We start from the raw sequence: 114458 nt of genomic DNA, 5'->3' as shown, positions 1-114458 counted from the left end.
TCCGCGTAATGGTCGGGCAGGAAGCCGAGATAGCGGCCGGACAGGATCAACGTCGCGATCGACTCCTGATCGGAGGCCGTGGCGCTGCGCGTGAGCTTCGCGCGATGGCTCAGCTCCATGTTCGGCGAGTGGAAGCCGAGCCCAGCGAACGCATGGTTGCGGATTGTCGTCCACGTGAGCTTGCCGTGCGGCGCATCGTAAAGCGGATGCTGGCGGCCGCAATAGAGCAGCATCCGTTCGTCGAACAGCTCCGAATACACGAGGCTGCCCGAGTTGCGGTGCGCGGGAATGATCCCGACCTGATAGCTGCCGTCGATGATCCCGCGCTCGACCTCGTTGATCGACGCGACATGCAGGTTCAGCGCGACATCAGGTGCTTCGTCCGCGAACCGGCGGATCGCGTCGCCGAGGCGTGCATGCCCGTTGGTGGCCGTCTTGTCGAACACCGCGATGTGCAGTTCGCCGCCCATCCGGTCGTGAATGCCGTCGATCCTGCTGCGAAATGCTTCCATCGACGCCAGCAGCCGCAAGGTTTCCTCGTATACCGTCTGCCCCTCGGGCGTCAGCGTGAAACCCGCGCGGCCGCGCCGGCACAGCACGAGGCCGACGCGCGTTTCCAGATCCTTCACATGCCGGCTGATCGTCGAGATGCCGATATTCAGCTCCAGTTCGGCTGCTGCCATGCCGCCGCACTGCACGACGCCCTTGAAGACCCGCAGCAGGCGGAGATCCATGTCGCTGAGCTGCCCGAGCAGCGCGCGGCTCTTCGGTTTCTTTGCTTGCATAGTTGAGCAAGTGAACATTGATATTGCGATATTGAAGAGACTAATTGGCCTCTCGACAATGTGCAACATCATCACAAGGAGGAGGGGCGCGCCGCGCCGACCGACATGACCGACATCACCACCGCCGCCCAGCAGGACGACACGAACATCCGCACCGACGCCGCATGGCTCGACGCGCACTGGATGCCGTTCACGGCCAACCGCCAGTTCAAGGCCGATCCGCGCATGATCGTGTCCGGCCAGGGCGCGTATTACACGGACGCCGAAGGCCGCAAGATCTTCGACGGCCTGTCGGGCCTCTGGTGCACGGGCCTCGGTCACGGCCGCACGGAAATTGTCGAAGCCGTGAGCCGCCAGGTCGCGCAGCTCGACTACGCGCCGGCGTTCCAGTTCGGCCATCCGAAGTCGTTCGAGCTTGCCAACAAGATCAAGGACCTGACGCCGGCCGGCCTCGACTACGTGTTCTTCACGGGTTCGGGTTCGGAAGCGGCCGATACGTCGCTGAAGCTGGCCCGCGCGTACTGGCGCGCAAAGGGCAAGGGCACGAAGACGCGCCTGATCGGCCGCGAGAAGGGCTACCACGGCGTGAACTTCGGCGGCATCTCGGTCGGCGGGATCGGTGCGAACCGCAAGCTGTTCGGTCAAGGCGTCGACGCCGATTTCCTGCCGCATACGCAACTCGCGGAAAACAAGTTCTCGCGCGGGATGCCCGAGCACGGCGCGGAGCTGGCCGACCGTCTGCTCGACCTGATCGCGCTGCACGACGCGTCGAACATCGCGGCCGTGATCGTCGAGCCGTTCTCCGGCTCGGCGGGCGTGGTCGTGCCGCCGCAGGGCTATCTGAAGCGCTTGCGCGACATCTGTACCGCGCACGACATCCTGCTGATCTTCGACGAGGTCATCACGGGCTTCGGCCGTGCCGGCGCGATGACGGGTGCCGACGCATTCGGCGTGACGCCGGACATCCTGAACTTCGCGAAGCAGGTGACGAACGGCGTGCAGCCGCTCGGCGGCGTGGTCGCGACGAAGGAAATCTACGACACGTTCATGGCGGCAGGCGGCCCCGAGTACCTGGTCGAGTTCCCGCACGGCTATACGTATTCGGCGCACCCGGTCGCGTGCGCGGCCGGCATCGCGGCGCTCGACCTGCTCGTGAAGGAAGACGCGGTGGCCCGCGTGCGCGATCTCGCGCCGCATTTCGAGGCAGCGGTGCACGGGCTGAAGGGCCAGCGCCACATCGCGGACATCCGCAACTACGGCCTCGCGGCCGGCCTGACGATCGCGGCGCTGCCGGGCGAGCCGGCACGGCGTCCGTACGAAATCGCGATGCGCTGCTGGGCGAAGGGCTTCTACGTGCGCTACGGCGGCGACACGATCCAGCTCGCACCGCCGTTCATCTCGGAAAAGCGCGAGATCGACAACCTGGTCAACGCGCTGTCCGACGCACTGAACGAAGTGGACTGAGCCACCGCTCGCTCCTTGCGATAACCGAATTCACGAAAGAGCCTGAACGATGAAACACGACAGCAAAGTCACCTCCACCGTCGGCCACCTGATCGACGGCAAGCGCGTCGACGGCGGCAGCCGCGTCCAACCGGTGTTCGATCCCGCCACCGGCGAATCCGACAAGAGCGTCGCGCTTGCCGACAAGCTGACCGTCGAAGCCGCCATCGCGTCCGCGCAGGCCGCGTTCCCGGCCTGGCGCAACACGCCGCCGCTGAAGCGCGCCCGCGTGATGAGCCGCTTCAAGACGCTGCTCGAGGAGCACGCCGACGAGCTGTGCGCGCTGATCACGGCGGAGCACGGCAAGGTGCTCTCCGATGCGATGGGCGAACTACAGCGCGGGATTGAGAACGTCGAATACGCAACCTACGTGCCCGAGCTGCTGAAGGGCGAGCACAGCAAGAACGTCGGCCCCTCGATCGATTCGTGGAGCGAGTTCCAGGCGCTCGGCGTCGCGGCCGGCATCACGCCGTTCAACTTCCCGATCATGGTGCCGCTGTGGATGTGGCCGATGGCCGTCGCATGCGGCAACACGTTCGTGCTGAAGCCGTCCGAGCGCACGCCGTCGTCGACGCTGCGCATGGCCGAGCTCGCGCTCGAGGCCGGCCTGCCGCCGGGCGTGCTGAACGTCGTGAACGGCGACAAGGAAGCGGTCGACACGATTCTGACCGATCCGCGCGTGAAGGCCGTGAGCTTCGTCGGCTCGACGCCGATCGCCGAATACATCTACTCGACCGGCTGTGCGCACGGCAAGCGCGTGCAGGCGCTCGGCGGCGCGAAGAACTTCGCGGTCGTGATGCCGGACGCCGACATCGGCAACGCGGTGAACGCGCTGATGGGCGCCGCGTATGGCTCGTGCGGCGAGCGCTGCATGGCGATTCCGCTGGTCGTCGCGATCGGCGACGAGACGGGCGACAAGGTCGTCGAGGGGCTGAAGGCCGAGATTGCGAAGATGAAGGTCGGCCCCGGCAGCGGCGCGGGCGTCGACATGGGCCCGCTCGTCACGCAGCAGCATTTCGAGAAGGTGACGGGCTTCGTCGAAGCGGGCGTGGAAGCGGGCGCGACGCTCGTCGTCGACGGCCGCAGCGTGAAGGTCGACGGTCACGACGGCGGCTACTACCTCGGCCCGTGCCTGTTCGACAACGTGAAGCCCGGCATGCCGATCTACCAGCACGAGATCTTCGGGCCCGTGCTCGGCGTGATCCGGCTGAAGTCGCTCGACGAGGCAATGGCGCTGATCGACTCGCACGAATACGGCAACGGCACGTGCCTGTTCACGCGCGACGGCGAGGCCGCGCGCTACTTCGGCGACAACATCCAGATCGGCATGGTCGGCATCAACGTGCCGCTGCCGGTGCCCGTCGCGTACCACTCGTTCGGCGGCTGGAAGCGTTCGCTGTTCGGCGACCTGCATGCGTATGGCCCGGACGCCGTGCGGTTCTACACGAAGCGCAAGACGATCACGCAGCGCTGGCCGTCGGCCGGCGTGCGCGAAGGGACGGTGTTCAGCTTCCCGTCGAACCGCTGACGCGCATTCCGGCTGCACGTATCGCCCGCCCGCCGGCGGGCGATACGACGCGGCTGGCGTGAAAGGGCGAAGACCCGCCCCGATCGACGATCGGGGCGGGCTTTTTTACGTCCGCGCCGATTGCGCGGAATGCCGCGAAAGATTGCTTACGGCGCGACCACGTGCCACATGTTCTTGAAGTTGTCGCCGTTGCGGTCGCCCTGTTTCATGTCCTTCGAGAAGAAGTACAGCGGTCTGCCCTTGTACGCCCATTGCGGGCTGCCGTCGTCGCGCTTGACGATCGTGTACGGCCCGACCGGAACGTCGGTCGCGCTGGCCTTGTATGGTGGCCAGAAGGATTCGCACTGGCCCGTGCACGCGCTGGTGCCGGCATTGGGCTTGTCGTGGTCGAACACGTAGACGGTCATCCCGTTCGCGGCGACGAGCGCGCCGTTTTCGGCTTTCGTGATCGAGCCTTGGGCCGAAGCCGAAGCGGACGCAATGGCGAGCAGGGCGGAACTGACGAGCAGCGCGGCTTTCATGTGTGCCTCCTGATAGTCCGGTGGGCGGCCGCGATCGCGCGCACGGGCGAGCGTGCGCCAGGATCGCGATGAATGGTGCCGGAACGCGGTGCCGTCGCCGCCGGTGCGAGCGACGCAGGGTCGAATGGCGGCAAACGGGCGCTTAATTCACGATAGCCGGTTTTTGCCAGGGCTGCGAGAAGATCGGGGGCGTATCGGCTGGGCGTATGCGTCACGCAACGGCGCGGCGAGCGCCGTCATGATCCCGGATTCGACATCCGTCCCCGATCCCGCCCGGCGCGCACGCCTATGCGTCAGCGCCTCGCGCGATTGGTCAGCGCGACGTCCGCGATCACGAGCGCGCCGCCAGCCAGCATCGATGGCGACCCGCGTTCTGAATGCGCGTAGTGACATGGATGAAGTGACGAGGGCGGCGGGGCCGGCATGTGGATTGCTCGCGTGACGGCGGCAGCGTTCGTGCGACAGGCCGTACCGGCACGGCGAGGTCGACGAGAGTCGGCGAAAAAAACGACCGGCGAGTTCGCGGACATCATGCCCGCGCCCTTCGAATCGGGCAACCGCGGCATTGCCGGCTTACGATGGCAGCGCGGGCTGTCGGGCGAGGCGTCTTTGCGTGGATGCGACGGGCGCGTTCCGCCGGAACACCTGCACCGGTGCGAGCGGGGCTCGCGCCGACTCTTCAAGGAGGTAACGACGATGCGTGGGGATCCGGGCGACGTTGCGCGCGCCAGCTATCGCGCGTATGCCGACAAGGACCGCGACGCGATCGAAGCGCTGATCGCGCCGGACTTCCATTTCACGAGCCCGCTCGACAACCGGCTCGACCGCGATACGTATTTCGCGCGCTGCTGGCCGAACAGCGCGATGCTCGCGGGCTTCGACTTCATCGACGTCGTCGTACACGGCGAACACGTATTCGTCGTCTACGAGGCCGAAACAACCGGCGGCAGGCGGTTCCGGAACGCGGAGCGGTTGCGCATCCGCGACGGCCGGATCGTCGAGGCCGAGGTGTATTTCGGCTGGAACGTGCCGCACGATGCGCGCGATGGCGGATTCGTCGATTCGCACGGTTGAGCGGTTGAAGGATCGGCAGCCCGGCCGGGCGAGGTCTGAATCGACGACGCATCGAACGCGGTGATGTTCACTGCGGATTCGCCTCTCGCAAACGATTGCCATACGCACCCTGCGGCGACATCGCATCGTCAGAATGTGAATTCGCGCCTGCCGCCGCTTGTTGCGCCGGTGCGGCATCGCAAAGCACCTATGCTTGAAGGGCCCATGCCGGGCGGAGCCCAAGGAGGAAGACCATGCGCATGCTTCTCAACATACGAATCCCTCACGAACCGTTCAACACGATGGTGCGCGACGGCACCGTCGGCGATGTGATCGCACGGATACTCGAAGAGGTCAAGCCGGAGGCCGCGTATTTCACGGAGCAGAACGGCACGCGCGGTGCGGTCATGATCGTCGATCTGGACGAACCGTCACGGATACCGGCGCTCGCGGAACCCTGGTTCCTGATGTTCAACGCGGACTGCGAATTTCGCGTGGTGATGTTGCCGGACGATCTCCGGAAAGCCGGGCTTGCGCAAATCGGCTCGAAGTGGAAGTAGCGAGCAGCCGCACACGAACTTGCCGCGTCGCATGCGATGACGGCGCGGCAGGTCCGACGATTTCACACCCATGACCCGTGCCACCGGCACGGCGGCAGCGTCACCCCGCGGCATCTTCCCCCAGTGCCTGGATGAATCGCGAAAACAGCTCCGGCTGCGACGCAATCCCGAGCTTCGTGTACAGGTGCCGCCGATGCACCTTCACCGTCTCCGGTGAAATCGCCAGCCGCTCGGCGATCGCCTTCGACGAATTGCCGCGCAACACCATTCGCGCGATCGACATCTCGCGATCGGTCAGCACGCCCGCGCCGAAGCGCGCGAGCGCCTGCTCGACGCGCGCGCCGAGATCGGCATCGGGCGTCGCGCGCGCGGCGTCGCCCACCAGCCGCCAGTGCTGCCGGATCGCCGCGAGCACCCACGGCATCGCTGCCGTCAGCTTGCCGAGCGGCTCGACGTCGAATCGCGCGGCCGCGCCGAGCGACAGCGACAGCAGCGTGTCGGCGTTCGGCCGCACCAGGATCTGGATCTCGTCGTCGCCGACCGCATCGCGGAAGTAGCTCAGGAAATACTCGCTTTGCCGGAACAGGTCGGGCGCGACTTCCTCGAGCCGGTAGCAGCCGTCGGCGAGCCCGTCGTGCGCGGCCTGCAGGAACGGGTCGAGCAGATATAACCCATTGAGGTAAAGCGGCACGGGCGACGCATTGTCGGTGCCGCCCGTGTCGTATTCGTCGAGCACGAGCGGCACGCCGTCGCGGCCGATCGCGGTCGCGAGCGCGTTGTCGAACGGCGCCATTTCATTGAGCAGCAGCACCAGGAACCGCCAGAAGCGCGGCTGGCCGAGATGATCGATGGCGCGGCCAAGCGCCTGGTGCATCGCGATTTCGGAAAAGAGACGATCCATACCACCACCGGAAGGGCGTAACACCAAGGGGGAATAGCGGTCCTGAAATTGGCTTCCTAGACTGCCACGCAATCGATCGCGCCCGAGTATGGGCGTTCAAAAAGCAGCAGCACAGGAGAACGAAATGGCGATGATGTCGGAATCGACGGGCACCCTGCAAGCGGCGCCTGCCACGGAAGACGCGCCGCGCGCGCTGTCGCAGACGCTCAGCGTGCGTGATGCAGTGATGATCACCGTGTCGGGCGTGACGCCCGCAAGCTCGATCTTCGTGATCGCACCCTTCGCGATCCAGCAGGCCGGCAGCGGCGCGGTGTTGTCGTTCCTGCTCGGCGGCGTGCTCGCGCTGGCGTTCGCCCTCTGCTATGCGGAACTCAGCGCTGCGCACCGCAGCGCGGGCGGCGAGTACGTGATGGCCAAGCGCGTGTTCGGCACGCTGCCCGGCTACCTGACCTTCATCACGGTGCTGTCCGTCAGCGTGTTCATCCCGGCCGTGCTCGCGAGCGGCGCCGCGCCGTACCTGAACAACGCGCTCGGCACGCACTTCAGCAACCAGTCGGTCGCGCTGACAATCGTGCTGCTCAGCTACCTGCTCGGCATGCTGAACATCAAGACGAACGCGTGGATCACAGGCGCCTTCCTCGTCGTCGAGATCGGCGTGCTGATGCTGATCGCGGGCCTCGGCTTCGGTTCGCCGCATCGCGGTGCCGATGCGCTGATCGCGCCGGTCGTTGCGAGCGGTAACGCGCTCGTGCCGGCGACGCTCGCCGCGATCGTGCCCGCGATCGGCACGGCGATCTTCTGCTACAACGGCTTCGGCTCGGCCGCCTATCTCGCGGAAGACCTGCGCGGCGGCAACCGCAACGTCGCGAAGGCGGTGATCTATTCGCTGCTCGTGATCCTCGTCGTCGAACTGATTCCGCTCACCGCGATCGTGCTCGGCGCGCCGTCGCTGACGGAGCTGACGAAGAGCGCCGACCCGATCGGCTATGTCGTGCGCTCGCTGAGCAGCCCGACCGTGTCGCGCGTGGTCAGCGGCGGGATCTTCCTGTCGGTGTTCAACGCGATCATCGCGATCGTGATCACGATGGGCCGCCTGCTGTACAGCAGCGGTCGGCACGCGCTCTGGTCGCGTACCTGCAATCGTGCGTTCTCGACGATCCATCCGCGCCTCGAATCGCCGTGGCTCGCGACGATCGCGCTCGCGGTGCCGTCGGCGGGGCTCGTGTTCGTGTCGAGCCTGGACGAACTGACCGCGTTCACGGTCGACCTGCTGCTGCTGATCTATCTGGTGGTCGGACTGGCCGCGCTCGCGAGCCGGCTTGTGCGCCGCGACATCGAACATCATTACCGGATGCCGCTGTGGCCCGTCACGCCGCTCGTCGCGGTGGCGGGCGCCGCATACACGCTCTACACGACGCTGGCGACGGCGACGAAGCCGACCGACCTGATCATCATCGCGGGGCTGCTGGTCGCCGCACTCGTGATGTATCTGGTCTGGGCGCGCCACAGCGAAGCATTCCGCTCGCTCTGAGCGCGAGATCGTCACCTTGCAACACCGAACCACCGAACCATTGAAAGACTGGAGGAATTGCATCATGCGCACGAGGGATCTCGGCATCCGCATCGGACTCGGCACGCCGGGCCGCTTCAACGCGATCACGGACGTTCCGGGCGTGCGGGTCGGGCATTGCACGCTGAACGTCGAGAACGGCGACGCATCGATCCGTACCGGCGTCACCGTCATCGAACCGCGCGCGGGCGCCGCGCACGATTCGCCATGCTTCGCGGGCGTGCACGTGCTGAACGGCAACGGCGACGCGACCGGGCTCGAGTGGATCCGCGAGGCCGGCCTGCTGACGACGCCGATCGCCTATACGAACACGCACAGCGTCGGCGCGGTGCGCGACGCGCTCGTCGCGAACGAGCGTGAAGCGGCGGCCGGCCGCGTGTACTGGTGCATGCCGGTCGTGATGGAAACCTACGACGGGCTGCTGAACGACATCTGGGGGCAGCACGTGAGCGCCGCGCACGTGCAGCGCGCGCTGTCCGCCGCGCAGTCGGGGCCGGTCGCCGAGGGCAGCGTGGGTGGCGGCACGGGCATGATCTGCCACGAGTTCAAGGGCGGCATCGGCACCGCGTCGCGCGTGCTCGCGGCTGATGCGGGCGGCTGGACCGTCGGCGCGCTGGTGCAGGCGAACTACGGCGTGCGCGAGATGCTGCGCGTCGCCGGCTACCCGGTCGGCGACGTGCTGCGGCACGTGCATTCGCCGTTCCGCGCACCGGACGCGAAAGGCGAGGCCGGCATGGGCTCGATCGTCGTCACGATCGCGACCGACGCACCGCTGCTGCCGCATCAGTGCACGCGCCTCGCGCAGCGCGCGGGCGTCGGGCTCGCGCGCGTCGGCGGCGGCACCGAGGATTCGAGCGGCGACGTCTTCCTTGCGTTTGCAACAGGCAATGACGGTCTGCCGGCGGCGAACTACGGCAGCAAGGGGGCGCCGACCACCGGCGTGAAGATGGTCAACAACGACCATATTTCCGCGCTGTTCGTCTCGGCGGCGGAAGCGGTGGAGGAAGCGATCGTGAATGCGCTGGTCGCAGGCGGCGACGTCGAGTCGCGCGGCGCGCGGGTCGAAGGGCTCGGGCAGGCGCGCTTGCTGGATGCGTTGCGCGAAGTGGGCTGGCGGCCGGGGCGCGGCGCCTGAAACGGCATGTGCCGCTTCAATCGAAGCGGCGTGGATCGGGGCGGCGATGCGGCGATCGGCCGGTACGCCGCCCGCCCGCGCATGCGATGCGGGCGCGGCGGGCCTGGCCGTGACGACGCGGCGTCATGCTTAGCTGCCGAAGTAGATGTTGCAGAAGCTGACGGGGCCGACGCATGCGTTCGGGTCTTCCTGCTTCGATTGCGCACGATCGACGCGGCCGGCGGCCTTGACGGCTTCGGCGCGGTTCGCCTGTTGCTGTGCGACGTCGGCCGGCGCCGGCTGTGCGTGGGCGACAGCGGCGGTGAGCGACAGGGCAACGAGGGCGAGGTGCAGCGGCTTCATTTTGGTTTCTCCGGGGTGAGTGCCAGTCTCGCTGGCAGTGAGAAAACTATAGGCTCGCACTGCTTAAAGATTAATCACCGCGGCTGTAGAGCATATTTCCATTCGGAACAAGGATCCCGTTGGGCACGCACCGATGTTCAATGGTGGTGCCGGTTGAACGGCGCGTCCTTGTCCAGCAGCGCGCTGCGCATGAAGTGCAGGCAGCCAACGATCCGCTGCATGCGGCGGCGCGCGTCGGGCACCGCGTACCACGCCTGCAACGCATGCTGCGCCGCGCGGATCGCGAGATTGACCGATTTCAGCGTGCGCGCGTGATGGCCGGGCGTCGGATCGTCGAAGAAACGCGGCAGTTCGTGCAGCACCGCATCGATCGAACCGGTCCAGCGCAGCGCCTGCGGTGGCTTCGATTCGCAGAACGCGTGCAGTTCGTCGCGCAGGTCGATCACCGCATGGCCGACCTCGAGCGTCGACAGCATCCAGCGCAGCGCGTCGCGGTGCTGCCGCGTGCGCCGCACGAGCAGCGTGCGCAACTGCGCCATCAGGTCGTGCGTGCTCGACTGGAAGCGCTGCGCGAGACCGTCCGGCGCGCCTTCGCACGCAAGCGTGACCTGGCGGCGCAGGTCGTGCGCGATACGGCCCGTGAGCCACGGCATGTGGGTGGGGAACACGACCGCGAACACGAGCGAGCACGCGAGCATCGCGACGACGATGGCCAGCCCGTTGTTGATCAGCACCTCGGGCGTATAGGCGATCGCGTTGTCGGGGCCCGCGAGCAGGCAGAAGAACACCGCGAAGCCGATTCCGTAGCCGGACAGGCCCGGCCGCATCGCGAGAAACGCGCCGAGGCCGAGCACCGGCGCGAGCGTCGCGCACAGCAGCGGGAAGCCGTCGATGTTCGGATACACGTAACACAGGAACAGGTAGCCGACGGCGGTCGCGAATGCCGCACCGACACTCATTTGCGCGACGAACTTCGGCGCGCGCGGCGACGTCGAGCTGAGCGCGCATGCGATCGCGGTGGCGATGACGGCGAGCGAGCCGCTTGGCCACTCCGATGCGAGCCAGAACGCACTCATCGCGCCGACGGCGACGGCAGTGCGCAGGAACGCGAAGCCGACGAAGAACGCATTGGTCTTCACCGCGTAATGCGTGACCGAGCGTTCGAGCGCGTGATCGTCCTGGTCGAGCGACGCGTAGGTGTCGGCGTAGCCGAGGTATTCGCCGATGAAGCGGTACAGCAGCTCGATCGCGGTATCGAAGTCGAGCAGGCCGCCGGCCGCATGGTCCTCGATGTTCCGCCGCGACGCACGCGCGGCCTTCGGCAACACGCTGTGGAAGTGCCGCAGTTCGAGCAGCGCGCCGGTGGCCGGCGCGATGCCGCGCCGCCGCTCGTCGCGCAGCGCGGCGAACCGTTGCGCGAGCGCGTCGACGTGCGGCGCGAGCGCATCGAGCACCGCGTCCGAGCCATTCGCGCGCAGGCGCTTGACGAGCTGGTGCAGCGCATGCAGCCGCGTGCACGCGTTCATGAACTCGCTGTTCAGCCGCGCGAGCCGGCGGCTGCGCGCGCGAATGTGCGGATCCTCGAACGACGCGAACGCGCGGTTGGCCTCGAAACCGACGATGTCGTCGACGAAATCGGCGAAGCGCCGCTCGAAATCGCCGCGCGCGACGTCGCCCGCGAGCGTGCCGGCCGTGAAGGCCGCGAACGTCGCGTGGCGCGCGCTCAGCGCGCGCATCAGCGCCTTCGCGGAGCTGAGCGGCAGGATCAGCGCGCTGACCGCGCCCGAGCACGCGATGCCCAGCGCGACTTCCGCGGCGCGCGTGAGCGCGGACTGGAACAGCGTCTGCGGCGTCATCACGGCCGGCAGGCCGATCAGCGCGGCCGTGTAGCCGGCGAGCACGAAGCCGTACCAGCGGAAGTGGCGGTTGCGCACCGCGAGCGCGATGCAGCCGCCGATCCACAGCGTGATGCCGGCCATGTACAGCTCGGGCTGCTGCGCGAACAGCCCGCCGAGCGCGAGCGCGGCGACGAGGCCGGCCGCCGTGCCCAGCACGCGATAGAAGCTCTTCGCGAACACCATTCCCGACATAGGCTGCATCAGCACGAACACGGTCGTCATCGCCGTGCGCGGCTGCGACATCTCGAGACGCATCGCGAGGCCCATCGCCAGGAGCGCCGCGAACACGGTCTTGGCGAGGTGCAGCCAGATCAGCCCGTCGCTGGCGGCCCAGTCGCGCGCCGCGTCGCCGAGCGGATCGAGCCATGCGCTCCATCGTGCCGGTTCGATGGAAGGTCGCTCGATCGCAGGTTGTGGCTTCATGAAAAGAGGGGGCCTGCCCGGTGCCGGGCAAGGTGCCGCGGTGCGTCCGAACGGGTTTGTTCGACTGGTGAGGCGCCGATTGTAGGAGTGCGGCGCTCGCGTATTAACGCAGCTGCGGGGAAACGATAGTTGCAGCCGGAGTAACAATCGGTCGCATCCGGTGGAGGAAAATAGCGGCTCCGCTACAGGTCGCTCACAGGAATGGATACCCTACAAAACATGCGGGTGTTTACGCGCGTCGTCGAGACGGGCAGTTTCACCGCCGCCGCGCAATCGCTGAATTCGACGACGGGCGCGATGTCGCGCGCGGTGTCGGAGCTCGAGGCGCGCCTGCGCACCCGTCTGATGAATCGCTCGACGCGCCGTCTCGCGCTCACGTCGGCCGGCGAAAGCTATTTGCGGCGCTGCCGGCAGATCCTCGCCGACGTCGACCGCGCGGAAGAAGAGGCGAGCTGTGCGCACGAACGGCCGGCCGGCGTGCTGCGCATGCACAGCTTCGCGAGTGTCGGTCACCACTATGTATTGCCCGCGCTGACGCGCTATCACGCGCAGTTCCCGGACGTGTCGATCGAACTGTCGCTGTCGCAGCGCATGCCCGACCTGTTCGACGGCACGAACGACATGGCCGTCGTGACCGCGTCGTCGCTGCCCGATTCGGAACTCGTGTCGCACCTGCTCGGCTCGACGTTCAGCATCCTGTGCGCGTCGCCCGACTATGTGAAACGGCACGGCGTGCCGGCCCGTCCGCAGGATCTCGCTTCGCACGCGTGCCTGACGCTGTGCACGCCGGCGTTCCCGACGCACGAATGGGTGCTCGAAGGGCCCGAGGGCGTCGAGCAGATCCACGTCGCCGGGCCGGTGCAGACCAACACGGCCGAATCGCTCGCACTCGCGATCCGCGACGGCATCGGGCTCGGCATGCTGCCGCTGTACTCGGCGATCGACGCGCTGCGCGACGGCACGCTCGTGCGCGTGTTGCCCGCGCACATCCTGCAGAAGATGAACGTGTATGCGCTGTATCCGTCGCGCCGCTTCGTCGACGCGAAGGTGCGGACCTGGGTCGAGATGCTGCGTGCGCAGGTGCCGGGGATGATCGCGCGCGATGTCGAGATGTTGAACGCGATCGGTCGCGAACCGCAGGCCGCCTGAACGGCGGGCGCGCACCGGCGCGTTGCCGGCTTCTTCACGCAAACGCGACACGCGCCTCGCCCGCAGCACATCATTCGCGCGGGCGGGGTGCTTCGTCACGTCGTCACAGCGCCGGCTTCGCTGCCGCGCCCGATTCGGTCGCCGCGACGCCGGCCGGGCCGTATGCGGCTTGCGCGGCCTTGTGCTCCGCGAGGCGTTTCGCGGCGAGCCGTTCCTGCGCGGCCATGATGTCGTCCGGATAGTTGCCGGCGTCGCCGAGCGACGGGTTGTAGCCGACCGATTCGAGGTCATACAACTCCTGCAGTACCTGCGCGCGCGTGACGGGCGACTTCGCCGACTGGGCGAACGACAGGGCCGGTGCGGCGAGCAGGACAGCGGCGGCGGCGGTAACGACGAGCAATTTCACAATGTTCTCCTGGGTACGGGGTGTGCTGTCCGGTTCGGCGATCGATGCGTGATCCGAACCGTCGAGGCCAGTCTACGCAGCGCTCGCACGCGCAAAAACCCCGATTCCAGGCAGGGAGCCTTCCAGATGGAACAACATTGCGCCGCCCGTGCCGCGCCGACCCGCCTGACGACGCGGGTTCGCCGTGCGCGGGCGGCGCCGGGTCATGCCGGTCAGAAGCGCGTGCGCATGCCGATCGTGCCGACGATCTGGTTCGCCGTGCTCGATGCGCCGCCCGAGCCGTTGATGAACGCCTGATAGCCGCGGCCCGACGCGTGCTGAACCATGGCTTCCGCGTAGACGTCCGTGCGGCGCGACAGCTTGTAGACGGCCTGCAGGTCGACCTGGTGCCACTTCGGATCGGTGCCGTGCTTGCTGTCGGGATTCGACACGCTGGCGTCCGTATATACGTAGGCCGCGCCGAGGCTGACGGCCGGCGTCACCGCATAGCGCACGTTCACGTCGTAGTTGTTGAACGCGATCTGGCCGGTCGAGCCGAACGAACCCGTGTTGTCGTACTGCGAGCGCGTATAGACGAAGCCGACGGTGGCCGGGCCGAACCCGTAGCTGACGCCGCCGCCATACGAGCGCATGCGGTCCGAGCCGATCGACCAGCCGCCCTGGCTCACGCTCTTCGCTTCGGCGACGTCGGTCGCGCCGGGGCTCGCACTCGTCGAACCCTTGGTGCCGTTCATCTGCAAGTAGGCGCCGGCCAGTTTCAGCGGGCCGTTCGTGTAGCTCGCCGCGACGCTGTATGCGCGGTTCGCGCCGAAGTTCGTCGCGTTCGAGAACGCATACATCGCGCCGACCTTGAAGCCTGCATAGGTCTCGCTCGTGTACTTGACCGCGTTGTTGATGCGCAGCGAGTGGTTCAGGTTGTCGTTGTCGAACGGATGCGCGAAGCTCGCGTCGCCGAAGTCGCCGGCCGTCGCCGACAGCGGCGCGACGAAGTCGACCATCGTGTCGTACTGGCGGCCGAGCGTCAGCGTGCCGTAGCCGGTCTGGCTCAGGCCGACGTACGCATGGCGGCCGAACAGCTTGCCGTCCTGGCCGAGCCCGCCGTTGTTCACGTTGAAGCCGTTCTCGAGCACGAACAGCGCTTTCAGGCCACCGCCGAGATCCTCGGTGCCGCGAAACCCGACGCGGCTGCCGTTGACGGTGCCGCTGTTCAGGCGCCACAGCGATGCGCCGTTGGCGTTGTTGGTGTAGACGATGCCGGCATCGATCAGGCCGTACAGCGTGACCGAGCTCTGCGCGTGAGCGAGCGGGGCGAACAGCGCGGCGACGGATGCGCCGGCAACGAGCGTTTTTTTCATCGAAAGACTCCTGCGTGTGGGATGGGGAACAAAAGTTCGGCGCAAGTATAGGAATGCGGACCGTGCGCAAGGCCCGGGTGCCGCGCGAGCGCACCTTTCCAGATCGCACAAGAGTCGTTCACAAAACCGACACGACGTGCTGCCCGCGCCCGACGCCGGCCCCTTTTCGCATCGCATCGCATCGCGTTGGGCCGCGGGCGGGCGTGCGGCTCGCGTTCGTTGTCGCATCGCTGCAACAGGCGCGCACGAACGCACGGTGGTTGATCGGCGTGGCGGACACGCGGAGAATGGGGGCGTCCCTACGACCGGAGACAGACGATGCCCACGCCAGCGCCCCTTCCGCCGATCAGTCCCGCCGTGTATTACCGCGATCCGCGCGCCGCGCTCGAATGGCTGGAGCGCGCGTTCGGCTTCGGGCGCGGCATCGTCGTCTATACGGCCGACGGGCAGGTCACGCATGCCGAACTCACGTACGCGGGCGGCGTGGTGATGATCGGCGGCTACTGGGCCGACTTCGTCGCGAGCCCGCCGGACGTCGGCGGCCGGAACACGCAGAGCGTGCATGTGCAGCTCGCGAGCGACATCGACGCGCATTGCGAGCACGCACGGCAGGCCGGTGCGGACATCCTGCAGGAGCCGGCCGACCAGTTCTACGGCGACCGCACGTACCGTGCGCGCGATCCCGAGCTGCACGTGTGGACGTTCGGCCAGCACGTGCGCGATGTGACGCCCGAGGAAGCGGCTGCCGAAACCGGCCTGACGTTCGAAGGCTGGTCGTGACCCGCGGCGCGTTGCGCGCCGGCTTTCCCCGCCGTTCCTTTTACCGAATTCAACGAATCGCACGGCCGTCGCACGCATCGCGCGGCCGTTTCAACGCATGCCACGAAGGGGCTCAAACATGAATCTGTTCAACGTACGCCTGCGCGGCCGCGACGGCCTGTTTACGATCGACATCGACGGCGGCACGATCGCGCGGGTCGACGCGCAGTCCGCACCGGTCTTGCCCGCGGGCGCCGGCGATGTTGATGCGGGCGGCCGCCTCGCGATCCCGCCGCTCGTCGAGCCGCATATCCACCTCGACGCCGTGCTGACGGCCGGCGAGCCCGCCTGGAACATGAGCGGCACGCTGTTCGAGGGCATCGAGCGCTGGGCCGAACGCAAGGCGACGATCACGCACGAGGACACGAAGACGCGCGCGCATGCGGCGATCGGCATGCTGCGCGACCACGGGATCCAGCACGTGCGCACGCACGTCGACGTCACCGATCCGACGCTCGCCGCGCTGAAGGCGATGCTGGAAGTGAAGGACGAGGCGCGCGGGTTGATCGACCTGCAGATCGTCGCGTTTCCGCAGGAGGGCATCGAATCGTACGACGGCGGCCGCGCGCTGATGGAGCAGGCGATCGGCCTGGGGGCGGACGTCGTCGGCGGGATCCCGCATTTCGAGAACACGCGCGAGCAGGGCGTGAGCTCGATCCGCTTCCTGATGGATCTCGCGGAACGCACCGGCTGCCTCGTCGACGTGCATTGCGACGAGACCGACGATCCGCATTCGCGCTTTCTGGAAGTGCTCGCCGAAGAGGCGCGCGTGCGCGGGATGGGCGCGCGCGTGACGGCGAGCCACACGACCGCGATGGGCTCGTACGACAACGCGTACTGCTCGAAGCTGTTCCGGCTGCTGAAGCGCGCGGGCCTGAATTTCATCTCGTGCCCGACCGAGAGCATCCACCTGCAGGGGCGCTTCGACACGTTTCCGAAACGGCGCGGCGTCACGCGCGTGGCGGAACTCGACCGCGCGGGCCTCAACGTGTGCTTCGGGCAGGATTCGATCAAGGACCCGTGGTATCCGCTGGGCAACGGCAACATCCTGCGCGTGCTCGATGCGGGCCTTCATATCTGCCACATGATGGGCTACCAGGATCTGCAGCGCTGCCTCGACTTCGTGACCGAGCACAGCGCGACGACGATGCAACTCGGCGACGGCTACGGCATCGCGGTCGGGCGTCCGGCGAATCTCGTCGTGCTCGATGCGGACAGCGACTACGAAGCCGTGCGCCGGCAGGCGAAAGCCACGCTGTCGGTTCGCCACGGGAAGGTGATCATGCGGCGCGAACCGGAGCGCGTCACGTATCCGGATTGATGCGAAAGGTGGGCGGTCTCGGGATGCCTGTGCTCATGTATTCTGAGAATGCATGAGTCGATTCGAAAAATACGTTTGTCTCATGACAGGCGGCGGCCTACGATGCGGTCCTGACGACGGCGCGCGTGTTGCGCGCCGTTCTTTCGATCCCCGTTCGCCGATTCCATGCGCCTCGATCTCCCGTCCGCTCCCGCATCCTCTTCGCCGCCCGCCGGCCCGTTCGCGCGCGTGGCCGTCGTCACGATCCTGACCGGCGTCGGCGCGGGCCTCGGCGGCATGCTGCTCGCGCTGCTGCTGCATGCGATCCAGCACATCGCGTACGGCTACAGCGTTGCGCACGTGATCGGCACCGAGAGCTTCCTCACCGGCGTGACCGGCGCCGATCCGCTGCGCAGGCTCGCGGTGCTGGTCGTTTGCGGGATCGTCGCCGGCGGCGGCTGGTGGGCGCTTTACCGGTACGGCCGGCTGCTGGTCAGCATCCGCCGCGCGGTGCGTGCGGCCGATCCGCGGATGCCGTTCGTCAGCACGACGATTCACGCGCTGCTGCAGATCGTCACTGTCGCGCTCGGCTCGCCGCTCGGCCGCGAAGTCGCGCCGCGCGAGATCGGTTCGCTGCTCGCCGGGCGGCTCGCGCATCGTGCGGGGCTCACACCCGACGACTGCCGGCTGATGGTCGCGTGCGGCGCCGGCGCGGGCCTCGCGGCCGTCTACAACGTGCCGCTCGGCGGCGCGATCTTCGTGCTCGAAGTGCTGCTCGGCACGTTCGAACTGCGTGCGCTGGTCGTGGCGGTCGTCACGTCGGCGATCGCGGCGGCCGTCGCGTGGATCGGCCTCGGCAACGAACACCAGTACACGGTGCCGCCGTTCGCGCTGAGCGCGCCGCTGGTTGCGTGGTCGATCGTCTGCGGGCCGCTGTTCGGCTTCGCCGCGTACGGTTTCGTGCGGCTCACGAGCCGTGCGCGCGCGAACGCGCCGAAGGACTGGCGGCTGCCTGTGCTCGCGCTGCTCAACTTCGCGGTGATCGGCGTGCTCGCGATGCGGTTTCCGCAATTGCTCGGCAACGGCAAGGGGCCGGCGTCGCTGGGCTTCGACGGCACGCTGACGATCGGCCTTGCGGCGGCGCTGCTGGTGCTGAAGGTGCTGATCGAGGCCGGCAGCCTGCGGGCCGGTGCCGAGGGCGGCCTGCTGACGCCGGGCCTCGCGAACGGCGCGCTGCTCGGCGTCGTGCTCGGCGGACTGTGGGGCCTCGTGTGGCCGGGCGCGTCGAGCGGCGGATGCGCGCTGGTCGGCGCGACCGCGTTTCTCGCCGCGTCGATGCAGATGCCGGTCACGGCGGTCGTGCTGCTGCTCGAGTTCACGCGCGCGAATCACGACAGCCTCGTGCCGATGCTGCTTGCGGTGGCTGGATCGCTTGTCGCGTACCGGTTCGCGCAGCGGTTGGCCGAGCGGCGGGCGAAGGCGGTCGAGCCGGTGCGCGAGCGCGCATCGGCGTAGCGCTCGCGCGCACGGGCGGTTGCTCGAATCCCATACATGCGGCGCCCGGTGCGCCGCGTGTCTTTTTTCTTCCTTCCTGTTTCCCGATCGCATCGCCCGCGCGATCGCGGCCCTGAGCTCCGAAGCGAATTCGCGCGTTCTGTGCAAGAATCCGCGCGGCCCGCGCTTCAACCAACAACGACATGCGCGGGCATCCCGATCAGGAAACGAGGAGCTCAAGTTGATCCAGCGCATTTCCCGCTTCTTCACGCAGGTGGTTCACCGCGTGTTGCCCGACCCGTTGATTTTCGCGATCCTGCTGACGATCGTCACGTTCGCGCTCGCGTTCGGCCTCACGCCGAACACACCCGTTCAACTCACGACGATGTGGGGTTCGGGTTTCTGGAACCTGCTCGCGTTCTCGATGCAGATGGTGATGATCCTCGTCACCGGCCACGCGCTCGCGAGCTCGCCGCCCGTCAAGCGCCTGCTCGTCGCGCTCGCGAGCACCGCGCGCACGCCGGGGCAGGGCGTGATGCTCGTCGCGTTCGTCGGCGCGCTCGCGTGCGCGATCAACTGGGGCTTCGGTCTCGTGCTCGGCGCGATGCTCGCGCGCGAAGTGGCGCGCCGCGTGGCCGGCAGCGACTACCGGCTGCTCGTCGCGTCCGCGTACATGGGCTTCCTGAGCTGGCACGGCGGGCTGTCGGGTTCGGTGCCGCTGGTCGCGGCCACGAAGGGCAATCCGATGGAGAAGACCATCGGGCTGATTCCCGTGTCGCAGACGATCTTCACCGGCTACAACGCGTTCATCACGATCGGCCTGATCGTGATGCTGCCGTTTCTCGCGCGGATGATGATGCCGAAGCCCGGCGACGTCGTCAGCGTCGATCCGGCGCTGCTCGCCGAGCCGCCGAGCGTCGAGCGCAAGCTCGGGCCCGACGCGACGTTCGCGGAACGGCTGGAGGAGAGCCGCGCGCTGTCGGTCTTCGTCGCGGCGCTGTGCGCGGTGTTCCTCGTGCTGAAGTTCGTGCAGAAGGGTTTCTCGCTCGACATCGACACCGTGAACCTCGCGTTTCTCGCCGCCGGCATCCTGCTGCACCGCACGCCGATGGCCTATGCGCGAGCTGTCGCCGGCGCGGCACGCGGCGCGTCGGGGATCATGGTCCAGTTTCCGTTCTACGCGGGCATCCAGGCGCTGATGGATCACTCGGGGCTCGCAGGCGTGATCACGAAGTGGTTCGTCGATATCGCGAACGTGCACACGTTCCCGCTGCTCGCATTCCTGAGTTCGGCCGTGATCAATTTCGCGGTGCCGTCGGGCGGCGGCCATTGGGTCGTGCAGGGCCCGTTCGTGATGCCGGCTGCGCAAGCGCTCGGCGCGGATCTCGGCAAGGCGGCGATGGCGATCGCGTACGGCGAATCGTGGACCAACATGGCGCAGCCGTTCTGGGCGCTGCCCGCGCTGGCGATCGCGGGGCTCGGCGTGCGCGACATCATGGGGTATTGCGTGACGACGCTGCTGTTCTCCGGCGTCATCTTTATCGCGGGCATGTATCTGTTCTGACGGGGCGGGGCGGGAGCGATGCACAGGGCCACGCGACGCTGTTCAATGTCAATACGTGTTACGACCACTGCTATTTCAACGCGCCGGGCGCACGGTATCGTACGGATCGTGCGAATTTTTGGAGCCTGTCATGAAGGGAGCCTGGATCGCGGCTGCGCTGACGTGCGTCGCGATGCATCCTGCGGTGGTTTCCGCGAAGGAGGCAGCGCAAGCGTCACCGGAGGCCGGCTCACGGACTTACATCCAGAACTTCAAGGACATGGTGCTCGCGGAGTGCCTGGCGACCGCTTACAAGCAGGCGCCCGGGGTGAGCAAGGATATCGGCAGCAGCACCAGCGCGTTGCGCGACTGGACCTACTACGACATGGAGCGTGCGCCAGATGTCGTTCAATCGCTCGTTGGCAGCTATCTTGCGCGTGATTACCGGAATCCGGTCGTGGAATCCGAAGTCAAGGACTTGAAGTTCGACTTCCTGAAGTGCATGGATCTTTACCACAGCAAGGCGCTGGACACTGCGGCGCGAAAGCTCGTATTGCGGCCGAACAGCACCTATCGGGCAGAAAACGGACAGAAGCCGCGGTAACCCGATCTGGGAAGGGGCGCGACGCGCGCGCTCCTGCCTCCACGCCCGTGCGCGCCGCTGACCCGGCGCGGCGGTCAACCGGCGCTCAGTATTGCGCCGGCTCGTCGGTCAGCGTGCCGAGGAACGCTTCGATATCCTTGATATCCTGCGCCGTCATCGCGGGCGTGTCGCCCGGCTTGCGATCGAACGGCGCATCGGTCACGTCGACGTTCGCGCGATACTTCGGCGGAATGTCGTCATATTCGTCGACCTTGCCGTCCGCGCCGCGCGAATAGAACTTCTGCGGCGAGATGCTGCGCTCGTTGTAGAACGCCATCACCTGGTCGAGCGTGTGGAACACGCCGTTGTGGAAGAACACATGGCGCGTCGCCGCGTTGCGCAGCGTCGGCGTGAGGAACATCGCGCAATACTGCGTCTGGTCTTTCAGGTCGTCGCGGAACGGCCCGCACACGCCGAGATCGTGGAACGCCGGGTTGCGGTTCTGCGCAAGCGCCTGGTTGCGCGGCGCGCCGAGCGCCTCGTACTGGTAATCGGTCAACATCGGCGGCAGCCCGTCCTTGCCGGGCTTCGACAGGTGGCAGCCCGCGCAATTCGCCTTGTCCGGATCGTTGAACAGGCGCAGCCCGCGCAGCTCGGCCTGCGACAGGCGCGCACGGCCTTCGAGCCAGCGATCGTACTTGCTGTTGTACGGATGGAACGACGGATCCTCGACCTGATAGCGCGCGATCGCGAACATCGCCTCCGACACCGCGAGCTGCGGGCTGTCGAACACGCGCGCGCCGAACAGTTGCTCGAGCTGCGCGCGGTGCGACGACTGCGCGAGCTTGTGCGCGACGTCGTCAACGCTCGCGTTCGCCATCTCGACCGGATTCAGCAGCGGGCCGAACGCCTGCTGCTGCAGCGTATCGGCGCGGCCGTCCCAGAACATCCCGCCCTGCGGCACGAGCTGCGGCGCGGCCGACGTGCCGGCCACCTTCTGCGCCTTGACGACGCCGGCCGCCGACGCGGCCTGCTGCGCGACACTCGGCGCGGCGTCGTTTTCGCCCGCATCGGGGCCGATGCTGAAGTTCGGCTGGCGGTACAGGTACATCAGCGACGGCGGCGGGCGATACCCCTGCTGCGTCATTGCGAGGCCGCCCGGCTGCACGTCGAGCGCGTTCGGCGGGCCGTACGCATGATCGGGGCTGTGGCACGACGCGCACGACTGCTTGCCCGACGCGGACAGCGACGGATCGACGAACAGCGCCCGCCCGAGCTGCGCGACCGCCGACAGCGGCTGCGCGGCGGGCCGCTGCAGCACGACCGGATGCGGGTTCGCGCCCGTCCAGTCGGCGACGACGGTGCCGATCGCCGCGGGCACCTGCGCGGGGAACGCGATCGCGAACCCGCCATAGCCGAGCACGGCCGCACCGAGCACGCACGCCGCGCGGCGCAGCAGGCGGGAAGAGGAACGTGGCGCGGGGGTGCCGGAGGCGTCGGGAGACGGGAACGCGGGACGAGCTGTCATGCTGTCGGTCGGAAATCGGGCGCCGCACGAAACGGCGCGTTAAATGGAAACGGCCGGCGCGTGATGCGCCGGCCTGCGGTCAACGAACGACGGTCAGATCGACGGTGCCGCGCTCAGTGCGGTGCCGAGCGTCGGGTCGAGGTACAGCGGCGTCGTGTTCGGCTTCGACGTGAAGTCGAACAGCCCGCGCAGGTCGCCCGCCGTCGCATCGAACGAACCGCCGCCGATGCGCTGGCCGCCGAGCCAGTTGTCCTCGATGAAGCGTACGACGGACGACTGGTCGACCATCGTGTGGTCGACATAGTTCTGCTTCGCGTACGGCGAGATCACGATCAGCGGAATCCGCACCCCCGGGCCGCAGCGGCCGTTCACGGTCGCGCCGTTCACGCCGGTGGTGCCGCCCGTGCCGCACTTGCCGCTGCCGCTGACCTGGTCGACCGGGTCGGACGACGCGCGGGTCGGCGCCGTGTACACGTGGTCGTACCAGCCGTCCGAGTCGTCATAGGTGACGATCACGGCCGTGTTCTGCCAGTCCGGCTGCTGTTGCAGGAAGTTGACGACCTTCGTCACGAACGCCTGCTCGTCGAGCGGATCCGAATAGCCCGCATGCGCGTCTTGCGCAGCCGGCGCCTTCAGGAAGCTGACCGACGGGAAGTTGCCGGCCTTCACGGCTGCGAAGAAGTCGTCCGAGTCGTACTGGTGGTTCGCGGGTTCGGCCGTCTTGCCGTCGGCTTCGAGGCTCGAACCGATCGCCGCGACCGCGCTCGGGCGCGTGTGCTGCGGGTTCGACGTCGACGCGTAGTACTGGAACCAGTTGTGGTGCGGAATGTAGTCCGACGTCGCGGCGTTCACGGCGGTGGCGACCGTGCTGCGGGCGCAGCCCGTCGTACCGTTGCCGTTGGTCGTCGACAGGTTGAAGCCGCCCATGAAGCCGCCCCACGTGATCTTCGCGCCGTTCAGCAGGTCGCCGATGTTCTTGCCGCTCATCATCGCCTGGTCGGTCGTGCTCGAACACACGTCGAAGCCGGGGTCGACGTCGTTGATCATCGTGAAGCCGCCCTGGCCGTCGTTGATGTAGTACGAGCTCTTCGCGAGCGTCGACGGCTGCGCCGACGTCTTGACGATCTGCATCCCGTTGGTCTGGCCCGACACGACGTTCAGCGCGCCCGGCGTCGACGGGCCGTACGACGTCGTGTACATGTTGTCGCTCATCGCGAAGCGCTGCGCGTAGTTCCACAGCGCGGTCACGGTGTTGCCGTCGAAGTAGCCCATCACCTGGCCCTTCGTGCCGAACGCGCCGGCGCCGCCGGACGAGCCCTTGCCGGTGTATTTCGGGAACAGGTCGGCCAGGCCGTTGTCCTCGGCTTGCTGCTCGGCCGTGTACGCGTGGTTCTGGTCGGCGGTCGCGGCCTGCGTGCGGTCGAGGCGGAACGGGTTCGCCGCGTCGGTGCCGTTGGCGGTGTTCGTGAAGTTCGGGTTCGCGGTAAGCAGCGTGCCCGTCAGGCCGTTGGGCGTCGGCGTGCCGGATTTCGCGGTGAACGCCGGTTCGCCCGACGGGTTCGTCGCGTTCGGGTAGGTGCCGAAGTAGTGGTCGAACGAGATGTTTTCGCCATAGATCACGACGACGTGCTTGATCGGCGTGGCGGTCTGCAGCGCATCCTGCGACGACACGGCGGGCGTCGACGTGGGATCGTCGCTGCCGCCGCAGGCGAACAGCGCCAGCGCTGCGGCTGCGCACGCGGTGACGAGCAAGGCTTGACGGAACATCGGGAAACTCCAGGTAAGGTCTTCGATGGTGGAGAGCGGCCCCGTCGCCGTGTCGGTTCGGCGCGAAGCTCGTGAGGGAGCACGCGCATTGGAACAGTCGCGTATGAAGTTATGGGGACGGAGTGATTTCGCGACGATTGCGCTGCGGTATCGATTTCATTACGGTGCAACGCGATGCGAAAGAGAACGGAAAGGGGCAGACCGCATGCAACCTCCGCGTCACATTCCGCCGCACGCCGGTCCGCCGCTGCGGACGCCGCGCGGGGCGGGCGACAGGGCGCGGTCGGCCGGTTCGGGACAGACGCGGTGCGCGTCGCTTTTTTGACAATCCGGTTACGCATTCATACGATGGATGCCGGTCGCGCGCATGGCGCGACTTCCGACTGTCATGGAGTATTCAGCGTGCCGATCCCCGTTCTGTTTGCCGTTCTGTGCGCGGCGTTCCTGCATGCGTCATGGAACGCGCTCGTTCGCAGCAGCGGCGACCGATTGCGATCGGCCACGGTGCTGCAGATCGCAATCGGGCTGTTCGCGCTGCTGTTCCTGCCGGGCGCCGCGCCGATCACGCCCGCGAGCTGGCTCTGCGTCGTCGCATCGGCCGTGATCCACGTCGTCTATACGCTGCTGCTCGTGCGCGCGTACGAGCACGGCGACCTGACCGTCGCATACCCGGTCGCGCGCGGCACCGCGCCGCTGCTCGTCACGCTCGGTGCGGCGGCGTTCGCGGGCGAGCACCTGAACGTCGGCGCGCAGGGCGGGCTGATGCTGATCTGCGCGGGCATCATGGCGATCGGTCTGGAACGCGGGCGCGGCGCGAAGCACCGGATGATGCAGGTGCTGCCGACCGCGTTCGCGACCGGCGTGTCGATCGCGGCTTACAGCGTGGTCGACGGGATCGGCGTGCGGGAGAGCGGCAACACGGTCGGCTATACCGCGTGGATGTTCGTGTTGACGGGCGTGATGATGGCCGCGTACTACCGGCTGCGTGCGGGGCCGTTGCGCCTGACGCAGGATGTCGGCGAAACGGCGAAGGCTGCGTGCGGCGGGGTGTTCGCCGCGCTCGCGTACGGCATCGTGATCTGGGCGATGGATCGCGCGCCGATGGGCCCCGTGTCGGCGCTGCGCGAAACGAGCGTGGTGTTCGCGGCGCTGATTGCGCGCGTGTATCTCGGCGAGCGGCTGACGCCGCGCCGTGCGGCCGGCTGCGCGGTGATCGCGGCCGGTGCGCTGCTGATCAGCGCGTTCGAAGCGGTGCGCTGACCGCGCGCGTCGAACGCGCGGCCCGCCGCGTCAGCTTTCAACCGGCATCGCGCTCGTGCACTTGATTTCGTCCAGGCAAACGCTGGAGTGAACGCCGCTCACGCCGGGGATCCGCATCAGCGTTTCGAGCAGGAACCGGGACAACCCCTTCAGGTCGTGCGCGACGACCTTCAGTACGTAGTCGATGTCGCCCGTCACGGAAAAACACTCTTGGATCTGCGCGAGATCGGAGACCAGTTTCTGGAACTTCGACAGGTCGCGGATATGCCCGCGCTCCATCGTCACGTGCACGAACGCGGTCACGCCGAAGCCGAGCGTGTCGGGACAGAGCCGGGTTTCGTAGCGGCGGATCGCGCCGATTTCTTCCAGCCGCCGGTGGCGCCGCAGCGTCTGCGCGGGTGACAGGCCGACGGCCTTCGCCAGATCGAGGTTCGACGCGCGGCCGTTCTCCTGCAGGATCGAAAGCAAGTGGCGGTCGATGCGGTCGAGAGCCGGTTCAGGCATTTTTATTTCCTCATTTGTCTCCTGGATGCAATCTTATCTCATAATGTAGGGTTTGCATGAACGAGTTACGAAACCCGATTTCGTCGTCGCGGCGCTAAACTGACGCCGGATTTTCGTGGGCGGCCGCAGCAATGCGGCATGGGCGACAAGTCGGCGGCCGGTCTGGCGGGCACGCCGACAGGAATCGGGCGCCGCCACGCGAAGATTGCAGTCCCCAACCCGGTGGCTCCACGAACGGCCGCCGGCACAGCAAAACAGCGCCCGGCACACCGAGGCGCGCCGCGCCGCTTCCGGCGGAGGCGGACAGAGTGGAGAAGACATGGTTTCTGGAAACGAGAGCGACGGCCTGAAGCGCGGGCTGAAGAACCGGCACATCCAGCTGATTGCGCTCGGCGGCGCGCTCGGCACGGGGCTGTTCCTCGGTATCGCGCAGACGATCAAGATGGCGGGCCCGTCGGTGCTGCTCGGCTATGCGGTGGCCGGCATCGTCGCGTTCTTCATCATGCGCCAGCTCGGCGAGATGGTCGTCGACGAGCCCGTCGCGGGTTCGTTCAGCTACTTCGCCGACAAGTACTTCGGCCACTTCACGGGCTTCCTGTCCGGCTGGAACTACTGGGTGCTGTATATCCTCGTCAGCATGGCCGAGCTGTCGGCCGTCGGGATCTACGTGCAGTACTGGTGGCCGGGCGTGCCGACCTGGGTGTCCGCGCTCGTGTTCTTCGTCGTCATCAACCTGATCAACCTGACCAGCGTGAAGTCGTACGGCGAGACGGAATTCTGGTTCTCGATCATCAAGGTCGCCGCGATCGTCGGGATGATCGGCTTCGGCGGCTGGCTGCTCGCGAGCGGCCATGCAGGGCCGGAGGCCAGCGTCCGGAACCTGTGGCAGCACGGCGGCTTCTTCCCGAACGGCGTGTCGGGCCTCGTGATGTCGATGGCCGCGATCATGTTCTCGTTCGGCGGGCTCGAGCTCGTCGGCATCACGGCGGCCGAGGCCGACGATCCGAAGCACAGCATCCCGCGCGCGACCAACCAGGTGATCTACCGCATCCTGATTTTCTACATCGGCGCGCTCGCCGTGCTGCTGTCGCTGTATCCGTGGGAGAAGGTCGTCAGCGGCGGCAGCCCGTTCGTGCTGATCTTCCATGCGCTGAGCAGCAACCTGGTCGCGAACGTGCTGAACGTCGTTGTGCTGACGGCCGCGCTGTCGGTCTACAACAGCGGCGTGTACTGCAACAGCCGGATGCTGTTCGGCCTCGCGCGGCAGGGCAATGCGCCGAAGGTGCTGTGCTCGGTGAACAAGCGCGGCATTCCGCTCGCTGCGCTCGGCGCGTCGGCACTCGCGACCGGCGCGTGCGTGCTGGTCAACTACTTCATGCCGGGCAAGGCGTTCGAGGTGCTGATGGGCCTCGTCGTGTCGGCGCTGATCATCAACTGGGCGATGATCAGCCTGATCCACCTGAAGTTCCGCCAGGCCAAGCGCGCGGCCGGGGAGGAGACTTCCTTCCGCAGTCTGGGCTATCCTTTCACGAATTACCTGTGCCTGGCATTCATGGCCGGCATTCTCGTCGTGATGTACCTGACGCCGGATCTCCGCCTGTCGGTGTACCTGATCCCGGTATGGCTCGCGGTGCTCGCGATCGGGTATCGCTTCCGTCAGAAGAATGCAGGCTATGCGATGCGCGACGGCGCGTCCGCACGCTGACGCAGGCCACCACCGACCATTCTTCCAAACGAGACCGACTCAAGCCATGTTCGAACACATCGACGCGTACCCGGGCGACCCGATCCTGACGCTCAACGAGAACTTCCAGAAAGATCCGCGCGACCAGAAGGTCAACCTGAGCATCGGGATCTACTTCGACGCCGAAGGCCGGATTCCGGTGATGGACGCCGTACGCGAAGCCGAAACCGCGCTGCAGCGCGATATCGGCGCGAAGCCTTACCTGCCGATGGTCGGCCTGCCCGCGTATCGCGACGCCGTGCAGGCGCTCGTGTTCGGCGCCGATCACCCGGCCCGCGCGGCCGGCCGCATCGCGACCGTGCAGACGCTGGGCGGCTCGGGCGCGCTGAAGGTGGGCGCCGATTTCCTGAAGCGCTATTTCCCGGACGCGCAGGTGTGGCTCAGCGATCCGAGCTGGGAAAATCACCGCTTCATCTTCGAGCGTGCCGGCTTCACGGTGAACACGTATCCGTACTACGACGAGGCGACGGGCGGCCTGAAGTTCGATGCGATGCTCGCGGCGATCGACGCGCTGCCGGCGCGCAGCATCGTGCTGCTGCACGCGTGCTGCCATAACCCGACCGGCGTCGATCTCGATGAAGGCCAGTGGGAGAAGCTGATCGACGTGATCGAGGCGCGCGGGCTGCTGCCGTTCGTCGACATGGCGTACCAGGGCTTCGGCGCGGGCCTCGACGCGGACGCGTTCGCGGTGCGCGAACTGGGCCGCCGCGGCGTGCCGGCGCTCGTCGCAAACTCGTTCTCGAAAAACTTCTCGCTGTACGGCGAGCGCGTGGGCGGCCTGAGCGTCATCTGCGAAGATGCGGCCGCCGCCGACCGCGTGCTCGGCCAGCTGGCCGGCGCCGTGCGTTCGAACTACAGCAACCCGCAAACCTACGGTGCGAAGGTCGTGGCGGCCGTGCTCGGCACGCCCGCGCTGCGCAAGCAGTGGGAAGAGGAACTGTCGGCGATGTGCCGCCGCATCGCGCGGATGCGCCAGTCGATCCATGACGGCCTGCGCGACCACGTCAGCGGCGAAGCGCTCACGCGCTACGTGAAGCAGCGCGGGATGTTCACGTACACGGGCCTGACCGAATCGCAGGTCGACGCGCTGCGCGAAGTGCACGGCGTGTATATCCTTCGTTCGGGCCGGATGTGCGTGGCGGGCCTGAACGACTCGAACGTCGGCATCGTCGCGGACGCGATCGGCAAGGTGCTGAAGAGCGGCGTCTGATTGCCGCGCGCCCGGCGCGCCACGCTGCTGGCCGAACCGGCTGTTTCCCGTCGCGGAGGCAGCCGGTTTTTTGTTGCGCGGCCGCAGTGCGCGCTACCGGCTGACGCGGGCGCAGGCGCGGGGGTACGATCACGGAATCGGACGCAAGACAGAGGAGCGACATGGGCATTCGGATCATCCAGCTCGGCACGCCGCGCGCGGCCGGCGAGGGCCTGCGGATCGGGACGGTGCGGCGGCCGCCGCGCGGCGTGCCGAAGGCGGAATTCGCGTCGCGCAACTACTATGATGTATGGTTGCCGACGCTGTCGCCGAGCCCCGAACTCGTCGCGCAGGCGCAGGCCGCCGAAACCGACGCCGAATGGCACGCGTTCAAGCGCCACTTCCGCGCGGAAATGGCGCATGGCGACCCGGCGAAGGTGCTGGACCTGCTGGCGGCGCTGTCGGCGACCACCGCGTTCTCGATCGGCTGCTACTGCGACGACGAGCGCCATTGCCACCGCAGCGTGCTGCGCGAGCTGCTCGCGGAGCGCGGCGCGGCAATCGAGCCCGGCGCGGGCTGAAGCGGCGTTGCGCTACCGCGCCGGCACGAGGCTGTGCCGTCATCATGCGGTGCAGCGAACCGGTTGACGTGGGTCAAGCGCGCGGCCGCGCGCGCCACTATGCTCTCGTCATGGAGCCATCACGATGATGACAGGCGAACAGATGCAGATCGTCTTCCCGCCGGAGCCGCCCGAATATTGCGCGCGCGACCTGGTCGTCGCGTTTTCGGCGCTGGTCGACGGACGTTGCGTGCAGTGCGCGATCACGGCCGAGGCGCTGGAAGACCATTTCGGCGCACCGTCGCTGCTGGAGCGCGACCTGCTGGTCGCGTTCGACGCGCACCGGCCGGCGATCGAGGCGATGGCACGACGGATGCTCGAGGAAATCGGCGGCCGGCCGGTGCTGTTGCACAGCGGCCACTTCCGGCTCGAAGACTGATACCGCAGGAGGGCGCATGACACTGCAAGGCAACATTCACGAACGCGACTGGTCGGTCGAAGTCGAGACGCGCCCATGCGAATCGGGCGAGTTCCGCTGCCGCGTGTCGGTCGAGCACGGCAGCGGCGCCGCGCGCTTTCATCACACGTTCGAGCACAGCCATGCGTATCCGACCGAGCGCGAGGCGATGATCGAAGGGCTGCGGGCCGGAATGACGTGGATCGAGATGAAGACGTCGCAGATATTCAATGTATGAACGATCCCGTGCCGACGAAGGCGCGGGCGGACTATCGGCCGGGCAGCGATCTGAGAATCCGCGCCGCGCCACGGGAAACGCGTGCCGCCGCATTTAGGTGCGGGCGGCGCGAGCAAGGCGGTCGACGAGCGGGCGGCCCCGTCAGGAGAGACGACATGGGCGTGGGCATGCAGATCGCCTGCCTCGGATTCACGGGTTCCGCCGCGGTGGAAGCCGAAGCCGGCGTGCAGCTGGTACGGCTCGAACGGTTCCGCGGGTTGATCAGCGGCTGCCACCTCGAAATCGAATCGCGCGCTGCGGCCGATGGCGTACGCCTGTATGGCGTGCGGCTCGAGCTGGTGATGCACGACGCGGCGCTCAGGCCGCTGCCGCCGTGTGTCGGCGACAACATGGACGACGCGCTGCGCCGCGCATTCGCGCAGGCAGAACAGGCGCTGATCGCGTGGCAGGCGGGCGGTGAAAGGGTGGCGCTGCGCGACGCAGCGGCCAGTGGCACGGCGCAGTGACGCATGGCGCGCCACGCCGCGCGCGCCATGCGGCGTTGTGCGTCAGACTCGCGCGAGCGCTTGCGCGTCGATGATGCGCACGCGCTTGCCGCGCGTGTCGACCAACGCGTCGCGATGGAACCGCGAGAACATCCGGCTGACGGTTTCGAGCTTCATCCCGAGATAGCAGCCGATTTCCTCGCGCGTCATCCGCAAGTTGAATTCCGTCGCCGAATAGCCGCGCGCCTCGAAGCGCGACGACAGGTTCAGCAGGAAATGCGCGACGCGCTGTTCGGCCGACATCGTGCCGAGCAGCAGCATCTGGCTCGATTCGCGGACGATCTCGCTACTCAGCATCTGGTAGAGGAAATGCTGCATCGGCTTCATTTCGCGGCACGCCGCTTCGAGCGCGCCGAACGGGATGATGCACACGACGCTGTCTTCCAGCGCGATCGCGTCGCAGCAGTGCTGGCCGCCGCCGATACCGTCCATCCCGAGCGTTTCGCCGGGAATCTGGAAGCCCGTCACGTGCTCGCGGCCGTCGCGATGCATCATCACCGTCTTGAACGAACCCGCGCGCACCGCATAGATGCTCTGGAACGGATCGTCGGTGCGGAACAGCGCGTCGCCCTGGCGAACCTGCCGGGTCGTGCAGATGATCGCGTCGAGGCGGCCGTACTCGGCCGCCGTCAGGTGCGGCGGCAGGCACATCGAGCGCATCGCGCAGACCGAGCAGCGCGCGGCGGGATGCTTGGCGGCGTCGGCGCGCGCGACCGCTCGAAGCGGGATCATCGGCCGGGGCGCAACGGGTACGTCGGCGGCGCAGGCGGTGGCGGTGGACATGAGTCGCTCCGGCTCGTCAGGGGCGGTGCGCGCGAGCGTGCACCAGGGATTCGATGACATGGCATGCGGCGTCGAATTCGGCGGTCTTGTCGAAGAAGTAGTCGGCTCCGGCCGTCGCGCATGCCTCTCTGAATGCCGGTGCCGAGTGATTCGTCAGCACGATCGTGACGATGCGCGGCGCGGCCTTCGACAGCATCCCGATCAGGTCGAGGCCGCTGCCGTCCGCGAGCCGCAGGTCGACGATCACCACGTCCGCCTGGCTGCTGCGAATATGCGTCCACGCGTCCTGGCCGTCTTCCGCTTCGCCCACGACGGCGACGCCGCGGATCGCGCCGACGAGCAGCGCGATCCGCTGCCGGACGGCGACGGCGTGATCGACGAGGAACACCCGGAGCGCGGCGGGTGAAAGGCTGGCATTCATGCCGGCAGTATCGTGTTGCGCCGCCGAAAATGAAATCGGCCGAATTGGAAGTTTGTGTAGGCCGCTACGACGCGGTGTAGGGCGTTTCCTACAGCGCGTACGGGAAAGCGCCGGAGCGGTCCCGATATTGCGATGCCGCAACGCGGCCGGCGGGCTTCGCCGCCGGATCAGCCGGCCTGGCGCGCTTCCAGTGCATCGCGTGCGGTGCGGCACGCGGCCAGATCCCACGCGGCACAGCCGACGCTCTTGAACAGCAGCGGCCCGCTGCGGGCGAATGTGCCATTCAGCACGTCGGCGAGCGATGCGACGTCCCGCCAGTCGACCTGCGCGACGATCAGGTCGCCGGCCTCGTGGCGCGCGCCGGCCGGATCGTCGACCACGAGCCGGCTGCCATGCACCGTGTTCGCATCGATCTCGGCCGCGTCCGCGGTGAACGCGCCGACGCCGACCACGAGCCGGCCTTCGCGCGCGGCTTCGCGGTAGACGGGCGTACGGCTCGTCGTCAGCGTGACGACGACATCGATCGCATAGGGAATCGCGTCGCCGTCGAGCGGCGCGAGCCGCGGCGCATGCGCGCGCTGCGCGGCGCAGAATGCGGCCGTGCCGTCGGCGCGGGTGCCGCGCACGTGAAGACGTGCGTCCGGAAAGATCGCCGCGAGCGCTTCCGCGTGATTGGCCGCCTGCTTGCCGGTGCCGATCAGCAGGATGTCGTGCGGCGCGGCGCCATGCAACGCCTGGATGCCGAGCGCCGTGATGGCCGCCGTGCGGCGGCCGGTGACCGTCGGGCCGTCGAGCACGAAGCGCATCTCGCCCGTGGTCGCGTCGTACGCGGTTACCTGGCCGAGTATCGTCGGCAGCCCGCGGGCGCCGTTGCCGGGGCACACGTTCACGAGCTTGTGGGTCGCGAGGTCGCGCGCGCTCGACGGCATCGACAGCATCACGCCGCCGGCCTGCAGCGGCACGACCAGGCGCTCGGGGCTGACGATCTCGCCCGCCGCATAGTCGGCGACGGCTTGCCTGAGCGTGGCGAGCAGCGCCGGGTAGTCGAGCAGCGCGGCCGTGTCGGCCGCATCGAAAACAGGAATCCGGGAAAGGGCGGTCATCGTGTACGTCGTATGCGTCGGTGAGCGTGGACGACGGGCGCATGACGCGCCCGCCACGGGCTGCCGGATACCGCGATACAGGGCAGTGTGGATCAAATCTATACCACTTGTTGGCGTACCAGCAACCCAAAAAATAAAGCGCCTCGCCGATTTTGGTTCTAATATCTGTCCAGAAGGAGCGCCGTGGCTCGATGTCCGAGCCGCTCCGGTATAGTGCGAACCCATTCCAGATTCACGCCCGTGATCGGGCAGGAGCCAAACGATGATGTCCGCGCGTCCCGAATCACTCGAAGGCGGTTTCAGGCCGCTGCAGATCTACGAGCAGGTTGCCGAGAAGATCCGCGACGAGATCCGCGCGGGGCGCTATGCGGCCGAGTCGCGGCTGCCGTCCGAGCGCGAGCTCGCGGGCCTGTTCCAGGTCGGCCGGCCGGCCGTGCGCGAAGCGCTCGGTGCGCTGCAGAACGAAGGGCTCGTGTTCACGAAGCGCAATTCGGGCACCTATGTCGTCGCGTCGCCGCTCGACGTGCTTACGCAGCGCGGCGACCTGCGCGCGGCGTCCGAGGCCGACTTCAGCCCGACGTCGACGCTCGACGTGCGGCTGATCCTGGAGCCCGCGATCGCGCGCCTCGCGGCCGCGCACGGCCGCGCCGACCCCGGCGCCGAGCGCTATCTCGCGCAGATGGAAACCATCACCGACGTCGACGATCCGCACCAGCGCGCGCTGTGGAACGAGAGCGACCGGCTGTTCCACCGGCAGCTCGCGCTGATGACCGGCGACGCGCTGATGGTGAAGATCGCGGACGAAGTCGCGAAGACGATGGACCAGCCGCTGTGGAAGCGGCTGAAGGACGACGGCATCTACGATGCGGGCCGGGTCCGGCTCTACGTGTCCGAGCACCGGCTGATCTACGAGGCGATCGTGTCGGGCGACGCCGACGCGGCGGCGTTCTATGTCGAGCAGCACATCCGCCGCGTGCGGCGCGACATCGCGCCGAAGTGACGGGCGCGGCGTCGTTCTGGTATGAAAGTTGACCAGAACCCTGAAAATTATTTTGAAATTGCTTGCGATGTGACCACGCGTATCCTACATTGGTTTCACACAAAACCAATCAGGAGACATCATGCGACACCTCGTTACCGCGCTCTCGGTGGCTGTTGCCGCCGGCGCGCTGACTTCCGCGCACGCGCAGGAAGTCGTGATGATCGGCCATTCGGCGCCGCTGACCGGCCCGCAGGCCGCGAACGGCAAGGACAATGAAAACGGCGCGCGGCTCGCCATCGACGAGCTCAACAAGGCCGGCGTGAAGGTCGCCGGCAAGACGGTCACGTTCAAACTGGTTTCCGACGACGACCAGGCCGACCCGAAGGCCGGCGTGCAGGTTGCGCAGAACCTCGTCGACAAGGGTGTCGTCGCGGTGCTCGGGCCGTACAACTCGGGCGTCGCGATCCCGGCGTCGCGTGTGTATGCGAACGCCGGCGTGCCGATGCTGCCGGTCGCGTCGAATCCGGCGCTCACGCGGCAGGGCTTCAAGAACATCTTCCGGATCGGCGCGAGCGACGAACAGCTCGGCGGCACGATGGCCACGTTCGCCGCGAAGACGCTGAACGCGAAGACCGCCGCCGTGATCGACGATCGCACTGCGTACGGGCAGGGCGTCGCCGAGCAGTTCTCGAACGTCGCGAAGGCGAACGGGATCAAGATCGTCGACCAGGAATACACGAGTTCGTCGGCCACCGATTTCCTCGGCATTCTCACCAAGATCAAGGCCAGCAACCCCGACGTGATCTTCCTCGGCGGCTATGCGGCGCAAGGCGCGCCGATGGCCAAGCAGATGAAGCAGCGCGGGCTGCGCGCGAAGCTGCTCGGCGGCGACGGCATCTGCTCGGCCGACATGGGCAAGGTCGCGGGCGAAGCGGCGTCGATCGTCTACTGCGCGCAGGGCGGCGTCGCGCTCGAAAAGACGCCGGCCGGGCGCGAATTCCTGAAAAAGTACCACGACGCCTATCACACGGATACGCAGGTCTACGGCGTCAACTACTACGACGGCGTGAAGCTGCTCGCCGACGCGATGGTCAAGGCCGGCACGACCACCGACAAGGCGAAGCTGATCGCGCAGCTCGCGAAATCGAACTATGCGGGCGTCGCGGGCACCTATTCGTTCGACGCGAAGGGCGACCTGAAGGGCGCGCCGACGAGCGTCTACGTGATCCGCAACGGCCTGCCGGAGCCGTACGCGAAATAACCGGCCGGCCTGCCACCGGACGGCGGCCCGACCGCCGTCCTTCGTTTCCACGCATTCGTTCGCCCATGAAAATTTCCCGATCCCTTTCCACCGTCGAAGTCCATACGGGCGGAGAAGCGTTCCGCATCGTCACGAGCGGGCTGCCGCGCCTGCCCGGCGACACGATCGTCCAGCGCCGCGCGTGGCTCAAGGAGAACGCCGACGAAATCCGCCGCGCGCTGATGTTCGAACCGCGCGGCCACGCCGACATGTACGGCGGCTACCTGACCGAGCCCGTGTCGCCGAACGCCGATTTCGGCGTGATCTTCGTGCACAACGAAGGCTACAGCGACCATTGCGGGCATGGCGTGATCGCGCTGTCGACCGCGGCGGTCGAGCTCGGCTGGGTGCAGCGCACGGCTCCGGAAACGCGGGTCGGCATCGACGCGCCATGCGGCTTCATCGAGGCCTTCGTCAAGTGGGACGGCGAGCATGCAGGGCCCGTGCGCTTCGTCAACGTGCCGTCGTTCATCTGGCGGCGCGACGTGTCGGTCGAGACGCCGTCGTTCGGTACCGTGACCGGCGACATCGCGTATGGCGGCGCGTTCTACTTCTACGTCGACGGCGCACCGTTCGACCTGCCGGTGCGTGAGTCGGCGGTCGAGAAGCTGATTCGCTTCGGCGCAGAAGTGAAGGCCGCGGCGAACGCGAAGTATCCGGTCGTGCATCCCGATATTCCGGAAATCAACCATATCTACGGCACGATCATCGCCAACGCGCCGCGCCATCCGGGCTCGACGCAGGCGAACTGCTGCGTGTTCGCGGATCGCGAGGTCGACCGCTCGCCGACCGGCTCCGGCACCGGCGGGCGCGTTGCGCAGTTGTACCAGCGCGGGCTGCTCGCGGCCGGCGACACGCTCGTCAACGAATCGATCGTCGGCACGATCTTCAAGGGGCGCGTGCTGCGCGAGACGACGGTCGGCGACATCCCGGCCGTGATCCCGGAAGTGGAGGGCAGCGCGCATATCTGCGGGTTCGCGAACTGGATCGTCGACGAGCGCGATCCGCTGACCTACGGTTTTCTCGTGCGCTGAGTCGTGGCGCCGATCGGCCGCCGTCGCGCGGCTACCCGGTTGTGGTACCAGGCTTGGCGCGTCGTTCCCGTTGCGGGGCGCGCGCCTTTTTTGCGTGTGAACGGCCGCGAAGCCGTGCGGTGGGCGCAGGCGCAATGCCGCCGCGGGCCGGCGGGCCGCGCGAGTTTTGGTACGATGCACCCTTTTCAGCCGAACCCCCACCCGCGTGAATCGCCGAAACGTGTCGTCAGTGCGTGATTTTTGTGCCAGATGGGTCGCGCGCGCCCAACCCGTCGCGGCTGCCGCCGTCGCGAGGGTCAAGCCTTTCGCCGCCGTCGCGTGGCACCATCTCCGTCATCCGACGCGTCGCGGCGTGCTGCTCACGGCTGCCGCCGTGCCGTCGCTGTTCGTGCTCTACGTGGTCGTGCTCATCCCGTTCACGCCGGGCATCGGCGATATCCGCAAGGCGCGGGTCGACCAGCCCGCGCAGGTGCTGTCCGCCGACGGCAAGCTGCTGGCCGAATTCAAGCCGTCGAACCGCGAGTGGGTGCCGCTCAAGCAGATCTCGCCGCATATGGTCGACGCGCTGATCGCGACCGAGGATCATCGCTTCTACGAGCATCACGGCCTCGACTGGAAGCGCACGGCGTCGGCCGCGCTTCATACGTTCTCGGGCAACCGCCAGGGCGGCTCGACGATCACGCAGCAGCTCGCGCGCAACCTGTATCCGGACGAGATCGGCCGCGCGCCGACGCTCACGCGCAAGGTGAAGGAGGCGATCACCGCGCTGAAGATCGAGGCCGTCTACAGCAAGGACCAGATCCTCGAGACCTACCTGAACACGGTGCCGTTCCTGTACAACGCGTACGGCGTCGAGATGGCCGCGCGCACCTATTTCGACAAGTCGGCCGACGAGCTCGACGTGCTCGACAGCGCGACGCTCGTCGGGATGCTGAAGGGCAACAGCTACTACAACCCGGTGCTGAATCCCGAGCGCGCGCTGCAGCGGCGCAACACGGTGCTCGGCCAGATGGTGAAGTACGGCAAGCTGTCGCCGGCGCAGTTCGCACAATGGCAGCGCCGGCCGCTGCGCATCGATTTCGAGCGGCAGAAAGAGCCGCCGGGGCCGGCGCCGCATTTCGCGCAGCAGTTGCGCAAATGGCTGATCGCGTGGGCCGACCGCAACGACTACAACATCTACTCGGATGGGCTGATCGTGCGCACGACGATCGATTCGCGGCTGCAGCAGATGGCGACGCAGGCGCTCGCGCTGCAGGGCAATCAGCTGCAGGGCATCGCGAACAACGCGTGGAGCGGTCGTGACGGCTGCGGCACCGACAACGAGGTGTTCCGCACCTTCATGCGCGAGTCGCCCGAGTACAAGGCCGCGCAGGACGCAGGCAAGGACGATGCCGCCGCGATGAAGCTGCTCGCGGCCGATCGTGGTTTCATGCGCGCGCTGTGCAAGACGAAGACCGACGTGCAGGCCGGCTTCCTCGCGATCGATCCGCGCGACGGGCAGATCCGCGCATGGGTCGGCAGCCGCGACTTTACCAACGAGCCGTTCGATCATGTCGCGCAGGCGCGGCGCCAGCCGGGCTCGACGTTCAAGCCGTTCGTCTATGGCGTCGCGTTCGCGAACGGGATGAAGCCGGACGACACGTTCATCGACCAGCCGATCGAGATTCCGTTGAAGGGCGGCGAGATCTGGCGGCCGAACGATGACGTGCCGCCTACGGACAAGCCGATGACGCTGCGCGATGCGGTTGCGCTGTCGCGCAACCGCATCACCGCGCAGGTGATGGAGAAGGTCGGGCCCACGACCGTCGCGCGGCTCGCGCGCGACATGGGCGTGCGCGAAAGCCCGCTCGAACGCGTGCCGTCGCTCGCGCTCGGCACGAGCCCGGTCACGCTGAAGGAAATGGTCGCGTCGTACGCGACCATCGCGAACGGTGGGCTGTATGTCGAACCGCAGATGGTGACGCGCATCGAGAACCGCCAGGGCGACGTGCTCGCCGAATACGCGCCGGCGCCGCCCGAGCGCGCGCTCGACGCCGAAACCGACAAGACGCTGCTCGACGTGATGCGCGATGTCGTGACGCGCGGCACGGGCGGCAGCATCCGCACGCGCTTCGGGATTCGCGGCGACGTGGCCGGCAAGACGGGCACGACGCAGGACAACGCGGACGGCTGGTTCATCCTGATGCAGCCCGGCCTCGTCGCCGGTGCGTGGGTCGGTTTCGACGACGGCCGCGTGACGCTGCGCAGCGATTACTGGGGGCAGGGCGCGCACAGCGCGCTGCCGATCGTCGGCGATTTCTTCCAGCGCGCGCAGCGTGCCCGGATCGTCGACACGAAGGCGAAATTCGATACCGAGCCGTCGCCCGGCTGGGTCGCGTCGATGCGCGAGCGCGTGACGGACCTGTTCGATACGTGGTTCAGGCCCGAGCCGAAGAAGGCGCCCGCGCCCGTCAGGACGCAGCGGGTGGAGCGTCAGCCCGAGGCCGACGAAGGCGCGGCATCGGTCGCGTCGGCGGCATCGGCGCCCGAAGCGGCGTCCGGCGGCATCGTCGAGGAATGGATCCCAGCGTCCGAAGTCGCCGCGTCAGCCGCCGCGCTGTCGCCGGGCGCATCGCAACCCCTGCCGGCGCAGCCGGCGGCGCCGGGCGCCAGTACGACGAGCGGAGGCAGCGCGGGCATCGGCGCCGCGCCGTCCGCAGCATCGTCGGCCACACCGGCCCAGCCGCCCGCGCCGGTCGCTCCCGACACGACCGACGGCTCGCAGTAACGAAGCCGTTCAGATTTCACGCGATGCTGCCGTAATTACGTTGTCACGACAGCTCGCGCGGTCGCTCCGCGCTTCTCCGATGCTGCTTCCTACCGACTACGTCGCGCTCGCGCGCGACGATCTCTCCGCGGGCGTTCCGCTCGGCTTCGATCTCTACGATGCCGATGGCGCCGCGCTGCTGCCGGCCGGCACGACGCTGCGCGATGCCGCGCAGCATGCTTTCCTGTTCGACCATTTCCGGCCCGTGCGCCGACGCGATGACGCCGAAGCCGATCCGCGCGTGCACGGCGCGGCGCCGCCCGCCACGCGCATGGGGTTGTCGGCCGGCGCTTCGATCGGCATCCGCCGCCGGGTCGGCACGACCCGCGCGCTGCAGCGCTGCCGGCTGATCGGCGTCGCCGCGTCGGGTGCGCTGTTCGTCGAGCCGCTGCCGGCGGCCGTGCTCGACTTCGCGCGCGGTGACGACGTCGAAGCGGTGGCGATCGGCCGTGCCGCGGTGTCCCGTTTCGGGGCGACGGTCGAATCGGTGCAGGTGTCGGGCGCCGCGCCGTTCATGATCCTGTCGCCGCCCGGCTTCGTCGACCGGCTGCGCACGCGCGCGGAGCCGCGCGTGCCGGTGCGGATCGCGGCCTGCTGCGCGGGCGGAGCGGAGGGTGCGGAAGGCATCGGGATGGTGCACGACATCAGCCTGAGCGGGCTGTCGATTGCCGTCGACCGGACGATCGCCGCAATCGGCGAGCCGTTGCGCGTGCAGCTTCCGTACGCGGCGGGCGGCCGCGTCGAGCTGCTGGCGCTCGACGCCACGGTGCGGGCCGTGCATGCCGATCCGGCGGGGCCGGCGCTGACGCTCCATCACGCGGCGTTCGGCGAAACCGGCGTCGACGAGCTGGTCCGCCTCAAGGCGCTGCTGTTCGACAGGCTGATGGCGTTGGCGGACGCCGACCACCCGCGCTGACGCGCGTCGGCTGCCGTTTCGCAGTATTCGGTGCATGAATGCCGATAATCATCTGATGAATTGGCTTATTCCCGTGCGATTGTACGGTTTCCGTCAACAGTGAATTTGCGATTTAAGTATTTACCCTGATGGCCGAGCCCCCTAGACTTCTACTCATGCGCAACGACCCCGAGTCCGAAGCGCCTGACAAAAAATTCTGGAGGTAACGCATCATGAAATCGCTGATCAAGGCAGTTGCACTGGCCGCCCTGGTGGCCGCACCGATCGTCTCGTTCGCCCAATCGAACCAGCAGCCGCTGACGCGCGCGCAAGTGCGCGCCGAACTGGTCCAGCTCGAAAAGGCCGGCTACAACCCGAACGACTGGATGAACTACCCGGAAAACATCCAGGCCGCACAGGCAAAGATCGCCGCCGCGCAGCACACCGGCGCGCAGGCTGACGCAACGGGCTACGGCGCGAACGCCGCCGCGACGTCGCAGTCGGGCCAGCGCGTGGTCGTGCCGGCCGCCGCAACCGATCGTTCGTCGGTGTTCTTCGGTCACTAAGCCAGCCGGCGCCTGCAAGGGCGCCCGGTTTGCCGGCTTCCGCAAAACCCGTGCACGGTGTCCGTGTACGGGTTTTTCATTTGCGCCCGTACGAATGAGCCGGCGCGAGCGTGTTGCTCCCGATCCGCGTCAAGGCGCTTTGCCTGCGTGGCGGGCGCGGGTCGCGAGCACGGCCGCGACACCACCGAGGATGGCGGTCGATGCGAACGCGAGCCGCCAGGTGGGCTGTTCCGACAGGAGCAGCACGGCGCCGAACGCCGCGATCGGCGGCACGGACAATTGGACCGCCGCGGCGCGCATCGCCGTGAGGTGCCGCAGCGCGGCATACCAGATCACGTAGCCGATGCCCGACGTCACCGCACCGGAAAGCACGGCGAGCACGACGCCGGCCGGCGTCAGGTGAATGCGGGCGGCGAGCGCGACGCTCAACGCAAGTGCCAGCGGCGCGGCACGCAGGAAGTTGCCGGCGGTCGCCGCGACCGGATCGGCTGGCCGACGGCCGCGTATCGAATAGATTCCCCATGCAACGCCGGCGGCCGTCATCAGCGCGGCGCCGCTCGGTGTCGGCGCCGCGAGCCCCGGCGACACGAGATACAGCAGCCCGCCGAGCGCGGCGCCGAACCCGGCCCAGCCCGCGGGGGCGATCCGTTCGCCGGCACGCCATCCTGCCGCGAACATCGTCAGTTGCACGGCGCCGAACAGGATCAGCGCGCCGGTCGCGGCACTGACGGTCAGATACGCGAACGAGAAACACACGACATACGCGAACAGCATCGCCGCCGCGGGCCAGTCCGCAGGCGGGGCCGGCCGGCGCGCACCCGCGCGCGCGACGATCGCGAGCATCAGCGCGCCCGACACGAGGCGCAGGCTGCCGAAGCTGGCCGCGTCGATCCGTCCGGCCTGCAGCGCGAGTCGGCACAGCAGTGAATTCGACGCGAACGCGAGCATCGCGACCGACGTCAGCGCGGCGACCCGCACGCCGGGCCGCATGTGCAGCGTGAATGCGGAGGCGGGCGGGCGCATCGCGGGCCTCACGCGTGGCCGGCGACGATCAGCACGGCCGCGCCGAACAGCGCGGCGCCGAGCGGCGCGGTAAGTTGCCGCCCCCACACGGCATTCTTTTCGATGGCCATCAGCGCCGCGAGCGACAGCATCCAGCCGAGGCTGCCGGCGCCGACGACGAACATCAGCAGCATCAGCGCCCAGCAGCACCCGACGCAGAAGAGCCCGTGACTTGCGCCCAGCGCAAATGCGTTGCGCAACGGCGTGCGACCGCGCCAGCGGCTGATCACGAAGCCGAAGGGCGTGCGGCAACGGTCAAGGCAGTGCGCCTTCAGCCCGCTGAACTGGAATGCGCCGGCGAGCGCGAACACGGCCGCGCCGATCAGCCAGCCGCGCCACGCGAGCGAAGGCACGTGCGCGATGCCCGCCAGCAACAGCGTATGCAGGCCGTGCGCAACGAGGCCGAAGCCGCTCCACGCGGCGACGTAGCCGACGCCGACGAGCACGAGCAGGCGCGTCTGGTCGGGGCGGCTCGCCACGACGCGCGCGAACGCGTCGAACAGCGACAGCGTCGTCGGCAGCATCATCGCGAGGATCATCAGCACCCAGGCGGCCGCATCGAACGCGGCCGGCAGCCACAGCGCGCCGCCCGGCAGCGCGCGGCAAAGCGTGCTGAACGGTGCGGACGAGGCGTCGTTGCCGTGCTCGAGATAACGCCCGTACGGACTGCGCGTCCACGCCCACAGCGTGATCCACGCGAACGCGACGAGGCTCGCGAGCACGAGCGGAAACAGGCGCCGATGCAGCGATGCGGCCATGGTCGTTTCCGTGCGATCGCGCTTCACGCGTCGAACAGGAACGTGCTCTGCAACGCGTTGTGATTCTTCAGATCGACGTCGATCCCGATCGCAGCATTCTTCGACCGATAGACCGGCGCCTTGCCGACGAACACCGGCGCGCCGGGCACCGTCGAGAACACGGTGTCGGCCAGCGTCGTCTGCGCGCCGCTCGGGCCGAGATACGGCTCGAGTTCCGCGTGATAGTCGGTGCCGATCGACAGCGTGCCGCGTGCGCCGACGACATCGAAGGTGATCGGCGCACGCTCGATCGATACGACCGTGCCGATCAGTTTCGCGAGCTCGGCGATCGGGCCGCCGGCCTTGCCCGTGTAGACTTCGAGCAGCGCCTGCTCCTGCGCTTCGGATGCCGTGTCGCTGATGTAGATCGCAGCCGTCCAGTTGCCTTCCAGGATGTTGCCAGGCACTCGGCACACCGCGGCGATCGTATTGCCGCCGACGTCGACGCCGTCGACGGTGCCCTTGTCGACATGCCATGCGACGATGGTGTCGCAGACGCCGAAATCCGGATCCTCGCCGATCCAGCACGGGCACAGTACGCGACAGTTGCAGACCTCGAGCAGACGGCCTTCCAGGTGATAACTCATGATGTCCTCCAGGGAGCGACGGCGATTGCGCGTTGCACTGGGCGGAGGAAACCGGCTGACAAGACGTCACGCCCGCTCGGCGGCGCGAACGCGAAATGCGCTGGGGATTGCGCGGAAACGAGACGGGATGGATGCGATAGGGGCCTGAAGCGGCGTATCGATTTTCCAGTGTAGGTGCGCGGGGCCGATATGCAAGCCGTCGCGTGCGCAGCATGCCGGCTGACAATCGAACCCGCGTGCGCTAGCATCGCGGACGGTGTCGCCGCGGCACGGCGACCGGTGCGCGGCAGCGGGGCAAGCCCGGCACCGGGTTCCACGACCTCAACGAACAACAAGGAGCATCCATGCGTGTCTTGACCGGTCTGCTGTGCTCGCTGGCGCTGGCAGCGAACCTCGCCCATGCGCAGGCGAATTGTGCGGATGCGAAGGATCAGGCAGCGATGACGGCATGTGCCGATCGCGCGTACAAGAAATCCGATGGGGAGCTGAACCGGACCTACCAGGCCGTCACCGCGCGCCTGCGCGATGCGCGGCCGCTTGCCGACAGACTCGTGAATGCGCAGCGCGCGTGGATCGCGTATCGCGATGCCGAATGCAGTTTCTCCAGCGCGAACGCCGAGGGCGGCAGCGTGTATCCGATGGTCGTGTCGACCTGCCTCGACGATCTGACGAAAGCGCGCACCGAAACGCTGAAGGGCTATCTGTCCTGCGAGGAAGGTGACCTCGCGTGCCCGGTGCCCGCCAAGTAAACGTCATGCGCCGGCTCGGCCGGCCGAGCCCGCCGTCCGCGGCTAGACGTCGTCCGTTTCGTCGAGCAGCTTGTGCCGCATCGCGTAACGCACCAGCGCCGCCTCGTGCGGCATCTGCATCTTTTCCAGGATCCGCGTCTTGTAGGTGCTGACCGTCTTCGCGCTCACGCACAGCGCCTGCGCGATCTCGGTCAGCGTCTGTCCGGCGGCGATTCGTCGGAACACGTCGAATTCGCGGTCGGACAGCCGCTGGTGAGGCAGCGTCTCGGCCGGCTCGTTCAGGCTCTGCGCGAACTGCTCGGCCATCGCGAGGCTGACGTAGACGCCGCCCGACGCCACCTTCGTGACCGCGCCGACCAGCTCGGCGCTCGCGCTTTCCTTCGTCAGATAGCCGGATGCGCCCGCGCGGAACGCGCGCACCGCGTATTGCTGCTCCGCGTGCATCGTCAGCACGAGCACCCGCAGCGCGGGCTTCTCGTCCTTGATCTGCTTGATCAGTTCGACGCCGTTGCGGCCCGGCATCGACAGGTCGAGCACGAGCACCTGCGCGGGCGTCGAGCGCACGAGCGCGATCGTCGACGGGCCGTCGCAGGCTTCGCCGGCCACCTCGAATCCGGTGGCGTTCTGGAGGATATGTCGCAGACCGTCGCGTACGAGCGTATGGTCGTCGGCGATGAGCACCTTGATCATGTGATTAGCGTTTCCTGTTGGACGGTACTGAGCGGAAACGCGACGGTAATCGAGAAACCGCGCGCGAGCGCGGTGTCGATCGTCACGGAGCCGCCCAGCATGTGTGCGCGTTCGCGAATGCCGATCAGGCCGAACGATTTGTCCTCGTGGGCAGGACCGCCAGGCGCCGCGCCGCGGCCGTTGTCCGCGACGCGCAGCACGCAAAAGCCTTCAGCGACGTCGAGCCGTAGTGCGACGCGCGTCGCATCCGCATGGCGCGCGACGTTCGTCAGCGCTTCCTGGACGATGCGGAACAGCGTAGTCGCGCCCGCGCTGGTGAATGTGAGGCCGCCCGTTTCGATGCGACGCTCGACATCGATCCCGTAGCGGTTCGTGAAATCGTTCGCGAGCCATTCGATCGCGGGCACGAGGCCGAGATCGTCGAGCATCACGGGCCGCAGGTCGGCTGCGATGCGCCGCACCGATGCGACCGTCGCGTCGATCAGCCGCCGCATGCCCTGCAGGTGCGACTGCATGTCCCCGTCGGGTTGGGCGCGGCCGGGCACGCGCAACTGCTGCTCGACGACCGACAGGTCCATCTTCAGCGCGGTGAGCTGCTGGCCGAGGTCGTCGTGCAGTTCGCGCGCGATGCGCGTTTTTTCTTCTTCGCGCACGTTCTGCAGGTTCGCCGACAGCTCGCGCAACTCCTCGCGCGACTGCTTCAGCGCGTTCTCGGCACGCTGCCGCTCGGTGATGTCGCGCAGCATCACCGTATAGAGCTTGCCCGACGCGTCGCGGATCTGCGAGATCGATGCCTCGATCGGGAATTCTTCGCCGTTGGCGCGCAGCCCGAACAGCACGCGCTGGCGGCCCATCTGCCGCTCGGAAACGCCCGTCACGCCGAACTGGTCGACGTGCTTCGCGTGCGCGGCGCGAAACCGCTCGGGGATGAAGCGCGACAGCGGCGCGCCGATCGCCTCCATCGCGGACACGCCGAACACCTGCTCGGCCATCGGATTGAAGATCACGACCGTCTGCTTCTCGTCGATCGTGATGATCGCTTCCATCGACGAACGGATGATGCCCATCATCCGCGCCTCGTTGAGGATGCCGCGGCTGCTCGCGCCGGCATCGGCATCGGCGCCGGCGCCGGACCGGCCGCGCAGCAGCGCATGGACGAGCGCCGCGAACGCGAACGACGCGATCAGCCCCGCGGCGAGCACGGTGCCGGCCGCGCGCTGCGCGCCGGTCGCGCTCGGGCGGCCGTCCGCGGAATAGGCGAGCGTCAGCACGGTGCCGCCGAAATTGAGCTCGTCGGTGCGCCGCATCAGGTCGGGCGACGCCGATGCCTCGTCGGTCGTCGTCTCGACGCTGACGATCGCGCGCGGATCGCCGCCGGCGGTCAGCCACAGGTCGATCCCGCGTTCCGCGTCGAGCGCACGCTCGACCAGGCGCCGCGGGTTCAGCGCCGCGAACAGCATCCCGTCGGCGCCGGCTTCGCGCGTGCCGGACGGCGTGGCGGCCGCATGCGGCGAGGTGGTCACCGGCAGGAACAGCGTGAGGGTGCGCGCGTCGCGAGAGGTATCGTTGTCGGCCGGGTGGACACCGAGCGCGATGTCGCCGCTCTGCAGTGCGCGCGCCAGCGGCGCCGCGTCGGACGCGCCGAAGCGCACGACCGGCGAGCTCGATAGGGGCGCGCTGAGCGCCGCGGCCGCGAGCGGGTCGAGCGGCATCGGTTGCGCAGCGGCGAGGGCGCTGCGCGTGGCGGGCGGCAGCGGCGTATAGCCGATCTGCCGGACCGGCGAGCGGCCGCTGTCGAGATCGAGCGTCTCCGCATATCGGCGCCATTGCTCGGGCGTCATGTCCGGGACGAGGCTGAACGCGCCGCGCGCGCCTTCGAGCACGGCGACGCCGGACTGCAACTCGTGGCGCAGCATCGCGGTCACGTGCGTCGTGCGGCGTTCGAAGCGCGTATGGACAGCGCTTTGCCACTGCTCGCGCACCAGCAGCGCGACGCCGAGCGACAGCATCGCGCCGATGAGCAGCGCAACGCCGCCGGCCGCGAGCGGCTGGCGTAACATGGTCTGAAGGCGCGTGGGCCCTCGGGCGTCACGTGTCGGGGTTCCACTGACGGTCATTCGATGGCCATTCTATTGTCGGGGCCGCCCGCGGCACTTGGCACTTGGGCAGCGCGGCAAAACCGGGCAAAACTCGCACCGGCTGCGTGCAACGTCTATTTTCAAGATGAAATTGTGCGCGTTTTACATGTTTTTTGTAATAGGGTCAGCTGAAAATGCGGCAAACGGCGTGAAGCAGCGGGCGCGCCGGCCGCGCTTGACGCGCATCAACCGGCGCGTCGGCACGTGGGGCAGACTGTTCGGCAGGCAAGCCGGCATCGGGCCGGCTTGCGGTAACGGGCCGCCGTTGCGCACTGCGCGACGCGTGCCCGGTCGGAGGGACGGACCATGTACAAGCGGATTTTCGTCGGGCTGGACGGCAGCCCGAGCGCGCGTCTCGCGCTGAACGAGGCGATCCGGATCGCGGCGGCGTCCGGCGGCGTAGTCACCTGCGCGTATGTTGTCGAGCATCGGCCGCAGCTCGTCGACGTCGATGCGGGCTTCGCGGCCGCGCACGACGGCGATGTGGCCGCGACCGATGCCGCGACGCCGGTGCTCGACGATGCGAAAGCGGTGCTCGCGCAGCAGCACGTGCAGGGCACCGTGCGCGCGCTCGACGCGTACGGCGAGGATGTCGCCACGGTGCTGATGCGCACGGCGGCCGAAGCCGACGCCGACCTGATCGTGATGGGCACGAGCGGCCGGCACGGTCTGCGCCGACTGCTGCTCGGCAGCGTGGCGGAATCGCTGCTGCGTGCGGCCGACCGGCCCGTGCTGCTGGTGCGGCACGACGAGCCGGTCGCGCCCGCGGCCGCGTGATGCACGCGGCGCGGCACTGACGCATGCGCGATTGCGGTTGCGGGCAGGAGACTGCCGCGCGCATTCGCCCGATGTCTGCTTGATGAAACGCGCGACGCGCTGATCGGCGCACCGCGCGGGTCCGTCTGTCGGTTCCGTCGCCTCGTCCGGCGAGGGCGCCCCGGATGCGCCTGCCTGTGCGCTATCGCACGTGCGCGGTTGCATCCCGACACGCAGTTCTGGCAGCATCGACCGGTGTTCGTTTCTTCGCCGCGCGCATGGCCGCGGCGATCGACGCAGCGTCATCCGGCTGCACACGGTCGCATCCGCGACGAACGGGGCCGTACGCCGGATGTCCGGTTCCTTACCTCATCGACGTCATCCGCCATGCCGATTTCCGCTACCGACCTGATTCGCCAGTTCGATCTGCAGCCGCATCCCGAAGGCGGCTATTTCCGCGAAACCTACCGCGCGACCGATTCGGTCGTGCGTCCGGCCGACGGCGCACCGCGCGCCGCGTCGACCGCGATCTACTACCTGCTGTGCGACGGCGCCTATTCGTCGTGGCACCGGATCCGCTCCGACGAGGTCTGGCATTTCTACGCGGGCGATCCGATCGAAGTTTGGGTGCTCGACGAGCGCGACGGGCTGACGATCCATCGGCTCGGCAACCCGCTCACGCATCCGGGCACCGTGTTCCAGGCGGTCGTGCCGGCCGGGTGCTGGTTCGGCGCGCGCTGCGCGTTGCCGGAACACGTTGCGCTCGCCGGCTGCACGGTTGCGCCGGGCTTCGAGTTCGCGGAATTCGAGCTGGCGGACGCGGCCGCGCTGGCCGCCGCGTTTCCCGACTACGCGGAACACGTCGCACAGCTCGCACAACGCCCGGACGCGTGAGCGCGACGGCGGAGCAGGCCGCCACCCGAAGGCCGTACCGATGGCGGGTGTTCAGCGCGATCGCGGCCAAACCCGTTTAGAATGCCCGTCATGCACAAGGTCGGCTGCGGACGTGCCGCGGCGGCCGTTGCACAGCCGTACCGACGGCCCCCGTCGCACGGCCCGCATGCCTTCCAGGAGCGCCGCCGTGTGGCACTTTCCCATTGCTATTCCATCGTCGCTCGGCCCATGGGCCGTGTTCGCGAGCGTGTTGATCACGCAGCTCGGCGTGCCGGTGCCGGCCGTGCCGATGCTGATTCTCGGCGGCACGATGGCGGCAATGGGGCAGGCGTCGTGGGCCAGCATGTTCGCGGCAGCGATCGGCGCGACGATGCTCGCCGATTCGCTGTGGTTCTTCATGGGCCGCACGCGCGGCCGGCGCCTGCTGAACGGGCTCGTGCGCTTCTCGCTGTCGCTCGACACGACGCTGCGCTTCGCGCGTAATGTATTCGAAAGATACGGCGCGCCGCTGCTCGTGCTGTCCAAGTTCCTGCCGGGCCTCGGCCTCGTGTCGGCGCCGCTGCTCGGCACGACCGCGATCGGCGTCGGCGTGTTCCTGTTCTGGGATCTGGCCGGCGCGTCGCTGTGGGCCGCGTTCTGGCTGATCGGCGGCGCGGCCATTCACGACCAGATCGTCCAGTTCGTGCTCTGGGTGCGCGCGAGCGGCGGCACGATCCTCGACGCGTTCCTCGCGATCTTCATCACGTTCCTGCTGTACCGCTGGGTGCGCCGCGTGCAGTTCCGCCGCTATCTCGCCCAGGTGCGCATCTCGCCGCCGCAGCTCGTCGAGATGATGACGTCGGACGAGCCGCCGCTGATCTTCGACGCGCGGCCGCGCGCGATCCGCGAGCGCGAACCGTATCGCATCGCCGGCGCGGTGCCGGTCGATCTCGATTCGCCCGACCTGCTCGACCCGGAAGTGCTGAAACGGCCGATCGTCGTCTATTGCGTGTGCCCGAACGAGGCGACCGCGAAGCGGATCATTGCGAAGATGCAGCGCAAGAAGATGATCCACAACATCCGGGCGCTGAAGGGCGGCCTCGATGCGTGGGAGAAGCATGGCTTCCCGGTCGAGCCGCTGCCGGCGGACCTCGATGCGTCGCGCTATTTCGTGCGTTCCGAACATGGTGCGCTCGAGGGCGAATATACGGTGCGCGCGACGTTGTCGAAGTGACCACTCGGGCGCTGTTTTTGACGGAAAGTGTCCGAAAAGCGTACACCACGAAGTCACTACGCCCGAAGCTGGTGAGAGCGCACTCGCCTCGAGTGACAGTTTCCTCATCCGTTACAACCCGGCATTGTTTCCCGAGCGCGCATTGTCCACGCCGGGTTGCCCACGATGGACGTATGTTGAGCAATCCGTCCTTCCGCCACCTGGTTCGAGCCGAACGCGGCACGCGAATTGCGCGACCGCAAGTTGCTTCCCCTGGCTGGGCTGGCATGCAGCAGTCCGCAGTGGAGGCGACCAAGGAGAGATGCGACGCGAAGGCGATATCTCGGGCGGCAAATGGACCGCGGCGGCCCGGTTGGTCCGGATGGAGTACTTCGGTCATATCAGCTCAATGGAGGTGTCCGCCGAACAGCCCGAGCAGCCCGATGATGATCAGGTAGATAGCAACGATGTAATTCAGCAGGCGCGGTACCGCGAGGATGAGAATGCCGGCGATCAGCGAAACCAGCGGGCCGGCGCTAGTGAGAATGTGCATGCTCCCTCCGCAAGATTGACAATGAGTGGACACAGCCTGCCGTGCCTCGGGCACCCGTTACAGCGACCTGAGCCTGGCGAGCTTCAAGCCTTCGGCCGTCACGCTGGCCGTCGGTCCGCTGTCCGCGAGCGCGAACGCTTCAACCAGCGCAAGCGCCGTGCCTGCGCCGACATTCCATCGCGATTCGGCGCAGCGTGCCGGACACGCATCCACAGTTCGGGCGTCCGTCAATTTTCAAGGAGGAATGTCTTGACTGCTCCTCTCCCTAAAGAAAGAAGATTCCCACTTCGCAGAACGCAACCCGACATCATCTCAACGAGACATGGGACTTACGCTTTCTCCATGGGCTGACACCGCCAGCCCGGCGGCCAACACATTGCGCGCAGCGTTGATATCGCGGTCGTGGATCGCCCCGCATTCAGGGCAGTCCCATGCACGGGCATTCAACGGCATCCTGGCGACGGTATGCCCACAGCCACTGCATCGTTTGCTGGATGGGTACCAGCGGTCGATGCCGATCAGCGTGCGCCCATATCACTGCGCTTTGTACTCAAGTTGTCGAGTGAACTCCGACCAGCTTGCATCGCTGATCGATTTCGCGAGGCTGCGGCTTTTCTGCATGTTGCTGACAGACAGACTTTCGATGGCGATCACTTGGTTTTCGTTGGTCAACCGGGTCGAAAGCTTGTGCAGGAAGTCCCTGCGGGCATCTGCCATCCTGGCGTGCATGCGTGCGACCTTGAGCCTGGCCTTCCGACGATTGGCCGAGCCCTTTTGCTTCTTCGCCAGCCGCCGTTGCAGTTTGGCGAGCTTGGCCTCGTACTTGCGGAACGTATTCGGCGCGGCAATCTTCTCGCCGGTCGAAAGAATGGCGAAATGTGTCAACCCGAGGTCTATGCCGATCGTTCCTTTGGCGGCCGGGCGCGCGCTCACGACGTCGTCGCACAGCATCGATACGTGGTATCGGCCGGCCGGGTCTTTCGACACCGTGACCGTCGTCACCTTCGCAAATTTCGGGATCGTGCGCGCCCAGCGGATCGCCAGCGGCTCAGCCATCTTTGCCAGCTTGAGGGTCACGCCGTCCCACTTGAAAGCGCTCGCGGTGTATTCGGCCGACTGCGGGCCATCCTTGCGCCTGAAGTTCGGGTACTTCGCCCGCTTCGCAAAGAAGTTGGCGAACGCACTTTGCACATGGCGTAGCGCCTGCTGCACCGGCACCGAACTGACTTCGTTCAGCCACGCGTACCCGTCAGTCTTCTTGAGCGCCGTCAACGCCGCGGAGGTTTCGTGATAACCCATGCGTTCCTGCCGCTGATACCACGCCTCCGTGCGTCGGCGAAGCATATGGTTATAAGCGAAGCGCGCGCATCCAAACGTCCGGGCAAGCGTCACTGCCTGCTCGGGCGTCGGGTAGAAGCGGAATCGGTAGGCACGTTTGACATCCATGCCTCGCACCGTACCATCGGCACATACGTGACCGTCAACAGGAGTACGGCAGCAACGTCAAAACCGTCTCCTTTCCTCCTCGGCCTGAAGGCCGGGGTTTCTCGGAGACTATGATGAACAAAGATCAGGTAAAAGGCCGCGTCAAGGAAGCAAAGGGCAAGCTGAAGGAGGTGGTCGGCAAGATCGTGGGAAACCGAACGAGCAGATTGAAGGGCAAGGCCGAACAGGTCGTCGGCAAGACTCAAGCGTCATTCGGCGATGTGAAGGAGCGACTCAAGAAGCGGCCGTAGAGCCTGACGCGGAAGACATCGAACCGGCCACCGACTCACGTGGCTCACGTCGGTGTCGACCTTCGGCGCGATCTGGACCTGGTGCGTGATCCTGATCGCGCAGATGCGTTTTCGCCGGACGCTGTCGGCCGACAAGATCGCGCGCCTGCCGATCCGCGTGCCGTTCGATCCGCTCGGTTCGTTCGTCGCGCTCGGGTTTCTCGTGCTGGTCGTCGTACTGATGGCGAGCACGCCCGACACGCGCATCGCGCTCGTGATCGGGCCGGTGTGGATCGTGCTGCTCGGCATCGCGTATGCGCTGTTCTATGCGAACCGCCCAGCGGCATCCGTGCCGACAAAATCGTAATCGGCACGGGCAGGGGCCTGCACGACCGTTGATCGCGATCATGCGCGCGCGGGCCGGACGTCCTATGCTGAACAAATCGCTTGTCCGCGCTTCGCGTGGCAACGCGCCGATCCCTGCGACCGCGGCGGCCGTCCGGCCGCTGCGCGCCGCTTCCGCGCGAAGCTCCCGTCGTCGTTGCGCGACGACGCGCACGCACGGAGGCCTTCGCCATGCAACCTGCCCAGTCCATCCCGACGCTCGCGCGGATCGCGCTGGCCGTCGATTCGACGCCCGAATCGCTGTCCGCCGCGCGCTACGCGCGCACGCTGCTGCGTCCCGGCATGCGATTGCGCATCGTCTGCGCAATCGACAACCCGCGCCTCGTACTGCCCGACATCCCGCGCATCGACGCGCTGCTGACGTCGGCGCGCGAGGACATGATGCGCGAAGCGCAAACCACCAGCGAGCGGATCGCGGCGCTGTTCGCCGACAGCGGCATCGAGGTCGAGCAGGCCATCGTCGATACGTCGGTCACGGGCGGCACGGTCGCCGACGCGCTGGTGAACGATACGTCGGCGTGGCGCGCGGACGTGCTGGTGGTCGGTGCAAATCCGCATCACGGGCTGTTGCGGCTTGTCGAAGGCGCGATGTCTGACACGCTGACGACGCGCGCGCGCTGCGCGCTGCTGATCGTGCCGGCGGCCTATGCGCGGCCGTCGGACCGCACGTTGCAGCGGTTGATGTTCGCGGTCGATGGCAGCGAGCCATCGCTGCACGCGGTGCGCGTCGGACTCGGCTTCGCGGCGCCGACGACGTTGCTGTACGCGGCGTACGTGATCGATCGAGCGGTTCGTCTGACCGATATCGTGCCGGTGCGCGCGCTCGAGGATGCGTACCGCGCGGAAGGCGAGGATGCGCTGGCGAAGATCGGCTCGCTGTTCCACGCGACCGGGAACCCGACCAAGCGCGGCGTCGTCGAAACCCGCGCGACCAGCGACGACGTGGCCCATGCGCTGATGCGCGACGCCGTGCACTGGCGTGCCGAACTGCTGGTGGTCGGCACGCATGGCCGACGCGGCATCGCCGCCTGGCTGATCGGCAGCGTCGCGCGCCGCGTTGCGCACCTCGCGGAAGTGCCGGTGCTGCTCGTGCGCGGTGCCGAGTGAAGGGCGCGGTGTCGCGATCGAAGCGGGTTTGGGTTGACCTGCATCAGAAACGGCGCACGCATCGCGTGAGACATTGACAGAACATCCGGCGACGCGGCCGGCCTGTCGTGCTTGCGCGATGAGAGCCACGTAGGAACGCGAGCATCGAAACGGCCCGTCCGGCGGCGGCGATCGACGGCGCGTTCGCCGCCGTCACATCATTTTCCGGAGCCGCGCCCTGCATTGGACGGCGTGTCATCCGACCGAGAACTCTCTGGCACGAGGGTAGGCAGCCGACGGCTGCCTTGGAGGACGGGCGGGGTGCGAGTCACCCCGTCCGCTTTCCCCACTCGCGTTTCTGGCCCCGTCCGTCTTTCTGTCCTCGCTGGAATCGTCGTGCATGCTGCCGTGTGGAACGGCGCGTGATGGCGCGCGGTCGCGCCGATGCCATCGGTGTGGGTCGCAGCATGCGCGCCGCCACCGTCCATGCACGACACGCGACAGGCGCTGCGGCGGTTTCGCGGTGCGCAGCCATTGCACGGCCCCGTGCCGTGCCGGCTGCCTGCGCATTCAGGTGAAACGAAGAATCGACCGCAAGTCGTGCCCGCGGCCGGCGCCGCGGCGTACCCGCGGGCGTTGGCGCACGACATGCAGCGGTGCACACGCGCTGCACGTGCGGCTGCGCAGGCGGTTCGCGTGCGGCCAGCCGGGGCGCGCCTTGCGGCGAGGCTCCGAAACGGCCGGCGCGTCGGCCGTGGCCCGCGCGCAGAGTGCCGCGGCGAACCGTTGCAGCGCGAGTACCGACCCCGAGACGCTCTGGTACTTTTCGCGGCCGATCTGCCCGTCGAGCATGACGAGCAACCCGGTTTCGCGTGCGAGCGCGAGCAAGGCGTCGAGATCGTCGGACGGGCGGTTGCCGGCCGACACAGCCCGGGCGGGCAAGGCGCGCGCGTTGCACGACGCGCGCCGCTGGCCGTCCCGGCCCGGGAAGTTGCGATGTTCCATGGTTGGTCTCCTGCGCCAGACCCCGCATGCCGGCTCGATGGCCGGCTGGGCGATGACCCGGCATGAACGTCTCGTCCATGCCATCAGTATCGTGTGGCGCTAGCGCGCTGCCAAGCGGCGTGCGCTGAAGTCGTTGTCAGGCATTGCGCGCCCGTATCGGAATTCGCTGACACGCGTGGCGGCCGATCGGCGGGTTCGGCGGCGATCCGGTGCGTTCGTTCCGACGAATGGACAGCGCGCGGAAGGCGTCGCTTGACGCATGATTTCGGCCGGTCTAAGTTCACCACTGCATCGGCGTCGCGCGGCGTTCCATCGTTCGCCCGTCGCCGGTGCCGCGCGCCGGGGTGGCGTGGCAGGGTTTCCAGTCTCGTTCGCGGGCAGTTTGCGCCGCGAACCAAGCGCGGTCGATCCGGGAACGGATCGGCACGGCGGCACGCAACGTGCCGTTGATCGCGCGCAAACACGCGCCGGCGCATCGCACGCCGCGCGGCCATCCAGTCTTTAAGCTTCCAGTACCGTCATCTTTTCGTTCCTCGACCGTCAGGAGTCCGTCGATGTCCAAGGACAATTTGCTCGATTCACTCAAGGAAGCCGCCGAACAGCGCGCGATCGACGCGGATCAGTTGCGTGCGATGCTCGACGACGAAGTGCGCGTGCTGTCGTCCGGCGCGCGCGTGCACGACTACATCCATGTGTTCGCGATCCGGCACCTGCGCGAACGGATGCGCCAGCAGGACGATCTCGACAGCGACACGCAGGCCGGTGCGTCGGCCACTGAACCCGATCCGCGTCAGAGCCATCGTCTATGACGGGCAATCGCCGCGGCTGACGCTGCGGGCGTAGCCCGATCCGTCGCCGGGCCGCGGCGCTTCCTGACGAAGCGCTGACGGCCGGCGGCGTATTTCGTCATATATTTCATCGATTTGTCACGGCAGCCTCAAGTAAGCGGCGCGATTGCCGTTTACCCGGTGAATCGTCCACCGGGCGTTCGCGCTCCCTTACCGAGTCGTTGCCATGTTCTCGTCCATCCGCGCCCGCATCCTTGCCGCGTGCGTCGCCATTGTCGTATTCGCGCTCGTCGCCACCACGCTGATCAATTACCTCATCGCGCACGCGTACAACGACGACGCGATCGACCGCAACCTGACCTCCGTCGCGAGCGGCCACGTGGTCGGGATCGCCGACTGGGTCGCCACCCGGAGCCGGATGATCGCGTCGCTGCAGGATGCCGCGCTGTCACCCGATCCGCTGCCGGTGTTCAAGCAGATGGCCACGGCCGGCGGCTTCACGAACGTCTACGCGGGCTACGCCGACAAGGCGTTCCGCTTCTCCGACCCGACCGGCATCCCGCCCGACTACGATCCGACCGGTCGCCCGTGGTACAAGCAGGCCGCGCAGGCCGGCAAGCCGGTCGTCACGCCGCCTTACGTCGATGCCGGCACGGGCAACCTGGTCGTCACGTTCGCGGTGCCGATCCTGCGCGACGGCGCGCTGAAGGGCGTCGTCGCCGCGGATGTCGCGATGGACAGCGTGATCGCCAACGTGAAGTCGATCCGCCCGACGCCGGCGAGCTTCGGGATGTTGATCGACAGCAGCGGCCACGTCGTCGCGCATCCGGACCCGAAGCTCACGCTGAAGCCGGTTGCCGACGTGTCGCCCGAGCTCGGCGCGATGAGCGCCGCGTCGGTCGCGGCCGCGAACGCGCCCGTCGAAGTGAGCGTCGGCGGCGACGCGAAGCTGGTGCGCGCGCGGCCCGTGCCGGGCACCGACTGGTACGCGATGGTGCTGCTCGACAAGACCGAGGCGACGGCCGGGATGCGCTCGCTGCTGACCGCGTCGCTGATCACGCTGGTCGTGATCGTCGGCGTCGCGTCGCTGATCATTGGCGCGATCACCGCGACCGCGTTCCGCCGCCTGTCGCAGGTGCGCCAGGCGATGGCCGCGATCGGCTCGGGTGCCGGCGACCTGACGCAGCGCCTGCCGGCCGACGGCCGCGACGAAGTCGCCGACATCGCGCGCTCGTTCAACAGCTTCGTCGACAAGCTGAACGACGTGATGCGCCAGATTCGCGACGCGAGCGAATCGGTGCGCACGGCCGCCAACGAGATCGCGGCGGGCAACCAGGACCTGTCGTCGCGCACCGAATCAGCGGCGGCGAGCCTCGAGGAAACGGCCGCATCGATGGAAGAGATCACGGCGACCGTCGGCCAGTCGGCGGCGGCGGCCGGCCAGGCCGACGAACGCGCGGCGGCCGCGTCGCGGATCGCGTCGCACGGCGGCGTGGTGGTGTCGGACGTCGTCGCGACAATGGAAAAGATCGAGGAAGCGTCGGGCCGGATCGGCGACATCATCGGCGTGATCGACGGGATCGCGTTCCAGACCAACATCCTCGCGCTGAACGCTGCCGTCGAAGCGGCGCGCGCGGGCGAGCAGGGCCGCGGCTTCGCGGTCGTCGCGCAGGAAGTGCGCAGCCTCGCGCAACGCAGCGCGCAGGCCGCGCGCGAAGTGAAGGTGCTGGTCGAATCGACGGTCGCGAGCGTGTCGGCCGGGTCCGGGCAGGTGCGCCAGGCCGGCGACACGATGCGCGAGATCGTCTCCAACGTGTCGAACGTGACGACGATCATCTCCGAGATCACGCACGCCGCGAACGAGCAGACGCGCGGCATCCAGGAAGTGAATCGCGCGGTCACGCAGCTCGACGAAATGGTGCAGCAGAACGCGGCGCTCGTCGAACAGTCGACCGCCGCCGCGACCGCGCTGCAGTCGCAGGCGAACGCGCTGGCGACGACGGTCGGGCGGTTCAAGGTCGCGTGACGGCGGACGGCGGGATGCGCGGCCGCGCCGCTTACGAGCGGCCGCTGTCGCGCATCAGCGCGAGCCGGTTGTAGAGCGTCTTCAGGCTGATCCCGAGCGCCTTCGCGGCGAGCGGCTTGTTGCCGTCGAAGTAGCGCAGCGTCGCCGCGATGAAGCGCTGCTGGGCATGGTGCAGCGTCGCGCCGAGCGGCAGCGCCATCGCGTTCTCCGACGTGCGGTCGGGCGGCATCGCCTGCTTCGGCAGCGCGACGTCGATGCCTTCGTCCGACAGGATGTACGCACGCTCGATCGTGTTGTGCAGCTCGCGCACGTTGCCGGGCCACGAATACGCGCGCAGCGCCGCGATTGCCGCGTCGGTCAGCCGCTTGTGCGAGCGGTGCCGCGCATTGAGCGTGTCGACGAATTCCTGCGCGATCGTCTCGACATCGCCGTCGCGCTGGCGCAGCGGCGGCACGTACAGCGCGAACGCGGCGAGGCGGTAGAACAGGTCCTCGCGCAGCCGGCCGTCGCGCACGGCTTCGGCCGGGTTGTGGCGCGTGGCCGACACGATGCGCACGTCGAGCGGAATCGGCTCGGCGCCGCCCACCCGCACGATCGCATTCGACTCGATCGCCCGCAGCAGCTTCACCTGCAGCGACGCGGGCATTTCCGCGATCTCGTCGAGCAGCAGCGTGCCGCCGCGCGCGGCTTCGAAGAAGCCTTCCCGTTGCGCGATCGCGCCGGTGAAACTACCTTTCTCGTGCCCGAACAGTTGCGATTCGGCGATGTCGGGCGGAATCGCGCCGCAGTTCACGGGCACGAACGGGCCGTCCCGCCGTGCACTGAGATCGTGCAGCCGGCGCGCGACGATATCCTTGCCGACCCCGCTTTCGCCGGCAATCATCACGCAGGCGCGGGTCGGAGCGATTTTCTCGATGCGACCGAGCAGTGTGCGCATTGCGGAGGACCGGCCGGACAGCCGGCGACCGTCTGCGCGCTGCTTCTGCCGGTTTGCGGGTTCACTCATCGGCGTTAGCGGACCGTTTTGAAAATCGGCATCACACGTTCCGTTCATTGCAATATTTATCATGGACAGCGAAACGGCCAGGAAGGTGCCGCTGAATAGAAATTTCCAATGTGCGCGGCATGGGCGGAAGAATCCGTCCATCGGTCTTTTCGCGCGCTGGCGGAACGGTTGCGCCATCCAGGGTCGTACCGGTGCTTTTTTACAGAAACCCGATGAAAAAGCCGGTTGCGACCGCATTCCGCCGAAGCGGCCGGCGACATCGACCGGCACCGGATCGGCTGCAGCCCCGCAGCCCCGCATCCCCGATAGACAGCCGGCACGACGCGCCGCCAGGCCATCCTCCGCCCGCATCGGGCATGCCGTTTGCGTACACCACCACGCTCGCCCGGCGCGCTCGACGGCATGCCGGATGGCCGAAAAGCGGCACGACGCCGCGTGACGGGAGCCGGCGCGATGCAAGGATGCAATGAAGACCCTGACCCGTGAACTGTTACGGCAGGGTGCATGGGTCGTGCTGGCCGTCGGGCTGGCGTCCGCGCTGCAGGCGTGGGCGATTCGCGTCGTCGGCGAGCACGCGCCATTTGCACCGCTGCCTTTCTATGCAGGCGTTGCGGCTGCCGCATGGCTGACGTCGTTCGGCGGCGGCCTGGCCGCGACCGCCGCGAGCGTGGCCGTGATCGGCACGCTGTGGTGGCGCGATGCGCCGCTGGCCACGCTGCTCGCGCAGGCCGGCGCGTTCGTCGCGATCAGCTTCGTCGAGTGCGTGCTCGTGATGGCCGTGAAACCGCTGCTCGCGAACGACCGTCTGCGCGAAATCGATGACGACGCTGACGCTCGCTCGCCGCCTCGCGAGCCTGCGCCCGCCGCGCGCGCGCCTGACGACGGCCTGCTGCGCCGTGTGGTCGACGCTTCGCCCGATGCGATCGTCGGGGTCGATGCCGCCCGGCGGATCACGAGCTGGAACCCGGCCGCGCGACGGATCTTCGGGATCGACGCGGCGCAGGCGACCGGCCGTGACGTCGCCGCGATGATTGCGCCGCGCTGGTTGCGGCGGCATCCGGTGCCCGCATCGTTCGCGCACCTGCGCGCGCCGGCCGGGCCGCTCGACGTGCTGTGCGTGCGCCGCGACGGCGGCCGTTTTCCTGCGACCTTTGCCGCATCGCCGATCGTCGATGCCCAGGGCAACTGCACGGGCCTGTCGATCACGCTGCGCGAAGCGCGCGAACGCCGCCTCGGCGAGCGGCGCAACCTGCGCTCGCTGCGCGGCGCGCGCGACGCACGCGTGCAGGCCGACACGTCGAATCGGTTGAAGGACGAGTTGCTGGCCACGGTGTCGCACGAACTGCGCACGCCGCTGAACGTGATCTACGGCTGGGTCGAGGTGCTGCGCAACGTCGACGGGCAGGGCTTCGCGCAACAGGCGATCGACGCGATCGATCGCAGCGCGCGGTCGCTGTCGCGCATGGTCGGCGACCTGCTCGACGCGTCGTCGCTCGCGACGGGCCGGCTGCGCCTCGAACGCATGCCGGTCGATCTCGTGCGGGTCGTGCGCGACGCCACGCGTGAACTCGACGCGACGGCGCAGGCGAACGGGCTCGTGCTGTCGACTGCATACGCGATGCCGACCTGCGTGATTCCAGCGGACGGCGAACGCCTGCGCCAGGTCCTGTCGAACCTGCTGTCGAACGCGATCAAGTTCACGCCGCCGGGCGGCCGCATCGACGTGTCGCTGACCCGTGCGGGCGAACGCGTGCGGCTGTCGGTGGCCGATACGGGGCAAGGCATTGCGCCGGAATACCTGCCGCACCTGTTCGAGACGTTCAGCCGGCCCGAGGTTGCGTTCGCGTCGCCGAAGCGCGGCCTCGGGCTCGGCCTGTCGATCGTGCGCGACATCGCGCGACTGCACGGCGGCGAAGTCGTCGCGACGAGCGCGGGCGCCGGACGCGGGACGACCGTGACAGTCATGCTGCCGGCCGGCTGGGACGCCGACGATCCGGCCGAGGACCTGACGCGCTCGACGGGCCCGGCTGCCGCGGTCGCGCTCGGCGGCCAGCGCGTGCTGGTCGTCGACGATGACGCAACGTCGCGCGCGAGCCTCGCCGCGGCGCTCGAAACGATGGGCGCGCAGGTGTCGACCGCGCAGTCGGGGCACGACGCGCTCGACGCGGTGGAACGACATCCGCCGAGCGTCGTGCTGTCGGATCTCGCGATGCCCGACGGCGACGGTTTCTGGCTGCTCGACCGCATCCGGCATTTGCCGAGCGGCGGCGGGCACCTGCCCGTCGTCGCGGTCACGGCGCACGCCGGCAAGGCCGACCGGCACCGCGTGCTGGCCGCCGGCTTCGACGCGTATCTGTGCAAGCCGGTCGACATGCCGACGCTGGCGAGCGTGATCGTCGACGTCGCGCCGGATGATGCGCATGGCGGGAAAGGACGCGACCGGTAGCCGCGGGCGCCCGGCGACATCGACGTGCAGGTTCACCACCGCGTGGCCGAACTGACGGGCAGCGTTGCCCGACGAACGGCAACGCGCGCGACGGCGATCCGCGTCGCGCACGACATCGACGGCGTGAGTGCGCGACGGGCTGCAGATCCGCTGGAAGTAACGTGATGCACGGGCAAGCGCGGGCCCGCTCCGTCGCCAGACCCGGAGGTCCGGATGAAAACGAATCATATGAACCGGGACGGTCACCGGCCAGCGGCATTCACGCTGGCCGCCACTGCCGGCGCATTGGCGCTCGCGTTCTCGCATGCCCAGACGCCGCCCGCTTCGTCGGTGCAGGTCGAGCCGGGCGTCGTCCGCCCCGGCCCGACCGCCGACGAAGCCGGCATGACGCAGCGTCCGACCGGCATCGACGCCGAGTTCGTCGACAAGGCCGGGATGATCGGCAAGGTGGAACGGCAGGCAAGCCAGCTCGCGCTCGACCGCTCGTCGAACCCGGACGTGAAGGCGTTCGCGCGCCGGATGGTCGACGATCACGGCCGCATCACCGGCGAATTGCAGCGGCTTGGCGTGCAAAAGGGTGTACCGGTCCAGGCGCGGATGCTCGTCGATCCGGAGGTGACAACGTTGCGAACCAGGGAGGGCCATGCGTTCGACACGGCCTATGTCGCGCTGGCGGGCCCGCGCGCGCTGGAGGCGGCGATCCGGATCTACGAAGCCGAGGCGCGTGCCGGCCGCGACCCGCAGCTTCGCGCATTCGCGGCCAGTACGCTGAAGACGCTGAACGCGCATCTGGCCGCCGCACGGAAACTCGCGCAGACGGTGGCGGCCGCGCACTGAACGGCGTTGAAGCGAGGCCGGTTTCAACGCTGCCGCTTGCCGTCTTCGGGGCCGCCCGGCGACGCCTCGTACGGCGGCGAGTCGAGCGCCGTTTCGCCTTCCTCGATCAGCCAGTACGGCGAACTGCCGTAGTACGCATGCAGTGCCTCGGCCCACGCCGGATCGGCCATCGCCGGCCAGCGGTTTCTGTCGAAGCCGGGCGCTTCGCGCACATGTTCGGTGGCAACGGGCAGCACGAAACATTTGCGCTCGACGTCGAGCGCGAGCACGTTCCACGGCACCGCGAGCAGCTTGTCGCCGATCCCGGGCACACCGTCCGACGCGACCACCGCATACGCGATCCGTCCGGAACGCACGTCGAGCATGATGTCCGCGATCTTGCCGATATCGTCGCCGTCCATCGTCAGCACGCGATCGCCTTCGAGCGTGCGGGCGGCCATCACGTCGGGCCCCGGCCCGCGGCCGGCCGCGCGGCGATTGCCGCCGACAATGCGCGCCTCGTCGCGCGACGGTCTGTCCGTTCTCATCGAAAACCTCCTGGTCGAAGCGGCACCCGGGCGGGCCACGCGGAATGAGCGGGCGCCGGTCAGCGCCGGCGCGGCAGCGACACGTCCTCGAGCGTATTGGCCAGCTCGTCGCGCTCGGGGCCGCCCGCGCGCGTCGCGATGTCGCCGAGCGACACGATGCCGACCAGCCGCAGGTTGCGGTCGAGCACCGGCAATCGATGCAACTGCACGTCGGCCATTCGCTGCTGGACGTCGCCGACGCCGTCGTCTTCGACGCACCACTGCACTGGCGTGGACGCAACCGCCTGTACGGGCGTATCGAACGAATGGCCGTGCGACAGCGCCCGCACCGCAAGGTCTCGATCGGTCACGATCGCGACGAGTTCGGTGCCGTCGCAAACGGGCAGCACACCGATATCGAAGCGCTGCATCAGTTCGGCCGCATGGCGAATCGTGTCGGTCGGCGCGACGCACACCACGTCGCGCGACATGATTTCGTTGACGCGATACATGAACGCCTCCTTCGTGAGCCAGACGATTCGGGAGCAGATGGCGTGCCGCGCGCGAGCCGCGCACGCCGGGCCTCGATGGCCGGGCGACGGAGAAATTTGCCAGCCCGCTTGTATATCTTCCACGGCGGCTGCCGCGGACGGGCCGTGCGGGATGTCAGTGGCCGATGCCCGTCATCGCGACGATCGCCAGCACGACTGCGCTCTCGATTGCCGCCAGCGCAGCGACGCCGGCGGCGCCGCTGATTTCATGCCATCTGCGTTCAATGAGTTTCATCAGATCACTCCTGATTACCCCGGCGCGCGATGCGCCGCCGCGCGCCGGGTGCCGCCGTCAGCCGTGATCGCGGGGCGGGGAAGGGACGTGCGGCGCGCGACGTTCGTGCTTGCCGGACGGCTTGGCAGGGTCGATGCGGGTCGCGCCGCCGACGGCGGGCGGGTCGCTGGCCGGAAACGTCTCCTCGAGCCCTTCGTCGATGCGCTCCTCCGTCTTGTCTTTGGACGGCGGGCGCGACGTGGAGAGCCAGAGCAGTCCGGCAGCCGGTGACACGGCATCGTGGCGGCCGGTAATGTGAGCGGTCATGGTCGAACCTCCTTGGTCGTTGATGCAGGCGCAAGCGCCATGCCTATGCGGTGCCGACGGCACGACGCTTGCGCGCCGGGGAAACCGGACGGGTGCGCGGCGCATGAGCGGCGCGCCGTCGGCGTGGACGAGAGGGCACCGTGATGACTGCATCCAAGGAAAGGATACGTTACGACGCGAACGTATGCGGTGGCGATTTCGGCCACGTGCGCGAGCGTTTCGACACATGGAAGCATGAATCGCTGGTCTATCGGCCCGAGCGGCGCATGTTCGACGGCAAGGACGAGGTGCGCGAACTGAACGACACCGTCTACGACGGCCCCGAGCGTGCGCAGCAGGCGCTCGTCGCGCAATGCGCGCCGTCCGATCCGTTCGCGCTCGCGGTGCGGCTGACTACGGACGGACGGACGATGTGGCTGGTGATGGCGGCCTACGACGACTGACCGCACAGCGTCCGCGCGGATCGGGCAACGTGCATTGTCCGGTTGCGGGTATGCCGCTTGCGCGCGGTCGCAGCGCCATCGAGATGCGCGCGCCGCGCGCAGGAGTGACATGAAAACGCCATCCACGCTGCACCGCCCCGAACCGACGCCCGACGTCGACCCGGACCCGACGCCGCCCGAACACGACGATCCCGTCGATCCGCCGGTGCCCGACGGGCTGCCGCAGGGTGACCCGCCGTCGCACCCGCCGCCGATTCGGATGCCGGGCGGAAGCGGTGCGCCGCAACTGGCCACGCGAACACTGAAAGGAGGACCCTCGTGGACATTCACGTGCAATCGCCAGACAAGCGCGCGATCGCTCAGGTGCTGGGCCGCTATTTCGAATCGCGCTCGCTGCGCTATCACATCGAGGAATTGCCGGGCGGCGTGCTGCAGATCGGCTTTCGCGCCAGCGGCCGCCCGGTCGCCGTCACCGTGTCGTTCGACGATGCTGCATACGACACCTATACGCACTGGGACGCCAGCCAGAAACAGCTTGCGCTCGGACGGCTCGCCGACGGCTTCTCGCGGATGATGTCGACGCGCAGCCCGGCCGCGCTGGCCGGCGACTATCACGTCGAGCGTTTCTGATTCCGCAACGCTTCGCCCATCCGTTCCGTAGTGCGGCAAAGTGCCCGCGTGCAGCGGGCGCTTTGCGTCTGCGCGCGCGTCGCGTAGGATGTCCGTTAATTCAGCGCACGCTACGTTCGCGCCGCAGGCTGCCAGCCGCTGCAGCCAAAGAGGCGCGACGCGCTTTCCCTCAGGTTTGTTTTGCGCAACCGACGGAGACCGCCTCGATGACTGTTGCTCGCCCGTTGCTGTCACCCGGCGCACGCCGGCTCGTATCCGGCCTGTCGGCATGCGCGGCGCTCACCGCGGCCGGCGCCCGCGACGCGTCGGCCCAGACGCCTTCGCCGCTCGGCGAATGGCAATACTCGGCGGGCGTGCCGCTCGAGAAACTGTACGATCCGAACATCTCCACCTGGCAGGTCAGCGTCGGCGCCGCGATGACGCTGCAGCCGCGCTATGCGGGCTCCGACCGCTATCGCGTGCTGGGCGGCCCGAATCTCGACATCCGCTATCGCGACCTGTTCTTCCTGTCGACGGGCGAGGGCCTGGGCGCGAACGTGCTGCGCGGGCCGAACTGGCGCGTGAGCCTGTCGGTCGGTTACGACCTCGGGCGCCGCTCGGCCGACGATCGCGAGCACCTGAACGGCCTCGACAACATCAACGGGGCGCCCGTCATGAAGCTGGCTGCCGATTACGTGATCTCGAAGGACTTCCCGCTCGTGCTGCGCGCGGATATCCGGCGCAGCATCGGCGGCTCGAACGGCTGGACCGGCGATTTCTCCGCGTACATGCCGATGCCGGGCAGCAACGAAAACTTCTTCTGGTTCGCCGGGCCGACCGTGTCGTTCGCCGACTCGCGCTACATGAACAGCTGGTTCGGCGTGAGCCAGGGCGCCGCCGCGCGCTCGGGGCTGCCGGCCTATTCGTCGGGCGCGGGGATCAAGTCGGCTGGCGTGGGCGTGACGATGGTCTGGTTCGTGAACAAGCACTGGTTCGTCACGATGGACGGCGCGATCGAGCAGCTCGTCGGCCGCGCGGCGCGCAGCCCGATCACGCAGCAGTCGACCAACGGCGTGTTCGACATGTCGGTGAATTACCAGTTCTGACCGGGGCCGGGCAGCAGAAAGCAGATGCGGCGTACGGCATTTCCCGTCACATTTGATATGATTCCGACCTGTACAAACGTACAGTGATCAATCCCCGTGACGCCTGCTTCGCCGACGCCCCCGGCGTTTTACTACCTGACCAATTTCGAACGCGCGCTGGCCTGGCTCGGCGAGCGTTATGACGACTTGTTCGACGCGCACGAGCACGCGTTCGTCCGGCATTTCGCGACGCTGCCGCAGGCGTCGCGCGCGCTCCTCGTGCGGATGCTGATGCGCAGCGGGTCCGACTTCCGCGCGAGCAAGCTCGTGTACGACGAAATCGGCTGCGCGCTCGACGCGACCGCGCCGCTCGTCGAGCTCGGCTGGGTCGATCCGGCGCCCGCACTGACGCTCGACGAGCTGTTCGCGCTGTCGACCAAGGCCGATCTGCTGCGCATCTTCCCGTCGCTCTCCGCGCATGCGGGCGAGCGCAAGCCCGAATGGCTCGACCGGCTGCGGCCCGGGCACGACGTCGCGCAACCGCTCGACGCATGGTGCGCGCAGGCCGGCGACCGTGTACTGCGCGTGACGGTCGGCGCGCTGTGCGACCGGTTGCGCCTGATGTTCTTCGGCAATCTGTATCAGGACTGGAGCGAGTTCGTGCTCGCCGATCTCGGTGTGTTCCAGTACGAAAGCGTGCCGATCGCGCCGTTGTCGCGCGCGTTCCAGCAGCGCGGCGACGTCGACGCGTATCTCGCGCTGCACATGTGCCGCGATGCGCTCGACGCGTGGCCCGACGATCTGCCGTTCGACGACCTGATGCGCGCGATCGACGCGGTGGGCTGCGCGCAGCCGTGGCTCGCGACGCGTCGTGCGAAGCTGCTGTTCGCGCTCGGGCAGACGTGCGAGCGTCGGGCCGACTGGGCCGCCGCGCTCGATGCGTACGCGCGCAGCGCATGGCCCGGCAGCCGCCATCGGCGCATCCGCGTGCTCGAGCGCTGCGGGCGCGACGACGACGCGCTCGCGCTGGCGCTCGATGCGCGCGGCGGCTTTGAGAGCGACGAGGAGCGCCAGCGCGTCGAACGCATGCTGCCGCGCCTGCAGCGCCGCCTCGGCCAGCGCGTCGAACGCGCGTCCGCCGCGGCGGACGTGCCGCGCGAGACGCTCGTGATCACGCGTCCCGACGCGTTCGTCAGCGTCGAATTCGCGGTGCGCGACCATCTCGCGCAGCCGGCTTCGCCGGTCCATTACGTCGAAAACACACTGATCAATTCGCTGTTCGGGCTGCTGTGCTGGGAGCCCGTGTTCGCGGCCGTGCCCGGCGCGTTCTTCCACCCGTTCCAGCGCGGCCCGGCCGACCTGCACGCGCCCGATTTCGCCGCGCGCCGCGCGGACGCGTTCGCCGCGTGCTTCGCGCAGCTCGATTCGGGCGCGTACCGCGACACGATCCGCCGGCATTTCGCGACGAAGGCGGGGTTGCAGTCGCCGTTCGTGTTCTGGGGGGTGCTGAGCGACGATCTGCTCGACGAGGCGCTCGCGTGCCTGCCGCCCGAGCACTTGCGGCTGTGGTTCGCGCGCCTGCTCGCGGATATCCGCAGCAACCGCTCGGGGCTGCCCGATCTCGTCCGTTTCTGGCCCGGCGAGCGCCGCTACGAGCTGATCGAGGTGAAAGGCCCCGGCGACCGGCTGCAGGACAACCAGACGCGCTGGCTCGCGTACTGCGTCGCGCACGGCATTCCGGTGCGCGTCGTCGATGTCGAGTGGGCCGGTGCGGGCGTCGCGCACGCCGAAGCGGCAGGGCTGTCCGCATGAGCTACGTCGTCGCGGTGCGGGCGATGTGCGAGTTCACCGCTCGGCGCGGCGATCTCGACTTGCGCTTCACGCCCGCGCCGACCGCGCTCGAAGGCATCGCCGGCCACGGCGCGGTCACGTCGAACCGCGGCGCGCGCTACGAAACCGAGATCGCGCTGACGGGCACGTGGGGCACGCTCACCGTGCGCGGCCGCGCGGACGGCTACGACCCCGTGGCGAACCGCCTCGAGGAAATCAAGACCTACCGCGGCAGCCTCGACGCGATGCCGGCCAACCACCGCGCATTGCACTGGGCGCAGGCGAAGGTCTATGCGCACCTGATGTGCGACGCGCGCGGCCTCGCGGAAATCGACGTCGCGCTCGTGTATTTCGACATCGTGTCCGAGCGCGAAACCATGCTGACGGAAACGCTGGACGCGAGCACGCTCGCGGCGTTCTTCGCCGAGCAATGCGCATGCTTCGTCGGCTGGGCCGAGCGCGAGACGGCCCATCGTGCGGCGCGCGATGCGGCGCTGCGCGCGCTCGCGTTTCCGCATGGGCAATTCCGCAGCGGCCAGCGCGAGCTGGCGGTCGCCGTCTATCGCGCGGCGCGCGACGAGCACTGCCTGATGGCGCAGGCGCCGACCGGCATCGGCAAGACGCTCGGCACCGTGTTCCCGCTGCTGAAGGCATGCGGCGAGGGCGAGCTCGATCATGTGTTCTTCCTGACCGCAAAAACGCCCGGCCGCGCGCTCGCGCTCGAAGCAGCGACGACGCTCGGCGCTGGCACGGCCGCGCTGCCGCTGCGCGTGCTGGAACTCGTTGCGCGCGACAAGGCGTGCGAGCATCCGGACAGCGCGTGCCACGGCGATTCGTGCCCGCTCGCGCAAGGTTTCTACGACCGGCTGCCGGCCGCGCGCGACGCGGCAATCGGCGCCGGGCTGCTCGATCGCGACACGGTGCGCGCGGCGGCGCTCGCGCACGACGTCTGCCCGTACTACCTCGCGCAGGAGCTCGCGCGCTGGTCGGACATGATGATCGGCGACTACAACTACTACTACGACGGCAGCGCAATGCTGCACACGCTCGCGCAGCAGAACCAGTGGCGCGTCGGCGTGCTCGTCGACGAAGCGCACAACCTGCTCGACCGCGCGCGCAAGATGTACAGCGCATCGCTCGATCCGTTCGCGTTCGCGGCCGCGCGCGAAGCCGCGCCCGCAGCGCTGCGCAAGGCGTTCGACCGGCTCGCCCGCGCGTGGGGCACGGTCAATCGCGCGCAGGCCGAGCGCTATGCGGCGTACCCGGCGATTCCGGGCCCGATCGTGTCGGCCGTGCAGAACCTCGTCGCGGCGATCGGCGAACACCTGACCGACGCGCCGCGCGCGAACGGCGATGCGCTGCTGCGTTTTCATTTCGAGGCGATCCAGTTCGGCGTGCTCGCCGACGCGTTCGACAGCGCGTCGATCTTCGATGCGACGCTGCACGGCGAACCGATGCCGCGCCAGCCGGCGCTCGACGGCGTTGCGCCGGCCGGCCGCCGGCGCCACGTCCAGTCGACGTTGTGCGTACGCAACGTGATCCCGGCCGGCTTTCTTGCGCCACGCTACGAAGCCGCGCGCACGACCGTGCTGTTCTCGGGCACGCTGAGCCCGTTCAATTTCTACCGCGACACGCTCGGGTTGCCGGGCGATACGGGCTGGCTCGACGTCGACGGGCCGTTCCGCGCCGAGCAACTGACGGTGCGCGTCGCGAGCCACGTGTCGACGCGCTGGCGCGACCGCGACCGATCGCTCGAACCGATCGCGGACCTGATCGCCGCGCAATACGCGACGCGGCCCGGCAACTACCTCGGGTTCCTGAGCAGCTTCGACTACCTGGGGCGCGTGGTCGCGCTGATACAGACGCGCCATCCGGACGTGCCCGTGTGGGCGCAGGCGCCCGGCATGGCCGAAAGCGAGCGCGACGCGTTTCTCGCGCGCTTCGATGCGGGCGGGCGCGGCGTCGGCTTCGCGGTGCTGGGCGGCGCGTTCTCGGAGGGCGTGGACCTGGTCGGCGAGCGGCTGATCGGCGCATTCATCGCGACGCTCGGCTTGCCGCAGGTCAACGACGTCAACGAGCAGATGCGGCGCGCGATGGACGCGCGCTTCGGCAACGGCTACGACTACATGTACCTGTATCCGGGGTTGCAGAAGGTCGTGCAGGCGGCCGGGCGGGTGATCCGCACCGAGCACGACGAAGGTGTCGTGCATCTGATCGATGATCGTTATCGGCGGCGGGAAGTGCGGGACTTGTTGCCGCGCTGGTGGCGGATCGGGTGACGGGAAACCGCCCGGCGGGAGGACCGCCGGTTTCGGCGCAGGGTGTTATCCGTCGCGTAGCAATGTAGCGGTGCAGCAAGCGTAGTCGAGCCCGTTCCGGGCCGGCGGGACACTACAGCACGTTGAGCATCGCGAGCGCGGTTTCCTGCAGGTGCGGCAGCACGCGCCGCACGGCGGCGTCGGTCGTCTCCGTGCCGATCGGCATGTTCGTGCTCAGCGCGGCGACCACTTCACCGTGACGGTTCTTCAGCGGCACCGCGAGCCCGCGCACGCCGACCTGCAATTGCTGTTCGATCGCCGCGAAACCCGCGTCGCGCGCGTGGTCGACCTGTTCGAGCAGCCGCGCCTTGTTGGTGATCGTGTGCGGCGTGAACGGCGGCAGTTCGGTGTCGTCGAGCCACGCGCGCACGGCCTCGCGATCGGGATGATGGGCGAGCAGCACGACGCCCGGCGACGTGAGCGGCGCCGGCACGCGCGCGCCGAGCACGAAGCCGGTCGTCATCACGCGCGACACGCCGTTGCGCGCGATGAACACGAGCTCCCATCCGTCGAGCACGCTCACATACGCCGATTCGTTCAGCGACGCGCTCAGTTGCTGCAGATAGGGCTGGACCGTGCGCGGCAGGCGCGCCGAATCGAAGTACGACCAGCCGACCCGCAGCACGCGCGGCGTGAGGCCGTACAGCTTGCCGTCGGTATAGACGTAGCCGAGCGATTCGAGCGTCAGCAGGTAGCGCCGCGCGGCCGTGCGCGTGAGGCCGGTGCGCGCGGCGGCTTGCGTGGGCGTCATGCGTGCATGCTGGCTGTCGAATGCTTCCAGGATCATCAGGCCTTTTTCGAGGCCGGCAATCCAGTCGCGTCGGTCGAGTTCGGGCTTTTTCATCGTCGTGGCGCGGCGGCGTCATGCGCGGTGATCGCGCGGGAGTGGGCGATTATCGCGCAAATCGACGCGAAGGCTGGCGGAGTGGCATGGCTTGTCCTTCTATGACGCGTGCATCGTTGCCGCCGCGTCGTACGAGGGCTGCGACTACCTGTACACCGAGGACATGCACGATGGCCTTCGCGTGGATGGCGGCCCGGTGCTGCGAAATCCGTTTGCCTGAACGTCGAGAATTCCGGGCGCGCTACCGGCGGCCCCCTGGCGGCGCGCCGGGATCAGTGCGGGCGACGTCGAGTGCGGGGAGGGGAGTAACGCCTGGAAGCGAAGCGGCGATCCTTCACCTTCAAGATGCGCCGGTTGCCGGGCTGTCTGCCGACGCGCCGGCCCAGGAAGGGGGGAGACGGACGCGGCGCCGACGTCACGCGAGCCGCGCCCGCCGGAGCGGCCTTACTCGCTGCTCGTCCACTCGACGTTCGCGCCGACCGAGCGCAGGTTCTCGACGAAATGCGGATGCGCGCGGCGGATCGGCAGCGCGTTCATGATTTCCGAGCGGCCTTCGATGCTCGCGGCCACCATCAGCAGCGCGATCGCGACGCGGATGATGTACGGGCTCTCGACGCGTGCCGGCGTCAGTTGCAGCCCGCCGAACGTGATCAGCCGGTGCGGATCGGACAGCAGCACGTGCGCGCCGAACTTCGACAGTTCGCCGGACCAGCCGAGCGCGCCGTCGTAGACCTTGTTCCAGAACATCGCGCTGCCTTCCGCACGCACGCCGAGCGCGATGAAGATCGGCAGCAGGTCGACCGGCAGGTACGGCCACGGCGCGGCTTCGACCTTGGTCAGGATGTTCTGCGTGAACGGCCGGCGCACGCGCAGCGGGCCGTCGCGTTCCGCGCGCGACCAGCCATCGCGATGCGTGACGGTCACGCCGAACTTCGCGAACGTGCGGTCGATCAGCGGGAAGTGCTCGGGCGACGAGTTGCGCACCGTGATGTCGCCGCCGGTGATCGCGCCGAGCGCGAGGAACGTCGCGATTTCGTGAAAATCCTCGGCGAAGCGGAACTCGCCGCCGCCGAGCTTGCCGCCGCCCGTCACGCAGAGCCGCGACGTGCCGATGCCCTCGATCGCGACGCCGATCATCGCGAGGAACTGGCAGAACTCCTGCACGTGCGGCTCGGACGCCGCGTTCATCAGCGTCGACGTGCCGCTCGCGGTCGTTGCGCACAGCGCGAAGTTCTCGGTGGTCGTCACCGACGCGTAGTCGAGCCAGTGATCGTTGGCCGTCAGCGGGCCGTCGGCGCGGACGATCAGCGAATCGGGCGTGCGCTCGATGTGCGCGCCGAAGCGCTCGAACACCTCGACGTGCGGATCGATCTCGCGCACGCCGAGCGTGCAGCCTTTCACGTCGTTCTCGAGGCGCGCGACGCCGAAGCGCGCGAGCAGCGGCGGAATCAGCATGATCGACGAGCGCATCGCCTCGGGCAGCCGGTGGACGGCCGGATCGAACTTCGTGTTGCGATGGTGGAGTTCGAGCAAGCCCGTCGTGAAATCGACCGACACGTCGCTACCGAGCGTGCGGAAGATGTCGAGGATCTTGCGTACGTCGGTGATGTCCGGCACGCCGACGAGGCGCAACGGCTGATCGGTCAACAGGGTGGCACACAGAATCGGCAGGACGGCGTTCTTGTTCGCGGACGGCTTGATGTCCCCGCGCAGCGGAGTGCCGCCGTGGACGATGAGATTCGACATGATATGGGGGCGTATCGGTGACTGACGTAGGCCCATATGATGCCATTGGTCGGCGGGCGGCGTGGAATGTTCAAAGGGGAAAAGGGGGATCGGCGTGCGTAACTGACAGTGTTTGACGTCGCGCCTGCGAGGCAGCGGGCCAGCTGCCGGCCGGCGTGGAGAAATGGCCGGCCGCGGGTCGGGCCGGCCATCCGGTCAGGCTGTCACTGCGCCGCCCGCATCCGCGCGGCGACCACCAGCGAGATCAGGCAGCCCACCGCGAGATAGCTGGCGACGAGGTGCCACGAGCCGCCGGCCACGCTGACGAGGCCGACCGCGATGAACGGCGTGAACCCGCCGCCGACGACACTCGCGAACTGGTAGCCGACGCCCGCGCCGCTATAGCGGTACTCGGCGCCGAACAACTCGGTGAAGAGCGGCTGCTGGACGCTCACGACCATGTCGTGCGCGGCGTTCGCGAGCAGGATCGAGAAGATCACGATCCACGCGATCGACCGCGCCTCCAGCGCGATGAAGAACGGCACCGCGGACGCGACGCCGATCAGCGCGCCGATCAGGTAGATGCGGCGCAGGCCGTAGCGGTCGGCCAACCATGCGAAGCACGGGATCGTCACGCAGCTCACCGCGCCGACCAGCAGGCCGATGTTCAGGAACAGGTCGCGCGACATGCCGAGGTTCGTGGTCGAATAGCTGAGCGCGAACGCGGTGACGATATACATCGTGAACAGTTCGGCGAGCCGCAGCGCGATGATCAGCAGGAACGCCTTCGGATGGCGCGTCAGCGCTTCCAGCACCGGCAGGCGGAGCTTGTGGTTGCCATGCTCGACCTTCTCGACGAACTCTTGCGACTCGTCCATGTTCTTGCGTACCCACAGCCCGATCAGCACCAGCACGATGCTGAACACGAACGGCAGGCGCCAGCCCCACGACTTGAACGCGGCCTCGCCGAGCGTGTGGCTCAGGATCGACACGATGCCCGTGGCCAGCACGAGGCCGACGCCGTAGCCGACCTGCACGCCGCTGCTGTAGAACGCCTTCTTTTGCTTCGGCGCGCTCTCGACGGCCATCAGCGCCGCGCCGCCCCATTCGCCGCCGACCGCGAAACCCTGGACCGCGCGCATCAGCACCAGCAGCACGGGCGCCCACCAGCCGATCGTCGAGAACGCCGGCAGCAGGCCGATCGCGACCGTCGACAGCCCCATCAGCATCACGGTCAGCACGAGCATCCGCTTGCGGCCGAGCCGGTCGCCGTAGTGGCCGAACACGACGCCGCCGAGCGGCCGGAACAGGAAGCCGACCCCGAACGTCGCGAACGCCGCGAGCGTGCCCATCGTCGGGCTGACTTTCGGGAAGAACTCGGAATTGAATACCAGTGCGGCGACGATCCCGTACAGCAGGAAGTCGTACCAGTCGACGACAGCGCCGACGAAGCTGCCGATCGCGGCCTTGCGGGCCTGGCTGCGCACGCGGGCGCCGGCGGCGGCGTCGAGGGTGTCGAAGGATGGGGTCATGGCGGTGTCTCCTGGCACGGCGCATCATGGAATCGTGGCGGCGCCGCGTCCGATGCTGCATTGAAGTCGATGAGTGAACGGAGAATAGGGCGCACGCCGCACGACGGCAATTGGCCAATCGGATAAAGCGCGCGATTATCGTTCAAGATCGTGCGATTATCGAACGCTTTCCGGGTTTGCACTAGGCGGTGCGCCGATATCCCGTTCGGCCAGGGTGTGCCGCCGTGAACGATCTGGTTAAAATCTGCAGCATCGAAATCTCGCCCGTTCGGGGCGGTTGCCCGGTCGCCACACCGGCCGGGCTTGCCGCACGCAACGGGCGCCATCCCCATCGACCGTATGTCCCCGGAGACTGGAATGCCCGGCAATTCCCACCCCCTGCCCAGCGATACGCCGCCCGTCGCCGATCCGGCCGCCAATCCGCTCGGGATGGCCGGCCTCGAATTCGTCGAATTCGCGGCGCCCGTGCCGGAAGCGCTCGCGCAGCGCTTCGAGCAGCTCGGGTTCAAGGCGATCGCGCGGCATGTCAGCAAGAACGTCACGCTGTACCGGCAAGGGCAGATGCATTTCCTGATCAACGCCGAGCCCGATTCGTTCGCCGCGCGCTATGCGGAGGAATACGGGATGGGCGTCTGCGCGATCGGGCTGCGCGTGGCCAGCGCACGCCGCGCGTTCGAGCGGGCGATCGAGCTCGGCGCGTGGGCGTTCGAGGGCGAGCGGGTCGGCGTCGGCGAGCTGAAGATTCCGGCGATCCAGGGCATCGGCGATTCGCACCTCTATTTCGTCGACCGCTGGCGCGGGCGGGACGGCCAGCGCGGCGGCGTCGGCGATATTTCGATCTTCGACATCGATTTCCGGCCGATCGACATTGCGACCGCGCACACCGATCTCGATTGCGTGGGCACCGGCCTGCTGCAGGTCGACCATTTCACGCAAACCATCGGCGCGGGGCGCATGCAGGAGTGGCTGGATTTCTACCACGACCTGCTGCATTTTCGCGAGATCCACGAAATCGACGCGCACTGGCATGTGTCGGAGGAATCGCGCGTGATGGTGTCGCCGTGCGGCGCGGTGCGGATTCCGGTCTACGAGGAAGGCACGCGGCGCACCGAGCTGATGCATGCGTATCTGCCCGACCATCCGGGCGAGGGCGTGCAGCACGTCGCACTGTCCACCGACGACATCCTGTCATGCGTCGATGCGCTGCGCGCGAACGGCGTCGAATTCATCGAGCCGCCCGCACGCTATTACGACGACGTCGATGCGCGGCTGCCGGGGCACGGCGTCGATCTCGACGCGCTGCGCCGCCGCGCGGTGCTGGTCGACGGCGAGATCGGCGGCGACGGCGTGCCCCGCCTGTTCTTCCAGACCTTCGTCAAACGCCGGCCCGGCGAGATCTTCTTCGAGATCGTGCAGCGCAAGGGGCACCACGGGTTCGGGGAAGGGAATCTCGCGGCGCTCGCCCGCGCGCGCGACGCCGGCTGAGCGCCCGCGTCACTCGCCCCACGTCAAACCTCACGCGCCGGCGGCCGGCACGCGGTTCGGCGCGGGGTCGTTCGGTTCGCGCAATACGCACGCCGTGCCGCCCGGCGTATACATCGACACGACGCAGCGGTTGCACGACGTGCAGCCCGACTGCACGAGCCGGCCGTCGCGCAGCCCGTTCACGAAACCGGGCTCGAACACGAGCGCCCGTGCGAGCGCGACCGCGTCGAAACCTTCGTGCATCGCCAGCTCGACGTTCCCGCGCGAACGCACGCCGCCGAGGTAGGCGAGCGGCATCCTGACGGCCGCGCGCACCTTCTTCGAGTGCTCGAGGAAATACATCTCGCGAAACGCGCCCATCTTCGGCTCGGTGAGCTTCTGCAGCGCCATCGCGGTGCGCACGATCGCGTTGTCGGCGTTTGCGCGCGCGTCGCCGGGCAGCGGGCTGCCGAACAACTGCCACACCGATTCGACGTTCATCCCGCCGCTCAGCACGAGCAGGTGCGCACCTTCGGCTTCGAGCCGCCGCGCGATCTCGCACGCGTCGTCGGCCGTTCCGCCGCCGCGCACACCCTCGGTCACGCCGATCTTGCAGACCACGGCGAGATCGCGGCCCACCGCATCGAGCACGCGGTGCAGCACCTCGACCGGAAACGCCGCGCGGCGGGCCGCGTCGCCGCCGTACGCATCACGGCGGCGGTTGTACAGCGGCGACAGGAACTGGCTCAGCAGATAGCCGTGCCCCATGTGGATCTCGACCGCATCGAAGCCGGCGTCGCGCGCATGACGCGCCGCCTGCGCAAATTCGTCGGCGATCGCCGACATCTGGTCGCGTGTCATCGCCTGCTTCAGGAAGCGACCGCTCATCACGCCAACCTTGTTGAAGCCGCCCGACGCACTCAACGGCCGTTTCGTCGACAGCGACGGCAGGAACGTGAAGCAGCCGCCGTGCGTGATCTGTGCGGATGCGGCCGCGCCGTGGCGATGGACGGCGTCGGTCAGCGCACGGAATTGCCGGACCGTCGGCACGTCGAGCCGCGCCTGGTCGACGAACGTGCGGCCGTCGTCGCTGATTGCGCAGTACGCGACGGTCGTCAGCGCGGCGCCGCCTTCGGCGATGCGCTCGTGAAAGCGGACGAGCGCGCGCGACGGCACGCCGTTCGGCGTCATGCCTTCGTTGGTTGCGGACTTGATCAGGCGGTTGCGCAGCGTCAGCGGGCCGATCTGCAGCGGGCTGAACGCGGTCGTGAGGTCGGCAGATTCCATGGGGGTCGGGCGTCGGGAATGGGCACGGCGACCATTGTGCGGCGATGGCGCGGGCGCGCATCGTCCGGGTGGACGAGTCGCCGCTCCGGTCCGAATGAACCGTCGATTCAACGCATTGAAGCGCCACACCTGATTCTCAAGCCCGATCCGGCCCAAGCCCCGCCACAACCCGCCGAGCCATCACGCAGGATCACCCGCCCCGAGCTTGCGGCTCTGGCGCCGCATGCCGTCGAAGATCGCGTCCGCAACGTCCGCCGGAAAATCCGCCGGGATCTGCGCTGCGACTTCGGCAATCGCGGGTTCCGTGTGCGCGGCGACAGCCGCCATCGCGGCGCGCACGTCGTCTTCGGTCAGGCCGACGCGCCGGCCCTGCGCGATCCAGTGGCGCGGCTGGATCTCGCCGATCACGTAGTGCCGGTTCTTCCCGCACACGGCCATCGCGAGCCGCGCACGGCGCGGCGGAAGCTGGTTGCGGCGCGTGCCGATGATCGGATGCGCGGACAGTACGTCGTACAGCGGCGTGCTGCGGTACGTGTTGCCGGGCAGGTGCGCGATGCTGAAGTTCTTCGCATGGCCGTCGATCGCCGCCAGCACCCAGAACACGAGCTGCGCGACGAAGAAATTCATCCGGTCGTGCGCGGCATCGGCCGAATTCGCGAGGATGCCCATGATCGTCTCGATGCCGGGGCCGCCGTCGGATTCGTATTTCGCGCCCGACGGCGTGCCGGTCGCCTGGCACATGTCCTCCTGCGGCAGCCGCAGGATCCACGAGCCGTCGCGGGAAAGACGCCGGTCGAAGCGCTCGACGATCAGCGCCTTCTGGTCGTCGAACCGGCCGATCTCGCACGGCGCGACCGGCAAGCCGTACGCAGCGACGAGCTTCGAGCACAGCCATTCGTTTTCGACGGACGTCCGCATGTCGGCCTGCATGTTCCCGACGCGCCCGAGCGGCAGCTTGAAGATGTGCGTCGTCGGCGTGCTGCCCGACGGCCGCAACCAGCGGTTCCGTTGACGCAGCAATGCGGTCTTTTCCTGCGCGCCGGCGATCGACAGGCGCAGGTCGCCGTCCGGCTCCGCGCGGCCGGGCAGCGGCGTGGCAGTGGCGTGGCGCAGCACGTCGGCGACGGCTGCGTCGTCGAGCGTCACGCCGTCGATCGCCTCGAGGTCGACGGGCATCTCGCCGGGCGGCAGCATCTGGATCGCGCCGACGCAATCGCGGCCGATCGACGCGAGCAGTTCGAACGGCGCCGTCGACCCGAGCCGGTAACGCTGCGCGATGCGGCGGCGGATCGGCTCGCTGTCCGGCAGCAGGTTGTCGAAGTAGTCGGCGACGATCGCGCCCTGGTGCGGCTGGTTGCCGGGCGTGAAGGGCAGCGACAGCGACAGCGGCCGCCCCTGGGGATCGTCGAGCCAGCCCGGCAGGTAGACGAGGCGCTCGACGCCGCGCCGGACTTCCCAGTAGCCGACCGGAATGCCGTTCATCCACAGGTCGAGCCGGTCGTGGCGGGCACGCGCGGCCATCGTCACCAGTCCTCCCGTTTCGAGACCCGCGGCTTGCCCGGTGTCGCCGCCGCCGGCCGCTTCCGCGCGGCGCCGGTCGTGGTGCCGGTTCGGGCTTTTGCGGCTTTTGCGGCGGTTACGCCGCGCGCCGATTCCGGCTTGCGTTTGCTCGCGGCCGGCTTGCGAGCCGCCGTCCCGGCATCGGCATCGGCATCGGCATCGGCATCGGCATCGGGCTCGGCGAATTCCGCCGGTTCATCGTGCGCACCCGGGTCGAGCGTCATACGCACGCCGAGCGTGTTCAGCACCTTGAAGAGCCGTTCGATGCTGACCGCCGACGGGTTGGCTTCGAGCTGCGCGTAGGATTGCTGCGTGACGCCCAGGCGGGCGGCCAATTGCGCCTGCGTGAGCCCCGCGGATTTCCGGAAGCCGACGAGTATCGGGCGCAACTGGGTCAAGGTCTGGACAGGAAAGGCCATCGGGCGCTCCGCGGGATGACAGGCGATCGTTTGTAATCGGGAAATACAGTCTATGGCATGTATCGTCAAAATACAAATCCTGGACTGTATTTAACAAAAACAAACGATAGCCTGTTACGCGACAAACCGACCAATCATCCCGCCTGCCGGCGTCGCGTACGGCGTCCGCGCATCAACCCCGCATCACGCCACCCGAAGCGGGTTCGCGTGCGCGCCCCGCGCGCTTTCCGGATCGTCGTCCCCGAGCGGAATGAACGCCATGATCTCCAGGTCGTGCCCCGACAGCGCCGGCAGCCGGAACGGACTCGACAGCACGTTCAGCCGCCGCACGCCGATATCGCGCAGGATCTGCGACCCGATTCCCGTCACGCGTCCGTCGCGACGCGCATTGCCGGCCGGCATCCGCATCGCGTCGCCGCGCATGTCGCAGTCGAGCAGCACCGCGACCCCGCAGCCGGCCGCATCGATCCGCTGCAGCGCGGCGTGCAGCGGCCACGAATGCGCGGACGGCTCCGCGTCGAGCAGGTCGAGCAGCGAATGGCATTCGTGCACGCGCGTCAGCACGGGCGCCGCCGCATCGGGTTCGCCGCGCACGAGCGCGAGATGCGGCGCGCCATGCACGGTGTCGCGATACTCGATCGCACGGAACCGTCCCCACGGCGTATGCAGCGGCCGCTCGCCGACGCGTTCGACGAGCGATTCGTGCTCGCGGCGGTAGTGGATCAGGTCGGCTATCGTGCCGATCTTCAGCCCGTGATGCGCGGCGAACGCCTTCAACTCCGGCAACCGCGCCATCGTGCCGTCGTCGTTCATCACCTCGCAGATCACCGACGCGGGCGTGAGCCCGGCGAGCGCCGCGAAATCGCAGCCGGCCTCGGTGTGCCCCGCGCGCACGAGCACGCCGCCCGGGCGCGCGGCGATCGGGAACACGTGGCCGGGCTGCACGAGATCGTCGGGGCGGGCGCCCGCGCGAACCGCCGCACGGATCGTATGCGCGCGATCGGCCGCCGAAATGCCGGTCGTCACGCCTTCGGCCGCCTCGATGCTGACGGTGAACGCGGTGCCGAACGGCGTACCGTTGTGATCGGCCATCGGCGGCAGCCGCAGTTGCTCGCAGCGCTCGGCGGTCAGCGTCAGGCAGATCAGCCCGCGCCCGAAGCGCGCCATGAAATTGATCGCATCGGGCGTCACATGATCGGCCGCGATCACGAGATCGCCTTCGTTCTCGCGATCCTCTTCGTCGACGAGCAGGACCATCCGGCCCGCACGAAGCTCGTCGACGATCTCCAGCGTGCCGGCGAGCGTCATTGCGCCTCCGTCGCGTCGAATGCGCGGCGCAGCGCGTCGGCGCCGAACGTCAGCACGCGGTCGGCCGCATCGACGGCGCCGAGCATGCTCGCGAAACCGTGCAACTGGCCGGGCCAGCGCACGAGCGTCACCGGCGTGCCGGCCTGCGCGAGACGCAGCGCATACGCTTCGGCCTCGTCGCGCAGCGGATCGAATTCGGCGCTGACGATCGTCGCCGGCGCTGCGCCCGCGACGTCCGGTGCGGCGAGCGGGCTCGCGAGCGGCGACGCGCGATCGGCGCCGTCGTCGAAATAATGGCCCTTGAACCAGCGCATCGCGTCCGCCGTCAGGAAATAACCGTCGCCGAGCGATTCATACGACGGATGCTCGGTCGCGCAATCGACGACCGGATACAGCAGCAACTGATGCGCGATGCCGATGCCCGCGCCGCGCAACTGCAGTGCGGCGACCGCCGCGAGATTGCCGCCGGCGCTGTCGCCGGCCACGGCCACCGCGCCGGCGCGCGCGCCGAGATCGCGTGCGCTGGCGGCGGCCCAGCGCACGGCGTCGCACGCGTCGTGCGCGGCCGCCGGAAAGCGCGCCTCGGGCGCGAGCCGGTAGTCGACCGACAGCACGAGCGTGCGCGCACGTTTCGCGAGGCTGCGGCACAGGTTCGCGTGCGAATCGATGCCGCACGACACGAAGCCGCCGCCGTGGAAGAACACGGTCAGCGGCAACGGCCCGTCGGCATCGGGCCGATACAGCCGGGCGGACAACTGACGGCCCGATGCGGGGATCTGCCAGTCCTCTTCGGCGGCGACGGCATCGCCGGGCGCGAAGGCGCCACCCCAGGCGAGACTCGCGCGGTAGGCGGGAACGGTGAGCTGAGCGAAATCGATCGCGGGTGCCTGGGCGAACGCGGCAAGCAGCGCCTGCGCCTGAGGGTCGAGCGGCATGGAAACTCCTGTCTGAATCGGATGCGGTCTGAATCAGGTAAACCCGTGTCGCGGTTTTCCCTGAGTCCGCGCCGGACGCTTGCCGGCACGGCCTGACGGGCATTCCAGCGCAGCGGGCTGGGCGCCACATCATCCGATTGGACGATGGTTCGCACGCACGGATGGCCAATTCTCACTATTCAGTGAATCTCCCGATGACGCCGGAATTTAGACGCGTCTTAATCATGGCGGCGCGACTGCGTCGCGCCGGAAACATGTCGTATGGAGGATGGAGCGTGCTGATGGAGACGAGATGGGCTCCGCAAGAGAGCCAGGCAACAAGTGACGAGGCCGACATCGGCGTCGCGGATTTCAGCGAGCTGATGGCGCGCATCTACCAGGGGCCGCTGGAAACGCCGCCGTGGGCGGGTGCGCTCGAACTGGTCCGTCGCTGGCTGCAGGCGAACTACGTGACGCTGATCCTGCGCGCGGCCGCGAGCGACCGCCGCGCGCCGCTGTCCGTGCACGCATCGGAATTCGGCCCGGTCGTCCCGGGCGAGGGCGAGGCTTCGTACAACAACTACTACTATTCGCTCGACCCGTTCGTCGGCCTGCCGGCCGATCGCGTGGTCACGGTCGACGAGGTGTTCGGCGATACGGGCTGGCTGTCGAGCGAGCTGTACAAGCAGTTCCTGAAGCCGCAGGACGTGCGCTATATCCTCGGCGCCGACCTGCGCACGTCGTCGGGCGTCGAGTGCCGGTTCCGCGTGTGCCGCAACCATGCGTCCAAGCAGTTCTCTGCGCGCGACAAGGCGATCTGCGCGCTGCTGCTGCCGCACCTGAAGCGCGCGGTCGAACTGCATTCGCGGCTCGACACGGCCGAGGTCGAACGCTCGATCTACGCGAACGCGATCAACCGGATGCAGATCGGCACGATCACGCTCGACGAGAACGGCACGATCATCGACCTGAACAGCGTCGCCGACGAGATCCTCAAGCAGAACAACGGTCTGACGATTGCGCGCGGCACGATCGAGGCGACCGACGCACAGGAGAACCGCACGCTGAAGCGGCTGATCCGCCACGCGGTGATGGGACACCACGGCACGGCTGCGGCGACCGTCGAGGCGATGCCGATCACGCGCAGCTTCGACAAGCCGCGGCTCGGGCTGCTGGTGCGCACGGTGCTGCTGTCCGACTGGTCGGAGGACAACAAGCGGCGGCCGGCCGTCACGCTGTTCCTGCGCGACCCCGACCGCAAACCGCAGGGCGCACAGGAAATCATCCGCAAGCTGTTCGACCTGACGCCTGCCGAGACGTCGCTCGCGCTGCTGCTGACGAACGGGCTGACGCTCGAGGAAGCGGCGGAGGAATCGGGGATCAGCAAGAACACGGCGCGCACGCACCTGCGTGCGATCTTCTCGAAGACGGGCGTCACGCGCCAGGCGACGCTCGTGCGGATCCTGCTCGGGAGTGTGGTGCCGCTCGGGTAAGCTGCCGCATTCGTCTGGCGATACATCGACAGCGCAGCCGCTCGCCTCGAGCAGCCCGTCTCATCCAGTGCGACAGCGCAGCCGTCTGGTTGCACCATTTTGTAACCGCCTGGACGACGAGCCGCTGATTGCTGTTGGTGGGGCGTTACAAATTTGTGCAACCAGACGCTAATCGGCATGCGTAATCAGGCTCGCCGGCCTGAATGCCCGCAGATAGTGGCGCATAATCATTGGGAGTTGACCCTTGGCAGGAAGAGGGTTTTATGCGCTGCACAAAATGCGGGTCCGAGAATCCTACTGGTGCGAGCTTCTGCCAGGAATGTCAGGCCGCGCTGTCCCACACTTGTCCGCATTGTGGGCATGAGGTAGAGCCGGCGGCCCGCTTCTGCAGCAATTGCGGGACGTCGCTGGTTACACCTGCGTCTGCGCCGCCACTGTTTCGACCATCGGGCCAGGAGCCGCCGCCAACCCCCATTCATTACACGCCGGATCATCTTGCCGAACGGATCCGTGCCGAACACGCGGCCATGGAAGCGCGCGGCGAGCCCGCTGGCGAGCGCAAGACCGTTACCGCGCTGTTTGCCGACATGGCCGGGTCGACCGCTTTGATCCACGATCTCGATCCCGAAGTGGCGCATCGCTTGATCGGGCCCGTGGTCGAGCTAATGATGGAAGCTGTCCACTACTATGAAGGTTACGTAGCAAAATCGCTCGGCGATGGCATCCTCGCGCTGTTCGGCGCACCGATCGCCCACGAAGACCATGCACAGCGAGCGCTCTTCGCTGCATTGCGAATGCAGCAAGCGATGCGGCAGCATGGCGACCGCATCCGCCTGCAGGAAGGCATTCCCCTGCAAATTCGCGTTGGGGTTCATACCGGCGAGGTCGTCGTCCGTTCTATCCGAACCGACGACTTGCACACCGATTATGATCCGCTCGGGCATACGATCCATATCGCGTCGCGAATCGAGGGAATCGCCACGCCCACGTCAATTCTCGTCAGTGAGTCCACCCACAAGCTGGCCGAAGGCTATTTCGAATTCAATGCGCTGGGGGCCACGCAACTCAAGGGTATTCCCGCGCCGCTGTGCGTATACGAGGTGCTTGGCTTGGGCGCGTTACGCACGCGCCTGCAACTGGCGGCGCAGCGTGGTCTCGCGCGGTTCGTTGGCCGTGAAACGGAAATGGAACACCTGAACCGGGCACTGGAGACCATGAGGGCCGGGCGTGGGCGCGTGGTCGGCGTTGTGGGGGAGGCCGGCGTCGGAAAATCTCGCCTTTTCCACGAGTTCAAAGAGCGTTCCCGACGTGGCGCGCTGGTGCTGGAGACGTTTTCGGTATCGCACGGCAAGGCGTTTCCTAATTTGCCGCTCATCGAACTCCTGAAGAACTATTTCCAGATCACAACGCAGGACGACGAGCGGCGCTGCCGGGAAAAGGTCATCGGCAAGGCGCTCACGCTCGAGCGCAGTTTCGAGGACCTCGTGCCATACGTCCTTTATCTGCTTGGAATTGGTGAAGGCGGGTCGGTACTCGTCGAGATGGATCCGCAGATCCGGCGCGACCGTACCTTCGACGCGATCAGGCAGCTTCTCGCGCGAGAGAGCCAAAATCAGCCGATCCATTTGCTGTTCGAGGATCTGCAATGGCTGGACCGTGAAACAGAAGCCTTCCTCACCTACTTGATCGACCACGTGCCGGACTCACGAATACTGTTGTTGGTGAACTATCGGCCCGAGTATCAGCCCGCGTGGGCCGGTGCGGTTCATTGCAGCAAAATCCGACTCGAACCGCTTGGCCCATCCGATGCTCAAGGACTGCTCGCGGCGCTGCTCGGCGAGGATCGCACGCTCGTGCCGCTAAAGCAGCTCATTCTCGACAAGACGGAGGGCAACCCGTTTTTCATGGAGGAAGTGGTCCAGACGCTTGTGGAAGAGAAGTCGCTGCTCGGCGATGCCGGGCGTTATCGCATCGTGGAGACCCCGGCGACGCTGCACATTCCTACCACCGTGCAGGGCGTGCTGGCCGCTCGAATCGACCGGCTTCCCATCGAGGAAAAGGAACTGCTACAGGCGCTCGCGGTGATAGGCCACGAGTTTCCGTTCAGCCTGATCCGGCGAATTTGCGGTGAGGAATCGGCGCGGGACGATGAACTGCGTCGCCTGCTCGCCCATCTGGAAGCTGCGGAGTTCATTTACGAGCGGCCCGCTTTTCCCGAGGTCAATTATTCATTCAAACACGCGCTGACTCAGGAAGTGGCTGGGCGCTCGTTGCTCACGGAGCGGCGCACCACGCTGCACGAGCGCGCCGCGCAGGCGATCGAGGTGCTGTTTCCAACGCGTATAGCCGATTACTGCAGCGAACTTGCGCACCACTATAGTCAGAGCGGAAACATTCCCAAGGCTGTCGAATACCTGCATCGTACCGCTCAGCAGGCGTTACGCCATGCGGCCCATCACGATGCCATGGACCACCTCGGCACGGCGCTTGCGCTACTGAAGCGCTTGCCGGACACACCTATGCATGCGCATTGGGAGCTGACACTGCTGCTTTCCCTTGGGCCGGTCTTGATGGACGTGCGTGGGTATGGCGCGACGGAGGTGGGCGCGATCTATACGCGCGCGCTCGAGCTGTGCGAGCGGACGGGTGAGGTATCGCAACGCTTTGCGACGCAGTTGGGATTGCGGATACACCACCTGGTGCGCGGCGAGTATGCCATCGCGACCGATCTGGGCAACCAGATGCTCGGTACCGCCCGGGATGCGAATGATCCGGGCTTGCTCATTGAGGCACATAGTGCACTGGGCGCGTGCTTTTTTCTGCAAGGCGATTTCGGCGCTGCTCGCGCACACCTGGAACAAGCCATTGCGATCTACGATCCGGAGCAACATCAGGCACACGTATTCGCACACGGCGTGGATCCTGGCATTCGGGCGCTCAATTTCCTTGTGTTGACTTTGTGGTATCAGGGATATCCGGACCAAGCGCTCAAACGCAGCGTTGAGGCACTCGCGCTCGCACAGGCTCTTTCTTATGGGCCATCTCTGGCGTTCAGTCTTACCTACTCAGCCAACTTGCACCAACTGCGGAGGGAGCCGATGCTCGCCGGTGAGCGCGCAGAAGCGGTCATTACCGTATCGACCGAGCACGGATTGCCGTACTGGCTCGCGTGGGGGACGCTTCTGCGAGGCTGGGCGATGAGCGCGCAAGGAAACATCCAGGACGGCATCGCGCAGATGCGGCTGGGCCTCGACGCGCAGCGGGCAGCTGGCGGCGAAGACCAGCGGCCTTATTCTCTCGCGTTGCTCGCCGACAGTTACTGGCGTGCGGGTGACAAGCGGGCAGCACTAGACATGCTGGAAGAGGCTATGGCGATCGTCGAGAAATCCGGTGAGCATTGCTACGAGGCCGAGCTGTACCGGCTCACGGGAATCTACCTGGCTAGCGGGGCGAGCAAGGAAGGCACTGCATCTGAATGCGATGACGAAGCGGTAGGCTGTTTTCACCGAGCGATCGCGCGAGCGCGTCGGCAGGGTGCCAGAGCGCTGGAATTGCGAGCAGCGTCAGACCTCGCTCGGCTATTGCAACGGCAGGGGAAGACCGTGGAGGCAAAGCAAGCGCTGTCCGAGGTGTACACCTGCTTCACGGAAGGCTTCGCTACGAGCGACCTGCGAGAGGCGAAAGCGCTGCTGGATGCATTGGACGCGCGCACAGGATGAATGGGCCTGCGGCGCACGACGACGTAGCGTGTGACGACGTGTCGTCCACTACCTGCCGCTGCTCCGCATAACGGAGAGCTTGGGAGACGAGCATGACAATCACGCACACAAGACGCCGCGACGATGTACCGCGCAAACAGATCGCGCTGGCTTTGCAGGGGGGCGGGATGCACGGCGCCTTCACTTGGGGCGTGCTTGACCGACTGCTCGAAGACGGCAGGCTCTCAATCGAGGGTGTCAGTGCAACCAGCGCCGGCGCGATGAACGCCGCTGTACTCGCATACGGGCTGCTAAAGGGAGGCGAAGACGGTGCGCGTCAGGCACTGCATGACTTCTGGCAGGCGGTCTCGCAATCGGCGGAGCGCTACAACCCACTGCGCTGGGTGCCGTGGCTGAAAGGCACGCACAGCTTCGGGCTCGATCATTCGCCGCTTTATGCATTCGCCGATATGATGCTGCGCGTTTTTTCGCCCTATCAGTTCAATCCGAACAACCTGAATCCGCTGCGCGAAGTGCTCCAAAGCCGGGTTGACTTCGACGTGCTGCGCAAGCACTGTCCGATCCGATTGTACCTATGCGCAACCAATGTCGAGACAGGGAAAATACGCCTCTTCACGGGAGAGGATGTCTGTGCAGACGCGGTACTTGCATCAGCATGCGTGCCGACACTGTTCCAGGCGGTCACGATCGATGGCCAGTACTACTGGGATGGCGGCTACATGGGTAATCCGGCCATCTATCCTCTTATCTACAATTGCGTGACGCGCGACGTCGTGATCGTGCACATCAATCCGCTTATGCGCCGCGGTGTACCCATCACGGCTGCGGAAATTCTCAATCGTATCAACGAGATCAGTTTCAACTCGTCGCTGATGCGCGAGATGCGAGCAATCGCGTTCGTCACTGACCTGATCAAGCAAGGCACGATCAACCGCGACGAGATGAAGGAAATGCTGATCCATTCCATTCGTGCCGACGACGCTCTGTGCGCGTTGAGTGTATCGAGCAAATACAACGCGGATTGGGGATTTCTGAGCGAGCTGCGTGACTATGGGCGACGCGAAGCGGATGCGTGGCTCGCGCATCACTACGGAAACATCGGACAGCGGTCGAGTATCGACATTCGCAGGGAATTTCTCTGAGCGCATCGCGGTAATGCCGGCATCGGGCGATCATGTGTAGACGCCCCGGGCCAAGGAGCGAACGTGAACCTGACGCAGGCGCGGTTTGTCGCGTTGTGGTCGTGCAGCGGCGGGACACATGCTGAGGATGTCTATGGCATGCTGGAGCGATGCTATACAGAACCGGCGCGCCATTACCATACGCTCGCGCATGTACGCCGATGTTTGCGTCATCTCGACCTGGCGCGTGGCTCAATTCCCGAACCGGACGCCGTCGAACTCGCGCTCTGGTTCCATGACGTGATTTTCGTTCCTGGCGCGAAGAATAACGAGCAGAGTAGCGCGGACTGGTTCCGACGCCGGGCAGGGGGGCGAATCCGCGCGTGCGACCATATCTGCGCGATGATTCTCGCGACAACCCACTTGGGCATTGCTGCAGAACTGGATACCCGCTTCGTGTGCGACATCGACCTGGCCGTGCTTGGCGCGTCCCTCCGCCGATTTCGCGAAGACGGCCGCCTCCTCCGGGCAGAGCGCCCCGATCTTGACGACCGGGCTTACGACCTCCATGAACGGACCATTCTTCGCGGGCTACTCGTACGTCCGCGCATCTATCTGACAGATTTCTTCTACACGCGCTGCGAGACGCGAGCGCGCAGAAATTTGAGCTGGCGGCTGGGCTTGCCGATTCCGGAATAACGACGACAAGCTGCTGCGCTGACGAGACAATTTCTCTGCTGGCTCCGGGCCACCGGTGGCGCCAGTACGCAGGCTGTACGGAAATGCTGCGCCCGCAGCGATCCCGCGACCATCGCCCCCCGCCGTTCCGGCGGCGCGGCTACAAATTTGCGAAAGCCGCTGCAGCCAATTCAATTCTCCAGTAGCCGAGGGCAGCCATTTTCAGGCCGTAAGTCCCCGACCCAGTCCACGTCACGTCTACGAGCATCGCGCGAAATGGCCGAGCCCTAGCGGGCAGGGCCTGGATCATGTCGTCCAGTCCAGCCGGAGGGGAGGTGGTTGCAAAATTACGCAAACGGGCGGATACGATTTGCCACGCATCCCGACAATCGATCAACTCGACATTATAGAAATAATGTCAAATCTATCAGTCCCAATGATTGGATATTTAACGGTTTACGTTATATTATTTACGAAATCACCGACGAAACCCGCCATGTCCGATCTCGCTGCCGACGAACCTCGCCTGACCGCCGAAATCGAGCGTCTCAAGGCCGACTTCCCGAAAACCCGCGAGCTGTACCGCGAAGCCTGCGCGCTGCTGTTCTTCCGCTTCGGCATCACGCCCACCGCGAACCGCCTGTACCAGCTCGTTCGCAAGGGCAGCATGAGCACGCCGACGGCCGTCCTCGGCGAGTTCTGGGCCGAGCTGCGGGAAAAGAGTCGCGTACGCATCGAGCATCCCGACCTGCCGGCCGATCTGCAGGCGGCAGCCGGCGAGCTGGTCGCGGCGTTGTGGAATCGGTCGAGCGCCGATGCGGCCGCCGCGCTCGACGCACTGCGCGCGGAAGTCGAAGCCGAGCGGGTGGCTGCAAAAGCGGAAGTCGCGACGCTGCAGGCCGAACTGGCCCGCACCGAAACCGCGCTGGAGCAACGCACGGCCGCGCTGCTGGTCGCTCAGGTACGCATTCAGGAACTGGAGCAGGCGAGGGCGGCGGACGACGCAGCGCGGCAAGCGCTGCAATCGGAGATCGAACGCCTGAAGGCCGACAACGCGGAAGGCGACCGCGCACTCGCCCAGGCGCGCGCGGATTTCACCACCCAGCTCGACCGGCTGCGCAACGACGCGGGCCGGGCCAAGGAACGCTTGCGCGCATCGGAGAAGCGCGCGCTTCAGGAGATCGATCGCGAGCGGCTCGCGGCCGCGCGGCTGCAAAAGGAGCTCGACGCGACGGCATCGCGCACGGAACAACGCGATGCGCAGCACCGGAAGGACGTGGCCGCGCTGCAGGCGCAACTCGGCGACGCACTGCATCGATGCGGGGTGCTTCAGGGGCAACTCGACGGCGCACAGGCGACCGATGCGGCGCGCGGCAAGGAGCTCGACGCGCTGAGGCGCGAGATGACGGTGCTCGCGCGCCGGGCGCCATTGCGCGGCACCAAGACGACTCCGGCCGCGCAGCGGGGCGAGCGGCGGGCGCGCACGAGAAAGCGCGCCGACGAAGCGTCACGCTGACGATGAAACCGCAAGCACGCGTCAGTCGATGGCGACGCAGGCAAGCAGCAAAGCAGGCGAGATGCCACGCACCCGAGCGCCAGCCTTTCCACCCGCCCGTTCAACTCAGCACATACCGCGACGGCAGCGGCGGCGCGTCCGCCGGAATCGCATCCTGACGATCGCCGGCGCATGCACCGCGCGTATTTATGCGGGAGATCGATGAAACGCCCGCGACGAAACCGGGTCGCTCGTGTGACGCCGCGCACGCGGCAACCCAGGAGCGCACGCGACAGAACGCCGGCCAAGCATTTGGGGGCCCCGCCGGGATCGGGTAAAGTGCCGCTCAACATGCCGGCTCGACGTTACTAGACGACCGGTCTAATCGTTGCTACCATACGCCATCATGAATGCATCGTCCGGCGCCGAAGTCCGCCAGCACATCCTGAATATCGCGAAGCCGATCATGCTCCACAAGGGGTTTTCGGCGGTCGGTCTGAACGAGATTCTCGCCGCGGCGGGCATCCCGAAGGGCTCGTTCTACCATTACTTCGGCTCGAAAGAGGCATTCGGCGAAGCGCTGCTCGAATCGTATTTCGAAGGCTATCTCGCGCATCTCGACAACCTGTTCAAGCATCAGGCCGGCACGGGCGCCGAGCGCCTGATGACGTACTGGGGCAACTGGCTGCACACGCAGTGTGCGGACGATCCGGAAGGCAAGTGCCTCGCGGTGAAGCTCGGCGCGGAAGTGTCGGACCTGTCGGAAGCGATGCGCGCGGTGCTGCGACGCGGCACGAGCCAGATCATCGAGCGGCTCGCGGGCGGCATCGAGGCCGGGCTGGCCGACGGCTCGCTGAGTGCGGTCGACGATCCGCCGCACACGGCCGCGATCCTTTACGAGCTGTGGCTAGGCGCGACGCTGCTGGAAAAGATTCACCGCAACCGCCAACCGCTCGAAAGGGCGATGGTCGAAACGCGGCGCATGCTGAACCTGCCGCCGGCCGCGCATGACGGAGCGCAGTCGTAAGCCGGGCGCGCATGGGCGCGCCTTGTTTTTGCCCTGACTCTAGACGACTGGTCTACTTATATACGCATGACGAACGCCTTGCTCCGCGTTACGCTGTTCCGATTGTCCCAACCGCACGCTTGCGATCGCGACGGCCTGACCGCCGGCGCCATCGCAAGCGCGCGCCTTCTGCTGGTCCACCCCTGATCCGATCGTGCCCACGAAGCACGTTTATCCCTGTTGACGGAGGCTCACATGCCGCAAAGCAAGACCGCAAACCGCCAGATCATCCTGAATTCGCGCCCGGTCGGCGCGCCGACGCCGAACGACTTCCGCTCCGAGTCCAGTGACGTGCCGACGCCCGGCGCCGGCCAGGTGTTGCTGCGCACGGTCTGGTTGTCGCTCGACCCGTACATGCGCGGCCGGATGAGCGATGCGCCGTCCTATGCCCCGCCGGTCGCACTCGGCGGCGTGATGGTCGGCGGCACGGTCAGCCGCGTCGTGTCGTCGAACCTGCCCGCGTTCCGTGAAGGCGACCTGGTCGTCGCGGGCGCCGGCTGGCAGGACTATGCGCTGTCCGATGGACGCGACCTGATTCCGCTCGGCCGCGACTTCGCGCATCCGTCATACGCGCTCGGCGTGCTCGGCATGCCGGGCTTCACCGCCTATACGGGGCTGCTGAAGATCGGCGAGCCGAAGGCCGGCGAAACCGTAGTTGTCGCGGCGGCGAGCGGTGCGGTCGGCGCGGTTGTCGGGCAGATCGCGAAGCTGAAGGGCTGCCGCGTGATCGGCGTCGCGGGCGGCGCCGACAAGTGCGCGTACGTGACCGACACGCTCGGCTTCGACGCGTGCGTCGACCACCGCGATCCGGCGTTTGCCGCGAAGCTGAAGGACGCGTGCCCGAACGGCATCGACGTCTATTTCGAGAACGTCGGCGGCGCCGTGTTCGACGCGGTGTGGCCGCTGCTCAACGATCATGCGCGCGTGCCCGTGTGCGGGATCATCGCGCATTACAACGACGCGGCGTACGACGATACCGCGGTGTCGACCGGCCGCGACCGCGTGCCGGCGCTGATGGGCACGATCCTGCGCAAGCGCATCCGGATGCAGGGTTTCATCATCATGGATCACTATGCAACCGGCTATGCGCCGTTCTTCAAGGAGATGAGCGAATGGGTCGCGCAGGGCAAGGTGAAGACGCTCGAGGATGTCGTCCCCGACCTGGCCGACGCGCCTGACGCGCTGATCGGCCTGCTCGCCGGCAAGAACTTCGGCAAGGTCGTCGTGCGCGTGGGTCCGGACGAACTGGCCTGATGCCACGACACTGCAGCACACGACGATTGCACGCTGGCGTCGCGCGACGCCGGCTTGTGGCATGCTCGGTTCCGTTTCGACAGGAGTGACAACATGGCGCTTTACGTGATGGCCTCGGTATTCCCGAAACCCGAACACGCGCAGGCCGTCGAGGCCGAATTGCGCAGCATGGTTGCGGCGGCGCGCATCGAACCCGGCAACCGCCGCTACGACCTGTTTCGCGAACAGGACGGCTCGCCCGGCCTGTACCTGTTCGAGATCTACGACGACCAGGCCGCGTTCGACGCGCATCTCGCCAGCCCGCACTTCACCGCATTCCGCATCAAGTCCGCCGACTGGTTTTCGGCGCCGCCCGTCATCAAGGTGCTGTCGGGCATCGACGCGGCCGAATAACCCCTGACGGACCACCGCCGCGGCTCGCCCCCACCCGGGCCGCGCGGCACCCGTTGCGCATCGCGCGACGGCGATGACCACACCGCGCGGCGCGCCATTCGCGCCGCTTCCCCAATACACCGGCCCTGGAGTCTGAATGGTCACCCTCAACATCAACGGCGAAACCCGCACGGTCGACGCCCCCGACGACATGCCCTTGCTCTGGGTGCTGCGCGACGTCGTCGGCCTCACCGGCACGAAGTTCGGCTGCGGGATCGCGCAATGCGGCGCATGTACCGTGCATCTCGACGGGGTCGCCGCGCGTTCGTGCGTGATGCCGGTCGCGGCCGTCGCGGGCCGCAAGATCACGACGATCGAGGCTGTCGGCGCGACGCCGGCCGGCCACAAGGTCCAGCAGGCGTGGCGCGAGCTCGACGTCGTCCAGTGCGGCTACTGCCAGTCGGGGCAGGTGATGGCGGCCACCGCGCTGATCGCGTCGAACCCGAACCCGAGCGACGCCGACATCGACGCGGCCATGGCCGGCAACATCTGCCGCTGCGGCACGTACCACCGGATTCGCGCGGCGGTCAAGCAAGCCGCGAAGGAGGCTTGACATGTCGCGAGGACTGATCGAAGCCGGCCGGGCCGGCACCGGCGTATCGCGCCGTTCGTTCCTGCGATTCGGCGTGTCGCTCGGCGCGGCGGCGGGCGGCGGCTTGCTGCTCGGCTTCAGCCTGCCGGCCGCGGGCGACGACGCACGCCGCTCGGTGATCGGCGGCGATGGCGATGAAACCGCGCGCGCCGGCGTGTTCGCGCCGAACGCGTTCGTGCAGATCGACCGCGCCGGCAAGGTCACGCTGGTGATGCCGAAGGTCGAGATGGGGCAGGGTGTCTATACGGCGCTGCCGATGCTGATCGCCGAGGAACTCGAAGTGCCGCTGTCGAGCGTGACGCTCGATCACGCGCCGCCGAACGAGAAGCTGTTCCTCGATCCGCTGCTCGGCGGCCAGCTCACGGGCGGCTCGACGTCGGTGCGCTACGCGTGGGAACCGCTGCGCCGCGCGGGCGCGACCGCGCGCACGCTGCTGGTCGCGGCGGCCGCGAAGCAATGGAACGTCGATCCGGCAACCTGCCGCGCCGTGAACGGCGAAGTGCAGCACCCGCCGAGCGGCCGGCGCGCGTCGTACGGCCAGCTCGCCGACACCGCGGCGAAGCTGCCGGTGCCGAAGGATGTCGCGCTGAAGAAGCCGGAGGATTTCAAGCTGATCGGCACGCCCGCGAAGCGGCTCGATTCGCCGGAGAAGGTCGACGGCACCGCGCAGTTCGGGCTCGACGTGCGCCTGCCCGGCATGCTGTACGCGGTGATCGTGAACAGTCCCGTGTTCGGCGGCACGGTCGCGAGCGTCGACGATACCGCCGCGAAGAAGATCCCCGGCGTGCGCCAGGTCGTGCGCGTCGACAACGCGGTCGCGGTGGTCGGCGATCACACGTGGGCCGCGAAGCGCGGCGCATCGGCGCTCGTCGTGAAGTGGAACGAAGGCGCGGACGCGAAGGTGTCGATGAAGGACATCGTCGCCGATCTCGCGCAAGCCGCGGCGAACGGCAAGGGCGCGGTCGCGCGCAAGGACGGCGACGTCGGCAAGGCGTTCGCGAACGCGAAGACGCGCGTCGACGCCGTCTACGAGCAGCCGTTCCTCGCTCACGCGACGATGGAGCCCGTGAACTGCACGGTGCACGTGCGCGGCGACGGCTGCGAGATCTGGGTCGGCACGCAGGTGCCGACGCGGGCGCGCGATACCGCGCAGCAGCTCACGGGCCTGTCGCCCGACCGGATCGTCGTGCACAACCACCTGCTCGGCGGCGGCTTCGGCCGGCGGCTCGAAACGGACATGATCGGCCAGGCGGTGAAGGTCGGCAAACAGGTCAATGCGCCCGTGAAGGTCATCTGGACGCGCGAGGAAGACATCCAGCACGACATGTACCGGCCGTACTACTACGACAAGATCTCGGCCGGCCTCGACGCGAACGGCAAGCCGGTCGCGTGGCAGCACCGGATCGTCGGCTCGTCGATCATCGCGCGCTTCGCGCCGCCCGCATTCAAGGACGGGGTCGATCCCGACGCGGTCGAGGTCGCGGCCGAGCTGCCGTACGACCTGCCGAATCAGCTCGTCGACTACGTGCGCCAGGAGCCGCGCCACGTGCCGACCGCATTCTGGCGCGGCGTCGGGCCGACCCGCGGCACATTCGTCGTCGAAAGCTTCATCGACGAACTGGCGGCGCAAACCAAGACCGACCCCGTGCAGTACCGCCGCGCGCTGCTCGACAAGACGCCGCGCGCGCGCAACGTGCTCGACGTCGCGACGAAGGCGGCCGGCTGGGGGCCGTCGCTGCCGAAGGGGCAAGGGCGCGGCGTATCGGTGATGCACGCGTTCGGCAGCTTCTTCTCGATCGTCATCGACGTCGCGGTGGACGACGGCGAGGTGCAGGTCAAGCGCGTCGTGTGTGCGGTCGACTGCGGGATGTATGTCAACCCGAACACGATCGAGGCGCAGGTGCAGGGCGGCATCATCTTCGGGATCACGGGTGCGCTGTACGGCGAGATCACGATCGAGGACGGCCGCGTCGTGCAGAGCAACTTCACCGACTACCGGATGATGCGGATCAACGAGACGCCGCCGATCGAGGTCCATCTGGTGAAGAGCGGCGAAGCGCCGGGCGGGATCGGCGAACCGGGCACGGCCGCGACCGCGGCGGCGCTGTCGAACGCGATTTTCGCGGCAACCGGCAAGCGGCTGCGCAAGCTGCCGGTCGGCAATCAACTCAAGACAGCCTGAGGGGAGGCACAATCATGCGAAACCTCACCTTGAATCACGCCGCGAACGCACTCGGTGCATCGCTCGTCGCACTGTCCGCGCTGCTGGCCGGCTCGGCCGCGCACGCCGCGCAGACGGCGCCGGCCGACAGCGCGCTGGTCGCGCGCGGCGCGTATCTCGCGAAAGCCGGCGACTGCGTCGCGTGCCACACCGCGCCGCGCGGCACGCCGTTCGCGGGCGGCCTGAAGATGGTCACGCCGATGGGCGCGATCTACACGACCAACATCACGCCCGACCCGGACACGGGCATCGGCGGCTATACGGAGGCCGAGTTCGCCGGCGCGCTGCGCGCGGGCGTCGCGAAGGACGGCCATCACCTGTATCCGGCCATGCCGTATCCGTCGTACGCGAAGCTGAAGGACGACGACGTGAAGGCGCTGTACGCGTACTTCATGCACGGCGTCGAACCGGTGAAGCAGGCGAACCGTCCGTCCGACATCCCGTGGCCGCTCAACATGCGCTGGCCGCTCGCGCTGTGGAATGCGGTGTTCCTCGACACGACGCCTTATGCGGACAAGTCGGCCCGGGACGCGATGTGGAACCGCGGCGCGTATCTCGTGCAGGGCCTCGGGCACTGCGGGTCGTGCCACACGCCGCGCGGCGTCGGCTTCCAGGAGAAGGCACTCGACGAAGGCGGCACGGCGTTCCTGTCGGGCGCCGCGATCGACGGCTGGTTCGCGTCGAACCTGACCGGCGAGCACAACACGGGGCTTGGCCGCTGGAACGAGGCCGACGTCGCGCAGTTCCTGAAGACCGGCGCGAATCAGCACGCGACCGCGTTCGGCTCGATGGTGAGCGTGATCAACCACAGCACGCAGGCGCTGAACGACGACGATCTGGCGGCGATTTCCCGTTATCTGAAATCGCTGCCGGCCGCGGGCGGCACGGGCGGGCCGCCATACAGCCAGGATCCGAAGGCGACGCTGGCGGTGCTGGGCCGGCCGGCAGCCGATCCGGGCGCGAAGGTGTATAACGCTTACTGCCTGCATTGCCACGGCGCGGACGGGCGCGGCTACGCGCCGCTGCTCGCGCCGCTCGCCGGCAATCCAAACGTGCTCGAGGCCGATGCATCGTCGCTGATCAACGTGACGCTGAACGGCAGCGACACGCTCGTGATCGATGGCGTGCCGTCCGCGTATCCGATGCCGGCGTTCTCGAACCAGTTGAACGACCGGCAGATCGCCGACGTGCTGACGTTCATGCGCGCCGGCTGGAACAATGGCGCGCCGGCCGTGCAGGCGGCGGACGTCGCGAAACTCCGCAAGGCGACGGCGGCCGCGCGCTGAGCGCGGCGCGATGCGGAACGACGGCGGGCCGGCGTGGCCGCTGTCGGCACCGCCGGGTGCGCGATGCCCCCGGCGGCCTGGCTCTTTCTGTCAACCGGCGCGTGGCCGTTCGCGGCAGCGCGCGTTTTATCGACGCAATGTAGGGGTGTCTGGATGGCTAACGTGACTTATACGGATACGCAACTGCTGATCGACGGCGAGTGGGTCGACGCCGCGAGCGGCAAGACGATCGACGTCGTGAACCCGGCGACCGGCAAGGCAATCGGCAAGGTGGCCCATGCGGGCATCGCCGATCTCGACCGCGCGCTCGCCGCCGCGCAACGCGGCTTCGAAGCATGGCGCAAGGTGCCCGCGCACGAGCGCGCGGCGACGATGCGCAAGGCGGCCGCGCTGGTGCGCGAACGCGCCGACGCGATCGCGCAGTTGATGACGCAGGAGCAGGGCAAGCCGCTCACCGAAGCGCGCGGCGAAGTGCTGTCGGCGGCCGATATCATCGAATGGTTCGCGGACGAAGGCCGGCGCGTGTATGGCCGGATCGTGCCGCCGCGCAACCTCGGCGCGCAGCAGACGGTCGTGAAGGAGCCGGTCGGCCCCGTTGCGGCGTTCACGCCGTGGAATTTCCCGGTCAACCAGGTGGTGCGCAAGCTGAGCGCCGCGCTCGCGACCGGCTGCTCGTTCCTCGTGAAGGCGCCGGAGGAAACCCCGGCATCGCCGGCCGCGCTGTTGCGCGCGTTCGTCGACGCGGGCGTGCCGGCCGGCGTGATCGGCCTCGTGTACGGCGATCCGGCCGAGATCTCGTCGTACCTGATCCCGCATCCGGTGATCCGCAAGGTCACGTTCACGGGTTCGACGCCGGTCGGCAAGCAGCTCGCCGCGCTGGCGGGCCAGCATATGAAGCGCGCGACGATGGAACTGGGCGGGCACGCGCCGGTGATCGTCGCCGAGGACGCCGACGTCGCGCTCGCGGTGAAGGCCGCCGGCGGCGCGAAGTTCCGCAACGCGGGGCAGGTCTGCATTTCGCCGACGCGCTTCCTCGTGCACAACAGCATCCGCGACGAATTCACGCGCGCGCTGGTCAAGCATGCCGAAGGGCTGAAGATCGGCAACGGTCTCGAGGAAGGCACGACGCTCGGCGCGCTCGCCAATCCGCGCCGGCTGACCGCGATGGCGTCGGTGGTCGACAACGCGCGCAAGGTGGGCGCGAGCATCGAGACGGGCGGCGAGCGGGTCGGCTCGGAAGGCAACTTCTTCGCACCGACCGTGATCGCGAACGTGCCGCTCGAAGCGGATGTGTTCAACAACGAGCCGTTCGGCCCGGTCGCGGCGATTCGCGGCTTCGACAAGCTGGAAGACGCAATCGCGGAAGCGAACCGTCTGCCGTTCGGTCTGGCCGGCTACGCGTTCACGCGTTCGTTCGCGAACGTGCACCTGCTCACGCAGCGCCTCGAAGTCGGGATGCTTTGGATCAACCAGCCGGCGACACCGTGGCCGGAAATGCCGTTCGGCGGCGTGAAGGACTCGGGCTACGGGTCGGAAGGCGGGCCGGAAGCGCTCGAGCCGTACCTCGTCACGAAGTCGGTGACGGTGATGGCCGTCTGACGATCGGCCGTGCGCGTGCGCGCCGCCTTGGCGCGGCGCGCGCGAACTGCGCGGGCCGGGTGTCGCGCCCGGCCTGCGCAGTTCTTTCTCATTCTTCACATCACCATGCCGCGACGATTCACGGCATCGGCGAAGACGATCCCGCGTTCAATCCTCCGTCGTGACCCGTCTCGCGGTCTGGCCCAGCCAGTCGGCCGGATCGCCATGATGGTAAATCTGCTCCGACGGTTCGATATTGTCGATGAATCGCTGGTAGATCACCGCTCGCCTGGCCATGGCAACCGGTGCAAGGAGGGCGGCGGCGCGCGCCGGGTCGCAGCCGGGCACCTTCGCCAGCCATTCGCGATGCCAGTGGTTCTTGATCGCCGCCGCGTATTCCCGCGGAACGGCGTCGAGAAACGCGGACTGGTCGAGCAACGGGTGGCCGATGCCGCTGTCGCCCCAATCCAGCAGCGTGAGCTCCGATCGCGTTCCGCGAAAATTGCCGGGATGGCAGTCGCCATGCACCAGCGTATTCGGCAATCCGCACGCGTCGATTTCGGCGAACCGCGCCGCCAGGCCGCTCAAGAAATGCCGTAGCGACGCACGTTCGTCGCGAGACAGTTCTTCGCCGGTTCGTTCGACGACGTCGGCGATGTCGGCAGCCAAACCCGCGCCGCTCCAGTCGGGCAAGCGCATCGTGCGCAATTCGTCGACGCGGTCGATCCACGCAGCCTGCAGGTCGACCAGCAGCGTCACCATGCCGAGCAGTTGCGGCAGCGCTGCGTCGAACTGGTCGTCGCCCGGGATCTCCGCGAGCAGGATGCGCCCGCATTCGTCATGACCCAGCAGGGTCGGCACACGCCGGCCGGCCAGCGCCGTGATGACGCGGCCCTCATGACCCAGGAACGGCGGCACCACTTTCAGCCAGGCCGATTGCGTCCCGATCGGGATGCGCCAGACGCTGGAGAGATTCCAGGTTCGAACCTGCACAGGTTTGGCGCTGGCCGACAAGCCCTGACCGGCCAGCACGCGCGCCGCCCAGCCGAGATCCGCCGCGGGGCCGCCCGGTCGCGCATAGCTTTGGCGCAGTGAATGGGGTTCGATGTTCCCGGGCCAGCATTCGGCCGGAACGGGTTCCGTAATCTCGGCCAGATAGGTGACTTCGCCGCCGGGCGCCCGGTCGCGCACCGTTTCCAGCAGGCGCAGGATCGTCACGTCGACGCGATGGCGTTCGCGCGCGGCGCGCACGACCGACTCCACTTCCTGCCACCACGGGATGGCGACAGGCATCGGCGGCAGGCAACCGACCACCGCGCCATCCGGCGTCACCAGCACCAGCCGCGCGACGCGCGGCGGCAATGCCGTTGGATCGAAGGTCCCCGTCATCGTGCTCATTTCGCTCCCGACCGGCGTCAATTGCCTGTGGGGGAGCGTATCCCAATTCGCGAATGCCCGGCTACGCGGTTAAGCGACTCAATGCCGGCTGCTGCCGCGATAGCTTTCCACTTCCGCGTCGTACGCCGCCAGAAACGCCTTGCCGAACACGGACGCGAAATCGTCCTCGATCGCGAACACCGTGTCGCGATGGGTCGCCGCATAGCGATCCCACATCCTCGCCTTGTACAACGCGGGCACGCGCTTCTCGTACCAGCGCATCGCATCGTCGCGCTCGCGCAGCCGTTGCGGCGAAAATCGCGTCAGCAGGTCCATCAGCGCGGCGCGCATCCCGGCGACCATGCCGATCTGGTGCGCGTGCAGATCCTGGAACGCATCGCTGACCGCGCTTTGCGGCGACATGAAGCCCGGCAGCGGCAGTCCGAACATCTGCCGCAGCACGGCGCCGCCGTCCGGCAGCAGCTTCAGCGGGTTGTTCTCGCGATCGAGCAGCATCGTCATATGCGCTTTCACCTCGCGCTTCAGGATGCTGCGCGACGACAGCAGCTCGACCGTGCCGTTCGCGAACAGCGCAAGCAACTGGCCCGCGATGTACAGCTGTTCGGCCGACCACTGATGCGATTCGGCGGCCGTATCGAGCCCCGCGCCTTCGAAGAACGCGTTCAGCAGTTCGTCGGGCGTCGGCGGCGCCGGCGCGCGCGCGGCATGCTGCGCCGGTTCGTCGGCCGGCCGAGCTTCGGCGCGCGCGGCCGCCGGCTGCACGCGCACGTGCTGCGTCCACTCGGGCGCGTGGTCGGCCTGCGTCGCGGATGGCGCGTCGCGATCCGCATTGCCGCGATCAGTCGACGGCGCCGCACCCGGCGTGCCGATATCGCCCGACGATTGCGCGAACAGGTCGAGCGGATCGGTCGACAACTGATTCAGGTCGCGTTGCGACGGCACGGGCGGCTCGGCCTGCGCAGTGCGGTTCGGCGGCTGCGCCGGGGCCGCGCGTGCAGGGCCGCCCGGCCGTGTGCCGGCGTCCGCCGCCTTGCCGCGCGGAGCGAGGCGATCCTGGAGCAGCCCCCACAGCCGGTTGCCGGCGCCTTTCGTGTCGACGCGCGAAGACGAGGGCGAGGGGTACGAGGGTGCGGCGGCCTCCGGCGCGCCCCGCATATCGACATGCATACCGGTATCGGGCGCCATGTCGATGACCGGCGCGTCGCCGCCATCGTCGCGTTCCGCCCGCAGCACATACGGCCCGATGCGGATGATGTCGCCGGTATTGAGCGGCCGCTCCTGCGCATAGCCGACCGGCTCGCGGTTCACCTCGATCGTCGAGACGCTGCTCAGGTTCTTCAGCAGGCACGCGTCGTCGCCGACCTGCAGCAGCGCCTGCAGCCGCGAAATCTGCCGCGTGTCGTCGCGCAGCACCAGATGGTTGTCGCTGGCCCGGCCGATGGTGCCGCCCGGCGGATGAAACACGACGGCGTCGTAAGAGTCGTTTTCGACCGGCTCGCCGGCATGTTCGATCACGATCAGTTGCATGTCATACGTCGCTCGGTGGATGAAGCGCTCGCGTGGAAACCGGTTCGTTCAGGATGACGACGCATGTCTGCGGCGCGCGGATTCGAACGCGGGCCCCCAGATCGGATGCCCCTTCTCGGCGGGGGACAAGTCGAAGCGCGGGTTGAGGTCGAGAATCTTCGAGAATTCGGCGCGGCACAGCGTGACGCGGCTGGTCACGCAATAGCTGAACGCGAGGAGCTTGTGCGCGGTGACCTGCGTGTCGGTGTCGGCGCCGTCGATCTCCTTCGCGCGGCTCAGTAGCGCGATCGTGCGCCCGTAGTCGCCGGTGTCGTATGCGGCGCGCGCGCTGTCGACCGTCGCGCGCGCGGCCGACTGCGTCGGGGACGTGCTGCACCCGCCGGCCCCCAGCAACAACGCGCCGAGGAAAAGAACGATCGATGAACGACCTTTCATTATTGAAATAAATAATTTACGTAATTGGAAGGTGGCACACACGCGCTGTTGGATTCTAGTGCCAATCATCGGCACCGATGTCGCTGTTACGTTTTGTTTCATTTATTCGATTCGATTCCACTTGAATACTAAATCGACTACGAATTTAAGCCCTTGTGAATCCCAAAAAACGAACCTATAGTTCGCTGTGTTTTTCGGATTCGTCTGTTGTTTTGTCAGCGCTCGTCAATGCACGAAAAAACGGGCCGTCCGTTCGGGTGGCACGAATAGCCTGGCACACCATCAGCGCCGCGTGCGTCCCTTGCCCGGCGGCCGGCCGGCTTGCGCCCCAAGCCCATCCGACAGGTGTCTACGCAATAGAACCGGGCCGCCATGGCGAACCGGTCAGGTTAACTTTTTCCGTCAAATGATCAATCTCAATTCAATTGCCTGTCATCTCGCCAAATCACTTTCACAAACCATGGATGATTTGACCCGGATTTTTACAAGAACAATTTGCCGGCATCAATTTCAATGCAAGGATATGCAAATTACACAATTACCGGTCGATTAATTGTCCCTTTTTTAATCCGATCACCCGGTTCAGTTCTAGAAAACCGGCGAATGGCTATTGGGTGGCGAGGGTGGAATATGCAATGGCGGTCGAGCAGTTTCATCGTATGGGGATGCGTGTTGCTGTTTCCGGGGTGTGGCGCGACGGAGCACGCCGCCGCGGTGCCGTATGCGATCACGGTCGACGTTGCGCCCGACGTCAACCCTGACATGAACCGCAAGCCTTCGCCGATCGTGCTGAAGGTGTTCCAGCTCCGTGCGGCGTCGGCGTTCGACAGCGCGGATTTCTTCTCGCTGCAGGACAAGCCCGAGAACGTGCTCGGCGCGGACCTGCTCGGCACCGACCGCGTGATCCTGCGGCCGGGCGACTCGCGCACGCTGCACTATCGCGGCAATGTCGAGGCCGGCGCGATCGGCGTGATCGCCGAATACCGCGTGCTCGAAAAGAACCGCTGGCGGCTGACGGTGCCGCTGCCGCGCGCGAAGCAGCTCAATCTCTACAAGTTCTGGCAGACGTCGCCGGGCGAGCTGAAGCTGTCGATCGCGGTCAGGAACGGCGGCATCGCGCTGAACGACGCGCGGGGGCGCCCATGACCGAACCGACGATGTCCGCGACGCCGGTCGCGGCACTGCGCCAGCGCGTGGTGTGGACCGAAGGCATGTTCCTGCGGCCCCAGCATTTCCAGCAGCTCGAACGACACTGGGAACGCTACGTCGCGCTGCGCTGCCTGCCGCTGCAAGGCTTCTACTGGGGCTTCGACACACTGGAAATCGATCGCGAGCAACTGGCGCTCGGCAAGGTCGCGCTGCGCACCGCGTCGGGCGTGATGCGCGACGGCACGCCGTTCGACCTGTCGCATCCCGACGATCTCCCCGCACCGCTCGACCTGCCGGCCGACGCGAAGGACCAGCTCGTCGTGCTCGCATTGCCGCTGTGGCGCGGCGGCGGCGAGGAGGTGTCGTTCGGCACGGGCGCCGCAACCGGTGGAAACGGTGGAAACGGCAACGCGGACGTCGCGCGCTACGTCGTGCGCGAATACGAAGTGGCCGACGCGAACGCGGTCGCGCTCGGCCCCGCGCTGCTGCAGACGGGGCGCCTGAACGTGCGGCTGATGCTCGAAGCCGAGTTGACCGGCGACTGGCACGCGCTCGGCGTCGCGCGGATCGTCGAGCGGCGCACCGATGCGCGGCTGCTGGTCGATGACGGCTACATTCCGCCGCGGCTCGTCGCGCAGCGCGATGCCGTGTTGCTGGCGTATGCGCGCGAGCTGCACGGGCTGCTCACGCAGCGCAGCGAAGCGCTCGCGGAACGGCTGTCGGAACCGGGGCGCGGCGGCGTGTCGGAAGTCGCGGATTTCCTGCTGCTGCAGCTGGTGAACCGCTATCTCGCGCTGACCTGGCATGCGCAGCAGCATGTTTCGACGCATCCGGAAGCGCTGTTCTGCGACTGGCTGAAGCTCGCGTGCGACCTGAGCACGTTCACGGCGGCCGGCCGGCGTCCGCAGTCGCTGGCGGTTTACGTCCACGACGACCTGCGCACGAGCTTCGCGGAACTGATGACGGAACTGCGCCGGTCGCTGTCGACCGTGCTCGAACAGAATGCGATCCAGATCGAGCTGCGCGATGCGGGCAACGGCATCCGCGTCGCGACGCTCGCCGATCCCGAGCTGCGCGACACGGCCGGCTTCGTGCTCGCGGTGCGCGCGGACGTGCCGGCCGACAGCCTGCGCACCCGCTTTCCCGCGCAGGCGAAGCTCGGGCCGGTCGAGCGGATCCGCGATCTCGTGCAGTTGCAACTGCCGGGCATCACGATGCGCCAGTTGCCGGTCGCGCCGCGGCAGATCCCGTATCACGCGGGTCATACCTACTTCGAGATCGACAAGGGCAGCGACCTGTGGAAGCAGCTGGCGCGCTCCGGCGGTCTCGCATTTCATTTCGCCGGCGAATTCCCGGGGCTCTCGATGGAGTTCTGGGCGATACGTGGGTGAGGGCGGGGCATCGCGATGAATTCTTCCTCCGATTCGATCTCCGCTGGCGCCGGCGGATTCGTGCCGCCGAATCCGGGCGGCATGCATCCGGCCGCCGCGACGGGCGCGGCCGGGCCGACGGCCACGCAACCGCAGCCGGGCCGCTGGGCCGCGAGCGGCACGAACCCGCTCGTCGCGGCCGCGAACCCGCTGCTCAATCTGGTGCCGCAGATCCGCTCGACCGTCCATCATCCGAATCCGGCATGGCTGCGCGAGCATCTGGTCGTCGAGATCCGGCAGTTCGAGGCGCGCGCGCAGGAGGCCGGCGTGCCGTCCGAAGCGATCATCGGCGCGCGCTACTGCCTGTGCACGGCGCTCGACGAGGCGGCCGCGCTGACGCCGTGGGGCGGCAGCGTGTGGTCGTCGCACAGCCTGCTCGTGTCGTTCCACAACGAAACGTGGGGCGGCGAGAAGTTCTTCCACCTGCTCGAACGCCTGTCGCAGCAGCCGCGCCAGCATCTCGACCTGCTCGAGCTGCTGTATTTCTGTCTCGCGCTCGGCTTCGAGGGCCGCTATCGCGTGCTCGACAACGGCCACGCGCAACTCGATGCGCTGCGCCGCCAGCTCGCGCAGACGATCCGCTCGGTGCGCGGCGAATTCGAACCCGCGCTGTCGCCGCACTGGCGCGACGTCGTCACGCGCGACGTAGCGCGCCGTTTCGTCGTGCCGCTGTGGGTGTGCGTGGCGCTCGCGCTGCTGATCGGCTTCGGCGTATTCGTCGGGCTGCGCATCGCGCTCGCCGGGCATTCGGATCAGCTGTTCGCGTCGATCGACGCGCTGCACGTGCCGAAGCTGCAGCCCGCGCAGGCGCCGCCGCGCCCGGCGCCGGCGCCGCGCATCGCGAAGTTCCTGGCACCGGAGATCGCTGCCGGCCTCGTGTCGGTGCGCGACGACGCCGATCGCAGCGTGATCGTGCTGCGCGGCGACGGGCTGTTCAAGTCCGGCTCGACGTCGGTGATCGACCGCTACGCGCCGGTGCTCGCGCGCGTCGCCGATGCGCTGAACAAGGTGCCCGGCAACGTGCGCGTGACCGGCTATACCGACGACACGCCCGTGCATACGGCGCGCTTCGCGTCGAACTGGGATCTGTCGCGCGAACGCGCGGAAGCCGTGCGCAGCATGATCGCCGCGCGGCTCGACCATCCGGAGCGGCTCGCGGCGGAAGGGCGCGGCACGCTCGATCCGGTTGCGCCGAACGATTCGCCCGCGAACCGCGCGCTGAACCGGCGCGTCGAGATCACGCTGCTGCCGGCGCCCGGCAGCGCCGCCGTCGGCGCGACGCAGGGGGCCAACTGACATGAACCAGGCTGTCGCGCGTTTCGTCCGGCCGTTGCCGTCGCGGGAGATCTGGACCTTCGCCGGTCTCGTCGTGCTCGCGTGCTTCGTGTGGCTCGCGGGCCCGCTGTTCGCGTTCGCCGAGGTCCGGCCGCTCGAAAGCGGCTGGGCGCGCGGGCTGACGATCGCGGTGCTGTTCGTCGCGTGGGGCGCGCGCGTCGCGTGGCGCAGCTGGCGCGCCGGCCGCCTCAACGCGCAACTGCTGAACCAGCTTCGCGAGGCCGCGCCGGGGCCGGCCACCGCCGACGATCCGGCGAAGGCGCAGCTCGACGAGCTGCGCAGCCGCTTCGACGAGGCCGCGACGTTGCTGAAGAAAGTCCGCTTCGGGCAGGCCGACACCGTGCGCAAAGGCCTGCCGCGCTGGTTCGACCGGATATCGCGCCAGTATCTGTATCAGTTGCCGTGGTACGTGTTCATCGGCGCGCCGGGCTCGGGCAAGACGACCGCGCTCGTGAATTCCGGGCTCAGCTTTCCGCTCGCCGAGCAGTTCGGCCGCGCGGCGATTCGCGGCGTGGGCGGCACGCGCCATTGCGACTGGTGGTTCACCAACGACGCGGTGCTGATCGACACGGCCGGCCGCTACACGACGCACGAGGGCAACCGCGCGCTCGACGAGGCCGAGTGGAAAGGTTTTGTCGACCTGCTGAAGAAATACCGCACGCGCCAGCCGCTGAACGGCGCGATGCTGACGATCAGCGTCGCCGACCTGCTCGGCGCGTCGGAAGCCGAACGCACGCAGCACGCGATGGTGCTGCGCAAGCGGCTGCTCGAACTGCGCGCGCAGCTCGGCATACGTTTCCCCGTGTACCTGCTCGTGACGAAGGCCGACCTGCTCGCGGGCTTCGCCGAGTATTTCGGCGCCTACGGCCGCGCGGAATGCGCGCAGGTGTGGGGCTTCACGTTCCCGCTCGCGCAGAGCGAAGCGCCGGGCTTCGACCTGCGCGCGGCATTCGACCGTGAATACCGGCTGCTGCACCAGCGGCTGAACGACGGGCTGCCCGAACTGCTCGCCGCGCAGACCGACGCGCGCCAGCGCGAGATGACGTACCTGCTGCCGCAGCAGATCGCCGACCTGCAGGACATGCTCGGCCAGTTCGTCGCCGAAGTGTTTTCCGTGTCGAGCTTCGAGCCGATGCCGATGCTGCGCGGCATCTACCTGACGAGCGGCACGCAGGAAGGCACTGCGTTCGATCGCGTGATGAGCGGCATCAAGCGCTTCCTGAAGATCGAAGGCGTGCCGCCGGTCGCGCAGGTCGGCTCGACCGGGCGCAGCTTCTTCCTGAAGTCGCTGTTGCAGGAGCACATCTTCCGCGAATCGGCGCTCGCCGGCAGCGACCTGCGCTGGCATCAGAAGCGGCGCGTGCTGCAGATCGCCGGCTATGTGCTGCTCGCGCTGGTGTGCGTGGCCGTGCTGGTCGCGTGGCTGCGCAGCTATTCGAACAACCGCGCGTATCTCGACCAGATCGCCTCGCGCGTGCCGGCCGTCGATGCACAGATCGCCGGCGCGAAGTTCTCCGACGCGTCCGACATCGCCCGGCTGCTGCCCGTGCTCGACGCGCTCGGCGGCCTCGCGAATGCGGGCGGCGTCGACCTGTCGCATCCGCCGCTCGCGTATCGGTGGGGGCTGTTCCAGGGCGAGAAGATCGACGAGGCCGTCGACGCGGTGTACCGGCGCGCGCTCGACGACGTGCTGCTGCCGATCGCCGCGAGCCGGATGGAGGCCGCGTTGCGCGACGCGCGGCCCGACGAAACCGACTACGCGTATGCAGCGCTGAAGGCGTACCTGATGCTGTACGACAGCGCGCACTACGATCCGGCGTTCGTGCAGGCCGTCGTCGATCTGGAAATGGAGCGCTCGCTGCCGCCCGATTTCTCGCCGGCGGAACGATCCGCGCTGCGCGCGCATCTCGCCGCGCTGTTCGGCAACCGCGTCGCGGTGTCGCCGTATCCGATGAACGAGCGGCTCGTGGCCGACGTGCGCGATCGGCTGCGGCAGGTGCCGTTCTCGCAGCGGCTGTACCGGCAGCTCACGCGCACGCTGCGCCCGGCGACGTCGGCGTTCGACTTCAGCGTTGCGCGCGCGGTCGGCCCCGACGCGTCGCTGGTGTTCCGCCGCCAGAGCGGCAAGCCGCTGGCGGAAGGCGTGCCGGGCCTCTATACGCGCAACGGCTATCGCAACGTGTTCGCGCCGCGCCTGGCCGGCGAGGTCGAGGCGTACGGGCGCGAGGAAGTGTGGGTGCTGAATCTCGGGCTGTCCGAGATCCCCGGGCCGAACGACGCGGCCGCGTGGGCGCGCGACATCCGCCAGCTCTACCTGAACGACTACCTGAAGATCTGGGACGACTATCTCGCGGACATCAAGCTGCAGCACACGGCGACGCTCGCGCAGAGCATCCAGGTCGCGCGCGCGCTGTCGTCGGCCGATTCACCGCTCACCCGGCTGATGGTCGCGCTCGCGCGCGACACGGCGCTCGGCGATGCGCCGGGCGGGGCGCGCAATCTCGCGTCGCGCGCGCAGGACAAGGTCGACGAGGCGCGCAGTTCGCTGTCGCAGATCTTCGCGGGCCAGGCCAGCGATGCGAATCCGTCCGCGGCGGCACCCGCGAGCCCCGAGCAGGTGGTCGACAGCCACTTCGCCGGGTTGCGCGCGTTCGCGCCGGGCAGCGGCGACCAGGCCCAGGCGTTCGACGCGGTGCTGAAGTCGATCGATGCGCTGTATACCTACCTGACGGCCACCGACGACGCGCTGCGCAGCGGCGCGCAACCGCCGCCGTCCGACGCGCCCGCGCGGCTGCGCGCGCAGGCCGGCCGGCTGCCGACGCCGTTCCGCGAAGTGCTCGACGACCTGTCGAACGTCGCGAACGGCAGCGTCGCGACCGTCGAGCAGCGCAGCGTCGCGCAGCGGGCCGGTGCGAACGTCGGCGACTTCTGCCGGCAAGCGATCGCGGGCCGCTATCCGTTCGCGCGCGGATCGTCGCGGGACGTCGCGCCGGCGGATTTCGCGCAGATGTTCGCGCCGGGCGGGCTGATGGACGATTTCTTCCAGAAGAACCTGCAGTCGATCGTCGATACGACGTCGCACCCGTGGCGTTTCGCGAACCGCAATGCGGACGCCGATCCGTCGGCGGCCGCGATGCTCGCGTCGTTCGAGAAGGCCGCGGTGATCCGCGACGCCTATTTCAGCGGCGGGGCGCGCACCGCGCAGCTGAAGGTGCAGATCCAGCCGCTCGAAATGGACCCGTCGATCACGGAGATGGTGCTCGACGTCGACGGGCAGATCGTCCGCTACGCGCACGGCCCGCTCGTGCAGAGCGCGGTGGACTGGCCGGGCCCGCGCGGCAGCAACCAGGTGCGGCTGCAGGTGTCGGCGCAGGCCGGCGCGGCCGACGGCTTCTCGACCGACGGGCCGTGGGCGCTGCACCGGCTGTTCGACCGCGCGGCCGTGTCGGCCGGGCGCGGCTCCGACCAGATGATTGCGCGCTTCACGGTCGACGGCAAACCGATCGTGCTGCAGGTGAATGCGGGCAGTGTCCGCAACCCGTTTCGGCTGCCCCAGATGGAGTCCTTTACATGCCCTCCGAAGCCATGAGCCAGACACCGCCGCTCACGCGCGCCGACGGCGACGCGCCGGCCTGGTACGGGAAAATTCCCGGCGCCGGCGACTTCGTGAACAGCCGGCTGCCGCATGCGCTCGCGCTCTGGTGGGAACGCTGGCTCCAGCAAGGAATGGCCGCGATGCGCCAGCGCGGCGCGGACGAGATCGAGCGCCACTACACGGTCGCGCCGGTCTGGAATTTCCTGATCCCGGCGGGCGCCGGCGCGTCTTGCGTGCAGCCGGGCTGCCTCGCGCCGAGCTGCGACCGCGTGGGGCGCTACTACCCGGTGATCGTCACGCTGCCGATGCGCGCGGCCGATTACTGGAACGGGCTGCCGGACGCCGCCGACGCGTTCTACTGGCAGGTCGGCCATGCGCTGCTCGACGCGATCCGCCATGCGCGCGCGCCGGGCGATCTCGAGCGGACGCTCGAACGCGTGCGGCTCGCGCCCGGCGGCGGCAGGCGCGCGGAAATCATCGACGGAATGCCGGCGGCGCTGCCGGAGCGGCCGGCGCTCGCCGCGTGGCCGGGGCTGTCCGGCTATTTCGATCCGCACGGCGGCACCAGCTTCTGGTGGACCAACCGCGCCGACGGATCGCCGCTGCGCACGCATGCGCATACGGGCACGCCCGACAACGCGCTGTTCCTGACGCTGTTCGGCGGCGGCTAGCGGCCGGCTGACGGTCGGCGGGCGCAGCGGGCAGACGGGATGCGGTTTCGAGAGGTGGACATGAAGGACCCTGTATCGAGAGACAACGAGTACGACACGGCGACCCGCGGCGACGCATCCGAATTCACGGTGCGGCCGCTGCCGCTCGGCCATCGCCTGGGCGAGCTGCAGCTCGACGAGGTGCTGGGGATCGGCGGTTTCGGGATCGTCTATCGCGCGTTCGACCGCACGTTGCGGCGCGCGGTCGCGATCAAGGAGTACATGCCGTCGATGCTCGCGACGCGCGGCGGCGACTACACGGTGTCGCTGCGGTCCGAGCGGTTCGCGCAGGCGTTCGACGCGGGGCGCGGCGCGTTCCTCAACGAGGCGCGCCTGCTCGCGCAATTCGACCATCCGGGGCTGGTCAAGGTCCTGCATTTCTGGGAAAGCCACGGCACCGCGTACATGGTGATGCCGTTCTACGAAGGGCGCACGCTCAAGCAACTGCTCGACGGCGGCATGCGGATCAGCGAGACGCAGTTGCGCAACATCGTCGCCGCGCTGCTGGGCGCGCTCGACACGCTGCATCGCGCGCAATGCTTCCATCGCGACGTCGCGCTCGACAACGTGCTGATCCGCCCGAACGGCAGCGCGATCCTGCTCGACTTCGGCGCGGCGCGCAAACGGATCGGCGATCTCGTCGACGACGGCGCGATGATGATCAAGCCCGGCTACGCGCCGATCGAGCAGTACACCGACGATCCCGCGTTCAGCCAGGGGCCGTGGACGGATCTCTATGCGCTCGGCGCGGTGATGCACGCGATGATCACCGGCGAATTGCCGCCCGCTGCCGTGGTGCGCAGCATCAAGGACACGTATCGGCCGCTCGCATCGCGCGAATTGCCGGCCGGCGAGGTGTACAGCCCGGCATTCCTCGCGGCGGTCGATCATGCGCTGCAGTTGCGGATTCCCGATCGGCCGGAATCGGTCGCGGCGTTCGCGGCGGAGCTCGGGTTGCGGGACTTCGACCGGGCTGGCGCAGGGTATGGCGCGGCGGTCGTGCCGCCGGCCGTCGATGCGGGCAGGGGCGGGGAAGGGGCGGCTTCTGCTGCGCCCGGTACCGCATCGGCCGTTGCGGCGGCGTCGATCGGCGCGGGCGCGACGGCTTCGGGTCACGCTGCGCATGACGTGCGGTCGCCGCCGCCCGCGCATGCCGGCGATGCGTCGACGCCGTCGGATTCGCCGGCTGCGTCGTCGCAGGCGCCCGACAGCAAGCCGGAGGCCGGCGCATCTTCCACATCGAAAACGGCTGCGCAAGGCGCAGCGATCGCGGCCGCGGGAGCACTGGCAGCGTCGGCATCGCATGCGGCGCAACCGGCCGCGAAACCGGTCGAATCCGGCGTGCGTGACGGCGACGCCGAACACGCGCAGACAGCACCCCGGCAGGAGCCGTCCTCCGCAAAGACGGAAACGCACGACGATGCAGGGTCGCGACTGGACCATCCCGGCGCGGCTACCGGGAACGCGGACGGCAACGCGCGTTCGCTTGCCGGGGCGGCGGGTATCGCCGGCGGCGCCGGCACGACTACGCCGCATCCTGCCGCTTCGGCTTCGGCGTCGTCGTCAGGCGGCGCATCCGCGCCGACGGGCACCCAACGCGGCCCGGCACCGGCCGCATCACGCAACCGCCGCATCCCCGTCTACGCCGGTGCCGCGCTCGTCGCATTGATCGCTGTCGGCCTTGCCGCGACCTATCTGTCGCGTCCCGCCCGCGTCGCCGACGAGGCCGCGCCCGCCGCGAGCCAGCCGCAGGCCGGCACGTCATCGCCCGCCAGCACGCCGGACGCCATGCTGGCCCAGCACGGACCGACGCCGACCGTCGTGCCGCCGTCGAGCCTGCCGGCCGGATCGTCGGCGCAGGTTCCGCCACCGCCCGTCGCCGCCGCGCCGGCCAGCGCACCTGCCGTCGAGGCCGCCACCGCACCGCAGGTCGCGACCACCGTCACGAACCCGGCCCCGTCGCAAGCCGGCTCCAGCTCCACCATCGCGCCCGCCGGCAGCCTCGACGCGTCGGAACGCGTCGTCAACGTGCCGCCGTCGGAAGCCGCTGCGCCACCGATAACGCCAGCCCAGGCGCCGAAGCCGCCAACGGAGGCCGAGACGGCCGTCGCCGCCGTGAACGTGCTGCCTGCCGAGCAACGTCCGCCGAAGTCGCAGGAAACCGTCCAGGTACGTTTCAACGTGCGGCCGTGGGGCGATATCTACGTGAACGGCGCGCGGCGCGGCGCGAGCCCGCCGCTGCGCTCGGTGTCGCTGACGCCGGGCGTCTACCAGATCGAGATCCGCAACGGCTCGCTGCCGCCGTTGCACCGCACCGTGGCGGTCGACTTCGGCAGCAAACCGATCAATATCGACTATGCATTCGAATGACCTCAGCCAGGCGGCGCTGGCCGCCGCCGCGCTTTCCGCTGCGCCGCCCGGCGTGCCGGCGGCGACGCCGCGCGCCGACCTGATCGGCCTGCTGCTCGCGGACCTTGCGCCCGATGCGCCGTGCGGCGCGAACCTCGAATACGACGCCGAGTTCCTGCAGTTGCAGGAGCGCGCGACGCCGCGCGCCGAGCAGCAGTACGGCGACACCGTGATCCCGGCCGAGGCGCCCGACTGGCGCGCGGTCGAGCGGCTCGCGCTGGCGCTGTCCGCGCGCACGAAGGACCTGCGCGTCGTCGCGACTCTCGCGCGCAGCTGGACCGAGCAGCACGGCATTCCAGGCTATGCGGACGCGCTCGCGGTCGTCGCGCACCTGCTCGACCGCCGGTGGGACGACCTGCATCCCCGGCTCGACGCGGACGGCGAACCGGACCCGACGCCGCGGATGAACGCGCTCGCCGACGTGGCCGGCGCGCACGACTGCGCGCGCGCGGCGCGCCGCCAGCCGCTGTTCGACGGCGGCCCGAGCGTGCGCGATGCCGAACGGCTGCTCGATGGCCGGGACGAAGCCGGCGGCCCTGTGGCGGGCAGCCGCGAAAGCCTGATCGCCGCGCTGTCGGCCATGCGCGACGACGGCACGACGCCGCTCGACGCAGCGCGCGCCGCGTTGCACGCGCTGGACGCGATCCGCGCGTGCGTGACGGACCGGCTCGGCCGCGAATGGGCGCCCGATGCCGGCGATGCGGAGAAGGCGTTGCAGCGGATCGTGCGCGACGTGCCGCTGCCCGAGCCGCAGCCGGGCGCATCGGACGGCACGGTGTCCGCGCGACAAACCTCATCCGGCGACGCGTCGCAGGCCGGCGCCGCACCCGCCGCGCCGGCGGCCATGCCGAACGCCCATGCATGGCGCGATGCCGAGGTCACGAGCCGCGACGACGTGCGGATCGGCCTCGACAAGATGTGCCGCTATTTCGAGTTGCACGAGCCGAGCCATCCGGCGCCGCTGCTGCTGCGGCGCGCGCAGCGGCTGCTCGCACTCGACTTCTACGAAATCATCCGCGATCTCGCTCCGGAGAGCCTGCCGAAGCTGGACCTGCTGAGCGGCGAGCGGAGCGAATGAAGCGAACGAAGGGGGCCGCCACGCGGGCGGCGACGACGTACAGCGCAATCTGATCGATGTGAAGGAGTGGACGATGACGGACAGAACCAAGGCGGCTGGCAGCGGACAGAAGTTCATCGCGCGCAATCGGGCGCCGCGCGTGCAGATCGAATACGACGTCGAGACATACGGCGCCGAGCGCAAGGTGCAGTTGCCGTTCGTGATGGGCGTGATCTCGGACCTGGCGGGCAAGCGGGCCGAGCCGCTGCCGGACCTGCCGGAGCGCAAGTTTCTCGAGATCGACGTCGACAACTTCGACGAGCGGATGAAGTCGGTCGCGCCGCGCGTCGCGTTCCAGGTGCCGAACACACTGACGGGCGAAGGGATGCTCAACGTCGACATGACGTTCGAGCAGATCGACGATTTCTCGCCGGCCGCGATCGCGCGCAACGTCGACGCGCTGCGCCGGCTGCTGGAGGCGCGCACCGAGCTGTCGAACCTGCTGTCGTACATGGACGGCAAGCACGGCGCCGAACAGCTGATCGAGCGCGCGATCAACGATCCCGACCTGCTGAAGACGCTCGTGCGCGAACCGCGCGAGCCCGCACAGGGCGGCGACGCGACCCAACCGGAGGCCCGCGATGAATGACCCCGCCCAATCCCGCGCCGACGCGCGCGCCGCCGCGCAGCCCGAGGTCGCGCACGACGCGTTCGCCGCGCTGCTGCAGAAGGAATTCAAGCCGAAGACCGCCGAGGCGCGCGAGTCGGTCGAGCGGGCGGTGCGCACGCTCGCGCAGCAGGCGCTCGAGCATACGGTCGGCATGACGACCGACGCGTACGGCAGCGTCAAGCAGATCATCGCGGAGATCGACCGGAAACTCTCCGAGCAGATCAACCAGATCCTGCATCACGACGATTTCCAGACCCTCGAAGGCGCATGGCGCGGCCTGCATTACCTGGTCACGCACACCGAGACCGACGAGCTGCTGAAGATCAAGGCGCTGCCGGCGTCGCGCAACGAGGTCGCGCGGATGCTGAAGCGCTACAAGGGCGTCGCGTGGGACCAGAGCCCGCTGTTCCGCAAGATCTACGAGGAGGAATACGGGCAGTTCGGCGGCGAGCCGTTCGGCTGCCTCGTCGGCGATTTTCACTTCAACCACAGCCCGCCCGACGTCGAGATGCTCGGCGAACTGTCGAAGATCGCGGCGGCCGCGCATGCGCCGTTCATCGCCGGCGCGTCGCCGGAGCTGATGCAGATGGATTCGTGGCAGGAGCTGTCGAACCCGCGCGACCTGACGAAGATCTTCCAGAACACCGAATACGCGGCGTGGCGCAGCCTGCGGCAGTCGGAGGATTCGCGCTACGTCGGCCTCGCGATGCCGCGCTTTCTGGCCCGGCTGCCGTACGGCGCGCGCACCAATCCGGTCGACGAATTCGATTTCGAGGAAGACACCGACGCCGCGAACCACGACCGCTATACGTGGGCTAATTCGGCGTATGCGATGGCCGCGAACATCAATCGCTCGTTCAAGCAGTACGGCTGGTGTTCGTCGATCCGCGGCGTCGAATCGGGCGGGGCGGTCGAGGGGCTGCCGAGCCACACGTTCCCGACCGACGACGGCGGCGTCGACCAGAAATGCCCGACCGAGATCGCGATCAGCGACCGCCGCGAGGCCGAGCTCGCGAAGAACGGCTTCATGCCGTTCGTGCACCGGAAGAACTCGGATTTCGCGGCCTTCATCGGCGCGCAGTCGCTGTACCAGCCGGCCGAGTACCACGATCCCGACGCGACCGCGAACGCGCGGCTGTCCGGCCGCCTGCCGTACCTGTTCGCGTGCTGCCGCTTCGCGCACTACCTGAAGTGCATCGTGCGCGACAAGATCGGATCGTTCCGCGAACGCGACGACATGGAGCGCTGGCTGAACGACTGGATCATGAACTACGTCGACGGCGACCCCGTGAACTCGTCGCAGGAAACCAAGGCGCGCAAGCCGCTCGCGGCCGCGCAGGTGGTCGTCGACGAGGTCGAGGACAACCCCGGCTACTACACGTCGAAATTCTTCCTGAGACCGCACTACCAGCTCGAAGGGCTCACCGTGTCGCTGCGGCTCATCTCGCGGCTGCCGACCGCGAAAGCGGCGAACGAGTGAGCGGCAGCCGGCATTCAACCTGACATCGCACCGAAACGGAGACGGCAATGGGCGTGGCAATGTTTATGAAGGTGGACGGCGTGACCGGCGAATCGGCGGACGCGCAGCAC

102 protein-coding genes and 1 pseudogene (2 of these 103 cut by a window edge) are annotated in these 114458 nt (G+C 67.9%); 65 read left to right on the top strand and 38 right to left on the bottom strand.

Features of this window, described 5'->3' with window-relative positions; translation table 11 throughout:
• Positions 1-785, bottom strand: the 5' portion of a protein-coding gene (locus CUJ89_RS24805) for a LysR family transcriptional regulator (RefSeq protein WP_114180024.1). Its footprint begins 166 nt before the window's first position; 785 of the gene's 951 nt are visible here — the first part of the coding sequence; the start codon lies at positions 783-785; the stop codon falls past the left edge of the window.
• A gap of 105 nt (positions 786-890) precedes the next feature.
• On the opposite strand from CUJ89_RS24805, the gene CUJ89_RS24800 reads away from it, so the two are divergent.
• On the top strand, positions 891-2249 hold the full coding sequence (locus tag CUJ89_RS24800) for an aspartate aminotransferase family protein (protein WP_114181544.1): 1359 nt from the start codon (positions 891-893) through the stop codon (positions 2247-2249).
• Positions 2250-2298: 49 nt separating this feature from the next.
• Positions 2299-3816, top strand: coding sequence for a CoA-acylating methylmalonate-semialdehyde dehydrogenase (locus CUJ89_RS24795; protein ID WP_114180023.1), 1518 nt, complete (start codon positions 2299-2301; stop codon positions 3814-3816).
• 146 nt (positions 3817-3962) lie between these two features.
• On the opposite strand, the gene CUJ89_RS24790 is transcribed toward CUJ89_RS24795, so the two are convergent.
• Positions 3963-4337: a hypothetical protein gene (locus CUJ89_RS24790; protein WP_114180022.1), complete on the bottom strand. Its 375-nt coding sequence runs from the start codon at positions 4335-4337 to the stop codon at positions 3963-3965.
• A 696-nt stretch (positions 4338-5033) separates the two neighbouring features.
• On the opposite strand from CUJ89_RS24790, the gene CUJ89_RS24785 reads away from it, so the two are divergent.
• Both CUJ89_RS24785 and CUJ89_RS24780 read left to right on the top strand, forming a co-directional pair.
• Complete coding sequence (locus CUJ89_RS24785) at positions 5034-5411, top strand: nuclear transport factor 2 family protein (RefSeq protein WP_114181543.1); 378 nt, start codon at positions 5034-5036, stop codon at positions 5409-5411.
• 233 nt (positions 5412-5644) lie between these two features.
• Positions 5645-5950, top strand: coding sequence for a panthothenate synthetase (locus CUJ89_RS24780; RefSeq protein ID WP_114180021.1), 306 nt, complete (start codon positions 5645-5647; stop codon positions 5948-5950).
• Positions 5951-6050: 100 nt separating this feature from the next.
• Here CUJ89_RS24780 and CUJ89_RS24775 read toward each other — a convergent pair whose 3' ends face one another.
• Positions 6051-6851 (bottom strand): helix-turn-helix transcriptional regulator, encoded by an 801-nt coding sequence (locus CUJ89_RS24775; RefSeq protein ID WP_114180020.1) that lies wholly within the window; start codon positions 6849-6851, stop codon positions 6051-6053.
• A 124-nt stretch (positions 6852-6975) separates the two neighbouring features.
• Between CUJ89_RS24775 and CUJ89_RS24770 the strand changes: the two genes are divergently transcribed.
• Entirely contained in the window at positions 6976-8382 is a 1407-nt protein-coding gene (locus CUJ89_RS24770) for an APC family permease (protein ID WP_114180019.1), read from the top strand.
• Positions 8383-8446: 64 nt separating this feature from the next.
• Complete coding sequence (locus tag CUJ89_RS24765) at positions 8447-9556, top strand: P1 family peptidase (RefSeq protein WP_114180018.1); 1110 nt, start codon at positions 8447-8449, stop codon at positions 9554-9556.
• Between the two features lie 129 nt (positions 9557-9685).
• On the opposite strand, the gene CUJ89_RS24760 is transcribed toward CUJ89_RS24765, so the two are convergent.
• Both CUJ89_RS24760 and CUJ89_RS24755 read right to left on the bottom strand, forming a co-directional pair.
• Entirely contained in the window at positions 9686-9898 is a 213-nt protein-coding gene (locus CUJ89_RS24760) for a hypothetical protein (RefSeq protein WP_047903348.1), read from the bottom strand.
• A gap of 137 nt (positions 9899-10035) precedes the next feature.
• Positions 10036-12219, bottom strand: coding sequence for an FUSC family protein (locus CUJ89_RS24755; protein WP_114180017.1), 2184 nt, complete (start codon positions 12217-12219; stop codon positions 10036-10038).
• A 201-nt stretch (positions 12220-12420) separates the two neighbouring features.
• Here CUJ89_RS24755 and CUJ89_RS24750 point away from each other — a divergent pair, with 201 nt between their 5' ends.
• Positions 12421-13368 carry a LysR family transcriptional regulator gene (locus CUJ89_RS24750; protein ID WP_114180016.1) on the top strand — a complete coding sequence of 316 codons (948 nt, stop codon included), beginning with the start codon at positions 12421-12423 and terminating at the stop codon, positions 13366-13368.
• A gap of 103 nt (positions 13369-13471) precedes the next feature.
• On the opposite strand, the gene CUJ89_RS24745 is transcribed toward CUJ89_RS24750, so the two are convergent.
• Together CUJ89_RS24745 and CUJ89_RS24740 are read right to left on the bottom strand one after the other, a co-directional pair.
• Entirely contained in the window at positions 13472-13774 is a 303-nt protein-coding gene (locus tag CUJ89_RS24745; RefSeq protein WP_114180015.1) for a DUF4148 domain-containing protein, read from the bottom strand.
• 212 nt (positions 13775-13986) lie between these two features.
• Positions 13987-15129 carry a porin gene (locus CUJ89_RS24740; protein ID WP_114180014.1) on the bottom strand — a complete coding sequence of 381 codons (1143 nt, stop codon included), beginning with the start codon at positions 15127-15129 and terminating at the stop codon, positions 13987-13989.
• A 318-nt stretch (positions 15130-15447) separates the two neighbouring features.
• On the opposite strand from CUJ89_RS24740, the gene CUJ89_RS24735 reads away from it, so the two are divergent.
• The 5 genes from CUJ89_RS24735 (at position 15448) to CUJ89_RS24710 (ending at position 20889) form a co-directional block, all read left to right on the top strand.
• The gene (locus CUJ89_RS24735; protein ID WP_114180013.1) at positions 15448-15909 is read left to right on the top strand and encodes a VOC family protein; all 462 of its coding nucleotides are present in this window, start codon (positions 15448-15450) and stop codon (positions 15907-15909) included.
• Positions 15910-16027: 118 nt separating this feature from the next.
• Positions 16028-17269: a cytosine deaminase gene (gene codA / locus CUJ89_RS24730; RefSeq protein ID WP_114180012.1), complete on the top strand. Its 1242-nt coding sequence runs from the start codon at positions 16028-16030 to the stop codon at positions 17267-17269.
• A gap of 165 nt (positions 17270-17434) precedes the next feature.
• The gene (locus tag CUJ89_RS24725; RefSeq protein ID WP_114180011.1) at positions 17435-18763 is read left to right on the top strand and encodes a chloride channel protein; all 1329 of its coding nucleotides are present in this window, start codon (positions 17435-17437) and stop codon (positions 18761-18763) included.
• 220 nt (positions 18764-18983) lie between these two features.
• Positions 18984-20306: a TIGR00366 family protein gene (locus CUJ89_RS24720; protein WP_114180010.1), complete on the top strand. Its 1323-nt coding sequence runs from the start codon at positions 18984-18986 to the stop codon at positions 20304-20306.
• A 130-nt stretch (positions 20307-20436) separates the two neighbouring features.
• The gene (locus CUJ89_RS24710; protein WP_114180009.1) at positions 20437-20889 is read left to right on the top strand and encodes a type VI secretion system amidase immunity protein Tai4; all 453 of its coding nucleotides are present in this window, start codon (positions 20437-20439) and stop codon (positions 20887-20889) included.
• An 85-nt stretch (positions 20890-20974) separates the two neighbouring features.
• On the opposite strand, the gene CUJ89_RS24705 is transcribed toward CUJ89_RS24710, so the two are convergent.
• Together CUJ89_RS24705 and CUJ89_RS24700 are read right to left on the bottom strand one after the other, a co-directional pair.
• Entirely contained in the window at positions 20975-22396 is a 1422-nt protein-coding gene (locus CUJ89_RS24705) for a cytochrome-c peroxidase (protein ID WP_114180008.1), read from the bottom strand.
• Between the two features lie 93 nt (positions 22397-22489).
• Positions 22490-24163: a phospholipase C gene (locus CUJ89_RS24700; RefSeq protein ID WP_114180007.1), complete on the bottom strand. Its 1674-nt coding sequence runs from the start codon at positions 24161-24163 to the stop codon at positions 22490-22492.
• Between the two features lie 402 nt (positions 24164-24565).
• On the opposite strand from CUJ89_RS24700, the gene CUJ89_RS24695 reads away from it, so the two are divergent.
• Positions 24566-25423: an EamA family transporter gene (locus CUJ89_RS24695; RefSeq protein WP_114181542.1), complete on the top strand. Its 858-nt coding sequence runs from the start codon at positions 24566-24568 to the stop codon at positions 25421-25423.
• A 30-nt stretch (positions 25424-25453) separates the two neighbouring features.
• Here CUJ89_RS24695 and CUJ89_RS24690 read toward each other — a convergent pair whose 3' ends face one another.
• Positions 25454-25927, bottom strand: a complete 474-nt coding sequence (locus CUJ89_RS24690; RefSeq protein WP_114180006.1) for an Lrp/AsnC family transcriptional regulator — start codon at positions 25925-25927, stop codon at positions 25454-25456.
• Positions 25928-26246: 319 nt separating this feature from the next.
• Here CUJ89_RS24690 and CUJ89_RS24685 point away from each other — a divergent pair, with 319 nt between their 5' ends.
• The 6 genes from CUJ89_RS24685 (at position 26247) to CUJ89_RS24660 (ending at position 30621) form a co-directional block, all read left to right on the top strand.
• On the top strand, positions 26247-27632 hold the full coding sequence (locus CUJ89_RS24685) for an amino acid permease (protein WP_114180005.1): 1386 nt from the start codon (positions 26247-26249) through the stop codon (positions 27630-27632).
• A gap of 46 nt (positions 27633-27678) precedes the next feature.
• The gene (locus CUJ89_RS24680) at positions 27679-28881 is read left to right on the top strand and encodes an amino acid aminotransferase (RefSeq protein ID WP_114180004.1); all 1203 of its coding nucleotides are present in this window, start codon (positions 27679-27681) and stop codon (positions 28879-28881) included.
• 161 nt (positions 28882-29042) lie between these two features.
• Complete coding sequence (locus CUJ89_RS24675; protein ID WP_114180003.1) at positions 29043-29441, top strand: DUF488 domain-containing protein; 399 nt, start codon at positions 29043-29045, stop codon at positions 29439-29441.
• Positions 29442-29568: 127 nt separating this feature from the next.
• Positions 29569-29859 carry a DUF1488 domain-containing protein gene (locus tag CUJ89_RS24670; protein WP_114181541.1) on the top strand — a complete coding sequence of 97 codons (291 nt, stop codon included), beginning with the start codon at positions 29569-29571 and terminating at the stop codon, positions 29857-29859.
• Positions 29860-29875: 16 nt separating this feature from the next.
• Entirely contained in the window at positions 29876-30115 is a 240-nt protein-coding gene (locus tag CUJ89_RS24665; protein WP_114180002.1) for a UDP-glucose 4-epimerase, read from the top strand.
• Between the two features lie 155 nt (positions 30116-30270).
• On the top strand, positions 30271-30621 hold the full coding sequence (locus CUJ89_RS24660; RefSeq protein ID WP_114180001.1) for a metal ABC transporter ATPase: 351 nt from the start codon (positions 30271-30273) through the stop codon (positions 30619-30621).
• A gap of 42 nt (positions 30622-30663) precedes the next feature.
• Here CUJ89_RS24660 and CUJ89_RS24655 read toward each other — a convergent pair whose 3' ends face one another.
• The 3 genes from CUJ89_RS24655 to lhpI form a co-directional block, all read right to left on the bottom strand.
• Positions 30664-31443, bottom strand: a complete 780-nt coding sequence (locus CUJ89_RS24655; protein ID WP_114180000.1) for a helix-turn-helix domain-containing protein — start codon at positions 31441-31443, stop codon at positions 30664-30666.
• A gap of 16 nt (positions 31444-31459) precedes the next feature.
• Positions 31460-31864: a response regulator transcription factor gene (locus CUJ89_RS24650; RefSeq protein WP_114179999.1), complete on the bottom strand. Its 405-nt coding sequence runs from the start codon at positions 31862-31864 to the stop codon at positions 31460-31462.
• A gap of 167 nt (positions 31865-32031) precedes the next feature.
• Positions 32032-32967, bottom strand: a complete 936-nt coding sequence (lhpI, locus tag CUJ89_RS24645; protein WP_114179998.1) for a bifunctional Delta(1)-pyrroline-2-carboxylate/Delta(1)-piperideine-2-carboxylate reductase — start codon at positions 32965-32967, stop codon at positions 32032-32034.
• 262 nt (positions 32968-33229) lie between these two features.
• Here lhpI and CUJ89_RS24640 point away from each other — a divergent pair, with 262 nt between their 5' ends.
• The 6 genes from CUJ89_RS24640 (at position 33230) to CUJ89_RS24615 (ending at position 40550) form a co-directional block, all read left to right on the top strand.
• A complete protein-coding gene (locus tag CUJ89_RS24640) occupies positions 33230-33967 on the top strand; it encodes a FadR/GntR family transcriptional regulator (RefSeq protein WP_114179997.1) in 738 nt (245 codons plus the stop codon).
• 121 nt (positions 33968-34088) lie between these two features.
• The gene (locus CUJ89_RS24635; protein WP_114179996.1) at positions 34089-35210 is read left to right on the top strand and encodes a branched-chain amino acid ABC transporter substrate-binding protein; all 1122 of its coding nucleotides are present in this window, start codon (positions 34089-34091) and stop codon (positions 35208-35210) included.
• Positions 35211-35275: 65 nt separating this feature from the next.
• Complete coding sequence (gene lhpH / locus CUJ89_RS24630; RefSeq protein WP_114179995.1) at positions 35276-36283, top strand: trans-3-hydroxy-L-proline dehydratase; 1008 nt, start codon at positions 35276-35278, stop codon at positions 36281-36283.
• A gap of 220 nt (positions 36284-36503) precedes the next feature.
• The gene (locus CUJ89_RS24625) at positions 36504-39050 is read left to right on the top strand and encodes a penicillin-binding protein 1A (protein ID WP_114179994.1); all 2547 of its coding nucleotides are present in this window, start codon (positions 36504-36506) and stop codon (positions 39048-39050) included.
• Positions 39051-39129: 79 nt separating this feature from the next.
• Positions 39130-40005 (top strand): PilZ domain-containing protein, encoded by an 876-nt coding sequence (locus CUJ89_RS24620; protein ID WP_114179993.1) that lies wholly within the window; start codon positions 39130-39132, stop codon positions 40003-40005.
• A gap of 212 nt (positions 40006-40217) precedes the next feature.
• Positions 40218-40550 (top strand): DUF4148 domain-containing protein, encoded by a 333-nt coding sequence (locus CUJ89_RS24615; protein ID WP_114179992.1) that lies wholly within the window; start codon positions 40218-40220, stop codon positions 40548-40550.
• Between the two features lie 129 nt (positions 40551-40679).
• Here the strand turns inward: CUJ89_RS24615 and CUJ89_RS24610 are convergent, their stop codons facing one another.
• Genes CUJ89_RS24610 through CUJ89_RS24600 form a run of 3 tightly spaced genes read right to left on the bottom strand, consistent with a single transcriptional unit; the run spans position 40680 to position 42996 of the window.
• Complete coding sequence (locus CUJ89_RS24610) at positions 40680-41573, bottom strand: DMT family transporter (RefSeq protein ID WP_114179991.1); 894 nt, start codon at positions 41571-41573, stop codon at positions 40680-40682.
• 8 nt (positions 41574-41581) lie between these two features.
• Entirely contained in the window at positions 41582-42370 is a 789-nt protein-coding gene (locus tag CUJ89_RS24605) for a DUF2182 domain-containing protein (RefSeq protein WP_114181540.1), read from the bottom strand.
• Positions 42371-42393: 23 nt separating this feature from the next.
• Positions 42394-42996 carry a DUF1326 domain-containing protein gene (locus CUJ89_RS24600; protein WP_114179990.1) on the bottom strand — a complete coding sequence of 201 codons (603 nt, stop codon included), beginning with the start codon at positions 42994-42996 and terminating at the stop codon, positions 42394-42396.
• Positions 42997-43340: 344 nt separating this feature from the next.
• Between CUJ89_RS24600 and CUJ89_RS24595 the strand changes: the two genes are divergently transcribed.
• Positions 43341-43745, top strand: coding sequence for a lysozyme inhibitor LprI family protein (locus tag CUJ89_RS24595; RefSeq protein WP_114179989.1), 405 nt, complete (start codon positions 43341-43343; stop codon positions 43743-43745).
• A 42-nt stretch (positions 43746-43787) separates the two neighbouring features.
• Here CUJ89_RS24595 and CUJ89_RS24590 read toward each other — a convergent pair whose 3' ends face one another.
• Both CUJ89_RS24590 and CUJ89_RS24585 read right to left on the bottom strand, forming a co-directional pair.
• Positions 43788-44435, bottom strand: coding sequence for a response regulator transcription factor (locus tag CUJ89_RS24590; protein ID WP_006755659.1), 648 nt, complete (start codon positions 44433-44435; stop codon positions 43788-43790).
• A complete protein-coding gene (locus CUJ89_RS24585) occupies positions 44432-46552 on the bottom strand; it encodes a PAS domain S-box protein (RefSeq protein ID WP_114179988.1) in 2121 nt (706 codons plus the stop codon). Before CUJ89_RS24585 ends, CUJ89_RS24590 begins: the two co-directional genes overlap by 4 nt.
• A 327-nt stretch (positions 46553-46879) precedes the next feature.
• Here CUJ89_RS24585 and CUJ89_RS24580 point away from each other — a divergent pair, with 327 nt between their 5' ends.
• The 3 genes from CUJ89_RS24580 to CUJ89_RS24570 all read left to right on the top strand — a co-directional run bounded on the left by CUJ89_RS24580 (position 46880) and on the right by CUJ89_RS24570 (position 49436).
• The gene (locus CUJ89_RS24580; RefSeq protein ID WP_114179987.1) at positions 46880-47350 is read left to right on the top strand and encodes a universal stress protein; all 471 of its coding nucleotides are present in this window, start codon (positions 46880-46882) and stop codon (positions 47348-47350) included.
• Positions 47351-47716: 366 nt separating this feature from the next.
• Positions 47717-48223 carry a cupin domain-containing protein gene (locus tag CUJ89_RS24575; RefSeq protein WP_114179986.1) on the top strand — a complete coding sequence of 169 codons (507 nt, stop codon included), beginning with the start codon at positions 47717-47719 and terminating at the stop codon, positions 48221-48223.
• Between the two features lie 187 nt (positions 48224-48410).
• Positions 48411-49436, top strand: coding sequence for a DedA family protein/thiosulfate sulfurtransferase GlpE (locus tag CUJ89_RS24570; RefSeq protein ID WP_114179985.1), 1026 nt, complete (start codon positions 48411-48413; stop codon positions 49434-49436).
• Between the two features lie 385 nt (positions 49437-49821).
• Here CUJ89_RS24570 and CUJ89_RS24565 read toward each other — a convergent pair whose 3' ends face one another.
• The 3 genes from CUJ89_RS24565 to CUJ89_RS24560 all read right to left on the bottom strand — a co-directional run bounded on the left by CUJ89_RS24565 (position 49822) and on the right by CUJ89_RS24560 (position 51414).
• Entirely contained in the window at positions 49822-49968 is a 147-nt protein-coding gene (locus CUJ89_RS24565; protein WP_114179984.1) for a DUF3096 domain-containing protein, read from the bottom strand.
• Positions 49969-50280: 312 nt separating this feature from the next.
• Positions 50281-50481, bottom strand: coding sequence for a transposase (locus CUJ89_RS38615; protein WP_236655089.1), 201 nt, complete (start codon positions 50479-50481; stop codon positions 50281-50283).
• A 21-nt stretch (positions 50482-50502) separates the two neighbouring features.
• Positions 50503-51414, bottom strand: a complete 912-nt coding sequence (locus CUJ89_RS24560; protein ID WP_236655073.1) for a transposase — start codon at positions 51412-51414, stop codon at positions 50503-50505.
• A 113-nt stretch (positions 51415-51527) separates the two neighbouring features.
• Here CUJ89_RS24560 and CUJ89_RS24555 point away from each other — a divergent pair, with 113 nt between their 5' ends.
• From CUJ89_RS24555 to CUJ89_RS24545, 3 genes and pseudogenes are all read left to right on the top strand, one after another.
• Positions 51528-51704 carry a CsbD family protein gene (locus tag CUJ89_RS24555; RefSeq protein WP_114181539.1) on the top strand — a complete coding sequence of 59 codons (177 nt, stop codon included), beginning with the start codon at positions 51528-51530 and terminating at the stop codon, positions 51702-51704.
• Between the two features lie 28 nt (positions 51705-51732).
• Positions 51733-52050: pseudogene (locus CUJ89_RS24550) on the top strand (amino acid permease); the annotation flags it as partial.
• A 209-nt stretch (positions 52051-52259) separates the two neighbouring features.
• A complete protein-coding gene (locus CUJ89_RS24545; RefSeq protein ID WP_114179983.1) occupies positions 52260-53195 on the top strand; it encodes a universal stress protein in 936 nt (311 codons plus the stop codon).
• Positions 53196-53744: 549 nt separating this feature from the next.
• Here the strand turns inward: CUJ89_RS24545 and CUJ89_RS24540 are convergent.
• Together CUJ89_RS24540 and CUJ89_RS37830 are read right to left on the bottom strand one after the other, a co-directional pair.
• Entirely contained in the window at positions 53745-54179 is a 435-nt protein-coding gene (locus CUJ89_RS24540) for a hypothetical protein (RefSeq protein WP_114179982.1), read from the bottom strand.
• A gap of 280 nt (positions 54180-54459) precedes the next feature.
• Positions 54460-54741 carry a hypothetical protein gene (locus CUJ89_RS37830; RefSeq protein WP_152036663.1) on the bottom strand — a complete coding sequence of 94 codons (282 nt, stop codon included), beginning with the start codon at positions 54739-54741 and terminating at the stop codon, positions 54460-54462.
• Between CUJ89_RS37830 and CUJ89_RS24535 the strand changes: the two genes are divergently transcribed.
• Both CUJ89_RS24535 and CUJ89_RS24530 read left to right on the top strand, forming a co-directional pair.
• Positions 54734-54988 (top strand): DUF3562 domain-containing protein, encoded by a 255-nt coding sequence (locus tag CUJ89_RS24535; RefSeq protein ID WP_114179981.1) that lies wholly within the window; start codon positions 54734-54736, stop codon positions 54986-54988. The genes CUJ89_RS37830 and CUJ89_RS24535 overlap by 8 nt on opposite strands.
• Positions 54989-55193: 205 nt before the next feature.
• Positions 55194-56993 (top strand): methyl-accepting chemotaxis protein, encoded by a 1800-nt coding sequence (locus CUJ89_RS24530; protein WP_114179980.1) that lies wholly within the window; start codon positions 55194-55196, stop codon positions 56991-56993.
• A gap of 31 nt (positions 56994-57024) precedes the next feature.
• Here the strand turns inward: CUJ89_RS24530 and CUJ89_RS24525 are convergent, their stop codons facing one another.
• The gene (locus CUJ89_RS24525; protein WP_114179979.1) at positions 57025-58062 is read right to left on the bottom strand and encodes a sigma-54 interaction domain-containing protein; all 1038 of its coding nucleotides are present in this window, start codon (positions 58060-58062) and stop codon (positions 57025-57027) included.
• A gap of 403 nt (positions 58063-58465) precedes the next feature.
• Here CUJ89_RS24525 and CUJ89_RS24520 point away from each other — a divergent pair, with 403 nt between their 5' ends.
• Complete coding sequence (locus tag CUJ89_RS24520; RefSeq protein ID WP_114179978.1) at positions 58466-60445, top strand: ATP-binding protein; 1980 nt, start codon at positions 58466-58468, stop codon at positions 60443-60445.
• A gap of 213 nt (positions 60446-60658) precedes the next feature.
• Positions 60659-61282 carry a DUF4142 domain-containing protein gene (locus tag CUJ89_RS24510; RefSeq protein WP_114179977.1) on the top strand — a complete coding sequence of 208 codons (624 nt, stop codon included), beginning with the start codon at positions 60659-60661 and terminating at the stop codon, positions 61280-61282.
• Positions 61283-61305: 23 nt separating this feature from the next.
• Here CUJ89_RS24510 and CUJ89_RS24505 read toward each other — a convergent pair whose 3' ends face one another.
• The 3 genes from CUJ89_RS24505 to CUJ89_RS24495 all read right to left on the bottom strand — a co-directional run bounded on the left by CUJ89_RS24505 (position 61306) and on the right by CUJ89_RS24495 (position 62880).
• Complete coding sequence (locus CUJ89_RS24505; RefSeq protein ID WP_114179976.1) at positions 61306-61809, bottom strand: PRC-barrel domain-containing protein; 504 nt, start codon at positions 61807-61809, stop codon at positions 61306-61308.
• A gap of 59 nt (positions 61810-61868) precedes the next feature.
• On the bottom strand, positions 61869-62300 hold the full coding sequence (locus CUJ89_RS24500; RefSeq protein ID WP_114179975.1) for a CBS domain-containing protein: 432 nt from the start codon (positions 62298-62300) through the stop codon (positions 61869-61871).
• Positions 62301-62631: 331 nt separating this feature from the next.
• On the bottom strand, positions 62632-62880 hold the full coding sequence (locus tag CUJ89_RS24495) for a hypothetical protein (RefSeq protein WP_114179974.1): 249 nt from the start codon (positions 62878-62880) through the stop codon (positions 62632-62634).
• A gap of 143 nt (positions 62881-63023) precedes the next feature.
• Between CUJ89_RS24495 and CUJ89_RS24490 the strand changes: the two genes are divergently transcribed.
• From CUJ89_RS24490 to CUJ89_RS24470, 5 genes are all read left to right on the top strand, one after another.
• On the top strand, positions 63024-63323 hold the full coding sequence (locus tag CUJ89_RS24490) for a hypothetical protein (protein ID WP_114179973.1): 300 nt from the start codon (positions 63024-63026) through the stop codon (positions 63321-63323).
• A 318-nt stretch (positions 63324-63641) separates the two neighbouring features.
• Positions 63642-63953 (top strand): hypothetical protein, encoded by a 312-nt coding sequence (locus CUJ89_RS24485; RefSeq protein WP_041492268.1) that lies wholly within the window; start codon positions 63642-63644, stop codon positions 63951-63953.
• Between the two features lie 206 nt (positions 63954-64159).
• Complete coding sequence (locus CUJ89_RS24480; RefSeq protein WP_114179972.1) at positions 64160-65038, top strand: MipA/OmpV family protein; 879 nt, start codon at positions 64160-64162, stop codon at positions 65036-65038.
• 96 nt (positions 65039-65134) lie between these two features.
• Entirely contained in the window at positions 65135-66829 is a 1695-nt protein-coding gene (locus CUJ89_RS24475; RefSeq protein ID WP_114179971.1) for a VRR-NUC domain-containing protein, read from the top strand.
• Positions 66826-69126, top strand: a complete 2301-nt coding sequence (locus CUJ89_RS24470) for an ATP-dependent DNA helicase (RefSeq protein ID WP_114179970.1) — start codon at positions 66826-66828, stop codon at positions 69124-69126. The genes CUJ89_RS24475 and CUJ89_RS24470 overlap by 4 nt, the downstream gene beginning before the upstream one ends.
• A gap of 112 nt (positions 69127-69238) precedes the next feature.
• Here CUJ89_RS24470 and CUJ89_RS24465 read toward each other — a convergent pair whose 3' ends face one another.
• Positions 69239-70009: an IclR family transcriptional regulator domain-containing protein gene (locus CUJ89_RS24465; RefSeq protein WP_114179969.1), complete on the bottom strand. Its 771-nt coding sequence runs from the start codon at positions 70007-70009 to the stop codon at positions 69239-69241.
• A 91-nt stretch (positions 70010-70100) separates the two neighbouring features.
• Here CUJ89_RS24465 and CUJ89_RS24460 point away from each other — a divergent pair, with 91 nt between their 5' ends.
• Entirely contained in the window at positions 70101-70229 is a 129-nt protein-coding gene (locus CUJ89_RS24460; RefSeq protein WP_415859058.1) for a hypothetical protein, read from the top strand.
• A gap of 224 nt (positions 70230-70453) precedes the next feature.
• Here CUJ89_RS24460 and CUJ89_RS24455 read toward each other — a convergent pair whose 3' ends face one another.
• The gene (locus CUJ89_RS24455; RefSeq protein WP_114179968.1) at positions 70454-71755 is read right to left on the bottom strand and encodes a UDP-N-acetylglucosamine 1-carboxyvinyltransferase; all 1302 of its coding nucleotides are present in this window, start codon (positions 71753-71755) and stop codon (positions 70454-70456) included.
• Between the two features lie 203 nt (positions 71756-71958).
• The gene (gene shiA, locus CUJ89_RS24450) at positions 71959-73266 is read right to left on the bottom strand and encodes a shikimate transporter (protein ID WP_114179967.1); all 1308 of its coding nucleotides are present in this window, start codon (positions 73264-73266) and stop codon (positions 71959-71961) included.
• 357 nt (positions 73267-73623) lie between these two features.
• Between shiA and CUJ89_RS24440 the strand changes: the two genes are divergently transcribed.
• Positions 73624-74751 (top strand): 4-hydroxyphenylpyruvate dioxygenase family protein, encoded by a 1128-nt coding sequence (locus CUJ89_RS24440; protein WP_114179966.1) that lies wholly within the window; start codon positions 73624-73626, stop codon positions 74749-74751.
• Positions 74752-74781: 30 nt separating this feature from the next.
• Here CUJ89_RS24440 and CUJ89_RS24435 read toward each other — a convergent pair whose 3' ends face one another.
• The 5 genes from CUJ89_RS24435 to CUJ89_RS24415 form a co-directional block, all read right to left on the bottom strand.
• On the bottom strand, positions 74782-76017 hold the full coding sequence (locus CUJ89_RS24435; RefSeq protein WP_114179965.1) for an NADH:flavin oxidoreductase: 1236 nt from the start codon (positions 76015-76017) through the stop codon (positions 74782-74784).
• Between the two features lie 180 nt (positions 76018-76197).
• Positions 76198-77538 carry a type II toxin-antitoxin system HipA family toxin gene (locus CUJ89_RS24430; protein ID WP_114179964.1) on the bottom strand — a complete coding sequence of 447 codons (1341 nt, stop codon included), beginning with the start codon at positions 77536-77538 and terminating at the stop codon, positions 76198-76200.
• A 2-nt stretch (positions 77539-77540) separates the two neighbouring features.
• Positions 77541-77996 (bottom strand): helix-turn-helix domain-containing protein, encoded by a 456-nt coding sequence (locus CUJ89_RS24425; protein WP_114179963.1) that lies wholly within the window; start codon positions 77994-77996, stop codon positions 77541-77543.
• Positions 77997-78179: 183 nt separating this feature from the next.
• Positions 78180-79304: a bifunctional 3,4-dihydroxy-2-butanone-4-phosphate synthase/GTP cyclohydrolase II gene (ribBA, locus tag CUJ89_RS24420; protein ID WP_114179962.1), complete on the bottom strand. Its 1125-nt coding sequence runs from the start codon at positions 79302-79304 to the stop codon at positions 78180-78182.
• Positions 79301-80239, bottom strand: a complete 939-nt coding sequence (locus tag CUJ89_RS24415) for an alpha/beta hydrolase (RefSeq protein WP_114179961.1) — start codon at positions 80237-80239, stop codon at positions 79301-79303. The genes ribBA and CUJ89_RS24415 overlap by 4 nt, the downstream gene beginning before the upstream one ends.
• A gap of 281 nt (positions 80240-80520) precedes the next feature.
• Between CUJ89_RS24415 and CUJ89_RS24410 the strand changes: the two genes are divergently transcribed.
• The 12 genes from CUJ89_RS24410 to CUJ89_RS24355 all read left to right on the top strand — a co-directional run bounded on the left by CUJ89_RS24410 (position 80521) and on the right by CUJ89_RS24355 (position 97174).
• Positions 80521-81711, top strand: a complete 1191-nt coding sequence (locus tag CUJ89_RS24410) for a helix-turn-helix transcriptional regulator (RefSeq protein ID WP_114181538.1) — start codon at positions 80521-80523, stop codon at positions 81709-81711.
• A gap of 263 nt (positions 81712-81974) precedes the next feature.
• Entirely contained in the window at positions 81975-85430 is a 3456-nt protein-coding gene (locus CUJ89_RS24405) for an adenylate/guanylate cyclase domain-containing protein (RefSeq protein ID WP_114179960.1), read from the top strand.
• Positions 85431-85522: 92 nt separating this feature from the next.
• The gene (locus CUJ89_RS24400) at positions 85523-86572 is read left to right on the top strand and encodes a patatin-like phospholipase family protein (protein WP_114179959.1); all 1050 of its coding nucleotides are present in this window, start codon (positions 85523-85525) and stop codon (positions 86570-86572) included.
• Between the two features lie 138 nt (positions 86573-86710).
• Positions 86711-87250 carry a hypothetical protein gene (locus CUJ89_RS24395; RefSeq protein ID WP_201752408.1) on the top strand — a complete coding sequence of 180 codons (540 nt, stop codon included), beginning with the start codon at positions 86711-86713 and terminating at the stop codon, positions 87248-87250.
• Positions 87251-87725: 475 nt separating this feature from the next.
• Positions 87726-88745 (top strand): DNA-binding protein, encoded by a 1020-nt coding sequence (locus CUJ89_RS24390; protein WP_114179957.1) that lies wholly within the window; start codon positions 87726-87728, stop codon positions 88743-88745.
• Between the two features lie 385 nt (positions 88746-89130).
• Positions 89131-89751, top strand: coding sequence for a TetR/AcrR family transcriptional regulator (locus CUJ89_RS24385; protein WP_114179956.1), 621 nt, complete (start codon positions 89131-89133; stop codon positions 89749-89751).
• 234 nt (positions 89752-89985) lie between these two features.
• Positions 89986-91044 (top strand): NADP-dependent oxidoreductase, encoded by a 1059-nt coding sequence (locus CUJ89_RS24380; protein ID WP_114179955.1) that lies wholly within the window; start codon positions 89986-89988, stop codon positions 91042-91044.
• Between the two features lie 93 nt (positions 91045-91137).
• A complete protein-coding gene (locus tag CUJ89_RS24375; RefSeq protein ID WP_114179954.1) occupies positions 91138-91437 on the top strand; it encodes a putative quinol monooxygenase in 300 nt (99 codons plus the stop codon).
• Between the two features lie 136 nt (positions 91438-91573).
• Complete coding sequence (locus CUJ89_RS24370; protein WP_114179953.1) at positions 91574-92029, top strand: (2Fe-2S)-binding protein; 456 nt, start codon at positions 91574-91576, stop codon at positions 92027-92029.
• Between the two features lies 1 nt (position 92030).
• Complete coding sequence (locus CUJ89_RS24365; protein ID WP_114179952.1) at positions 92031-94250, top strand: xanthine dehydrogenase family protein molybdopterin-binding subunit; 2220 nt, start codon at positions 92031-92033, stop codon at positions 94248-94250.
• A gap of 14 nt (positions 94251-94264) precedes the next feature.
• Positions 94265-95575 carry a c-type cytochrome gene (locus CUJ89_RS24360; RefSeq protein ID WP_114179951.1) on the top strand — a complete coding sequence of 437 codons (1311 nt, stop codon included), beginning with the start codon at positions 94265-94267 and terminating at the stop codon, positions 95573-95575.
• Between the two features lie 153 nt (positions 95576-95728).
• On the top strand, positions 95729-97174 hold the full coding sequence (locus CUJ89_RS24355) for an NAD-dependent succinate-semialdehyde dehydrogenase (protein WP_114179950.1): 1446 nt from the start codon (positions 95729-95731) through the stop codon (positions 97172-97174).
• Positions 97175-97321: 147 nt separating this feature from the next.
• Here CUJ89_RS24355 and CUJ89_RS24350 read toward each other — a convergent pair whose 3' ends face one another.
• From CUJ89_RS24350 to CUJ89_RS24340, 3 genes are all read right to left on the bottom strand, one after another.
• Positions 97322-98551 carry a phosphotransferase family protein gene (locus tag CUJ89_RS24350; RefSeq protein ID WP_114179949.1) on the bottom strand — a complete coding sequence of 410 codons (1230 nt, stop codon included), beginning with the start codon at positions 98549-98551 and terminating at the stop codon, positions 97322-97324.
• 78 nt (positions 98552-98629) lie between these two features.
• Positions 98630-100078 carry a type VI secretion system-associated FHA domain protein TagH gene (tagH, locus tag CUJ89_RS24345; RefSeq protein ID WP_114179948.1) on the bottom strand — a complete coding sequence of 483 codons (1449 nt, stop codon included), beginning with the start codon at positions 100076-100078 and terminating at the stop codon, positions 98630-98632.
• Between the two features lie 48 nt (positions 100079-100126).
• A complete protein-coding gene (locus CUJ89_RS24340) occupies positions 100127-100513 on the bottom strand; it encodes a TssQ family T6SS-associated lipoprotein (RefSeq protein WP_114179947.1) in 387 nt (128 codons plus the stop codon).
• A 630-nt stretch (positions 100514-101143) separates the two neighbouring features.
• Between CUJ89_RS24340 and tssJ the strand changes: the two genes are divergently transcribed.
• From tssJ to CUJ89_RS24290, 10 genes are all read left to right on the top strand, one after another.
• A complete protein-coding gene (gene tssJ / locus CUJ89_RS24335) occupies positions 101144-101659 on the top strand; it encodes a type VI secretion system lipoprotein TssJ (RefSeq protein WP_114179946.1) in 516 nt (171 codons plus the stop codon).
• Complete coding sequence (tssK, locus tag CUJ89_RS24330; protein ID WP_114179945.1) at positions 101656-103053, top strand: type VI secretion system baseplate subunit TssK; 1398 nt, start codon at positions 101656-101658, stop codon at positions 103051-103053. Before tssJ ends, tssK begins: the two co-directional genes overlap by 4 nt.
• Before the next feature lie 15 nt (positions 103054-103068).
• Positions 103069-104388 carry a DotU family type VI secretion system protein gene (locus tag CUJ89_RS24325; protein WP_114179944.1) on the top strand — a complete coding sequence of 440 codons (1320 nt, stop codon included), beginning with the start codon at positions 103069-103071 and terminating at the stop codon, positions 104386-104388.
• A 1-nt stretch (position 104389) separates the two neighbouring features.
• The gene (gene tssM / locus CUJ89_RS24320) at positions 104390-108016 is read left to right on the top strand and encodes a type VI secretion system membrane subunit TssM (RefSeq protein ID WP_114179943.1); all 3627 of its coding nucleotides are present in this window, start codon (positions 104390-104392) and stop codon (positions 108014-108016) included.
• Positions 107998-108693, top strand: coding sequence for a type VI secretion system-associated protein TagF (gene tagF / locus CUJ89_RS24315; RefSeq protein ID WP_114179942.1), 696 nt, complete (start codon positions 107998-108000; stop codon positions 108691-108693). Before tssM ends, tagF begins: the two co-directional genes overlap by 19 nt.
• Before the next feature lie 60 nt (positions 108694-108753).
• Complete coding sequence (locus CUJ89_RS24310) at positions 108754-111102, top strand: serine/threonine protein kinase (RefSeq protein WP_114179941.1); 2349 nt, start codon at positions 108754-108756, stop codon at positions 111100-111102.
• Positions 111089-112219 (top strand): type VI secretion system protein TssA, encoded by a 1131-nt coding sequence (gene tssA / locus CUJ89_RS24305; protein ID WP_114179940.1) that lies wholly within the window; start codon positions 111089-111091, stop codon positions 112217-112219. Before CUJ89_RS24310 ends, tssA begins: the two co-directional genes overlap by 14 nt.
• A 73-nt stretch (positions 112220-112292) precedes the next feature.
• Positions 112293-112847 carry a type VI secretion system contractile sheath small subunit gene (tssB, locus tag CUJ89_RS24300; RefSeq protein ID WP_114179939.1) on the top strand — a complete coding sequence of 185 codons (555 nt, stop codon included), beginning with the start codon at positions 112293-112295 and terminating at the stop codon, positions 112845-112847.
• The gene (tssC, locus tag CUJ89_RS24295) at positions 112840-114348 is read left to right on the top strand and encodes a type VI secretion system contractile sheath large subunit (RefSeq protein ID WP_114179938.1); all 1509 of its coding nucleotides are present in this window, start codon (positions 112840-112842) and stop codon (positions 114346-114348) included. The genes tssB and tssC overlap by 8 nt, the downstream gene beginning before the upstream one ends.
• A gap of 47 nt (positions 114349-114395) precedes the next feature.
• Positions 114396-114458, top strand: the 5' end (the start) of a protein-coding gene (locus CUJ89_RS24290; RefSeq protein WP_114179937.1) for an Hcp family type VI secretion system effector. 429 nt of this gene lie beyond the right edge of the window; the window shows 63 of its 492 coding nt (coding positions 1-63); the start codon lies at positions 114396-114398; the stop codon falls past the right edge of the window.

It is taken from the genome of Burkholderia pyrrocinia (assembly GCF_003330765.1).
Classification (GTDB): domain Bacteria; phylum Pseudomonadota; class Gammaproteobacteria; order Burkholderiales; family Burkholderiaceae; genus Burkholderia; species Burkholderia pyrrocinia_B.
This window is presented reverse-complemented; position numbering and strand designations above follow the sequence as displayed.

Coding starts and splice junctions, on each gene's coding strand:
- CUJ89_RS24680 (WP_114180004.1), top strand. CDS start 27,679: ATGTTCGAACACATCGACGCGTACCCGGGCGACCCGATCCTGACGCTC.
- CUJ89_RS24635 (WP_114179996.1), top strand. CDS start 34,089: ATGCGACACCTCGTTACCGCGCTCTCGGTGGCTGTTGCCGCCGGCGCG.
- tssJ (WP_114179946.1), top strand. CDS start 101,144: ATGCAATGGCGGTCGAGCAGTTTCATCGTATGGGGATGCGTGTTGCTG.
- CUJ89_RS24505 (WP_114179976.1), bottom strand. CDS start 61,809: ATGAGAACGGACAGACCGTCGCGCGACGAGGCGCGCATTGTCGGCGGC.
- CUJ89_RS24370 (WP_114179953.1), top strand. CDS start 91,574: ATGGTCACCCTCAACATCAACGGCGAAACCCGCACGGTCGACGCCCCC.
- CUJ89_RS24435 (WP_114179965.1), bottom strand. CDS start 76,017: ATGGAATCTGCCGACCTCACGACCGCGTTCAGCCCGCTGCAGATCGGC.
- CUJ89_RS24455 (WP_114179968.1), bottom strand. CDS start 71,755: ATGTCGAATCTCATCGTCCACGGCGGCACTCCGCTGCGCGGGGACATC.
- CUJ89_RS24575 (WP_114179986.1), top strand. CDS start 47,717: ATGCCGATTTCCGCTACCGACCTGATTCGCCAGTTCGATCTGCAGCCG.
- tssC (WP_114179938.1), top strand. CDS start 112,840: ATGAATGACCCCGCCCAATCCCGCGCCGACGCGCGCGCCGCCGCGCAG.
- CUJ89_RS24800 (WP_114181544.1), top strand. CDS start 891: ATGACCGACATCACCACCGCCGCCCAGCAGGACGACACGAACATCCGC.
- CUJ89_RS24705 (WP_114180008.1), bottom strand. CDS start 22,396: ATGACAGCTCGTCCCGCGTTCCCGTCTCCCGACGCCTCCGGCACCCCC.
- CUJ89_RS24785 (WP_114181543.1), top strand. CDS start 5,034: ATGCGTGGGGATCCGGGCGACGTTGCGCGCGCCAGCTATCGCGCGTAT.
- tssK (WP_114179945.1), top strand. CDS start 101,656: ATGACCGAACCGACGATGTCCGCGACGCCGGTCGCGGCACTGCGCCAG.
- CUJ89_RS24465 (WP_114179969.1), bottom strand. CDS start 70,009: ATGAAAAAGCCCGAACTCGACCGACGCGACTGGATTGCCGGCCTCGAA.
- CUJ89_RS24500 (WP_114179975.1), bottom strand. CDS start 62,300: ATGTATCGCGTCAACGAAATCATGTCGCGCGACGTGGTGTGCGTCGCG.
- CUJ89_RS24780 (WP_114180021.1), top strand. CDS start 5,645: ATGCGCATGCTTCTCAACATACGAATCCCTCACGAACCGTTCAACACG.
- shiA (WP_114179967.1), bottom strand. CDS start 73,266: ATGACCCCATCCTTCGACACCCTCGACGCCGCCGCCGGCGCCCGCGTG.
- tssM (WP_114179943.1), top strand. CDS start 104,390: ATGAACCAGGCTGTCGCGCGTTTCGTCCGGCCGTTGCCGTCGCGGGAG.
- CUJ89_RS24565 (WP_114179984.1), bottom strand. CDS start 49,968: ATGCACATTCTCACTAGCGCCGGCCCGCTGGTTTCGCTGATCGCCGGC.
- CUJ89_RS24655 (WP_114180000.1), bottom strand. CDS start 31,443: ATGTCCACCGCCACCGCCTGCGCCGCCGACGTACCCGTTGCGCCCCGG.
- CUJ89_RS24520 (WP_114179978.1), top strand. CDS start 58,466: ATGAAGACCCTGACCCGTGAACTGTTACGGCAGGGTGCATGGGTCGTG.
- CUJ89_RS24640 (WP_114179997.1), top strand. CDS start 33,230: ATGATGTCCGCGCGTCCCGAATCACTCGAAGGCGGTTTCAGGCCGCTG.
- tagH (WP_114179948.1), bottom strand. CDS start 100,078: ATGCAACTGATCGTGATCGAACATGCCGGCGAGCCGGTCGAAAACGAC.
- CUJ89_RS24750 (WP_114180016.1), top strand. CDS start 12,421: ATGGATACCCTACAAAACATGCGGGTGTTTACGCGCGTCGTCGAGACG.
- CUJ89_RS24440 (WP_114179966.1), top strand. CDS start 73,624: ATGCCCGGCAATTCCCACCCCCTGCCCAGCGATACGCCGCCCGTCGCC.
- CUJ89_RS24725 (WP_114180011.1), top strand. CDS start 17,435: ATGCGCCTCGATCTCCCGTCCGCTCCCGCATCCTCTTCGCCGCCCGCC.
- ribBA (WP_114179962.1), bottom strand. CDS start 79,304: ATGACGCTCGCCGGCACGCTGGAGATCGTCGACGAGCTTCGTGCGGGC.
- CUJ89_RS24700 (WP_114180007.1), bottom strand. CDS start 24,163: ATGTTCCGTCAAGCCTTGCTCGTCACCGCGTGCGCAGCCGCAGCGCTG.
- CUJ89_RS24660 (WP_114180001.1), top strand. CDS start 30,271: ATGGGCGTGGGCATGCAGATCGCCTGCCTCGGATTCACGGGTTCCGCC.
- CUJ89_RS24530 (WP_114179980.1), top strand. CDS start 55,194: ATGTTCTCGTCCATCCGCGCCCGCATCCTTGCCGCGTGCGTCGCCATT.
- CUJ89_RS24560 (WP_236655073.1), bottom strand. CDS start 51,414: ATGGATGTCAAACGTGCCTACCGATTCCGCTTCTACCCGACGCCCGAG.
- CUJ89_RS24555 (WP_114181539.1), top strand. CDS start 51,528: ATGAACAAAGATCAGGTAAAAGGCCGCGTCAAGGAAGCAAAGGGCAAG.
- CUJ89_RS24340 (WP_114179947.1), bottom strand. CDS start 100,513: ATGAAAGGTCGTTCATCGATCGTTCTTTTCCTCGGCGCGTTGTTGCTG.
- CUJ89_RS24480 (WP_114179972.1), top strand. CDS start 64,160: ATGACTGTTGCTCGCCCGTTGCTGTCACCCGGCGCACGCCGGCTCGTA.
- CUJ89_RS24360 (WP_114179951.1), top strand. CDS start 94,265: ATGCGAAACCTCACCTTGAATCACGCCGCGAACGCACTCGGTGCATCG.
- CUJ89_RS24350 (WP_114179949.1), bottom strand. CDS start 98,551: ATGAGCACGATGACGGGGACCTTCGATCCAACGGCATTGCCGCCGCGC.
- codA (WP_114180012.1), top strand. CDS start 16,028: ATGAATCTGTTCAACGTACGCCTGCGCGGCCGCGACGGCCTGTTTACG.
- CUJ89_RS24670 (WP_114181541.1), top strand. CDS start 29,569: ATGACAGGCGAACAGATGCAGATCGTCTTCCCGCCGGAGCCGCCCGAA.
- CUJ89_RS24580 (WP_114179987.1), top strand. CDS start 46,880: ATGTACAAGCGGATTTTCGTCGGGCTGGACGGCAGCCCGAGCGCGCGT.
- CUJ89_RS24710 (WP_114180009.1), top strand. CDS start 20,437: ATGAAGGGAGCCTGGATCGCGGCTGCGCTGACGTGCGTCGCGATGCAT.
- tssA (WP_114179940.1), top strand. CDS start 111,089: ATGCATTCGAATGACCTCAGCCAGGCGGCGCTGGCCGCCGCCGCGCTT.
- CUJ89_RS24400 (WP_114179959.1), top strand. CDS start 85,523: ATGACAATCACGCACACAAGACGCCGCGACGATGTACCGCGCAAACAG.
- CUJ89_RS24535 (WP_114179981.1), top strand. CDS start 54,734: ATGTCCAAGGACAATTTGCTCGATTCACTCAAGGAAGCCGCCGAACAG.
- CUJ89_RS24685 (WP_114180005.1), top strand. CDS start 26,247: ATGGTTTCTGGAAACGAGAGCGACGGCCTGAAGCGCGGGCTGAAGAAC.
- CUJ89_RS24490 (WP_114179973.1), top strand. CDS start 63,024: ATGACTGCATCCAAGGAAAGGATACGTTACGACGCGAACGTATGCGGT.
- CUJ89_RS24775 (WP_114180020.1), bottom strand. CDS start 6,851: ATGGATCGTCTCTTTTCCGAAATCGCGATGCACCAGGCGCTTGGCCGC.
- CUJ89_RS24390 (WP_114179957.1), top strand. CDS start 87,726: ATGTCCGATCTCGCTGCCGACGAACCTCGCCTGACCGCCGAAATCGAG.
- CUJ89_RS24610 (WP_114179991.1), bottom strand. CDS start 41,573: ATGCGCCCGCCCGCCTCCGCATTCACGCTGCACATGCGGCCCGGCGTG.
- CUJ89_RS24385 (WP_114179956.1), top strand. CDS start 89,131: ATGAATGCATCGTCCGGCGCCGAAGTCCGCCAGCACATCCTGAATATC.
- CUJ89_RS24755 (WP_114180017.1), bottom strand. CDS start 12,219: ATGAAGCCACAACCTGCGATCGAGCGACCTTCCATCGAACCGGCACGA.
- CUJ89_RS24740 (WP_114180014.1), bottom strand. CDS start 15,129: ATGAAAAAAACGCTCGTTGCCGGCGCATCCGTCGCCGCGCTGTTCGCC.
- CUJ89_RS24620 (WP_114179993.1), top strand. CDS start 39,130: ATGCTGCTTCCTACCGACTACGTCGCGCTCGCGCGCGACGATCTCTCC.
- CUJ89_RS24790 (WP_114180022.1), bottom strand. CDS start 4,337: ATGAAAGCCGCGCTGCTCGTCAGTTCCGCCCTGCTCGCCATTGCGTCC.
- CUJ89_RS24525 (WP_114179979.1), bottom strand. CDS start 58,062: ATGATAAATATTGCAATGAACGGAACGTGTGATGCCGATTTTCAAAAC.
- CUJ89_RS24605 (WP_114181540.1), bottom strand. CDS start 42,370: ATGGCCGCATCGCTGCATCGGCGCCTGTTTCCGCTCGTGCTCGCGAGC.
- CUJ89_RS24310 (WP_114179941.1), top strand. CDS start 108,754: ATGAAGGACCCTGTATCGAGAGACAACGAGTACGACACGGCGACCCGC.
- CUJ89_RS24665 (WP_114180002.1), top strand. CDS start 29,876: ATGACACTGCAAGGCAACATTCACGAACGCGACTGGTCGGTCGAAGTC.
- CUJ89_RS24765 (WP_114180018.1), top strand. CDS start 8,447: ATGCGCACGAGGGATCTCGGCATCCGCATCGGACTCGGCACGCCGGGC.
- CUJ89_RS24545 (WP_114179983.1), top strand. CDS start 52,260: ATGCAACCTGCCCAGTCCATCCCGACGCTCGCGCGGATCGCGCTGGCC.
- CUJ89_RS24600 (WP_114179990.1), bottom strand. CDS start 42,996: ATGAGTTATCACCTGGAAGGCCGTCTGCTCGAGGTCTGCAACTGTCGC.
- tagF (WP_114179942.1), top strand. CDS start 107,998: ATGCCCTCCGAAGCCATGAGCCAGACACCGCCGCTCACGCGCGCCGAC.
- CUJ89_RS24430 (WP_114179964.1), bottom strand. CDS start 77,538: ATGGCCGCGCGTGCCCGCCACGACCGGCTCGACCTGTGGATGAACGGC.
- CUJ89_RS24770 (WP_114180019.1), top strand. CDS start 6,976: ATGGCGATGATGTCGGAATCGACGGGCACCCTGCAAGCGGCGCCTGCC.
- CUJ89_RS24365 (WP_114179952.1), top strand. CDS start 92,031: ATGTCGCGAGGACTGATCGAAGCCGGCCGGGCCGGCACCGGCGTATCG.
- CUJ89_RS24495 (WP_114179974.1), bottom strand. CDS start 62,880: ATGACCGCTCACATTACCGGCCGCCACGATGCCGTGTCACCGGCTGCC.
- CUJ89_RS24425 (WP_114179963.1), bottom strand. CDS start 77,996: ATGGCCTTTCCTGTCCAGACCTTGACCCAGTTGCGCCCGATACTCGTC.
- CUJ89_RS24540 (WP_114179982.1), bottom strand. CDS start 54,179: ATGGAACATCGCAACTTCCCGGGCCGGGACGGCCAGCGGCGCGCGTCG.
- CUJ89_RS24325 (WP_114179944.1), top strand. CDS start 103,069: ATGAATTCTTCCTCCGATTCGATCTCCGCTGGCGCCGGCGGATTCGTG.
- CUJ89_RS24675 (WP_114180003.1), top strand. CDS start 29,043: ATGGGCATTCGGATCATCCAGCTCGGCACGCCGCGCGCGGCCGGCGAG.
- CUJ89_RS24410 (WP_114181538.1), top strand. CDS start 80,521: ATGGAGACGAGATGGGCTCCGCAAGAGAGCCAGGCAACAAGTGACGAG.
- lhpH (WP_114179995.1), top strand. CDS start 35,276: ATGAAAATTTCCCGATCCCTTTCCACCGTCGAAGTCCATACGGGCGGA.
- CUJ89_RS24470 (WP_114179970.1), top strand. CDS start 66,826: ATGAGCTACGTCGTCGCGGTGCGGGCGATGTGCGAGTTCACCGCTCGG.
- CUJ89_RS24590 (WP_006755659.1), bottom strand. CDS start 44,435: ATGATCAAGGTGCTCATCGCCGACGACCATACGCTCGTACGCGACGGT.
- CUJ89_RS24795 (WP_114180023.1), top strand. CDS start 2,299: ATGAAACACGACAGCAAAGTCACCTCCACCGTCGGCCACCTGATCGAC.
- tssB (WP_114179939.1), top strand. CDS start 112,293: ATGACGGACAGAACCAAGGCGGCTGGCAGCGGACAGAAGTTCATCGCG.
- CUJ89_RS24735 (WP_114180013.1), top strand. CDS start 15,448: ATGCCCACGCCAGCGCCCCTTCCGCCGATCAGTCCCGCCGTGTATTAC.
- CUJ89_RS24375 (WP_114179954.1), top strand. CDS start 91,138: ATGGCGCTTTACGTGATGGCCTCGGTATTCCCGAAACCCGAACACGCG.
- CUJ89_RS24585 (WP_114179988.1), bottom strand. CDS start 46,552: ATGACCGTCAGTGGAACCCCGACACGTGACGCCCGAGGGCCCACGCGC.
- CUJ89_RS24690 (WP_114180006.1), bottom strand. CDS start 25,927: ATGCCTGAACCGGCTCTCGACCGCATCGACCGCCACTTGCTTTCGATC.
- CUJ89_RS24395 (WP_201752408.1), top strand. CDS start 86,711: ATGCTGGAGCGATGCTATACAGAACCGGCGCGCCATTACCATACGCTC.
- lhpI (WP_114179998.1), bottom strand. CDS start 32,967: ATGACCGCCCTTTCCCGGATTCCTGTTTTCGATGCGGCCGACACGGCC.
- CUJ89_RS24510 (WP_114179977.1), top strand. CDS start 60,659: ATGAAAACGAATCATATGAACCGGGACGGTCACCGGCCAGCGGCATTC.
- CUJ89_RS24355 (WP_114179950.1), top strand. CDS start 95,729: ATGGCTAACGTGACTTATACGGATACGCAACTGCTGATCGACGGCGAG.
- CUJ89_RS24615 (WP_114179992.1), top strand. CDS start 40,218: ATGAAATCGCTGATCAAGGCAGTTGCACTGGCCGCCCTGGTGGCCGCA.
- CUJ89_RS24595 (WP_114179989.1), top strand. CDS start 43,341: ATGCGTGTCTTGACCGGTCTGCTGTGCTCGCTGGCGCTGGCAGCGAAC.
- CUJ89_RS24415 (WP_114179961.1), bottom strand. CDS start 80,239: ATGCCGCTCGACCCTCAGGCGCAGGCGCTGCTTGCCGCGTTCGCCCAG.
- CUJ89_RS24760 (WP_047903348.1), bottom strand. CDS start 9,898: ATGAAGCCGCTGCACCTCGCCCTCGTTGCCCTGTCGCTCACCGCCGCT.
- CUJ89_RS24405 (WP_114179960.1), top strand. CDS start 81,975: ATGCGCTGCACAAAATGCGGGTCCGAGAATCCTACTGGTGCGAGCTTC.
- CUJ89_RS24650 (WP_114179999.1), bottom strand. CDS start 31,864: ATGAATGCCAGCCTTTCACCCGCCGCGCTCCGGGTGTTCCTCGTCGAT.
- CUJ89_RS24380 (WP_114179955.1), top strand. CDS start 89,986: ATGCCGCAAAGCAAGACCGCAAACCGCCAGATCATCCTGAATTCGCGC.